Genomic DNA, 114,489 nt, shown 5'->3' with positions numbered 1-114,489 from the left:
CGAACCTGCTCAGGCAAAGACACCTCAGTTGGGTCGTTGGCAACGGCGATGGGGGGCCAACCGGCTTGAACGCGCAGTAATTGAACCAAGGTGTTCAGGTCAAAGGGCTTTCCGACATGGTCATTCATGCCGGCAGCCAGGCAGGCTTCCCGGTCTGAACTCAAGGCGTTGGCGGTCATGGCCACAATGGGAAGGGCGCGTAGCTTCATGTCCTCACGGATGACCCGTGTCGCCTCAAAGCCGTCCATCACGGGCATTTGCAAATCCATCAGCACGACATCGAAGGGTATTTTGGCGGTGGCAATGGCATTGACACCGGCCTGCCCATCATTGGCCACCCTGACGAGCGCGCCCTCGCCCTGCAAGAGCTCTCGCGCCACTTGCTGGTTGTTGATGTTGTCTTCCACCACCAGTAAGCGCATGTTGGTCAGGCGTGGGGCATTCGCCATCGGCTTCACTGCGCGGGGCCCTTTGTCGGAGCGACTGGCCTTCAGCACAGTGCTCAACAGCATGTCGGCGGTGACTGGTTTGACCAGAAAATCGTCCACCAGAGCCTGGTCAGACTCGCTTCGCTGGAGCAACGTCTCTCGCCCGGTTCCGGTGACCATCGCAATCACAGTGGTCTTGGCGATCAGGTTTGATTCCCGGATGGCATGAATCGTTTGCCAGCCATCCATGCCCGGCATGCGCCAGTCCACAAAGATCGCCTGATAGGTCGTTCCATTTTGAGCACTGGTTTGCAACAGTTCCAACGCAGCGGAACCGCCTTCGCAGGTATCCGCAACCCAATCCATCGATTGACAGGTGCGTTGCAGTACATCTCTCGCGATTGGGTGGTCGTCAATGATCAATACGCGCAGGGGGTGTGCATGGGCACTTGGCAATGCGTTTGGCTTGGAAGACCGGGGGGCTCCGACGGGCAGTGTGACCGTGAAGAAAAACTGGCTGCCCTGACCTGGCGTGCTTTGCAACTGCAGTTCTGCACCCATCAGCGCCACGAGTCGCTGGCTAATGGCTACGCCCAGACCTGTGCCCCCGAACCGGCGCGTGGTGGAGGCTTCGGCCTGCGTGAAGCCACTGAAAATGCGTGCCTGATTCTCGGGCGCAATGCCAATGCCCGAGTCGCGAACGCTGATGCGCAGTGTGATGGTGTCTTCTTGCTGATGCGCGACCTCAATGGCCAATACGACTTCGCCCTGCTCGGTGAACTTGATCGCATTGCCACCCAGATTGAGCAGGATCTGTTGGAGCCGCATGGCATCGCCCACCAGTTGAGCGGGAAGTTTTGGGTCGATGTCGAACAGCACTTCCACCGGTTTGTTGCCAACGCTGCTCGAAAGAATGACCGACAAATTTTGCAGGATTTGTTCAAACTCAAATGGCTGCGGGTCCAGCGTCATCTTGCCGGCCTCTATTTTTGAGAAATCAAGAATGTCGTTAAGCAGTCTTAACAGAGCTTGGGCAGCGCCTTCGCTTTTGACGGCGTAGTCGGCCTGGCGGGGAGACAGTTCTGTTTTGCGCAGCAAAGTCAACATGCCAAGGATGGCATTCATTGGGGTGAGAATCTCATGGCTCATGTTGGCCAAGAACTGACTTTTGGCCGTCGAGGCTGCCTGCGCCGCGTCTTTTGCATCCACCAAGTCAGTGATGTCGATCCGAAAACCGACGATATGGCCATCAGCCAGCTTGCGCTCCACAATGCGCACCGTTCTGCCGCTGGCATGGCGTTGAATCAAGGTGGCGTTGCCCTCCAGATGGGCCGCAAGGCGCTCTTTCACCCATTCATCGACTCGCCCCACTGCGGCGATGTATTGACCCATTTTGGCGCCGGCGCGGATGATGTGTTCAAACTTTGCGCCAGGCACCATCAGGTGAGCCACTTCCTTGTAGACCTCTTTGTACTTGTCGTTGCACAACACCAGCCTGTCTTGCGGGTCGAACAAAACAAAAGCCTCGTCCAAGGCATTAATGGAGCCTCGAAGGAGCTCCCAGTGTCGAATCGCCTCGGCCTCGCTTTGACGGCGCTGTGTGATGTCGGTGCCGACTTCCATGAAACCCGTCAAATCGCCTTTGGAATCACGTTGGGGTTGAATCTCGATCTCGGTCCAGTATTCCCGTCCTCCTTTGGCCCGGTTAAGTATCTCGACGCGGCAGCTGGTGCCTTTGGCCACCGTGTCGGCCAGGGCGGTGAGCGTTTCGGGGTCGGCCTTGCCGCTTCCGACCAGCTCCCCGGCCGTTTTGCCAATCGCTTCAGCAGCGCTATAGCCCGTCATGCGGGAAAAACCATCATTAATCCAGGTAATGCGCCCCTGTGGGTCAGCGATCGAGACCGCGCTGGAGGTGTGTTTGACCACCTGCGCCAGCCGATCCAAATCGGCAGTCATGTTTTGCGCCAATTGCTCAGCGTGGCGCCGACCACTGCCCTGTTGAAAAAGTAGCAAGGCCAGCATCATGCTGATCATGGTGCCTGATCCGCCCAGCAACCAGGGGGTTGTGTTGCTGGCGGACGCGTCGAAATGTTGGGTGCTATTGACCCGCAGAGTCAGGGTACGCCCTGGCAATTCCAGGGCTCTCAGGGATGTGAAATGACTGAAGTAAGAATTTTTTCCCGCGCCACGCTCGCTGGTTCCGAAAAGATTGGTGCCTTCGGGCTGCCCCATCGCGGAATCAAACAGTTCAAGATTCAACAACCCTGACCTGACATCGGGCAGCTTGTTAAGCAACTCATCAATCACGATGGTGGCAAATACCAGGCCGGTCAGAGCACCTCGCCGCTCTTCAACGCTGGAGGTCGGAAGTCCCTTGTTGAAGATGGGCATGTACATCAAGAATGCCGGGGCCTTTCGGCCGGCCTGCACCAAATCAATGGCCCCGGTGAGCGCTGCAGCGCCAGTGTCGATGGCAAGTTGCGCGCCCGCTTTGCGTGTCACCTCGGACCCATTGTCCAGCCCGAGCGCCCCTGCATTGCGGCTGGCCGGTTCAATGGAGGTGATCACCAGTAATTCGTCTTGGTCATTGTTCCCAAATTGGCGAATTGCGAAATCGGGGGCACCATCCGCGCGCTCAGCTTTGATAAAAGCGTTCAAATTTTTTCGAAGCACGGGCTTGACGAACCCAAATGCGCGTACGCCGGAGTACTCCTCCAGCAAGTCGCGGGCCTCGATGTAGGCGCGAATCTCTGCACGACTGACTTTTTCACTTGCCGAAAACAGCCCTCGCATGCCGTTGAGCCCTTGAAGGGGCTGTCTAAAGCGCTGGGTTACTTCGATGGCAGTTTCTGCGTTGATGCGCTGAAAAGTTCGTTCAGTCTCCCGTTCAATTCGGTTGCTTAACCACCGGGCGCCAATCAAAGACAGCACGCAGCCCAAGATCAACACAACCAGTGCTGGGGCAGCTGCGCGCAGAAGGGGGCGATGTCCGGGCATATGTGTTCTAAATTAATGTCCTTGAGACTACGCTTGAAGATACCCGATTCAGTCGTCGCAGACTAGGGCGAGGCAAATTGAATCTGCAAGAGCCTGCATTCGGGGAGTGATTGCTCGCTCTGACACAGAGGCAACCCAGCCTTAAACCACGATTGGCGTCTTACTGCATGGATTTGGCGTTGAGCTGCCAGTCGTAGTCGAGAAAGCTCACGCTAATGTCACCCGCGCTCAGGCGACTGGCTTGGTCATTGTTCAAGCCGAGGGGCTCGCGGTACAGGGCAAGGAATTGGCCTAACGAGTTGGCCCCCCGCCAGCCTTGTTCAAAACTCCCTGTGTACCACTTGAAGATGCTCGACACTTTCAGCCCATTTCCATCAACCCTGTTGCGTGTTTTGTCGCTCAGGAACAGTCGGGCGGCATCTTCCAACTGGGCATCGAGTTTGCTGGCGACAAAGGCTTCGCCGCGCAGGGCAGGGCAGCCGACGCTGGCGCAGTTGGCGGCAAAGTGAATGCGGGGGTCGTTGTAGCGGCCGGAGCCGCGAATCAGCTTGTGCTCCAGGTCATCCAGCGAGCGGGTTTCGCCCAACAGGGGGATGAACTCTTTCTTGCAGGGCGACGAAAACAGCGAGCCCAGGTCCTTGATGGACTTCAGGTCGGGATAGCGGGTCAGCACCAGTGCCACGGTCCAGGCGTTGTAAGCGTTCAGTAAAAACGCCAGCTGCTCGGGCTTGGCCCAGGCGTCAAAGGTGGCGCGAGGCACGGCCGAGATGCTGTCCAGATACTGTTTAAAAGAGGCATTTTCTCGCGCTATGCCGGCGTAATCCAGCTGACTGGCTTGGCCGCCGCGCAAGGGTTGCACGTGTTTTTTGAGCAGGGCGTCCCACTTGGAATGCTCAAAGGCGGCGAAGGCGGGGAGGCTGATGGACGCGCCGATCAAAGACGCAAGAACGAGGCGGCGGGAAATAAGCATGAAGACTTTCTATGGGTATCTGGGTGGAGACGTGTATCAGCTCGCGCCATCCTGCGCCTTGCTGAATCCTGCCCCCATTGGTCCGCCAAGACAGCTGTTTCTTACAGCGACGGTGGGGCTCGCAGGCCGGCCAGCATGGCGTGCAACAGTGCTCGCGTGTCTTGCAGCGCAAGGGTGGCGTCACGCGGGTCGTCGGCCAGTGCCTCTGTGGCGCCGTAGAGCAGACCCAAAATGACTCGCGCCCGCAGCCGAGTGTCGCCGGGCAGCAAAATTTCCAGCGCCTGCAGTTGACCCACGGTTTGCATCATGGCGCCCAGGCCTTGGCGCTCTCGTATGTCGAGCCAGCCCTGGGTGCCGAGCACGGCGGGGGCGTCGATCAGGCCAATGCGCCGTGCTTGCACGTCTTGTCCGGCTTGCAAAAAGGCGTCCACGGCGGCTAAAAATGCGCCCCAGGCGTCCGCCCCGCTGGCCAGTGCGCGGTCTCGGGTTTGAGTGGCGAGTTTCACCAAGCCGGCGTCCAATTCCTCTGCCACAGCGGCAAACAAGCCCTTTTTGTCGCCAAAGTGATGGTAAATCGCGCCCGTGGTGACGCCAGCCATGCGGCAAAGTTCACCCAAAGCGGTGGCCTCAAAGCCCAGTTGCCCAAATAGCTGGCGACCTGCTGCGCGCAGCGCCGCCTGGGTGGCTTCGGCATTGAGCTTGCGACCGTCCGTGACGCGGGGTGGAGTGTCGGCTTGTCTCAGGGGTGACTTGTGTTGCATAACGTAATTATGTATTCTCCAGCATCTTGCCCTATTGAGGCAAGTTTGACCTGTTTGTTTCTCAAGGACTTTTCCATGGCCCACGTCGCCCAATTCTTTGCCGCTCTGCTGCTCGCCCTTCATGTTTACATCGTGTTGCTGGAAACCGTGCTGTTCAAAACCCGGGGCCGCAAAGTATTCGGCATCAGCAAGGAACACGCCGAGATCATGGCACCTGCCATGTCGAATCAGGGGTGCTACAACGGTTTTTTGGCCGCTGCCTTGGCGTGCGGGTTTTTGCTGCCCGACCCCGCCACGGCACAGGCATTCACGGTGTACGGCATGGCGTGCATCGCGGTGGCCGGTGTGTGGGGTGCGCTGACGGTGACGGTCCGCATCCTCTTTGTGCAAACTGTGCCCGCAGTGCTGGGTTTGCTGGCTTTGTACCTCGCCTAGGCCGGTCATTTAATGTGGAGAAAAGGATTCTGGCGCCATAACTGCCTGCAGAGTTCGCTATTGATTTGATAGTGAATGAAGGTGACGACCCAATCACTTGGGTGACAGCGCATCACAGCCAGAGCGAGGGCGTTCCCGTAGACTGGCAGCTAGTTGCAACCCAGTTTTTCCGGAGTTTTTGCCCCATGTCTATTATCTCGCCCCTGTTTCAGCCCTTCACGCACAAGTCCCTCAAGTTATCCAATCGCATCGTCATGGCCCCCATGACACGCTCGTTCTCGCCCGGAGGCGTGCCCACACCCGAGGTGGCCGAGTACTACCGCAAGCGGGCCGCTGCAGCCGTGGGCCTCATCGTGTCTGAAGGCACGGTGGTGGAACGCCCGGCCGCGTCAAACGACCCCAAGGTTCCCCGCTTTTGGGGTGAGGACGCGTTGGCAGGTTGGCAAAACGTGATCAATCAAGTGCACAGCGTGGGGGGTGTCATGGCGCCTCAGCTCTGGCACGTGGGCGCTGTGCGCAACCCCCGCACCGACTGGGTGCCGCCACAGCCCTGGGACTCTCCGTCGGGCTACTCGCGGCCGAACAAACAGTTTTGTGAACCCATGACGGACGAGGCGATTGCCGACGCCATTGCCGCGTTTGCACGCGCCGCAGGTGCAGCCAAACGCCTGGGCTTTGAGGCCATTGAACTGCATGGCGCCCATGGCTACCTGATTGACCAGTTTTTCTGGGATGGCACCAACCTGCGCAACGACCGCTTCGGCGGCAGCAGCTTGGTGGCGCGCGGTCAATTTGCCGCCGAGATTTTGAAGGCTGTTCGGGCTGAAGTGGGGCCTGACTACCCCGTCATCATTCGTCTGTCGCAGTGGAAGCAGCAGGACTACGCTGTGCGCATGGCCCAAACGCCGGACGAGATGGCCGCCTGGTTGCAGCCATTGGCCGACGCGGGCGCCGACATCTTTCACTGCTCGCAGCGCCGCTTCTGGGAGCCCGAGTTTGAAGGGTCTGACCTGAACTTTGCCGGCTGGGCCAAGAAACTCACCGGCTGCCCGACCATTACCGTTGGCTCCGTGGGCTTGAGCGGTGAGTTTATTGCCGCGTTTGGTGGCGAGTCCTCACAGCCCGCCTCGCTGGACGAGCTGATGCGACGCTTCAACCGGGGTGATTTTGATTTGGTAGCCGTTGGCCGCGCCTTGATCAGTGATCCAGACTGGGTGCTGAAGGTGCGCGATGACCGCTCGGCCGAATTGTGCAATTTTTCACCCGCCGATCTCGCCACCTTGGTCTGATCTACTTAGCGACAGTAAGGGCTTCTTGATTCTCAAATGTTTAGGTATCCTGTGGAGATAACTACAGGAGACAACATTTTGACAACACAGAAACTGATGCTGGACTATGTTTTTGAACATGAGGACAACCACGCAGACGCCGTCTACCTGACCCAGCCCACGGGCGGTGGTCAGGTGGTGGACTACACCTGGCAACAAGTGATGGACCAGTCCCGCCGCATGGCCACGCATTTGAAGGCACAGGGATTGGAGCCAGGTGCACGTATTGCGATACTGTCAAAAAACTGCGCCCACTTTATCATGTCGGAGCTGGCCATCTGGCTGGCCGGTGGCACCACGGTGGCCATCTTCCCGACGGAGACCGCCGAGACCGTGAAGTTTGTGCTGGAGCACAGCGGTGCCAGCCTTTTGTTTGTCGGCAAGCTCGACACCTGGGAGCAACAGCAACCTGGCGTGCCCGCTGGCATGCCCTGCATCGCCTTGCCCCTCGCACCCAAGACCAATTTCGAGACCTGGGACGCTATCACCGCCCGCACCGCGCCGTTGGCCGGCAAGGTGCAGCGCCCCGGTACTGACATTGCCATCCTCATGTACACGTCTGGCTCCACTGGGCAGCCCAAAGGCGTGATGCACAACTTTGAGCGCATCACCCGTGCCAGCGAGTTCATCGTCAAAGACGTGGCCGAGCGTTTGGCCGGCCGCACGGAAAACCGTTGCCTGTCTTACCTGCCGCTGGCTCACGTTTTTGAGCGGGCCTGGGTAGAAGGCGCCTCGCTAGTGGACGGCAAAACCCATGTTTATTTTGCCGACTCCCTGGACACTTTTTTGCAGGATCTGAACCGCGCCCGGCCCACCACCTTTATCTCGGTGCCTCGCCTGTGGCTCAAGTTCCAGCAAGGCGTGTTCTCCAAAATGCCGCCGAAAAAACTGGACAGGTTGCTCAGTATTCCCATTTTGGGTCGCATTGTGGGCCGCAAGGTGCTTAAAGGTCTGGGGCTGGACCAGACTTTGCTGGCGGGCAGTGGCTCTGCCCCCATTCCGGCGGAGTTGATCTCTTGGTACCGCCGTTTGGGCCTGAACCTCAACGAGGGTTACGCCATGACGGAAGACTTTGCCTATTCGCACAACTCCACCCCCGCCATCAACGCCCCTGGCTGCGTGGGCGTGCCCATGCCCGGGGTGCTGGTGCGAATCAGCGATGAGGGTGAAATTCTGATCAAGTCCCCCGGTCAAATGGTGGGTTACTACAAGCGCCCCGACCTCGATGCTGAAGTGTTCACCGAAGACGGTTATTTCCGCACCGGCGACCAGGGTGAGCGCCGTGCCGACGGCCTGCTCAAAATCACCGGGCGGGTGAAGGAACTGTTCAAGACCTCCAAAGGCAAGTATGTGGCACCCGCGCCCATTGAGAACCGCCTCAATGCCCACGCTTTGATCGAAATCAGCCTGGTTTCCGGCGTGGGACAACCTTCTGCCTACGCCATGGTCGTGTTGGCTGAGCACCTGCGCCCCAAGCAGGGTGACGCCGCCTTCCGGTTGGACGCAGAAGCGCAGCTCGCCCAGTTGCTCAAAGACATCAACGCTGAGTTGGCGGACTATGAGAAGTTGCAGATGATCGTCATTGCAAAAGAGCCATGGACGATTGAGAACGGCTCGCTCACCCCGACCATGAAGATCAAACGCAACCGCATCGAGAGCGATGTGAGCCCCAAACTCGAAGCCTGGTACGCCGGACGCGCCAAGGTGCAGTGGGCTTGATGGATTGAATTGGGAAAGCCGGGGCGGGACGTGAAATTCTGTCCCGGTTTCTCTCAAGTGCGTTTGTTCCGCATCCAGGCCAGCATGGCGCCCAGCGCGATTAACGCCAAATCAAGCAGCAGGCCAACAAAGTCGCTTGCCAACTGGCTCATGCTTTCCCTTGGTCTGCAAACAGGTAGCCGTGCGAGTTTGCCCTGTAGTTTCTCAAACACACTGAATGCTGCATGCGGATGAGTATCAAAAACTGTCATAGTCGAAGGTAACGTCAAAAAGTCGAATACAAAAAAGTGTCGGGAAGCTTTGAAACTAAACAAGTTTGAGGAGGGGGAATGAAGAGGCTCTCTTCTCTCAATGCGATCAAGGCTTATCGCAAAGTCGCCGAAGTTGGTGGAATCTCCGGGGCTGCAGCCCAGCTTCATGTTTGCCAAAGCGCCGTAAGTCGCTTCATTTCTCTTCTTGAAACCGAACTCGGTGCCCAGTTGTTCCATCGAAAAGAAGGCTTCATACTGACCAGTGCGGGAAAAACCTTCTATGAGCACGTTTCAGATTCTTGAAGAGGGGGTTCTTCGCCTTGGAAAAGAACAAGCACTTCATCTAGCACCTCACTGCGCACATTGATGGTTTGCACCACATGCCGGTCGGGCCAGGGTAGCCGGTGCGCGATCGAGCCTTTGCCGCCCATGTTCCCGCCTGCGATGCCTTCAGCCAAGAAGTGCAGGCAATTTTGACTGGGGGCGTGTCGGGACCCGGGGCAATTAGTGTGGCCAAACAGCGGTTTTAAATGGTTTTCCCTCGCTTTTAAGGGGGAAGAAAATGTCAGTGCATCGTTACACAAAAGACCTGTAAAACGTTACACTAACTTTTTTTGATGAGCATGATGCAGTTCATGCGCAGCAAGAAGTGAGCAGGAGACGGTTTCAGTGGCTCTTTTTCGGCCTTGGCCTCAGTGCTGCCTACTCAATTCGCACGATCTGCGGCCTATCGATGAAAGCCATCATTCGGCCGGTGTTCAAGAACCAGGTCAATGGCTTGAATGATGGGTTGGTGGTCGCTTTTTGCGTCCGCCTGAACGGCTGGGTAGCCAATGGCGATGAGCAGCTGCCTGCCAGTAAGACACTTAATTTTTGGAGATTCGAACAATGGGACAACTTGTTGGAAAGCGCGCTTTGGTCACCGGAGGCGGGCAGGGAATTGGCCGGGCCATCGCAGAAGGCCTGCTTCGCTCAGGCTGCGATGTGGCCATCAACTACTACTCAGATGAAACCGGCGCTCAGGAAGTGTTGGCTCTGGCCAAGTCTCTCGGACGCAAGGCTGAATGTTTTCAGGCCGATCTGACTCAAGAGGCCGCAGCGGTGGCCTTGGTTCGTGATGCTGTCGGCTTCCTTGGCGGACTGGATGTGCTGGTCAACAACTCAGGCGGCCTAGTGGCGCGCAAGGCGCTGGGCGAGGTTGACCTGGCCTTCTGGCAAAAAGTCATTGACGTCAACATGACCACCATGATGCTGGTCACACGGGAAGCCGTTCCGCATTTGGCCCAGGCCAATGGCGCTTCAATCGTCAACATCTCCTCGTTGGCGGGAAGAAAGGGCGGCCATGGCGGGTCTTTGGTGTATTCCATGACCAAAGGCGCCGTCCTGACCTTCACCCGCGCCTTGGCCAATGAACTGGGGCCACAGGGTATTCGCGTGAATGCGGTCGCGCCGGGGTTGATTCTTGGCACCACGTTTCACAACACCCACACCACCAAAGCCTCTGCTGACGAGACCGTCAGGGGCATTCCGCTGGGCCGCGCTGGCGACATTGAGGACATCGCCCGACCCGTGGTTTTTCTCGCATCGGAGTACGACGGATTTGTCACGGGCGCCACGCTTGACATCAATGGCGGCGTTTACTGCGCCTGATTTCGCTGCCAACGTCCTTGCTGTGAGCGAGGAGGGCGGCGCTTCCAAGGATTCACATGCTCAAAACGAAACTATTGCACCCCGAGATTTTGCGGGTACTGGCCAGCTCAGGCCATTTCTCCCAGATTCTGATCGCCGACGGCAACTACCCCTTCGTGTCCCGCTCAGGTGCCGGCGCTACCAAGGTGTTTCTCAACCTGATGCCCGGCATCCCCAAGACCACGGATGTCCTTGAGGCACTGCTTGAAATCACCCCTTTTCAAGACGCCGTGGTCATGCAGATTCCCAATGGTGAGAAAGCACTTGTTCATGAGGAATACCGGACGATGCTGCCGCCAGACATTGAGATCAGGAGCCTGGAGCGCCAGGCGTTTTACGACGCGGTCTGCTCGCCACTAACTTCGCTGGTCATTGCCACCGGCGAAACCCGCCGCTTTGCCAATTTGTTGCTGACCATTGGCGTTGTCAAGCTCGAACAAAGCGAGCGCTATTGACGCGCTGGCGTCGGCGTCAAACCCTCACAACCGAAACCAATTACCCAAAGACAGAACCATGGCAACCAGCGACGTTTTTTTCTCAGACCAGCAGACGACTCTGGATGAGTTGGAAGCCGGCAAGACCAGCCGGAAAATGCGCGCCCGAGGTGGGGACCTCATGATGGTCGAGGTGTTCTTCAAAGCTGGCGCGATCGGTTATGAACATGAGCATCCTCACGAGCAAATGTGCTACTGCCTGTCCGGAGAGTTTGTCTTTTCCGTTGGAGCCGAGTCGAAAACAATCATCGCGGGGGACTCGGTCTATGTTCCGGCATCGACCCCGCACGGCGCGATCTGTATCCACGAAGGCCGTCTGCTCGACATCTTTACCCCTCAGCGTGACGATTTTCTGACCCGTTGAGTGCCCTTAAAGCACTCAGCCATCTCACCATTCATTCAATTTCAGTTTTACCAAAGGCACACCATGACTCCCTTCGAATGGAATTTCCCCACAAAATTTGCTATGGCCCTGGTCGTATCAAAGAAGCCGGAACCATCGCCGCCGCTTATGGCAAAAAGGCGATGATCGCCACCTATGCCAAAGGCACACCGCTGGATCCGATTGTTGATGCCGTCGAAGCGTCGCTCAAGGCCGCAGGCCTGGAGGTGGTTGTTTTTACGGGCATCGAGCCCAACCCCCGCGCCCAAACCATTGACAAAGCAATCCAGCAATTCGTCGACGAAAAGTGCGACATCGTCATTGCCCTCTGCGGCGGCAGCGTCATCGACGGCGCCAAGTATATTGCTGCAACGGCCTTCAGCGGTGGCAAGTCGTGGGACTACGTGGTGCTGGGGAGCCGCGTCCCGCGCGATTACACCGGGTCGTTTCCCATCATCTCGATTCCGACCGTTTCAGCCGCAGGTTCAGAAACCAATGCCGGCGGTGTGATTCAAAACGCGGAAACGAACGAAAAAAGCTTCTCGCGCTCGCCCTATCGCATTCCCAAAGTGGCGATCATTGACCCGGAGATTCTGACATCCTTGCCCTTGAAACTCACAAAGGAAAGCTGCATCGACATCTTCTCGCACTTGATCGAACACTACCTGTCGAATTCAGCTGAATCCGAGTTTGCAGATCGCATGACCGAAGGCATGATTCTTTGCCTGATGGAAAACTTCGACAAGATTCTTCTGAACCTGGAAGACACTGAAGCCCGTGGCCAGTTGGCGCTGTGCGCCTCTTTTGGCTGGTCCGGTCTGCAGGCTTTGGGGCGGGTGGGTTCCATCCCCATGCACTCCATTGAAATGCCCTTCCTCATCGCTGGGAAAAACTGGCCCGTCGCTGCTTTGGGGTCACCGAAGCGAACGACGCCATTGCCGAAAAAATGTTGTCTGGCAAGGTCGTCAAATGGTTCAAACGCACAGACAGTTACCTCACCCTGTCCGATGTCGGTATCCCGGCAGACAAATTTGAAGCCATGGCTGACGACGTGATTCGTATGTTCCCGATTGCTGGCACCAACACCACAGCGGGCGCACGCCCCATTTCTAAAGAAGACATCGTCAAGATTTACGATCTTTGCAAATAGGCACGTGGTCGGACCATAGGGCGGGTCAAAAAAAGGCTTCCCGGCAAGCCATCTCTCAGCACGAGGGATGGCTTGCCGAAATGCAAAATCCGGCTGACCCTCGCTCTAGTGTTCCTCGGCACCTGAAACGGGGTGCTCTCCCAAGTCGCTAGCCTTTCAGATCCGAGTGGCATCCGTCGTTGAGCCGCCTGGCGTGGCGGCAGGACCGGATCCGGCACCTCCCACCGCGGCCGGCGTGTGTCCCAGTATCAACCAGGCAAGGGCCAGAGCCATGGCCAGGGCCATGGCGAACAGGATCGCACTGTGCTGATGGGCGGCAAGCAGGCTTTCATTGGCGACCATCGCGCTCACGGTGGCCACACCAGCAATGCCGCCCAGATAGCGCACGGTGCTGGACACCCCAGAGGCCATGCCACTTTCGTTGGGTTGGGCAACCGCCATCAGCGCAGCGTTGGCCGCAGGCGTCGTGAGGCCGAGACCCAGGCCCAATGCCATCAACGCGGGCACGGCGTCGTTGACGCTATTCAAGGTGCCCAGCGCCATCAGTAGCCCCCCGGAAAACGCCACCATCGTGCCCGCGAGAGCGGCCCTGCGCGTGCCAAATTTCCCGGCCGCACTGCCTCCCACAACCGAGCCGATCACCATGGCCATCGTCAATGCAATCAGGGCGCGTCCAGACTGCGCCGAGCTTGCTCCAAACACGGTGGAAAAGACCACGGGAAGTTCAAAAAGCAATGCGTACATGGCAAAGTTTTGCAACCCGATGATCAGGCTGCCCGCCGCGAAAGCGCGGCGTTTGAAGAGCGCCAAATTAACCACTGGATCTGCAGCACGGCGCTCCCACCAGGCAAACCCAAGCAGCAAGCCCACGCCCGCGGCAACCGTGGGCAGCCACCATACAGCACTTCGCGCACCCGTCACGGTCAGCCCCAGCCCGGCCCCCAACAGTGCACTGCCCATCAAATCAAACCGACTGCTTGCGCGCAGAGCCGGCGCTTGCGCCAGCGTGGAGCCACGACCTAAGCTAAGGGCCGCCGCAATCGTCAGGGGAACGATGTTGACCAGGAACAGCGCCGGCCAACCAAAACGCGCCGCAATTTCTCCCCCTGCCAGTGGCCCGATGGCAGCCGACAAACCCATCACCGCTCCAAACATGCCAAACGCCCGGACGCGCTGGTCTTCCGGCAGGCGCACACGAGCCAGCGCCATGGCGGCCGGCACGATCATGGCGCCGCCCACGGCCATGAGCACCCTCGCTGCCACCAGCAACGGCAGGGCGCTGGCCAGAAATCCCAATACGCTGCCAATCGCGAACAGGCCTTGCCCCAAGGCCAGAACGCGTGCGTGACCCCACCGGTCGCCCATCTTCCCCGCCGGGCTCAGCGCAATGATGTTGATCAGAAGGTAACTGCTCACCAGCCACTGAATAAGAGCGCTGGGTTCCGCTGCCAAGTCGCGCCCAATGGCGGGAATCGCCACCGCAATCATGGTGGAGTTTAGCGGCACCAAGCCCACGCTGCACGCCAACACCAGCATGTCGCGCCGGCTCAAGGGCGTACTCACGGCGGCGATCACGGGTGCATTCATTGAGCGCCAGACCGGGTGATCAAGCGATCACTGCAGCAAAAACAGCTGGCCCCCCGCAAAAGCAAACTCGATATCGTGCGGTCCGGGGCCGTGATGTTGTTCACATTGGCGCGCCAGCGCGTTCAGTGCCATGAGGTGGTCGTCATTCAGGCACAGGGCCGATACCAACTCCGGCGCTACCGCGCATTCGGCAGTGCCACCGGCCGGCTGGGACCGAATGGCAATGTCTTTTTCACCGGCGCTGCGCTCCAAAATCTTTCCGCTGCGTGCCACGCGGTATCGGTCGGGCGTCACCAACCCTGCCACCACTATTTCGCCCAAGCCCCAGGCGGCTTCAATCACCCGCTCATCGTGGCCGTCCATCGGGTTGCAGGTAAACATCACGCCGGCCATGTCTGATGCCACCAGTTGCTGAACCACGATGGCCATTCGCGGCGCATCCAGGAGGCCCAGTCTGTTGCGGTAGCTTGCTGCGCTGGCGGTTTGTCCTGAGGCCCGGACCTGGCAAACGGCCTGCTTCAAACTTTCGTCGTTGCGCACATCAAGCACCGTGTCGTGCTGGCCCGCAAAACTGGCGTGCGCGCCGTCTTCTCCTACCGCAGACGAGCGCACCGCCACGGCCTGCAGCGCCATCAAGCCGCTAAGTGCGGCGTCAAATGCCGAAACATCGCCCAGGGCAATGGCGTCCACCTCGTCCACACTGAGCGCAAACCCCGGCGGAACCGGCTGTCCGGCGCGAAGCGAAGCCCCCAATTGCACCGCCTTGCCACCAAAGACGCTCGCATCTTTGGTTTGGGCGAGAGGGGTGGTCATGCCAGCACCGTCACCTCACCCGTCGCGCCGTCCACGCGCACTCGTGCGCCGTCCTTGCAAGCATCGGTGGTGCCGACGACGGCCGGTATGCCGTATTCCCGCGCCACGATGGCCGCGTGGAAAAGCTGGCCGCCGCGGTCCGTCACGATCGCTCCGAGCAGGGGCAGCACCACGTTGAAGTACGGCGATGTGGAGCGCGTCACCAAGACATCGCCTTGCTGAATGCGCCCAAATTCGGATTCATGGTTGACCACCCGGGCGATACCTTCATAGACCCCCGGGCTCACGGACAGTCCTTTGACGGACTGGGTGGTGCTGTGCGATTCATGCGCAATGAACATCGTGCCCAAAAACGTCCCAATGGCCTGATCAGCTCGCCGCCCTTTCTCCGGCAGCCATGCCGATGGCGGCGGTGGCGACGGTGGCGCGCCCAGCCAAACGGGAATGTCGGGATCGGACGAAGTTTTTTCTTTTCGCCAGGCGGCCCGCGCGATCAGTTCGGTGTCACTGGGGCCGGGCTTTCCCGCGAGCAGCGCAATAATCTCGTCAAGCGACGCGTCATAGGCGGAGTCGGCGGAGGCAAAAGTTCCGCGTGCCACCAGTCTGCGTCCGGCTTCGCCCAGCGCGCGCCTGGCAATGCCGACCGCCCATCCGTCAGAGTAGTGCCCGCGTTCGTCCCGCAGCCGGTTGATGAAAACAGCCTCCTCCAAAAGCGCATCGAAACTGGCTTGATGCTCCGCGGGGACCGCATTGCGCAGTGTTGAAATTCTGTCCTGCGTCAACCTGGCATCGTTTGAAGTCGCCCCTTCGCCCTTCACTGCGGATTGAATGGTGCGGACGATGAGCTCGGGCATTTCCCCCAGACTTTTTGCACACAGGTCGTAGCCAAAGCAACGCACCTCCACCAGGTCGAGGTAGGCTTTTAGAGGCGAGGCGATGGTCGGGTGCGCCTGCAGGGTCTTGATGATGGCACTGGCCGATTCGGGCCCGTTCAAAATGGCATGCGCTTCAGCATTGGCGTTCAAAGCGGACGCCAGCGCAGCAAGTTCTGCTTTGGCGACACCCAGAGAGACGTCTGAAGAGCCACGCAAAACCTGCAAAAGCTCTCCGGCGGGTTTTCCGGTCCATTGGATCAGGTGAGCCAAAAAATCCCCAATGGGAAGCGTGGCGGTGACGGTGAATTCGTGATGCTGGCGAACCATGTCGCCCAAATGGGCATGTGTGTCACGAATGTGAGAGACCAAAGCGGCGTCATCGACGCTTACTGAAGTCAACGGATTGAAGCTTCAGGTGTTTGGCGATGGCGGCTGGTTTGACGTCGCGGTCCCAGCGGGCGAGGTCTTCACGCCAGAACTTCCCAGTCATGGCCTGATGCGACGTCTCGATACGACGCCGAAACTTTGGCACCACGCGAGTCAACAGCTGCAGAATGATTTTGGGCGGCGGGCCTTTTGCGTCTGCTGGTGCCCCGAAACCAACTGCTTTCAGGTAGTTGAAGCCGTTGACAAAAGCGGGTTCCAAATGATTCAGCATCAATCCATAGCGCTCTGCACTGGTTGCGAATCCCTTGGCGAAACCGTTGATTACCGCTTCCTGGGTAAATCGTGTGACCGGTCGGCTCCAATGTGTCGTGTCGAGCTCCCAGGAGACTGGACCGGGCGGTTTAAAGGCGATGGATTGAGTCATCTGGACGTCCCCCATTCGTGATATGTAGGTCTCAGTGAAGCTGCTTTGCTTTGCTGGGCTGCCGAGGCCGACTTCGAAAGTACTCCTTATGTGATCCTGATGTCAATGAGTCAGCAAAAAATAAAACGGCTTAGGCGGGGGCTACCAGGAGATATATCAAAAATGATTCAGAAATGGATTCGCCTGACGCAGCACGCCGCCATCTTTCGCCAACCATTTCTTCCTTCAGACCTTCAGACCTTCAGACCTTCAGACCTTCAGACCTTCAGTTGAGCATTGAGTGGAACTCTTGAACCATTGCCATGGTGCGCCGAAGGTCGCCCAGGCGCAGCGTCACAGACTGGTGACGTCACACATTTGCCAGCAAGTTTTTCATCGTTGCCGCGACCAATGGAAACGTCCGCCCACTCGGGGCAGATTCGCTCTCGTTTCTCAGCGCAAGCGCGGTAAGTCACGGACAAGCATAAAAGGAATTTCATGGGCCTTGTTGTCGCCCTATTGATGGGGTTGGGGGTGTTACTGGCGTGGCCATGGCCGTTTGAGGCGCTGGGTCGTTGGCGAGCGTCGCCTTAGCGGGCGGGCACCGTTGCTTCGGGCTTGATGCTGGGCGGCTTGTGGAACAGCGGCGGGGTGGGGCCGCTTTGGTCCCGTTCGCGCCTTCTACAAGCCCATCAAGTCCGTGTCAGGCGTACAGGTCGTTGGCTTGCCAGCCTGCTTCATCTTGTACGCTGTGGCATTGGTGCGGCTCAACTTGGGCTGAGCCTTGCCGCTCGCCCACGTCTCTGGCTTTAAATCCCGCGCCGCGCACTTCCAGCCGCACTTCGTCCTGAATCTCGCCGCGTTCGTTGGTGATCGGCACCACGTGCCGGCCGGGCCAGGGCTGCAAGGGGCGACAGGGCCTTTGGCGAAGACTTTGCCGTCCGTGACCCAGCGCAGATTTTTGCCATCGGCCATGAAGCGCACCCGTTGGTGACTGGGGGAATGTCGGGGTCTAGGGCGATGATCGTGCCAGTGTTGGGGTTAGTGCTGCGGGCCAAGACCTGAGGCGAATTTTTTAAAACTTTTGAGCCTCTGGCGCCCGCACCATAGGTGGGAGTAGCTTCTGTATTGATAGCAATTGAACTGTTCGGCACCGTGAAAAAAAGCATTCCTGGCGCGCGGCCTCGGCCGGCTCGGTAGTGCCGTGGGGCCGTGTAGCCCTCTGCCTACGCCATGGTCGTGCTGGCCGAACACCTGCGCCCCAAACAACGCGACGCCTATAGGCTGGACGCCGGAGCACAGCGCACCCAGTTGCTCAAAGAAATCAACGTCGATCAGGCGGATTTTGAACAGCTTCAGATGATCGTCATTGCCAAAGAGCCGTGGTCGATTGAGAACGGCTCCCTCACCCGACCATGAAGATCAAACTCAACCGCATCGAAAGCGACGTGAGTCCCAAGCTAGAAGCCTGGTACGCCGGGCGCTAGGGCTCAGCGGGATTAAAAGGCCAGGCGGCGCCAGCACAGGCGGGCCCACCTGTTCTGAAACTGCTGGTATCAATACAAGATGCGGCAGCGAATCGTGTGCGACACGCCGCAAAGCTGATCGAGCGCCGACTGACTGGCAGCACTGTCCACATCGATCACCACATAGCCAACGCCCTCGTTGGTGCTCAGGTACTGCGCCGCGATGTTGATGCCCGCCGCCGACAGCAGCTCGTTGACCTGCGCCAACACGCCGGGCACGTTGTGGTGAATGTGCAACAAGCGGCTGCGCCCTGCGTGCCCGGGTAGCGCGACTTCGGGAAAGTTGACGGCCGAGGTGGTGGAGCCATTGCTGCCGTAACGAATCAGCTTGGCGGCGACTTCGGTGCCAATATTGACCTGCGCCTCCAGCGTGGAGCCACCAATGTGCGGCGTCAATATGACGTTGTCAAAGCGGCTCAAAGGTGAGGCAAAAGCCGAGTCATTTCCTTGCGGCTCAACCGGAAACACGTCAATCGCCGCGCCATGCAGGTGTCTGCTCTCCAGCGCGGCGGTCAGCGCGTCGATATCGACCACGCTTCCGCGCGACGCGTTGATCAGGTGGCTGCCCGGCTTCATGGCCGCCAGTTGCGCCGCGCCAATCATGAGGGTCGTTTCCGGTGTCTCGGGCACATGCAGACTGACGACATCCGCCGTGTTCAGCAGGGCTTCCAGGCTGCTCATGGGCTGCGCATTGCCCAAGGGTAATTTGGCCTCGATGTCAGAAAAAACCACGCGCATGCCGAGTTGTTCGGCGAGCACGCCAATTTGAGTTCCGATGTGGCCATAACCAATGATGCCCAAGGTCTTGCCACGCACCTCATAAGAATCGGCCGCGCTCTTGACCCAGCCACCACGGTGGAGGATCGCGTTTTTTTCAGGAATGCCACGCATCAGCATGATGATCTGCGCCAGCACCAGCTCGGCGACGCTGCGGGTGTTGGAAAAAGGCGCGTTGAATACCGGAATGCCCAGTCGCATCGCCTCTCTCAGGTCGACCTGATTGGTACCGATGCAAAAGCAGCCGACGGCCACCAGGTGCGTGGCGTGCTGAAGAACTTCGGAGGTGAGTTGGGTGCGTGAGCGCACGCCGACAAAGTGGGCCTCCGCCATCGCGTCCCGCAGTTCACTGCCCGAAAGGGCTTTGGCATACGTCACGATGCGCGTGTAGCCCGCCTGCTGCAAGGCTTCGACTGCCGAGGGGTGAATGCCCTCAAACAACACGGCTTGTAGTTGGTTTTTGGCGGCGGATGAATTGATGGATTGCTGGATCATGAAAGGCTCGGTGAGGGGGCAATGAAATCGGTGCAGCGCGAGGGCTTGCCCTCAGGCAGTCGCTGCGCTGGGTCGCTTGTGAAAGGTCAGTGGCTGAAGCTTGGTATGACCTTCGGTGTCTGGCGCCAGCAGGTCCGCCAGCGTGTAGCGGTCAAGGTATTGCATGAAGCTTTGCAAGGCGCCGTTGATGATGCCGGTCAGGTGGCAGGTGCTGGTCAACTGGCAGGTGGTGTCGCTGGCGAAGCATTCAACCAAGTTGAAATCTGGCTCGATGCTTCGCACCACGGCACCCAGCCCGATGTCTTTCGGGCTGGCGGCCAGGCGCATGCCGCCGCCCTTGCCGCGCACGGTCTCCAGCCAGCCCGCCAGCGCCAGCTGGTGCGTGATCTTGGTCAGGTGCGCCTCCGATATGTCATAAGCGCGGGCCACCTCCGCGATGGTGCACAGGCGCTCTGGCTGTTGCCCGACGTACATCAGCAAACGCATCGCGTAGTCGCTCATGGTGGTCAGGCGCATCCAGGGTCTCCGTTATGGGGTGTTGGGCCGCACTGCATCAGGCTGCGATCACTTCAAGGTCGGGCTCCAGCGTTCGCAAGCGACTCTGTATGCCCTGCAAGGTGCCGGAAATTGCGCTCGGGCAAGTGCCGCACGCGCCCTGGTAGTGCACGACGAGCTGGTTGCCGGCCAGACTCAGCACATGCAGGTCCCCGCCGTCGCTTTGCAGGTAAGGGCGGATCTCTCGATCGAGCACCAGTTCGATGTCATCGAGCCGCTGTTGGTCTTCAGCACTCAAATCGGCCACGCTGGTGCGTGCCGAAAAAACCGCTGCGGCGGACTGCTCGGCCGCAGCGGGCGCTGCGCGCACGGGCACGGCAATGTCGCGCATCAGCTTGTCCCAGTCGGTCTGGCCGTCTTGTGTAACGGTGAGCCAGCGGTCCACGTAGAAAACGTTGGTCACATGCGCAATGGCAAACAGCGCGCTCGCCAGTGTGTCGCCCTGTGCCTGCTCGGTGGTTTCGTACGAATGCGAAATACCCCAGGTGAGCGGCTCGCGCAAGACGAATTTCTTGGCATTCGGGTTGGGTGTGTCTTCAATGTCGGCGATTTTTGGCATGGTGTTGTCCTGTCAGTTGTGCGGGCGCCATCAAGCGTCGCCCAGCGGCGTGTGCATCGGGTCAGCCTCGGCCTCGGTGGAGGTGTTGGGCTCGGCGTTGATCGCCGCTTGCAGCGTGTGCCACGGCAAAATGGCGCACTTCACCCGCATCGGCAGAGCGCTAATGCCTGAAAAGACCGCCAGGCGGCCAATATGCGGACCGTCTTTCGCGTCGATGCGGCCAGTGGCCATGTCCACAAACTCATGGATCAGCGTTTTGGCATCTCCAGCGCTCTTGCCTTTGACCGCTGCCGTCATCATGGAGGCCGATGCCTTGCAGATGGCGCACGACTCGCCGTGAAAAGCGATGCGTTCGATGGTGTCGCCGTTGAGCGCCAGTGTCACGTGAATGTGGTCGCCACACAGCGGATTCACCCCTTCGGCGTGGTGGGTGGGCTGCTCTAGCTCGCCGTAATTGCGCGGCTTGCGGTTGTGGTCCAGGATCACTTCCTGGTACAGGGCTTTGGGATCTGCGCTCATTGAAAGTCCTCCATGCTGCGCATTGCGGAATTCGCTCTTGGGAACGGCTCGGCGGCGCTCATGCGAATACCTTTTGAACGGTGCGAATGCCCCCCACCAACGCGTCCACGTCGGCCAGCGTGTTGTAAAACGAAAAAGAAGCCCGCGACGTGGCGACGACCCCCAGGCGCGCCATCAGCGGCTGCGCGCAGTGGTGGCCGGTACGCACCGCCACGCCCTCCTGGTTGAGCAAAGTGCCCATGTCATGCGGGTGGATTCCCTGCACTGCAAAGGACAGCACAGACGCCTTGTTCTGCGCGGTGCCGATCAGGCGCACGCCGGGTAGCGCGGTCATTTGTTCAGTGGCATAGCGCAGCAGGGCATGCTCGTGCGCGGCAATGGCGGGCATGCCGATGTTTGAAAGGTAATCTACCGCCGCACCCAGGCCGACGGCTGCCGCGATCGGGGGTGTGCCGGCCTCGAACTTGTTGGGGATCGGGGCGTAAGTGGTCTTCTCAAACGTGACGGTGTGGATCATGTCCCCACCGCCTTTGAAGGGCTGCATCGCCTCTAGCAAGGCGGCACGGCCATACAAAATGCCGATGCCAGTCGGGCCGCACAGCTTGTGGCCCGAAAAGGCATAAAAATCACAGTCCAGGTCTTGTACGTCGACCGCCATGTGTGGCGCGGCCTGCGCGCCATCCACCAGCACCGGCACGCCACGTGCGTGCGCAAAAGCAATCATTTTCTTGACCGGGTTGATGCTGCCCAGCGCATTCGAGACATGGCCCGCGCTCACCAGGCGAGTGCGTTCATTGAACAGCGCCTCGTATTGGTCCAACTGCAGTTCGCCCGCGTCGTTCATGGGCACCACACGAATCGTGGCACCTTTCTCCAGCGCCAGCATTTGCCATGGCACGATGTTCGAGTGGTGCTCCAGCACCGTCAAAATGATCTCGTCGCCGGCCTTGATGTTCTGGCGCCCCCATCCCTGCGCGACCAGATTGATGCTCTCGGTGGTGCCGCTGGTGAAGATCACTTCGCGTGCTTCACTGGCGTTGATAAAACGCTGCAGCTTGACTCGCGCCGCCTCGTAAGCTGCAGTCGCCGTCTCGGACAGGTAATGCACGGCGCGGTGAATGTTGGCGTGTTCGCTGGTCTGGTAACGCACCATACGGTCGATCACGGCTTGCGGCATCTGGCTCGAAGCGGCGTTGTCCAGGTAGACCAGTGGTTTGCCCGCCACCGAGAGTTTGAGGATCGGAAAGTCCTGGCGAATACGGGCTACGTCAAACGCGGCGGGTTTGCTGGTTGGGGGCGAGGTTGGCAGGGCGTTCATGGCTGGTCCGTGGTTTGTTCAAGGACCGTCTGCTCAAGCTGCCGGCGCAGTGACGCAACCGGAATACGGTCGATGACTTCAGCGCCAAAAGCGTAGGTCAGCAGATTGCGCGCCACGTGCTCGGACAAGCCGCGGCTTTGCAGGTAGAACACTTCATCGCTGTCCAGTTGGCCGACGGTGGCGCCGTGCGTGCACTTCACGTCATCGGCAAAAATCTCAAGCTGCGGCTGGGTGTCGACCACCGCTTTTCCAGAGAGCAGCAGGTTACGGCTGGACTGGGCAGAATCGGTTTTTTGCGCCCCGGGGCGCACCATCACCTGGCCGTTGAACACCGCATGCGCGTGGCCACCCACAATGCATTTGTGCAATTGGCGGCTCACCCCATGGGGCTTGGCGTGGTCAATAAAGGTGTGGGTATCGGCCGTTTGCTCGCCGCCAATCAAGGCCAGACCGTCCAGCACGCACTCCGAACCCTCGGCGGTCTGGGTCGCGTTCAGGTCGAGCCTTGAAATCTGCCCGCCCAAGGCTATGCTGACCGAGTGGTAGCGGCTGGAGGCCGCGAGCGACACGGCGCAACTGGCCATGTGAAAGGCCTGTGTGCTCTCGCGCTGCAGGCGCACGTGGTCCAGTTGGGCGTTCGCGCCCACGGCGACTTCGGCCACTGCGTTGGTGAAGTAAGTGCCTTCGTGCAAGGCGACGTAGTCTTCAATCACCGTCGCCTTGCTGCCGGCCCCGGCCGCGACCAATAGCCGCGGATGACTGGCAACGTCGGCTTGCGTTGAAATGAAGAGCAGATGCACCGGCGCTGCCAGCGCGGTATCGCGCGGCACGATCAGCACAGCCGCGTCCTGCAGAAAAGCGGTGTTGAGGGCCGCAAACAACGCATTGTTGCTGGCGGCAAGCTGGCCCAAATGCGCCTGAATGGCAGCGGCCTGGAGGGGCAGCAGGGTGGCAAGCGTGCCGAGAACGAGGTCGCCATCCGGCGAGAGACTGGACAGCTGCGGCGCATGCACGCCGTCAACAAACACCAGCCGCGTCGTTACCTCCTCGATGTGCAGATGCGCGATGTCCTTGGGCTGCACTGGGGTTGGCGTTTTCAGCGGATGAAAGGTCTGGCGAGAAAAGGCGGCCAAGCTGGTGAAGCGCCAGGCCTCGTCGTGTGTGCTGGGCAGCGTGAGTGCACCCACCCGCTCCAGCGCCTGGGCGCGCAGGACGATGAGCCAGTCCGGCTGCTTGGGTGTCGAGGCGCTGCCCGGCGGTAGCGCCAGCGCCGCCAGCAGGCTGTCCAGAACCCCTCGCTCCTTCACTATGGTAGTGCCGGTGCTCATGCTACGGCTCCCGCAGCCTCGGCTTCGGCCTCGATCCAGTCGTAGCCGCGTTCTTCCAATTCCAGCGCCAACTCCTTGCCGCCGGTGCGAATGATGCGACCTCCGCTCATCACATGCACGTAGTCGGGCACGATGTAGTTCAGCAGGCGCTGGTAGTGCGTGACCAGCACAATGGCGTTATCCTTGTTAGCCAGGTGATTGACGCCTTGCGACACCACCCGCAGCGCGTCGATGTCCAGGCCGGAATCCGTTTCATCCAGGATGGCGAGGCTGGGCTCCAGCAGTGCCATTTGCAAAATCTCGTTGCGTTTTTTCTCACCACCGGAAAAGCCTTCGTTGACGCTGCGCTCCAAAAACTCAGGGCTCATCTCCAACAGCTTCATCTTCTCGCGCACCAGGTCGTCAAATTCCAAGGGGTCCAGTTCCTCCTGCCCGCGCTCGGCCTGAATTGTGTTGTAGGCCAGTCGCAAGAACTGGCTGTTGCCCACACCGGGAATCTCGATCGGGTACTGGAATGCCAGAAAAACTCCCGCACGGGCGCGCATTTCAGGTGACAGTTCCAGCAGGTTTTTGCCCTGAAACAGCACCTCGCCGCCCGTCACCTGATAGGCCGTGTGGCCGGCCAACACTTTCGCGAAAGTGCTCTTGCCCGAGCCATTGGGCCCCATGATGGCGTGCACTTCGCCGCGCTTGACGGTGAAGTTGAGGTCTTTGAGAATCGCGGTCCCGTTGACGCTTGCGCACAGGTTGCGCGCCTCCAGCAATGTGGGGCTATTTTCAATAATCATCCGACGCTCCCTTCCAATTTGAATCCGAGTAATTTGGTGGCTTCAACTGCAAACTCCATCGGCAACTGTTGAAACACATCCTTGCAAAAACCATTGATGATCATGGAGACCGCTTCTTCCGCCCCGATGCCGCGTTGCGCGAAATAGAACATCTGGTCTTCGCCAATTTTGGAGGTGGACGCTTCGTGCTCCACCTGGGCGCTTGGGTTGCGCACCTGTATGTACGGGAAGGTGTTGGCGCTGCACCGGGTGCCCACCAGCATCGAGTCGCACTGTGAGTAGTTGCGCGCGCCTGTCGCGCCCGGCATCACCTTCACCAGGCCGCGGTAGCTGTTGCTCGACTGACCCGCTGAAATGCCCTTGCTGACGATGGTGCTGCGGGTGTTTTTGCCGATGTGGATCATCTTGGTTCCGGTATCGGCCTGTTGGTGGTGGTTGGTTACCGCCACCGAATAGAACTCGCCCACCGAGTTGTCGCCCAGCAAAATGCACGAAGGGTACTTCCAGGTGATGGCCGAGCCGGTCTCCACCTGGGTCCAGGAAATGCGTGAGTTCACGCCCCGGCACAGGCCGCGTTTGGTGACGAAGTTGTAGATGCCACCGATACCGTTCTCATCCCCTGCGTACCAGTTTTGAACGGTGGAGTATTTGATGTCGGCGTTGTCCAGTGCCACCAGTTCGACCACGGCAGCGTGCAACTGATTGGTGTCAAACTGCGGCGCGGTACAGCCCTCCAGATAGGACACCGAGGCGCCGTCTTCGGCCACGATCAGGGTCCGCTCAAACTGGCCGCTGTCTTGGGTATTGATGCGAAAGTAGGTTGACAAATCCATTGGGCACTTCACGCCCTTGGGAATGAAACAAAACGACCCATCGGTGAATACGGCAGAGTTGAGCGCCGCGTAATAGTTGTCGGCCGACGGCACGACGCTGCCAAGGTACTTCTTAACCAGTTCGGGGTGGGTTTGCACCGCCTCGGAGATGGAACCAAAAATAATACCGACCTCGGCCAACTTGGCCTTGTAGGTGGTGGTCACCGAGACGCTGTCGAAAATCACATCCACCGCCACGCCTGCCAGCGCCGCGCGCTCGTGCATCGGCACGCCCAGCTTCTCGAAGGTGCGCAGCAACTCCGGGTCCACTTCGTCCATGCTCTTGAGCTTCGGTTTGGACTTGGGCGCCGCGTAGTAGCTGATGGCCTGAAAATCGATTTTTGGATACTTGACATTGGCCCACTCGGGCTCGGTCATGGTCAGCCAGTGGCGAAACGCCTTCAGGCGGAATTCAAGCAACCAATCGGGCTCGTTCTTTTTGGACGAGATTAGCCTAATGGTGTCTTCGCTCAGGCCTTTGGCCGCCACCTCCGATTCGATGTCAGTGACAAAGCCATGTTTGTAGGGCTGGTTGACCAGGTTTTGCAGAACGGCACTCATGCTGTCCCTCCTTGGGCAGCGGCTGTCTTGAAGTTGACGCTCTCGCCGCAACCACAGGCGTGGCCCACATTGGGGTTGTCAAACTGGAAGCTCTGTTTGAGCCCCTCAGTGACGAAGTCAAGGCACGCACCCGCCATGCAGTACAGGTCTTCGGTGGCGACCAGCAATGTGACCCCATGGGCCTCAATGCGCTGATCGGTGTCGCGCACCTCGTCGGCCAATTGGTAGGTGTAGGCATAGCCAGAGCAACCCACCGGTTTGAGTCCAACGCGCAACCCGATTCCGCCACCGTTTTTGGCAATCTGCGAACGGATCTGTTTGGCGGCTGCGGGTGTCAATGTGATTGAGTTCATGGAGTGCTCCTTTAGGTATATGTTAAATACACCTTATAAAAAGGCAACCAAGGCTCGAAAATCCAACAATGTCGAAAGGGTGAATAGCTGCGAAAACCGCCCATGACGGCGCCGATGACAGGTCGCGCCAACCTGTAAACCCAATAAAGTCACTGCGCGGGTTGTGGCCCTGAGTCACGAATGCATGTTTTGGTGACTGGGCGAACATGGAGTCGATGCTCGCCATAGCCCGGCAGGAATTTTTAAGCCTTCTATGCCTCTCGGCCTCATCGCCCCTTCGGAGCTACTTCTGAATTTGTAGCAGAAGGGCCTCGTCTAGATTGCGGCGCCGTTTCTGGATTCATGGCACTCATGGGCGTTCAAGGCTACACCGTTTGTTGGTCCTGCCGTGCCCCGCTGTCACGGTCTTGGCAGACTTCACAGCGACCTCAAGCCGAACCAGTTGGTGCATCGATACAAGAACGACGCCGGTCAGCCACTAAAAACGCCACATGTTCGGCGCCCCGGCCTGCCTGTTGAGGCCGCGCGCCGGTGCCTCGGGCGGCAGGCCTTGCAAGGACAACCGGATGTCGCGCGCAATTCGGCCGTTGGTGTAATAACTGTGCTGCGTCAGACCGGTCACCAATGCACTGCAATCCACCTGCAACATTTTTTTGTGGAGCCCCTGCGGCCTGGCGGCGCCACGCTGGCCCAGCCGGTCGGGGTTGGCCTTGGTGTAGTCGGACACGCGCAGGGCGTTGTCGTTTGGGTTGTGATAAATAGACACCACATTGGCCACTTGGTGTACCTGCTCCATCGCCTTGCCGATGTCAAGCACATCGTCGTCAACGTCGGCGGCACACAGGAAAACACGGTCAAACAGCCTCGGAAGCGCAGTGCCGGGCGTGAATTCCCACAATCGGTCCAGGGCATGTTGCAGGACGAAGTTGCCCATCGAATGCGCCAGAAGGTGGATGTTACGTCCGCAGACCTCGGTGGCCTCCAGCTGCGCCACCGCGCGGTCGATCTCGCTCGGGCGCATGCCTTGCTCCTCCAGTGTCTTGCGCAGCCTCTTCACCTTGATGTTGTCGGTCCGAACTTCGCGTCCCAGCTCATGCAGGAAGTCGCGCACCTTCAGCAGGCCCCGGCCGATTGCGCCTGAGGAGCCCGCGGCATCACCGCGGTCGCTCTTGTAACTGACGAAGGGCAAAGCTTGGCCGTTCGACGGCCAGGTGAACAGCACGACACGAACGGCCTGCGTCGGCGTCACGATGTGAACGGACGAGCCGCTTGCCACGGTATCGGGGCGGTTCATCGTTGCCTCCAGCGCTGCTGCGGTGCCAACCGCTTCCTCCCAGCTTACGTTGTAGCCGTGGATTAGCACCATCATGTCGCGACCCTGCTGCATGTCGCCCTGTAGGTCTGCGAACATGGCCTTCGACCCAAGCAGCACCTTTTTCTGCCCCACCTCGCTCAAGCCGGCGTCGGGGATCGATTCTTCGTAGGCCTCTATGCGCTGCGACTGCTTCACACATGATGAAAAATAGTCCTGCAGAGCTTCGCCGTCGCCGCGGCCCGTGTGCGGCCGGTCCTGATCCAGCAAGGCCGATACGCGCGCCGTGTCGGCGTGAAAGCTGACGCGACCGAAACGAAGGTTCTCCATGCCATCGCTGGAAAAGCCCGTGCCATAGCGGTCGGGCTTGAAGCGTTTAGCGCCTTCGTGAGCGCGGTTGGTGGCGTAATAAATGGTGATGTCCATGAGGCCCTTTCGCTGCTGGCTCATTGCAGCATGCAACTAGCGAGTGCTGGTGTCAACCCAGCGTTACAGGCGCCGGGGCGTGACGACACGACGCACCTGGTAGCGTCCTTGCTGGGGTTCATGCTGCACTTGGCTACCTTGGTGTCACAGTCAGCTGGGCGGCGGCAACTCTATTCCTTTGAAGGTTGCTGAAGGGTCGAAAGTGAAAGGCGGCCAAATCCAGACTGTGGCCGTAGAGTTTTCAGAACTGCCCGCTCACCCCGACCATGAAGATCAAACGCAACCGCATCGAAAGCGACGTCAGCACCAAGCTCGACGCCTGGTGGGCAGTGCGGGCCAAGGTCAGTGGGCTTAACGGGTCAATTTTTGAAAACCGAGGCGGGGCGTTAATTTTTGCCCTGGTTTCCCCCCCCGGGGGCGTTTCTGGCGAAGCCATGCCAGCATGACGCCAACCAGTGTCAAAGCCAGACCCAGCAATAGCCCCACAAAGTCGCTTACGAGCTGGCTGATGCTTTCCCATTGGTCTGCGAACAGGTAGCCCAGCCCGCCATAAAGCGCCACCCAAGCCAACTCACCTGCCAGAACGGCGGTCATGAATCGAGGCCAGGGGTAACGGGTCGAGCCGGCGAGCAGATTCACCGGCAGGGCCATCGGTGTCAGGAGAAAGCGGGTCACAAAAACGCTCCATCCACCCCAGCGGGCAAACCGCTGGGCGGTCGTAGAGGCGCGCACGGTGCTCTGTAAGCGTGTCGACAATCGTTCAAGCCCATAGCGCCCGACCAAGTAGCTGCATCCATCCCCAGCGACTGCGCCCAGCAGTGCAGAGGTAGCCGCTCCCTCCCACCCCAGCACGCCCTGGCGTGTGAAGGCCCCCGCTGCGATGACCAACATGCTGGCCGGCAGCGGAATTCCCAGCGCCTCCAAAAAAAGTGTGCCTCCCAGAAGCAAATTGCCCTGATTCAGCAAGGCAGTGAGTAGGAGGTCGCTGATGCTGCTCACGGCGGCGCGGTTCCCGCTGGCTTCGGCCTGGACAAAATCAGCGACTCAATGATTTTTCGCCCTGCGCCAGGTTCAATCTGCTCCGCACGGAACCAGTCACTCAGGTTGCGCTCGTCGTGCCCCGTCGGCGGCAAGCCCAAGGCGTCGCGCAACGCCGGCTCCGGCACCTTGTATCGCTGGGCGACATAGGGCAGTGTCATCCAGCCGCGCAGCGACTCGACCTGAATCTCGCCCCGCGCCACGCGTTGGTGGTAGTCGAAGATGCGAATGGCCCGGTAGCCAAAAATTGAAGACAGGGCCAAACCCACGACGACCGCTAGAACAATCAGCCTGCGCCGCCAGGTTGGCGTCAATTTGCGCCAGCGCATGCCGTCAACCCCGCTTCAAATAAACCTTGACGAAGCTGGACTTCAACGCGTCACCTTTTGCGGGCAGGGCCTCGCTGTGAGGCGCCTTGGACAGGCTCAGCAGCTCATCCAGGTTGGTCCGTATGTCCTGAATCTCAGCATCATTGAGCTCTGCTTCGACCACCTTCAGCTTGCCGCTAACTGCCGGGTAGAGCCCGATCAACTTGGTCGGGTCTTTTTGGTTGGCCGCATCCAGCACGGTTTCCATGGCGTCGTGAAAATCCACCAGCGCCACAGCCAGCATCGAAAACCCATTGCGTTTGAACATCTCCTGGAACACAGGACGAACCTTTTCCAGATCCAGGTGGGCTTGATGCAGATCGCCTGTATGAACCAGAGGCGCCACCTCTTTGAAGAGTGTCGCCACCTGCGCCAAGTCGGACGTTAACTGTGGGTCACCCCTGAGGGCATAAGGCTGGTAACGCGTGTATTTGTCTTGAAACTGTTGGTAGGCAGGCAACAATTTGTTGAGGTTGACCACGGCTTTCCCCCGCTCGTTCTTGCCGGTCAGGAACAATGTCTGCTTGTAATAGTTGTTCATGGCGTTGAAGTCTTCCAAGAACAGCTTGCGGCTGAAGAACGCGCTGGCGTAGCTTCCACCGACCACCATCGTGACGAGCAGCACACCGGCGACCACTGAAACCGCCGTACCAGACGTTTTTGGATGCCGCGACACCGTGCTCAAACCCAACAGCCGATACAGCGGACAGAAGCTGATTGCTGCTGTGCCGACCATGATCGCACCGCCGACATAGCTGGCCACTTGCCAACCGCCAGCCAACCAGAAGTAAGCCAACTCCAGCAACGCCACGCCGAGTATCAGGCGAATGATCCGGTCCAGCGTGTTCATATTTTTCATGGCGTCTTCCAAAGTAATTTATACCCTTATAGTATTTAGTCTCGCTGATTTGAATTTAATCTTGATCAAGAAGCTTGACCTAACTTCGTGGAATTGACTCCGCAATATCGGTTTGCCGGCGGCCTGCGCCCAATCTACAAGGTCACCACCCTCCTATCAGACGCCCACTTGGCAGATCAAGCGTCGTTACAGGTGATCGGTTTTTGTCGAAGGTACCCGGACCATTGAGAGCGGCGAATCCACCCTGACCATGAAGATCAAGCACCCACCCGGGGAAGCTGTATCGGCGCTAAAGGCCCGTGGGCGTAAACGGCGGCGTTGCGATCACCGGGGCAGCCCCGTTGGCTCGCCTGTTTTGTGGGGCAAATGCTTCGTGGTGGGCTGAAAGAAGGCGACGCCCGTGATCTCGCCATTTTTCCGAACTCACCTTGTTGCTATGCCGATTCATTCGGGCAAGCAAGCATGGGCGGGGCAGAGATGAAGGGCTTCTATGCAGCGTAATCGGTCGTTCATCGTGAGCCGGAAATTTCCGTCGAGTTCTCCATTCCGGTCATTCCCGATGCCGGTCCAGTTTGGGCATTTTTCAGTCCCTAAAAATCGGGAGCAGTCATTCAACCGAGTACGCTGGTTTTCTTGGCTGAAGGGCTCTTGAGCAGCGATTCCGGTCTTAGAGATTTGCGATCTGCCTGCTCCATAGCAGCCGCTGGCAGCTAGGGATCGCACGCGGCTTTATGGCGACCATTTTGTCAACGTCGGCACCCGCCAACGACCAGAAGCTGACGTTCAGCTTCGGGACTCGAAAAGCAGGAAGAGGCCCGAAGCGGTCTGTCACACTTCGGCCGCCTCTGGCAGTTCCCGACCCAAAGCGGCCTTAGGTTACGGTTGGCTGAGCGCCCAATGGCAGGCACTCGCGAGTACTCGTTACTGGCGATCCTGAAGTCCACCCAGTGCGATCGCAAAAACCGCCGTACGCTGTGCTAGATCGCCGATATCGGCGTTATTGGTGGCCGTTGATCATGCCTGCGAATCGCCGAATGCCAGGCTCGGTTTTTTTCGTAAAAACATGGACCTATGCCATCTATGTCAGTGTGTTTTAAGAGGTAGTTCGCTACACGAACGCCCAACGATGAAGTCTGACAATAAAAAATAACCTGCAGCCGACTCGAGTGCGTTCGCTTTCATCAAATTGACCTCCGTCTCATCTTTGTTTGGATATCGAAACCCATACTTCGTCCGAATCAGGCACATATTCGTCCATTTTCATGCCGATTCACCAGCCGGTGGGAAATACGATTCAAACAGGACGCAGCAAAAAAGAACGCGTACAAAGTGCTTATTGCAATTGCATAGGCACAGTAAAAAATAGGAGACGACATCTTGGAAACTTGGCTGTTTGTTGTTGAAAACTACGACCTGATCTTTAAACGGACGGGTGAGCATGTTCTGTTGGTCGGGGTTGCGATCGGACTTGCCATACTGACCGGGGTTCCAATCGGCATCGCAATTACTCAGAACAAGAGAGTTGCCAGCATCGTTTTATATGTCGCGGCAATCGTCATGACCATTCCGTCCATTGCCATGTTTGGAGTCATGATTCCGGTCCTGTCGAAATTTGGGCATGGTATTGGATATGTCCCTGCGGTCATCGCCGTACTTCTTTACTCCCAACTTCCAATCATTCGGAACACCTACACAGCGATTAACAACGTTGAGCCCGCCCTTCGTGAAGCTGCGCGCGGCATGGGCATGACAGCCATTCAACGCTTGATCAGTGTCGAGTTGCCGATCGCCCTCCCTGTCATCATGGCTGGGGTGAGAAGTGCGGTTGTTCTGTCGATCGGCATCATGGCGATTGCCGCATACATCGGTGCTGGCGGATTGGGCACCTTCATCAGTCGTGGCATTTCACAAACCGACGCGCGTCAACTCATCACCGGCGCGGTGGCCGTGAGCTTGTTGGCAATACTCGCAGACTCCCTCCTTTTATGGCTGCAAAACTGGATGACTCCAGTCGGTCTCAAGTCCAATCCACGCTCAACTCCAGGAGCTTCGAAAACATGATTCGCCTCGAAAACCTCACCAAAATCTTTGAAGCCAGGCAAGGTCCTGCGGTCGCCGCTGATCACGTGAACATGGAAGTAAAAGAGGGTGAAATCTGTGTACTTCTTGGACCCTCCGGGTGTGGGAAGACAACAACCCTGAAAATGGTCAATCGCATCATCGCGCCAAGTTCTGGCAAGGTTTTCCTGAACGGAAAAGACACGACGGACTACGACACGATCACCTTGCGGCGCCAAATTGGCTATGTCATCCAGCAGATCGGCCTTTTCCCAAATATGACGGTGGAGCAAAACGTCGGTATCGTGCCTCGCATGCTGGGATGGGATCAGTCCAAGATTCGCAAGCGAGCCGAAGAGTTGCTAGAGATGGTTGCTCTTGACCCGGCCATCTTCCTCAATCGTTACCCCAAAGAGCTTTCCGGAGGGCAGCAGCAGCGCATCGGGGTCGCCCGGGCATTGGCGGCTGACCCACCTGTGTTGTTGATGGATGAGCCCTTTGGTGCCATCGATCCCATCAACCGATCCATCATCCAGGATGAATTTCTCAAGATGCAAGAAAGGCTCGGTAAAACAATACTGTTTGTCAGTCACGATATCGATGAAGCGGTCAAGATGGGCAACAAGATCGCCATCTTCAGAGCGGGCAAGCTTGAGCAATTTGACACACCTGACAACGTGCTCGCCCATCCCGCAAGCACTTTTATTGCAGACTTCGTCGGCAATGACAGGACGTTGAAGCGGCTTCGCCTGATTAGCGTTGGCGAGGTCATGGACCCGCAGCCACCGCGCGTGACTGAAGGGGAAAGTCTTGAAGACGCCAGTCGTCAAATGAAGAGCTCAGGCTACGAGAATGTCATTCTGGTCGGGCAAAGCGGACATGCAATAGGGGTTGTCTACAAGAGCGTCAGTGACGCCACCCAGGGGGTCTGCAAGAACCACCACTCTGGCCTGAAGGCAGTGGTTCGGTCAACCGACGATTTGAGAACGGCGGTTTCCTATATGTTCACCCATGATCTGACTTGGCTGCCAGTGGTGAATGACGAGGGGCTTTACCAGGGCTATATCACTCAACGCGGCATCACTCACTTCCTTGGCCGAACTTACCGCGATGCGGCAGTGAGCAACTAGCCATGGCCGACATTAGCAAAACAAATGCGTGGCGTCGTGTTGGTAGCGTCTACCTCGTGGGCGTTGCGGCATTAGTCTCCGTCGGAATCTGGCTAGAGCGACTCGGGTTGGTTGAAGAGGTGCGCCGGTATTGGTCCGATATTGTTTACCTGACCGGACAGCACATCGAACTCACCTTGATCTCCGGTGGCCTTGCCATCTTGACAGGGATCCCAATTGGGATTCTCCTGAGTCGGCCATCCATGCGACGCTGGGCCGAGAGCCTGATGCAGATACTGAACATCAGTACCACCATCCCAACGCTTGCCGTGCTTGCGCTTTCTATGACGCTGCTGGGAATTGGCTCTACCCCCGCCATTTTTGCCCTTTGGCTAGCCTCCTTGTTGTACATCGTAAGAAATGCGTATTCGGGCCTCATCTCCGTACCAGCTCATATGTTGGAGGCAGCGCATGGCCTAGGCATGACGCCACGACAGATCTTGCTTCAAGTGGAGTTGCCCAACTCCTTGTATGTCATGTTTGCCGGGATACGAACAGCACTCGCCATCAACGTCGGAACAGTGCCGTTGGCCTTTCTGATTGGCGGGGGCGGACTGGGTGAATTGATCTTTACGGGAATCGATTTGAACGATACCGGAATGATGCTTGCAGGTGCCATTCCCACGGCCTTGCTGGCAGTGCTTGTCGACTCGCTTGCTGGAGTTGCTGCATATATGTGGATTCCACGCGGGATTAATCCCCTGCGATGAGTCTGCAATTTATAACCATAGGAGACATCATGAAATTCTCGAAACTTATTCGTACCGCAACCGCATTGGCGCTCGGCTTCGCAGCAATATCCGCAACTGCGGCAGACCCGATTGTGGTCGGTGGTAAAAATTTCACCGAGCAACAAATCATGGCCGAAATGACAGGTCAGCTCTTGACTGCGAAGGGTTATAAAGTTGACGTTCGAGCCGGCATGGGAAGCGCCGTTCTTCGTCAAGCGCAAGAAAATGGGCAGGTTGACGTCTATTGGGAATACACCGGCACATCTCTCATTACTTACAACAAAGTTGAAGAGAAAATGTCGGCTGAAAAGACCTACGCCATGGTCAAAGAACTGGATGCCAAAAAGAACCTCGTTTGGCTGAACCCATCCAAAGCCAACAATACCTATGCCTTGGCCATGCGTAAAGCGGACGTTCAGGCAAAGGGCATCAATTCACTGAGTAAGCTGGCGTCCGCCATCAAAGCGGGACAAAAACTGTCTTTTGCATCAAATGCCGAGTTCGCTGCACGCAGTGATGGCTTGAAGCCCCTCCAAGAAGCCTATGGTTTTGAGTTTCCGAGAGCCGATGTCAAACGAATGGACTCTGGTTTAACTTACCAGGCGCTGCGCGACAAGCAAGTTGATATCGCTTTGGTCTTCGCTACAGACGGTCGAATTCCGGCCTTCGATTTTGTCGTCCTGGAAGACGATAAAAATTACTTTCCTGCCTATGCTTTGACGCCTGTCATCCGCAAGGCGACGTTGGATGCAAACCCCAAAATTGCAGACTTGCTGAATGCACTCTCTTCCAAGTTGGATGACGCGGTGATGTCTCGCCTCAATGCTTCAGTCGATGTTGATCGAAAAACCATTCGCGATGTCGCCGAAGGATTCCTCAAGTCCTCGGGAATTCTCTAAAACTCATTTATCCAGCTGACAACTTCACCGGGCACCGGTGAAGTTGTCAACCCAGGGAGTCAAAGAATGTCGATTCAATCTCGCATCAAGGTAGCTGTCGCTCAAACAGACTGCGTCTTGGGAGACCTCGCCCACAACCTCGAGTTTCACTTGAAATTCATCGACGAAGCGAGAGTCCAAGGCGTCAAATTGCTGCTTTTCCCCGAGTTGTCACTGACGGGGTATCGGCTTGAAGACAGCGTCGTGGAGATGGCGATGAGCCGCGATGATCCCCTTGTTTTGCAGATTGCCGAGGCTTCTCAGGGTATTGATGTGATTTTCGGGTTCGTAGAGGAAGGGCTTGCAGCCCAACTCTATAACTCCATGGCCGCAGTCCGTGACGGAAAGGTTGTGTTTGTTCATCGAAAACTCAACCTTCCTAGCTATGGAAACCTCGATGAAGGAAAGCTTTTTGCGGGGGGGCGCTACGTCGAAACACTACCCATTGAAGGCCCGTGGAACGCCGGCGTTTTGACCTGTGCTGACCTCTGGAATCCTGCCCTCGTTCACCTAGCAATGTTGCATGGTGCGACCATTCTCATTGCGCCCGTCAATTCGGCGCTTGGGGCGGTTGGCGGAGACTTTTCAAATCCCGAGGGATGGGATCTTGCCATTCGTTTCTACTCAATGATGTACGGACTCCCCGTCATGTTTGCCAACCGGCTCGGTCATGAAGGGGACGCGTTTTTCTGGGGGGGGTCTCGCATTCTTGACCCTTATGGAAAGGCGTTGGCGCAAGCCAGTGACGATTGGGTTGGCCTTGTGACGGCTGAACTCGATTTCGCTGACGTACGACGGGCACGTTTTCTATTGCCAACGGTGCGTGACAGCAATTTGAGCCTCGTGCAGCGCGAGATAGATCGGCTGGCACAACGAATCGGCATGCCGCCGACAACACAACGGTAAAGGACAAAGTCATGAAGGATTTCTTGTTGTCGACGCAGGACGGCCAGTTTCGGTCCGATGCGCGCGACTTTCTGCAGCGCGAACTCGGCCCACGCGCCGCCGCGATTGAAGATCGCGAGGAGTGGGGTGAGGTCAAGGCCGTTATCAAGGCCCTAGGTGAAGGCGGCTACCTTAAATTGATGTTCCAAGACCTCTACCAGGGTAGTCTTAGCGCACCCGGTTTGACCCATGCCGTCATTTTGTCGGAAGAAGCGGCGGCTCTTAGCTATGCGTTTGAAACAACCATTGCCACGGCCACATCGTGCGCCTACCCCCTTCATCGGTATGCGCAACCTGAAGTGAGGGATCAGTATCTTGCGGGCATCGTCAATGGCAGCGAGATCGGCGCCATTTGCGTCACTGAGCAAAATGTGGGCTCGGACAGCGCGGGTATGCAAACCACGATCGTGTTTGATTCGGCCACGAATGAATGGGTCATTAACGGGTTTAAACGCTACATCTCAAACGCCTCCGTCGCCGACACCTACATCGTTTACGGGATCAGCAATCCCGATGTGGCACCGCAAAAAGGCATGAGTGCCATCGTGGTCCCCAAGGGGACGAAAGGGATTCGATTTCCTCGAACCTACAACTTCATGGGTCGACGGGGCTGCATCGTCGGCGAGGTGGAATTCACCAATTGCCGGGTTCCGGCCAATCACTTGCTGGGTCAAGTCAACGAAGGTTTCAAGATCATGTTGAGCATGTTCAACTTTGAACGTGTGATTCTGGGGGGCTCCGGCCTGGGGGTTGCGCGATCGGCTTTTGAAATCGCTCGGCGCCACGCTCAACAACGAGTTAGCTTTGGCCAGAAGTTGGGGTGTAAGCAGCTCATCTGGAACAGTATTTCTGAAATGAGCTGGCGAATTGACGCCGCTGAACTGATCACCTACCGAGCAGCAAAGCTCTACGACTCCGGCCATCTCTCCCCCAAGGAGCTGATGAAGCCGGCGTCAATGGCGAAACTTTGCTCCACTGAAGCAGCCACCTTTTGCGCTGATGCAACGGTGCAGATATTGGGTGGCGACGGGCTGACCAAACAGTTTGGTAGAGCTGAGCAAATCTACAGAGACGCCCGGGCTCTGACCATCGTTGGCGGGACCACTGAAATGGTCAAGTACCTGATCGCCAGCGTTGATCTGCCAGAAATAAAAATCAATCTATAGAGACCTCAAGTGACTATGAACATAGCATCCATCTTGACACGCGCGGTTGACCGTTATCCCAACCGGGAGGCCTTGGTTTTCGGCTCGAAACGCTGGACCTATGCTGAGTGGAATCGGCGAATCAATCGCTTTGCACAGGCTTTGACGGAGCTTGGAGTTCGCCCGTTTGATCGGGTCGCCATCTACCTCAGCACCGATGAAGCCTCGGTGACCTCTTACTTTGCCTGCCAGAAAATTGGTGCCGTTGTTGTGCCCATGAATTTTCGGCTAGCCGCAGGTGAGGTCTCCCATATCCTAAGAGACTCAGGCGCTCGTCTGCTTATCTATAGCCATGCGCTGGAGGCCAACGTATTGCTCGCGAAGCTAGCGGTCCGCAGCGTACATGACTTTATTGCCGTGGCGGGTAATGGGGCATCACTGCCTGAGCAACATTTCCTTTTTGAAACACTCGCTGAGCAGGGCGATGGCAACGTGGAGCCGGGCTACAGCGCGGAACCCGATCACCTCTCTGCGCTGGTGTACACATCCGGCACAACAGGGCGGGCAAAAGGAGTCATGCACACCCATGCCAACGACGTGGCGATCGCGATGAATTGCGTCATGGAATACGGCATTGCACCAACCGACCGCGCGCTTCACATCGCGCCGCTCTATCACGTTGGGGGTATGCAAGCCTTCTTTATGCCGCATATGTTTGTTGGGGCTACCAATGTGGTGGAAGGTCGTTATCAGGCATTGACCACACTCGAAATTATTGAGAAAGAACGAATTACGACCTTGTTTGCTGTACCGACTCAGATTCAAGAAGTGCTCTTTGAACCCAGGTTTAAGGACTTCAAGGTGTCGTCCCTTCGCTTGATTACCACGGGTGGCGCGGCCATTGCCGCGGCGACGATGGAGCGTGTGCTGAAAGAGTTTTGTCCCAACCTGTACAACGGTTACGGGATGACAGAAGCTAGCCTGACTTTGCTCCTGCACCCCAGAGATGCCCTTTCCAAGCTGGGGTCATGTGGCAAGCCAACGCTGATATCGAACGTCAGGATCGTTCCGGTTGCCCTAGGGCGAGACGTACATCCCGAAGAAAGCGTTGCTTGTAATGAGATTGGCCAACTCATCGTTCAGGGCCCGCAAATGATGTCAGGGTATTGGAACAACCGACCGGAGACTGACAAAAAGATCAAGAATGGGTGGCTGTATACCAGTGACCTTTTCAGTCGTGATGAAGACGGGTATTTCACGTTTCATGGGCGTGCTGACGACATGATCGTCTCTGGCGGCGAAAACATCTACCCCCGTGAAGTCGAGGAAGTGTTGTATCGCTGTGCCGGTGTCAAAGAGGCTGCGGTGGTTGGCCTCCCCGATGAGAAATGGGGCAGCGCCGTCACAGCATTTATCGTCAGGTCTGATTCTTCGTTGACTCGCGAGGCAGTCGACGACTTCTGTAAAACGAGTGGCTTGATCGCGGCTTTCAAGCGCCCACGCCGAATTGAGTTTGTCGATGAACTACCAATTAATCCAAGTGGCAAAGTTCTCAAGAGAGAGCTGCTAAGCCGCTTCAGCACAATGGAGAAATCATGAACGATCCGGTAATTTATGAACAACAAGGCCATGTCGTTACATTGACACTCAATCGGCCAGAGACCCGCAACCCGATCTCTGACCCTGACATGATCGATGCGCTGGAGCAAGCTATCGACAGAATCAATGGCGACATCTCGGTTCGGGCGATAATTTTGACCGGAACTGGCACATCGTTCTCATCTGGCGGAAATGTCAAACACATGCGGGACAAAACCGGCATGTTTGGCGGCTCGCCAGTTGAGGTTAGAGACGGTTACCGTCGTGGAATACAGAGGATTCCCAAAGCGCTCTACAACATTGAGGTGCCCACCATTGCGGCTGTCAATGGTCCAGCGATTGGCGCAGGATGTGATCTCGCCTGTATGTGTGATATGCGGATCGCGTCGAAACAGGCCATGTTCGCCGAGAGTTTCGTCAAGGTAGGCATCATTCCAGGCGACGGGGGGGCATGGTTTCTGCCTCGCGCCGTTGGATTGTCGAGAGCGTATCAAATGGCTTTCACGGGAGAGGCCATTGACGCGCAGACTGCCTTGAGTTGGGGCTTGGTGTCAGAAGTCGTCACCCCTGAAGACCTGATGAAGTCAGCATTTGACTTGGCCTCCCGGATAGCCGTCAACCCACCGCATGTTTTGCGAATGACCAAACGTTTGATGCGTGAGGCGCAGCACATGAACCTTGACAGCCTGCTGGAGTTGTCGGCGTCGATGCAGGCACTGGCTCACCATACGGAAGACCACAAAGAGGCCGTGTCGGCGATGTTGGAGAAGCGTGATGCCACCTTTACCGGTCAATGATGCTTCGACCCTGACCAAGTTCATACACGGATTGGTCTTCGCGGACCTTCCTCCAGAGGTTGTCAAACAATCCGTTCGCTGCATGGTCGACCTGTGTGGTGTTGCAGCAGGAGGGAGTTCAACGGCGCTGTCGAATATCGCGCGCAACCATGCCGCTGAACATTTTGGAACCAACTCTGTCGGCGCGCGGATGCTTTTTGACGGGCGCCGAGTCAGCATGCCTGGGGCTGCCCTCGCTGGCGGCATGACCATTGATAGTCTTGACGCCCATGATGGACATGTCCTGACGAAAGGGCATGTTGGTGTCACCGTGCTGCCTGCGTTATTGGCTTTGGCAGACCTAGGGCACGTTCGCTATGGTCAGGAGTTTTTGTGCGCACTGGTTCTTGGCTATGAAGTCGCGACCCGCGCAGGCATTGCCTTGCACGAAACGGCCTGCGACTACCATACGTCGGGTGCGTGGAACGCCCTTGGGGCGGCCGCATTGGGGGCACGTTTTTTGGCACTCAACCCGGCCGAAACATTGGAGGCGCTTGGAATCGCCGAGTACCACGGTCCCAGAAGTCAGATGATGCGCTGCATTGATCATCCGACCATGGTCAAGGATGGCTCGGGGTGGGGCGCAATGGCCGGAATGTCGGCGGCACTATTGGCCAAATCCGGTTTCACCGGCGCACCTGCGTTGACGGCACAGGAAGAGCGAGTGGCTCACCTATGGGCAGATCTTGGGACTCGCTGGTACATCCTGGAACAGTATTTCAAGCCTTATCCAGTCTGCCGTTGGGCTCAACCCGCGGTCGAGGCGGCATTGGCACTTCAACGCGAGCATGGGATCCCGGTAGATCGTATAGCCCGAGTGGAGGTCACCACCTTCCATCAGGCGGCCCGACTCGCTACCCGATCCCCCCGGAGCACGGAGGCGGCGCAGTACAGTCTTCCGTTCAGCGTCGCCATTTCGCTGGCAAGGGGGAGCCTGGGCGCTGATGAAGTGAATGTATCGTCGCTGACTGACGCCGAAGCGCTTCGGCTGTCGTCCGGCATGCTATTAAAGGAAGACGCTGAGTTCAATGCTCACTTTCCTGCGCAGCGATGGGCTAGGGTGTCGTTCGAATTGCTTGACGGAACACTGCTTCACTCAGAGGCTCATACGGCACGGGGCGACCCAGAGAGTATGCTAAGCGCGACGGAAATTGAAGAAAAATTCTTAACTCTTGCCACCCCAATTGTCGGGTTGGCGAAGGCGAGATTAATATTGAAAGAAGTGGAATCTCTTGGCCACCAAAAAAGCGACATGTCTGCGCTTCTGGATCTTGTTTTGAACGAAAGATGAGCAGAAACCGCGAGATCAAGGCGATTTCACGTGACGTTGATCCCTGCTCAGCCCATTTTTTTGGTGGGCGTTGACCGACTTTGCCCTGCGTCATCCTGTGGTATTTTGGAAAGGTGCTTGTGGGCTGAACGTGCAAGAGGCCATTCACGCTACAGCAGGACTCCAATAATTTGAAATCTTCATGGCACCAATTGATTTTGGATATTTGTTAATACCGCAGTTTTCGATGCTCTCGCTGTCAGGTGTGCTTGAGCCATTGCGTATGGCCAATCGAATGGCCGGCAAAGAACTTTACAGGTGGTGGTTACTATCGCCTGACGATCAGCCCGTCGAAGCCAGCAATGGAATCGCGATTACTCCTACTTCTCGATTGAGTGACACCATTCAATTTGATACGCTGATCGTTGTTGCTGGGATTGACGCTGAACGCCAATGCAATTCGGATACCAAAAGATGGCTTCGCAGACACGCAGAGAATGGCGTCACCATGGGAGCGACGTCTGTTGGAACCGTATTTTTGGCTCAGTCTGGGCTGCTCAATGGTTATCGATGCACTATTCACTGGGAGCATATCGATGGATTTCGAGAGGAATTTCCTTCGCTTAATGTGACCGATGAGCTCTATGAAATCGACGGACGTCGAATTACCTGCTCGGGAGGTTCAGCTGGCCTTGACATGATGATGAACCTGATCGAACAACGACATGGGCATAACCTGGCCACGTCTGTTGCGGAACAATGCATACACCCGGAAATTAGAAAGTCTCAAGCAAGTCAGCGCCTGTCATTGCGCAATCGCCTAAACGTCACCAATCCGCGCCTGCTCAATGCGATTGAAAGCATGCAACGGCATATCGAAGACACCCTGAATTGCGACCAGATTGCCAGTCAAGCAGGCCTTTCAATTAGGCAACTGGACCGCCTATTCAAAGAGAATATCGGGGTCACACCTGCTCGCTTCTACATGGACTTGAGATTGAAGCGGGCGAATGCTTTGCTGACGCAGTCAGCCATCACGCTGACCGAGGTGCAAATGGCGTGTGGATTTTTGACAAGATCACATTTCATTAGATGCTATCGCGAAAAATTTGGGTATCCACCTTCCGTAGAAAGGAGTCGTGAAGTAATTCGTAACACATCACCAGCTAGTGAAGGCTAGGCTTTCTCAAATGCAAATTATTGGAGATTTAAGTGCAGACTCTGCCCGAAAATCAATGGCGAGCATGACCCATGTTGGCGCTTTGACAAGGGATGCCATGGCCGACTCGAGTGTTCTTTCTGCTTTTTTTGGCTCAGTGCCGAAGTAGAGGTGCCCATCGTTAATGACCGCTTTCGCCCGCGTACTTGACTTACGAAAGCTAATTGTGAAAGGCAGCTTTCGGCACGTTGCCGAATGCCACAAACGGCTTGTGACGGGCAATGAATTGGACAACCCTTAAGCCGACTGTCGTAACCGGCGGCAATGTGTCTGAAACGGACTTCTGTTTCGGGCCTTTTTCGATCACCCCACTCATGAAATCGACCGACTCCCCACCCCCGTAAGGTTTTCCGCTCAGCCCCGACTCACAGTGGCAGCCGCCTGCTTTGGGTGTGGCCAAATTACATTGGGGAAATTCATGGGTATCGTTGTCGCCGTGTTGATGGGCTTGGGTGTTTTATTGGCGTGGCCCTGGCCGACTGAGGCGATGCGTCGCTGGCAAGAGAAGCTCCAGCGCGCGGCACCGTGGCGACGGGCTTGATGTTGGGCGGTTTGTGGAACAGCGCGTGGCACGGCTTGCGCTACTGGGGTGACTTCTGGGGGAAGGCAGCGCTGGTCTCTGGCATTTTGATGATGGCCGTGGCCGTGGCGGTGCTGCTGGTCGTTGAGAGAAGCTCGGCGGGGTGGGGGCACTTTGCCTCGGTGCGGGCCGTCTACAAACTCATCAAGCCTGTGTCAGGCGTGCTGGTCGTTGGCTTGCTGGCCTGTTTCATCTTGTACGCGGTTGCCTTGGTGCGACTTAACCTGGGTTGAACCCGCCGCCCGCAGTCTGGCACTGCGGCTCGTCCTGGTCTCTAGCTCTTGACCCCCGCCCCGCGCACTTCCAACCGCACTTCGTCCAGCACCTCACCACGTTCGTTGATGATTTGCACCACATGGCGGCCGGGCCAGGGTAGCCACGGGGCGACCGAGCCTTTGGCGAAGACTTTGCCGTCCATGACCCAGCGCAGGTTTTTTCCCTCAGCCATGAAGCGCACCCGTTGGTGACTGGGGGGAATGCCGGGGTCTAGGGCGATGATGGTGCCGGTGGTGGGGTTGGTGATACGGGCGATGGCTCGAGATGAGTTTTTTAAGCCTTTTAGGCCTCTGGCGCCCGTATTACCTGCGGGAGTAGCTTCTGTATTGATAGCAAAGTTGGCTTGCTCGGTTCCGCGCAAAAACCATTCCTGGCGCGCGGCCTCGGCCGGTTCGGCGGTGCTCTGGGGCAGGGAGAAACGAACGGCGGCCTGCACGACCCCGGCTGGCGGTTGGGGCGCGAGGCTGGGCAGACTTCGGTGCAGGTGCTTCATCACGACGGCCCAAATAGGCGCGGCGCCGCTGGTGCCGCTCACATCCCACATGGGGGCGCCACTGGCGTTGCCGACCCAGACGCCAACCGTGTAGCGCTGGGAGAACCCCATGGCCCAGTTGTCGCGCATGTCTTTGCTGGTGCCGGTTTTGACGGCGCTCCAAAAGCGGGTGGCCAAGACGCTGTCGGTGCCGAAGGTTCGGGCGCGGGCCAGGGGGTCAGATAAGATATTACCCACGATGAAAGCGGTGCCGGGGTTGAGCACCGGGGGCGCGGCGTTGGGCATCACCTTCTTTTGACCGGCTTTGGGCGGCGCGGCGGGGGTGAGGGTGGTGGGGCCCAGTCGGCCGCCGTTGCTCAGGGCCCGGTAGGCGTTGGTGAGTGACAGCAGGGACACCTCGGCGCTGCCCAGTGCCAGGCTGTAGCCGTAATAGTCGCCAGTTTCTTTGAGCGGCAGACCCAGCGCGATCAGTTGTTTGTTAAATGCGTCGGGCGAGACCATGACCAGTGTGCGCACGGCTGGCACGTTCAGCGAAGCCGCCAGTGCTGTGCGGGTGGATACCCAGCCTTTGAACTGGCGGTCGTAGTTTTGCGGAATGTAGAGCCTGCTGGCGGTTTGCAGTTGGGTGCCCGAGTCGTCCAACAAAGACGCGGCAGTGATGCGCCGCTCGGCAATGGCCTGGGCGTACAAAAAGGGTTTTAGCGTGGAGCCGGGCTGGCGCAGGGCGGTGACGCCGTCAACCTCGGCCGCGTCGCTCAGGGCGCCAGATGAGCCGACCCAGGCCAACACCTCGCCGGTGGCGTTGTCCAGCACCACCAGGGCGCCGTCTTCCACATGGCGGCCGGCGAGTTCGCGCAAGTGCTGTTGCAGGGTTTGCACCGCAAAGCGTTGCAGGGGGGCGCTTAGGCTGGTGCGCAAAGTGGTGGGGACGGCGCCCGTGTCGCTTTGCGCGGCCCGCACCACTTGGCGCGCTACATGGGGGGCGATGCCTTCGCTGGGCTCAAAGCCTCGGCGTTGAAACATGGCCAGGGTGAACAGGTCCAACTCGGTGCAGTCGGCCGCCGTGACGCCGGTTTGAATGGCTTTGAGCACCTGGCAAGCGCGCTGCGCCACCACGGTAGAGCAGGCATTGGGGGCGCGCACCAGCGCGGCGGTGATGGCGGCCTCGCGTGCGTCCAGCCCGTGGGCGGCTTTGCCAAACAGGGTTTGGCTGAGCGCATCCACGCCCACCAACTCGCCCTTCAAAGGCACCAGGTTCAGGTAGGCCTCTAGAATTTGGTCTTTGCGCCACTGGTGCTCCAGCATTTGGGCCGACACGGTTTGGCCCATTTTTTGCAACACGGTGCGTCCACTCGACCCGCGTTTCAAGTCCTTGTCCATCAGCCCGGCCAGCTGCATGGTGAGGGTGCTGGCGCCCCGGGTTTTGGTGTTCCACAGATTGGCCCAGGCGGCAGCGGACACCGCCTGCCAGTCCACCCCGCTGTGCTCAAAAAAGCGTTTGTCCTCAGACAAGACCAGCGCCGTGCGCAGGGCGGGGGAGATGTCAGCCAGCGCCACCCACTGGCCCCGTCGAACGGTGGCGTCGGTGCGCAAGCGGTGGATCACCTCCCCGTGGCGGTCCAGAATCAGCGTGTCAGACGGGGTGTATGCCGACTTTATTTCATTAAAAGTGGCTGTAGCCCCTGCGCTTCCTGCGCAAGCAGCTATTAATACAGTAGCAATTGCACGTGCCGGGCTCGCCCAGCCTTTGGGGCGTGGGCGGGCAGGGCGGCTGATCGGGCGGGACAAAAGCATGTGCCGTCAGTCCAATGTGGGCCGGTGAGTCAGCACCAGCGCCATCACTTCGCCGCCTCCACCTTGATTTTGGCGTTGGGTGATTCGCCAAACATCTCGGGGGCGTACATGGCTTCCACGCGCGAAGGCGGCAGCGAGAACTCACCCACGTTGTTCAGGCGAATGGTGTATTCCATTTTGACCACGCCTTTGGGCAGGTACTCGTAGTAGCTGCGGAAGGACTCGAAGCTGCGTTCTTCAAACGCGGGCCAACCCGAGCCTTCTTTCTTTTCCCCTTGTGTGGCGATTTCACTGTCGCGGCCCAGGCCGCTGCCCAAAATGGTCGCGCCGCCCGGTACGGGGTCGGTGATCACGGCCCAGGTCATGTCGGCGCTGGCGTTCACCTCCAGCGTGATGCGCAGCACATCGCCCCGGGTGTAGCTGCCCGCAGGCAGGCGCTTGTTGGCTTGCTCCACCGAGGTGATGGTTTTCTTGATCTGGTAACCGGCGTTAAACGGTGCTTTGAGTTGCACCGCCGCCACCGACTGCAGCGTGAGCCAGGGCTTGCCAGCGCCCAGGTGGGTCACGTTCAGCGTGTCTTTGCCTGGGGTTTTTCCCCAGGGCAGGAACAGGCTGTTGTTGCGCAGGTTGCCGGGTGACGCGGGGGCTCCAAACACGCTGGTCTGGTGCGCTGCACCGGAGGCGTCGGTGGGCTTGATGCGCTCCACCTTGCTCCAGTCCACGCTGGCCGTTGCCGTGCTCAAAGTGTCTTTGGTGGTGCCGGCCACGGGCACGGCTTCAAACTTGGCGCTGAACTTCTCCAGTGCCAGGCCGCCCCACAGGTTGGCCGTGGTGGTGTGCCAGGCGCCGTTTTGCTGGCGCCCGATGAAGCCGTTGGCCAGGCGGCCCATGTCGTCTTTCCAGGCCGGGTCGTCCATCACCGCCAGCATGAGGCGGGCGGTGTTCACGTCGCCGTTTTGCATCAGCCACCACCAGTAGTCATCCTTCTCGGTGCTGAAGACCATTTGGGTACCCTGGTAGCTGATGCGGCTGCGCAGGATTTGGGTCGCTTCGGCCAAGCGCTTGTCGCGATCCGGCACGTCTTGAACGCGGTTCAAAATATTGAGCCAGTCAATCACAGCATGGGTCGGCCACTGGTTGGGGGCCAGGGTGAGGCTGGTTAGCATGCGGGCTTTGGCCTGGCCGTAGCGGGACAGCGCCTCAATGGCGGCCAGCTTGCGAATGTCCAAATCTTTGCGCGGGCTCCAGAAGTCGCGCTGAATGCGTCCTTCCACAAACGCAATCAAGCCGCGTTCCATGGGCGCACGCACTTCGTCGCTCAGCGCAAACGTCGGGTCCAGCGTGGCAGCTTCATGGGTGCTGGCCAGCAGGTAGGCGGTGAGTGTGTCGCTGCCCCAGTTGGACTCGCCATCGCGCGGGGGAAAGTAACTGGCCAAGCCGTCACTGTCCAGATAACCCGGAATTTGGCCGACCACGGTTTGCCATAGCTTGCCGTCACGCAGGCCCACGACCTTGCTGGTTTTTTGTTCCAGGCAGGCAAACGGGTAGTTGGCAAACCAGTCTTTCACGCCCGGCAGGCCCTCAGTCAGCTTGGGCTGCAAGGACATCTTGAGTCCACCGCGCCCCGGCAGGGCGTCGGCCGGGGGCGCAACGTCGAGGGCATAAGCGCCATCAATCTGCACCAGGGTGGCTTGCTGCACGGTGAGCGGCACGGCGGGGATGATGCGCTGACGAATCTTGAGTGCGTCGCGGGCGCCTTTGAGGGTGTCTTTGGCTTCAATTTCCCACAGAATGGATTCGAAGCGGGACAGCGCCAGTTGCGCCGAGGCGGTCACCGTCCAGGCCACCTCACAGGTGTCGCCGGCGGGAATTTCCACCGTTTGGGCGGGCAAGTCGAGCAAGGTAGCGCGCGGAGTCACCTCCACCTTCATCGCCTGCTTGGTGGTGTTGCGCAGCGTGACTTGGGCGCGGAACTGGTCGTCTTCGCGCACCAGGGGCGGCAAGCCGCTGATGATCTGCAAGTCTTGCGTGGCACGGATGCTGGTTTGCCCGGTGCCAAACAGCCCGGTGGAGGCGTCGGCCACGGCCACAATTTTGAAGGTGGTCAGCGCACCGTTCAGCGGCACGGTGACCACCGCTTGGCCGTTAGCGTCCATCACCACTTTTGGGTTCCACAGCAGCAAGGTGTCCAGTAACTCACGGGTGCCACTGCGCCCGCCACCGCCGCCTGCGGCCACGGCTTTGCGCCCGTAGTGGCGACGGCCAATGATTTCCATTTGCGCAGTCGACGTGCTCACACCCCAGGCGCGGCGCTGCAGCATGGCGTCCAGCAGATTCCAGCTGGTGTTGGGCATCAGCTCCAGCAGGGCCTGGTCCACGGCGGCCAAAGCCACCTCGGCACCGGCGGCAGGCTGTCCGTTGGGCAGCTTGACGGAAATGGTGACCTGGGCTTTGCCGCGCACGGGGTAGCTTTCTTTGTCGGCTTTCACGCTCACCGCCAGTTGGTGGGCCAGCGTGCCCACGCGGATTTCGGCCAAGCCCAGCCGGAAGGCGGGTTTGCTCAAGTCCACCAATGAGGTGGGGGCCACGTACTCTTTGCCTTCATACCAAAACGAAGTCCACCACTCGCGCGGGGCCTTTTAGCCCCAGGTGAAGAAGCTGTACCAAGGCACCTCACGCAGGCGGCCGCGCAGGGCCAGCACGCTCACATACACATTGGGTCCCCAGCCTTCTTCAATCTTGAGGTGAATGGTGGGGTCTTGGCCGTTGAGTTGCACCACCTCAGTGTGGACAATGCCTTCGCGTTCCACTGCCACCAAAGCGGTGGCAAAGCGGAAGGGCATGCGCACCTGAAACTTGGCGATTTCGCCGGTTTGGTAGGTCTTCTTCTCGGGCAACACATCCATGCGGTCGTGGTTCTCGCCGCCAAACCACAGCTCGCCTTGTTTTGTGACATAGACACTGGAGGCGGCCTGAATGCGGTGGCCCGCGCTGTCTTTGGCGGTGACGACCAATTCGACTTCGCCTGCCTCCGTCAAGCGGGTTTCGCACAGCAACAAGCCGCGTGAATCGCTCTTGCCGCTGCACACCGTGCCCAGGTCTTTGATTTCGGTCTTGTTGTCATAAGTGTAAAAACCGCCCACCATGCGCTTTCGGCTGGTGGTGACGATGCGTGCCACCGCCTTCACTTCAAGCGACACGCCGGCTTGGGCCTTGCCGTTCAAGTCCAGCGCCAGCGCCTGAAACTTGATCTTTTGCCCGCTGGACACCCAGCCTTCGGTCTTGATGCCAGTCACCATGCTGGCGGGCCAGAGTGTGTTCACGCTGCGCAGGGTTTGCACTTCACCATTGGGGTCGGCGTAAGTGGCCTCCAGCAGCAACTCTTGCGGTTGGCTGCGAGTGGGCACCTCAGACACAGTGAGTTTTCCGCCGCCATTTTTATCCAGAGTCAAGGGCAACTTGTCGGCAATCACGCGAGTGTCCACGCCGGTGTTGGCGTCTTCCTCGTCCTCGCTGCTGCGGTTCATGTCACCGCGCGGGGCAGAGAAACTGAAGGCTTCAAAGTCGAGGAAATTCAGCGTTTTGCCACGCACCAGGGCCGATACGCGCACCGGCAGGTTGGCCGCGCCACCGCCGGCCACGTAGTTGATTTGCACGTCCACCGGCACAGCGTCCGCCCGCACCAGGGGTTTCTTGTCGGCGGGGGTCACCCGGCCTTCGAGCACGGGCAGGCGGAACTCTTCCACCCGGAATTGGCCGGTGACAAAGCTGCGCTCCTGCTCGCCGCTGCGCAACTCCACCTGGTAGACGCCCAGCTTGGCGGCGGGGGGAATGGCAAAGGTGCTCTCGGCGCTTTGGCCGCCGGTGCCTGTTTTTCGCCAGGTCAGGGCCTGCGTGTACTGCTGGCCGCTGCCCACATGCGTGATGACCAGTGTGGGGGGCTGGGAGTCGGCCAAGCCAAACCCTTTGCCGGTCTGGCTGCGCAACAAGTGTTTCATGGAGACGGTTTCACCGGCGCGAAGCAGGGTGCGGTCAAACACGGTGTGGGCCAGTTCGTCGCGCTCGGCACTGCCGCTGGTGGGCACGTTGAAGCGCCAGGGCTCAATGCCCCGGTTCCAGTCGCTCCAGGTGAAGGCCATGTCTTCGGCGCCGGCGTTGTTGGCGCGGGCGCTCACGAAACAGGCTTGGCTGTAGAAGTTTTCAGAGCGGCACTGGGGCGCTTCAAGGCTGATGTCGCTGAACTGGGCCGAACCTTTTTCGTTGGTGGTGGCGCTGGCCACCGTCTTGCCGTGGCAGTCGGACACCTGCACTTTGGCGTTGGCCACGGGTTGGCCTTTGTCCAGTGTGGTGACCCAAGCCAGCGAGTTTTCCCGGCCCAGTTTGAAGTGAACGCCCAAGTTGGTTACCAAGGCTGAGGTGCGCGCATACATGGTGCGGGCCTTGCCCAGACGTTCATCCAGCAGCGAGTTCCCCAGACGTTGGGAGGACACTTCGATAACGTGAAAGCCTGGCGAAAGCGGAATGCCCACCACCTCAAACGGGCGCGGGTCGTTGGAAATAGGCTTGGGCAAGTCCAGCGTTTTCACCCCGGCCTGGCCTTGCAGCAAAGACAGCATGCGTGTTTGCACGTCGTTTTTGCTTTGCGCATCCAGCACGGGTGGCAGGGAGCCTTTCACCTGGGAAGCCGCCAAACGGCGGGACACGGTGAAGTCGTCAAAGCGGCGTATTTTGGCAAACCAGGCAATGATGTCTGCATCCGTCTTGGGCTGCAGGTCACTCACTTGACCGGGGCTGACGTCCAGCCCTTTGACCGACAGGGACGCTTCTACATTGCGCAGAGTGACGGGCAGCAGGGCAATGCCACTGGGTTCGGCAAAGCGTTCGACGATGCCAAACGGGGAGGCCGCGAACTTGACCAGTGGCGGCATGGCGCCGGTGCCCACGGACAGGGGAAAGCTGTCTGCGTTGCGCAACTGGCGGCCGGAGGTGTCTTTAAATCCGCTGGGCAGGCTCAGCGTCATGCGGGCTTGCTCGGGAAACAGCGGCTCAAAACTCAGGCCGGTGACTTCGGCGTCGTCACCGGAGTCGGCATCGCCCAAATTGGGCTTGAAGGTGGCTTGGTCAGACTTCAAGCGAATGGCCTCGGCCAGTTTGCGGGTCACCGGCGCATTGAACTGCAAGCGCATGGGACGCAAAGGCAGGCACGCGGACTGGGCGTTTTCGCGCTCGCAGCTGAAGCTGGCAGAAAACGGCTCGCGCACCTGAAAGTCAAAACGTTTCTCAACCGCATTGGCCACGCCGCTGGGCGTGGCCACACCTTTGTCAAACACCAGTTGCACTTTGGCGGATGGCGTGAGGCGTCGGTTACACGCCAGGGTAACGATGCTCAAAGGCGCGCGCTGGGCGGCGTCGCTCAATCCTTGAGCCTCCAACAGCGCATCGCGGTCGCTACCTTCAATCAGGCGCACGGGCACACGTTCACCCAGGCCTTCTGCGGCGCACCACACATGGGTTTTCACACTGGCCAAGGTGGCGTCGCCGTTGAGTCGCAGGGTGAAAAACTGTTCTTCATCAATGCGGTTGCCGCTGTAGGGCCAGGTGCTTTGCACAAACGGCCCGCCGGTGTTGAATTTGAAGCGGGTGGTGCCAGCCAGCGCCGCGCCTTTGGCGGACTTGAAGTCGGGCCGCGCCTGCACGGTGCAGCTCACTCCGGGCGGTAAATCACGCTTGAATTCGAACGCCCATTGCCGCTCGTTGATCCAGCGCCCCGAGCCCGCGCTGGCCTGCGCGTCTGAGCAACTCAGCGAGACAGGTGCTGGCGCCTTGGGGTCGCCAAATGGCACGACGCCTTCGTCGAATTTACCACCAACTGGCGAACACGCGCCACCTCGCCTTGGGGCGACAAGCTGCTAATTTGGAAGGCCCGGGCGGACAAAGCCGTGGCCAGCACGCTGAGGATCCGCCCTATTTTTTTAATGTTCACTGCAATCCCTGAAATGACTTTTGAGCGCGGTTATTGTGGCTGAGTCATATGACGGTCAATGTCAGCCAACCCAGGTCGGGCTCGCCGGTTAAGGCTACGGGTCATTCAGAGTCCATTGCCAGAATGGCATCGTGACTTGGATCTGGTGCGTTGATGCACGCAATTGGTGCTAATCAAGTGATAGACGCCGAGCGGGCATGGCGCGTGGCATCGGGGTGGTGGTACGAAAGTTGCTCAGTAATTGGCGAATCAGCTTGAGACGGGCGGCATTTGTCGACCTGCGCGGTATGCCTGGTGTTTCTCCGGTCTCCCTGGCTTCACGGTTGTTCTCAACTCGATCCTATGATGCAAACTGAAAATTTCCTGCCCCACATGCGCGATGTGATTCGCTGCGAAAAAGCCTTGCATGAGCTCAATCTGATGTGGCGAATGATCGAGTCATCGGCCAAGATGAATTGTCCGGAGGAGGCGATGGCCATTCTGCCCACCATGGCGGCCACCCGCGAGGGGTTCACTCGATTGGAGCAGGAGCTGGTGAACAGCTTGGTCAGCGAAAAAGTGGTCACCGTGCTGAACGAAATTGGCACCAAGGCGCAATATGTCATCAATATCGTGGTCCGCAATCTCTATGAGAGAACGGCCGACGTGGGCTATTTGGCCACTGACAACGAGCTGTGCGCCTTTGTGGCCGGTCAAACAGACGATGAGCGCGCTGCACGCTTTCGGCTTCGTTCTTACCGCAACAAGTACACGGTATACGACGAGATCATTTTGCTGGATATGGCTGGCAATGTTCTCGTTCAAATTGACGAGACGACCCCGCTGGAGGGAAGTACAGATCCGTTGATTGCCCAAACCCTGGCCAGTGACAGCTTTGTTGAGACCTTTCGGTTCAGCGACCTTCGGCCGGCCAAAAAACAAGCCATGATTCACTCGAAACGCATGCTGCATCCCACGACGGGCGCAGTCGTCGGCATCCTTTGTCTGTGTTTTAACTTTGAGCAGGAAATGGCGGGTATTTTCCAGTCTCACGGCGATGCGGCGGGTCGCTCCAATATGCTGCTTTTGGATGGAAAAAATCGTGTACTGGCGAGTGCCGATCCACTGTGGGTGCCCGTGGGCAGCTCCGTGCCGGTCAACCCGGCTGGAACGCCGCAATTGCAGATGTTCGCCGGTCGCGAGTACCTTGTTCGTACGTTTTTCGCCGAAGGTTACCAGGGGTACAAGGGGCCCCCCGGCTGGCAGGGTCAGGTGATGATTCCGCTTAATACGGCATTTACGGGGGGCGGCAGCAACACCCTGGACCGGCTGGATGCGGGTGCCAAAGAGGGGTTGCTGTCGCACGCACAGTCTTTTTCTGCGCCACTGTACGAAATCATGTCTGCCGCCGAGACGATTCGGTGTGTTGTTTGGAATGGGCAGGTGATGACAGCGGGGCGTCGTGGCGAGTTGCTGAAGTTGAAGACGATCCTGGACCAAATTAGCGAGACCGGGGCGCGTAGCAATGCCTTGTTTGCCAAATCCATAAACCATCTCTATGAGACGGTGTTGACGTCCAGCCTGAAGAACTCCGAGTTTGTGTCGCACCTGCTGGTCGACTTGCTTGATCGAAATCTATACGAGCGATCCGATGATTGTCGCTGGTGGGCGATGACGCCAGAATTTCGGGTCGCGCTCGCCAACCCGAACCGCGACGCAGCAACGGTTGCGCAACTCAACGATTTGCTGGCCTATATCAACAGTCTGTATACGGTGTACACGCGACTGTTTGTTTACGACAGCTCGGGGCGCATTGTGGCCTGCTCACATCCCGAAGCGGGTGACAGCACCATGCTGGGCACTCAAGTGGACTCGGCCACGCTTTACCGTGTGAAAGCGCTGCGCACAGAGCAGGACTACTGTGTCACGCCGTTTTCCCCTTCGGTTTTGTACGAGGGACGCCCCACTTATGTCTATCACGCAGCGGTTCGCGACCCCGCGAATCCGGCTCAGGTGGTTGGCGGTATTGGCATTATTTTTGACGCCGAGCCTGAATTTCGGGCCATGCTCCAGGGTGGGTTGGCCACTCAACCGAGCATGGGTGCCCTTTTTGTGGATCGCCAGGGCCGGGTGATCTCCAGCACGGATCCGACCCGTCCTGTTGGATCTGTGTTCCCCATCGACCGCACCTTGTCTGAATTGCCGGCAGGGAAAAGCGTGTCAAGAATCGTCATTCATGATGGACATTACGCGGTCATGGGGTGTACCGCCTCTTGTGGCTATCGGGAATTCAAGGTGTCGGACGGCTACCAAGAAGACGTGCTGGCCGTTGTTTTTGACACCTTGGGTGCGGTTAGGGACACGAACGGTGGCGGGGAAAAGGTAGAGGCAGTGCTTTGGCCGCAGCCGGTGGGACCCGCTGGACTGGAATACGCGACGTTTTTCATCGATGGCGCCTTGTTTGCGTTACCAGCCCAGCATGTGCAGGAAGCCGTGACGGCCAGCAAAATCAGGGCGGTGTCCGCTGGCGAGCGCGGGGGGCGAATCGGTTTACTGGGCCTGCAGCGCGAGGGGGCCGAAGCCGGCATTGTTTGGGTGTTCGACTTGCGATACCACTTGCGCGGCGTGCCCGCTCGCATAGGACGGGGAAGCCAGGTCATCATCGTTCGACATGAAGACAGGGAAATTGGTCTATTGGTGGATGAGCTTCACGGTGTTCCCGAGTTCGACCCACGGCAAGTTATGCCGATGCCCTATGGCCAGGACGGGGAGCGTGCCTTGGTCACACATTTCATCAAAGCGAACGACGGCCTGGTGTTGATTCAGGCGATTGATGTTCGCGCCCTTTTCTCGTCTCTTGTGACCCGTGACTTCGCGTTGGCCGTAGAGGCCTGATCCCATGATGATGACCCGTTCCCCCTTCAAAGAGCCTGCGCAGTCCGTCGCCAATCATCAGGTTCGCGCCCGTCGCGCCAGCTTGCTAAGTTCTGAGACGTTGGACCGCTCGCGCGTGTTGGATACTTTGGTAAATAACCTGGCTGGCATGGCCTACCGAATTAAAAATGACACGCAGCGCACCATGATTTTTGTGAGCCAAGGGTGTCTTGACCTCGTGGGTCACCCGCCAGCTGCGTTGATCAACAGCGCCGCCATTTCCTGGGACGACCTGACGCACCTGGAGGATCGAGTCCGGGTCAAAGTGACGATCAACGCCGCTGCGCACCGGGGTCAACGGTTTTCGGTGCAGTACCGCATCACCTTGCCCACTGGCGACAGCAAATGGGTGCTCGAGCGGGGGGTTTCCGTTCCGGATGAGAACGGTTTGATGGTGGTGGAAGGTTTTATTGAAGACGTCACAGCCCAGCACGAAATGTTGGAGGCGCAGCAACAGGCCGAACTTCGCTATCGGCATATCTTTGAGCATGCGTCTGAGGGGATTTTCCAGACCACCCGAGACGGACGGTATTTGGCCGCCAACCCGGCGCTGGCAAAGATATACGGCTACATGTCTCCCGAGGAGTTGATGGCGAACCTGTCAGATATCGACAATTGTTTGTATGTGTTGCCTGGGCAGCGTGACGCCTTTCACCGGCGCATGGAAGCTCAAGGTGAGGTACTCAATTTCGAGTCGGAAATCTACTGCCGTGATGGCACTTGCATCTGGATCTCCGAGAACGCGCACACGGTGCGGGATGCTCAGGGAGATTTCCTCTTCTACGAGGGTACGGTGCAGGATATTTCCGAGCGAAAGTTGCATCAAAAGCAACTTGAACACCAGGCCAATCATGATCGACTGACCGGCCTGCCGAACCGGATTTTGCTGGCAGACCGCATCGAGCAGGGCATTGCACATGCGGCGCGCCAAGGTAACCTGCTCGCACTGGTATTTATTGATCTGGATAACTTCAAATTCATCAACGACAGCTTGGGTCATGCGGTCGGTGACGAATTGTTGAAAGAAGTGGCGCTTCGCCTTGGCAGTTGCCTGAGAGCTTCTGACACCGTGGCCCGCCTGGGAGGTGACGAGTTTGTGTTGGTGATCAATGACCACACTCAGGTGAGTACCGTCATTTCTCAGTTGGAGCGGGTATTGCAGGTCGTGAGTGGTCCCATTGTGTTGTCTGGTCGAGAGTTTCATGTGGGCGCTAGCTTGGGCGTTGCTCTTTACCCGCAGGATGGCGAAGAGGCTCAAAACTTGTTGAAGCACGCGGATGTCGCCATGTATTGCGCCAAGGATCGGGGGCGCAACAACTTCCAGTTCTTCACGCCGGAGCTCAATCGCATGGCGGACGAGCGTCTGAATCTCGAAGCGGCGATGCGGGCTGCGCTGGAGCGTGATGAGTTTGAGGTGTTTTACCAGCCTAAGGTAGATCACCGGCGCCGTGTGGTTGGTGTTGAGGCACTTGCGCGCTGGTTTCACCCCACGTTGGGAACGATTGGGCCGGATCGCTTCATCCCTATTGCTGAAGAGACGGGGTTAATTGTTCCCCTGACGACGGCCATTTTGCGCAAGGCCTTTGCGGCGGCCTTCCGGTGGAACCATCAGCGGGAGGTTCCACTGCGCATGGCGGTCAATTTGTCACCCCGATTATTCTTGAATCACGACATCGTCACCCATGTGGCTGACCTGTTGCGGGAGGCCGGGCTGGCGCCTTCCACGGTAGAGCTGGAAATCACGGAAACCGTGTTCCTAGGGGACGGGGATCGAGCGGTGCATATTCTCAAGGCTTTCAAAGCCTTGGGGGTGTATTTGGCCATGGACGATTTTGGAACGGGCTACTCGTCGCTCAGCTACTTGCACCGTTTTCCACTGGACATCATCAAGATCGACCGTTCGCTGGTAACGGGGTTGGAGCATGACGATGACATGGCCATGATTGCGCGCGCGGTCATCTCGCTGGCGCAAAGTCTGCGGAAAACCGTGGTGGCAGAGGGGGTTGAAAATCAAGCCCAGTTTGACTTCTTGCGCTACCAGGGGTGTCACGAATTCCAGGGTTACTTGCTGTCGCGCCCCGTGCCAGAGAACGCCTTCACCGGCTTGATGGCCGGTGGTGGCGTCATTCATCCGGCAGTCAAAGAGTTGGCACACCCAGTTGCTTTCGTCGCAGCCTCCCATTCAGCTTGACGCCACGCGGGGGAGGTGCCGCAAGAGCCTTCAACGCTGGCGCAGGGGCAACCAACGCGGCAGCATGGTGAGCAGCACCCTGTCTTTCAAGATGACATGGTGAAAAATGGCAGCGGCGGCGTGCAAACCAGCCAGCCACAAAATGGCGTCGCCTAACCAGGTGTGAATTTCGGCAATGGTGGCGCCGAGGTCATGGGAGATGCCAATGGGCGGCGCAATCTCAATGCCTGCGAGCAGCGTCAGCGGGTGGCCCTCCAGCCAGGCCCCGGCGATGGCGGACATGGGAACGGCAAACAAAAGCACATAGAGGGACAACTGCACCAGCTTCGCAGTCAAGGCCATCCAGGCAGAGGATGCTCCCGCGGCTGGACGGGTGTCAAACCAGCGCCACATCAGCCGCAATGCCACCATGGCGAACACGCACAGTCCGAGGGTCTCATGAAGTTGGCGCTCAAAGTCCCGGCTGGGCAGGTACACCCGTAACTCCGAACCGCCGGGGCCGTAAATGAAGGCCGCCAGAACCAGGATTGCGGTGGTCCAGTGAAAGAGTTGGGCAAGGTGCCCGTAACGAGATGTAGTTGAGTTGGCCATGTCTGAACTCAAGAAAAGAAAAAGGTTGAGCGTAAGTATCGCGAGTCATGGTACGCCCATCTGACTGATCGACGTGTGTGTTGCGGGTCGCTTTAAGCAAACCTTTGGTAAAGATGGTGAGGAACGTACCACCTGAAAATTATCGAGCTTTTGATCGCTACCATTCGGCCATGTCACCCACACCGCCCATTGGAAATACTCGCGCTAGCCGCGCCAAATTGGCATCTCTTGCCGCTCGCTCTTCCCCCTCTTTGGTCACCGCAATGGGGACTTTTGTTGTGGTCGTTTTGTTACTTTTTGGATTCGCCAAGCTAGGCGCAGAGGTGCTGCGCCACCAGAATTTCGGCATCGATATGAGTGCGATCCAAATGGCGGGAATGCTTCGGTCATCGCATGTCTGGTTGACCGGCGTCATGCGCGACCTGAGTGGCATGGGCAGCACCGCCATGCTGACGCTGGTGACCACTGTGGCGGTGGTTTACCTCGCGCTTATCAAGGCCAGAGGGACGGCGGTCCTGGTCGCCAGCGCCGTGATCTCAGGCTCGCTTTTGGTCAATTTGTTCAAAACCACATTTGGTCGTTTGCGGCCCGAACTAGCCTTTGCCGCGTTTCAAGAGACCAGTCCGATTTTTCCCAGCGGACACGCCAGCATGTCAGCCGTCGTTTTTCTGATTCTGGGCACTTTGATGGCCAGTACGCGCCCCCAATGGTCGCAGCGGGTGTTCATCTTTGCCGTCTCAGCTCTGTTGACCGCGATGGTGGGTGTGAGCCGCATTGCATTGGGCGTGCACTGGGCCACTGACGTGTTCGGGGGGTGGGCGTTTGGTGTGGCCTGGTCCATGATCTGGCTTTCGTTGGCACAGAGTATTGGGCGCCGCTCGCGCCGTCAACTGCGGGGAAGTAGCTCCTGCCAAGACGCTTGTGGTGAGCGCAAGCGTCTTGCAGCCCGTTACCGTGTCACATTTTTCAAGCGACTGAAGTCAATTCAGACTGCTTCCGGTTTTTCGTTGCGTTGCTTTCGCAGTCTTCAGTTAGGCAGCGGCCTTCGCCGCAACGATGGTCACTTCAACCAACAAATGGGGACTGGCCAAGGTGGATTGAACCGTGCTGCGTGCAGGCGCACAGCCTTCGGGAACCCAGGCATCCCAGACGGCGTTCATACCCTGGAAATCGTCCATGCTTTTGACATGAATCAGAGCCGAGAGAATGCGGGATTTGTCGGAGCCCACCTCGGCGAGCAAGGTGTCTACCCGGCGCAACGCCTCTGCGGTTTGCGAGGCAATGGTGTCAAGGTCGGTTCCGCCGGACGTTTGTCCGCAGAAAAATAAGGTCACCAAAGCTGACAATTTTGCTCATGCGAGCGGAGGTGTGGTGTCGGTCAATGGTTGTCATGGAGTCCTTGGTGTTAGTCGTTGACGAAAAAACTTGATGCATTCGTTCGGGGTCGACTGTCCTGGCACCAAACCAAATGGTTTCAAGCCGTCTTCGTGGACAGCCACTGCCGCGCCACATCAATTAGGCGGTTGGAAAACCCCCATTCGTTGTCAAACCAGATCATCAGGTTGACCAAGTGGCCGCCGTCTGAGTAGGTTTGGCTGGCGTCGACGATGGCGGAGTGAACGTCGTGGTTGAAGTCAATCGAGGCGTGGACTTCTTCGGTGTAAGCCATCAGCCCGGCCAACGGCCCGGCGGCCGCGGCTTCGAGCAGGGCGTTGACATTGGCCGTGCTGGCGTTGCGCTGCAGGTTCACAACGAGGTCGATGGCCGACACGTTGAGTGTGGGCACACGAATCGCTTTGGCATGCACCCGCCCGCTCAATTGAGGCAGCAGGCGCTCAACCCCGTTGGCCAGGCCCGTGGACACGGGAATGATGGACTGGATGGCCGAGCGGGTGCGGCGCAGGTCGGTGTGGTGGTAGCCGTCGGCCAGGGGTTGGTCGTTCATGACCGAGTGCAGGGTGTTCAGAAAAACTTGCTCTATGCCGAACTGTTGGTCCAGCAGATGCAGCACCGGCACCACCGCGTTGCTGGTGCAAGACGCCCCGGAGACGAGTTGTTCAGCGCCCGTCAAGGCGTGTTGGTTGACCCCGTAAACAATGGTGGCGTCCACATCAGAGGCGGTACCACCGGGGTGAGACAGCAACAGCCGGGGCACGCCGGAGTTGATAAAGCGGTTGAGCTGGCTGCGCTCGCTGTACTGGCCGGAGCATTCCACCAGCAGGTCAATGCCCAGGGCGGCCCAGTCCACTTCTTCTGGCTTGCTGGCATGGCTGATGGAAATAGATTGGCCGCCAATGACCAAATTGTTGTCGCGTCGCTCCACATGGCCCGGAAAACGGCCGTGGGTGGAGTCAAAGCGGGTGAGGTAGACCATGGAATCCAGGTCGGCGGGCTCGTTGATGTGAACCACGGAGAGTTCGTCGCTGAGGCCGGACTCCCAAAGCGCACGCTGGAACGCGCGGCCGATGCGGCCGTAGCCGTTGATGGCGATTCGTCGAGTCATAGTGCACTCGCAGACAAAAAAGACGGGCAGGGCATGGGGTCGAATGTGAAGTACGTTGCCGCAACGAAGTCGGTGCTGGCAGCGCGTGAGGTGTGAAAAGCCGAAGGCAGTGGGGGACAGGCACTGGTGCGGGAGAAGAGTTCACATTCTAAGAACGAAATGAAACCCCTTGCATCGGCGCCTAAAAGGGGCGTCCCGCTGACCCGCCTCAGTCTGTCAATAGACATCAATTTTTTACGACAAATTCGCCTCTAGAGCTTGTCCATGCTGCGTAATATGCTATCAAATAAGGAGTTACCAAGGTGTGCCTGCCAGGCGTTGTGACAGCGGTTGGGCCGCGAGTTCTCTGTCAGGTCATCACGCTCGTCATTTATTTTCAGATAGTTGAATCCACCTCGCACCTCACTGCGTATCTGTCAAGAGGCGCAATTGCAACTGGCAATGCAGAGGCTTTCCGGATCAACTTCTACCCATGGAAATTTTGTATGAAAAAACTCACGACAGTCTTATTGATTAGCGCCGCCGGGCTGGCTGGCACGGTGGCTCAGGCCGATACCGGCAAACTATTGCTCACGGGCGGCGTCAGTTCGATTGACGGTGCCGCAGGCGGGGGTTTGACGCCTTGGGCCGTGATTGGTTCCAACGCCACGGCAGGAGAGGTGGGCGCCACAGCCTTTGTTACGCGCACCGTCACACAGGACTATGCGCTCACCGGATTCGGGGCAGCCGTGGGTTACAAGGATCGAGTTGAGGTGTCACTTGCCCGTCAAGACTTTGATGCCTCACCTGCCATCGCGCTCAACGGCATTGCCGCCTTTGGTGTGACGCCAAGCCAGCACGTGAAGATGGATATTCTGGGCGTAAAGGTCAAAGTGGCCGGGGATGCCGTACTGGACAGCGACTCGCTCATGCCGCAAATTGCCATTGGCCTGGAGTACAAAACCGTGTCGCCCGGCTCATTGGGCTCGGTGCTGAACTTTTTGGGCGCCAAGACCGAGGGCGCAGACTTTTATGTGAGCGCCACCAAGCTGTTCCTGGGCCAGAGCATTCTGGTTAACGCCACCTTGCGCAACACCAACGCCAACCAGAACGGCTTGCTGGGCTTTGGTTCCAAGTCGCCGGGCGAGAATGGGCGCTCCTGGCAGCCCGAGGTATCGGTGGCCTATTTGTTGAACAAGCATTGGGCCATCGGTGCGGAATACCGTGCCAAACCCAATAACCTGGAAGCGCTGGGCCGCGCATCCGGTCTGGGTGACGCGTTGGCAGAAGACGCGTGGAAAGACATTTTTGTGGCCTGGGCGCCCAACAAAAACACCTCGGTGACGCTGGCTTATGTGGACTTGGGCCGTGTGGTGCCCGGTATCACCGGCAACCGCAGTCAGACCGGTTTCTACCTGTCTGGTCAATTTGCGTTCTAAGCCACGGTTCGATCACCACCCCTCGCACCAAACCAGCTCCCCATTTAACTCAACGAGTATTCTCATGAAAAAAAATATTACGGCCCTTTTGTCCGCCCTGATCGTCACTGCATCAACCTTGTTCGTGGCCCCGGCCTTTGCCCAAAGTGCAGCCGCAACCGCCATGGCCAGCGACCAGCTCTACCAAACGTTTGGCGCCAAGCCGGGGCTGGTCAAGTTGATGGACGACTTCATGGTGCGCTTGCTGGCGGACCCGCGCACCGGTCCGCATTTCAAACCCGCCAATCAACAGCGGGTGAAAGATCAGTTGGTTGAGCAGTTTTGCATGGTCACGGGCGGCCCCTGCGTCTACAAAGGGGCTGACATGAAGAGCGCTCATGGCAACCTGGATATCACGAAGTCAGACTTCAACGCCTTGGTTGAGGTGCTGCAACTGTCGATGGACGCGCAAGGCATTGCCTTCAGCGAGCAAAACAAGCTGCTGGCCAAGTTGGCGCCCATGCACCGTGACGTGATCACAGTGGAGTAGATGAATGATCCAATCCACCTTCAAATCACGCCGCTGGCGCCAGGCGATGGGCTTGGGGCTGGCGCTGGCCGGCAGCGCGCTTCACGCCGCGACGCTCCAAGTCACGGTGCTGGACAGGGACGGCAAGCCCGCCTATGACACGGTCGTGATCGTGGTACCTGCTGCAGGCGGTGTGGCCAAAAACCCGCCACCGATGATGGCCACGGTGAATCAGGAAAAGATGCAGTTTGTACCCGCCGTCACCGTGGTCTCGCCGGGCGCCAAAGTGCGGTTCTCCAATAGCGACAGCTGGGACCACCATGTGCGACTCTCTGAGCCGGTGATGACCGCCGGTGTAGCGGCTGGCGGCGCGGCGGAGGCGTTTTCGCTGCGGCTGGCCGGCAAGACCGAAGGCAAGCCCGCCACTTGGGCTGAAGTCACGCTGGATAAGCCGGGTGAATACGGCGCCGCCTTGCTCAGCTGCCTGATTCACGGCTCCATGAGCGGGCACATTTACGTGGCCGACTCACCTTGGACCGTCAAAACTGATGCGGATGGCATCGCCACCTTCAATGACTTGCCGGACGGTGCCGCCACGGTCAAGGTTTGGCATGGGTCGCAGTTGCTGAGCAAGCCTTTGCTGCCGGTCACGCTCAGTGCCACCCCGGCTCGCGCTTCGGTGCAACTGGATGTGCTCATGCGACGCCGGCGAATATAAGCGCCTGGTCGGGCGGGGGCTGCGCCAAAGGGTGACAAGGCGCACAATGGTCTCAACCTGGGCGGCACTGCCTGCCCCTCGTCCAATGAATCAGAATATTCGTTTTTGCACCTCCCGCGACGGCACGCAGATTGCGTTCGCGACCGTGGGCACAGGCCCTCCGTTGGTCCGCGTCAACAACTGGTTCACGCATTTGGAACTCGACTGGGACAGCTCGGTTTGGCAACATTGGTCTCAGGCATTGGCCGAGAAGCGAATGCTGGTTCGCTATGACCCAAGAGGCTCGGGTCTCTCTGACCGCAATGCAAGTGATTTCTCACTTGACGCCATGGTGTCTGACCTTGAAGCCGTGGTTGACGCGCTCAACCTTCCACGATTCTCCCTGCTGGGGCTCTGCCAGGGTGGTCTGGTTGCTGTCGCGTATGCGGCGCGCCACCCTCACCGGGTCAGTCGGCTGGCGATTTATGACAGCTATCTGCATGGGGCGTTTGTGGGGGATGCGAATGATCATTTGGTACAGCAAGCCCGGACCTTTTCGACGCTGATCGAGATGGGGTGGGGCCGCAAAGTTGGAGCGTTTCGGGAGATGTTTGCCAGTCTGCTGATGCCGGATACCAGCGACCCTCGCCAGCTCAAGTCAATCGACGATATGCAGCGTTTGAGTGCTTCCCCCGAGGCGGCGTGCCAATTGTGGAACGCATTTCACGCCTTTGATGTTCGTTCTGAAGCACCCAGGGTTCAAACATCCGCGCTCGTCTTTCATGTCAGAGGGGATGCGATGGTTCCATTTGAAGCAGGTCGACAACTGGCGGCGGCAATACCCAACGCCAGCTTTCTGCCGTTGGAGGGCAAGAACCACATTCTTCGTGTCAATGAGCCGGCATGGCCCGTGTTCATTGCCGCACTCAATGAGTTTCTGGAGGGCGCTGAGCCCCACGATGCCGTGGCTTCGGTACCGCTCAGCGAATTGACGGCGCGTGAGAGACAGGTTCTTGACAGCATGGCACGTGGCCTGGCAAACCCCGAGATCGCCGTTTTGCTGGGCATTGTCGAAAAAACCCTGCGCAATCACGTGACCCGAGTGTTTGCCAAACTTGGCGTATCCCATCGCTCGCAGGCCATCGTGATCGCGCGAAAGGCCGGGCTCGGTCGGGATTGACGGAGCGCGCTCGCCACGGTGGGGCGCTGGTCCCGCAAACAGATGATTCATTCCAATAAAAATGACGACCTTTGGGGCTGTGGCCTCATGACTTCGGCTTGGCAATGTGCCAATCTGGGGCCATCGCAACCTACCCTTGATTGGAGTCATCATGACCACGAAAACAGCAAGTCTTGTTCAGCAGCGTCAAGCCCCACTTTGTGAGCAATATGCCAAGTCACCTTCCGACGCCAGGATATTCGACGGTGCACACACCCTCAACGCCTGCTCGGACGATCCGTTTCACGGTTGGGTGGTGCCCAACCATGGCTCGGGAGAGTCAATGCTATTCGGCATTCATTCTGCTGTTGGGGGCGACCATGACTTTCCCAACCCCGGCGATCTGCTTAGCGCCGGGCTGGCCGCTTGCCTGGATGCGACCCTACGCATGGTCGCCAGCCACATGGCCATTCCGCTGAAATCGGTCCAGGTCGCAGTGGCTGCCGAGTGCGACGTGCGGGGTTGCCTCATGGTTGATCCTGGCGTTGCCGTGGGGTTCCAACGCCTTCGTTGCAGTGTGAATCTGGTTCCTGAAGGCGACATCGATGCCAGGAAATTAAACAACCTTCTTGCAGCTGCAGAAAGCTGTTGCGTCGTGATGCAGACCTTGCGTGGCGGCGTCTCGGTGGTGACCGAGTTGGAAACCCTTGAAGCCGAGCAAGCTCACACTGGCGCCGCGGAGATCCAGGTTTAGGCGTGGGCCCACGCTCTCTTCGACCCCTGTGCCATTGAATGTGCAACGGTGGCGCTCCGCAGCCTGGGTCCCAATGTGTATAACAGGCGGCAGGCATCCAGGCGTGGGGCCTTCACGTCTATGACAATCCTTGGTCGCATGGGTGCCAAGGTCAGCGCCATTTGATGGAGCAACCCATGCTCGCTGTTTGGCGTTCCGGCCCTTTACCGGTGAGCGCAATCTGGCGCATGGCGTTGAGCAATTCGGGCTCGCGCTGGGAAGTACTTCCCATTCGAACGTCATCCAGTCGGCCGCGGTACTGCAACTCGCCGTCACTATTGAGCCCAAAGAACTCGGGCGTGCAGACTGCGCCAAAGGCTTTTCCAATCGCCTGATCTTCGTCCACCAGATAGGGAAACTCGAACCCGTGCTGAGCGACAAAGCGTTTCATGTTGGAAGGTGAGTCGGCGGGAACGCGGTGGTAATCGTTGGACATCACCGCTGCCACCCGAATGCCCTCGGCCATCAAGGTTTGGGTGTCCGAGGCCAATCGAGAAGCCACAGCCTGCACATACGGGCAATGGTTGCAGATGAACATGATCAGCAAGCCCTTTTCCCCCAAGTTCTCAGACAGGGTGAACGAACGGCCGTCCGGGTCTTTCAAAGTGAAGTCAGGGGCTTTCCAACCAAAGTCACAGATGGGGGTGTCCAGCAGCATGGATTTGTCCTTGGCGAATCAGTGTCTCAAACGGCGCTGTCCGTTGCCAGTTTGTCCTGGGTCTTCAGGTCGAAGTCCGACGCGTCATGGCGTTCGTGTAACTGTGCTTCAAGCGGTCCCCAAGTGCGGTTCACAATACGCCCGCGCTGTACGGCGGGGCGCTCAAGAATTTCTTCGGCCCAGCGGCGCAGATTCTTGTAGCTTTCGACCTGCAGAAACTCGCCCGCACCATAGGCCTCGCCCAACACCAGATTACCGTACCAGGGCCAGGTGGCGATGTCGGCAATGCTGTACTCGTCTCCGCCCAGATAGCGGTGCTCGGACAGTTCCCGGTCCAGCACGTCCATCTGGCGTTTCACCTCCATGGTGAATCGGTCGATCGGGTACTCGAATTTCTCTGGGGCGTAGGCGTAAAAATGCCCAAAGCCGCCGCCCAGATAAGGGGCCGAGCCCTGCAGCCAGAAGAGCCAGTTCACGACTTCGGTGCGGGCGGCAGGATCCTTGGGCAGGAAGCGCCCGAACTTTTCGGCCAAATACAGAAGAATGGCACCGCTCTCAAACACCCGGCTACCCGTATCGGCGTCCATAAGCGCGGGAATTTTGGAATTTGGGTTCACAGCGACGAAACCTGATGTGAATTGATCGCCCGTGTTGATGCGGATCAGGTGGGCGTCGTACTCCGCGCCGCTCACGCCCAGTGCCAGTAACTCTTCGAGCAAGATGGTGACCTTTTGGCCATTGGGGGTGCCCAGCGAATACAACTGCAAAGGGTGTTTGCCGCGCGGCAGGGTGGCTTCGTGCGTGGGACCGGCGATAGGGCGGTTGATCTTGGCCCATTCGCCACCGTTTTCGGCGTCCCAGGTCCAGACGGCAGGGGGAACGTATTTGGATGTGTCAGACATGGTTCTTATGGCTTTCTTTAATAGTTGGGGCAGGCCCGAGGACGGGCGCTACCGAATTTTGGATCTGGGTGGTGGGCGAAGCCGGTGGATCGACGTCACGGCTGCTCATGAATTTTGAGCGTTTTCTCAATCCTTGGCTTTCGCCAGTTGCCCCAGGATACGGGTGAAATTCTCCACACCTTGGGCGCCGCTGACCAAATGGCGGCCATTGAAAACGACTGCGGGCACACCCCGAATGCCTTGGTTGATCCAATGATTTTCAGCCTCGCGCACCTCAGCGGCATAACGCTGGCCGGTCAGAACCGCGAGCGCCTCCGTCCGGTCCAGCCCTATTTCGGCGGCAATGTCTGCCAACACGGTGTCGTCCGACAGGTTGCGGCGATGGGTGAAGTGCGCCACAAACAGCGCTTGTTTCAGGTCGTTCTTGCGCCCTTGTTGCTCAGCCCAGTGCAGCAACTGGTGCACGTTAAAAGTGTTGTGCATGCGCATGTCGTCTGCGAACTGGAAGTCAAAGCCCAGTTCGGCGCCGATTTGCGTCATCCGAACGCGGCTGTCGTTGGACTCCGCCTTGGTGGATCCGTACTTCTCAGCAATATGCTCTTGAAGGTTTTGGCCTTCGGGGGGCATGTCGGGGTTGAGTTCGAACGGGTGCCACCGAATCTCATGCGGCGTGCCTGTGGCCTCCAGGGCCTGGGTCAGTTGTTTATAGCCAATGATGCACCAGGGGCACACCACATCGGACACGATGTCGATTTGAAGTTTTTGGGGGGGAGTCGTCATGGTATTTCTCAGAAGAATTTGTCTAAAACAAGTGGTCTAAATATAGTGACATTCAGACCAGTACGTCATGCGGCGTCAAATGACCGCAACCAAAGGATGGGAATGGCTTAGTGCAACAAGCGCTGGGCTTGTTGGGCGATGGTCTTGAGTGAGGCTTCGTCGAAGATGCCGCGCCCCAGCACCCGAATGGCGACGACCATGGCCATCAGCCCTTTGGCCGTAGCCTCAGGGTCAAGCGTGGCAGGAATTTGTTGGCGGGCTTGGCCTACTTCGATGCTCCGTCGAAAGAAGGCCTGAAACTCGCGCATACCGGTGCGCACCAAATTGTTCACCTCTTCGCCATGGGTGGCCAGGTCGGACGAGGTGTTAATTAAAAAACAGCCTTTTTTCTCGGGGTCGGCCACGGTGTCATTGACGAGGCCGTCAAACAAAACCGCGATGGCTCGCACCGGGTCATCAATGGCTTCGAGTTCAGCCAAGAGCGCGCGCCGGTTGTCTTTGTCGTACTTTTTCAGCGCTTTGACGAACAGTTGCTCCTTGCCGCCAAACGCGTTGTAAAGGCTGCCACGGGTGATGCCGGTGCTGGCAATGAGGTCGGCCATGGAAGCGGGCTCAAAGCCCTTCTCCCAAAACACATTCATGGCTTTGCCAACAATTTCGTCTTCATCAAATGACTTTTCCCAGGGCATGGAGCACCCTCCTTGAACAACTTAAACGGCACTCATCCTAACGCGTTTAAATTGACTGGTTTATACAATGGGTTAAACCAAGCTTCAAGGGTGGGCGCCAGTTACAACATTTTCTGGATCAAAGCGCCCGAGAACAACACGGGGCCGGTGGGGCCGCCCAAACTGGGCACGCCGCCTTTGGGCTCCAGGCTGATGGCCAGTGCAGGCACTTCGCGCACGTCAGCCTCGCCGGCGGTCAGGCGCAAGAGCTTGTCCCGCCCGAGGACGCCCAACGACTTGGGTCCGCCACTGGGCGGCAGGGCCCATAGCTGCAGGGAGCGGTCGTCGGCTTCCTTGAAGTTGCCCACCCGCTGCAGGGTGAGCTTGTTGTTCTTGGGGTCGAACGTGACCAGCATGGAGGCTGCTGACTTGTCGTCAGCCAACACGGCCACGTAATCAATTTGCGGAGTGGCCAGCAGTTGCGCTTGCAGTTGCTGAATTTCGCCGCCCATTTGATCGCGCAGGTTGAGTCCGGTGACGACGACAAAGGCAGTCGCCAAGGCGCCCGCCGCCGCCGCGCCGCGCCACAGCAGCAGGCTGCGAAGCCAGCCCGTGAGGCCGGGTTGGGTGTCTTGGCGAGCCGAATCACGCGCGGCTTGCATGGTCTTGGCTTGTTGCTCGCCCTGCACCAGATTGTCAATGCGGGTCCACACCGCTGCGTCAGGCACGCTATGCGGCTGCAGCTCGTTCATGCTGGCCAAACGGGTTTGCCAGATCAATGCCGCCGCGCGAATGGGGGCTTGTTCGCGAGCCAGGGTTTCAAACCGCCGGCGAGCGCCACCTCGCAACGTGCCCAGGGCGTAGCTGCTGGCCAGGTGGTCCAGCAGTTCAGTGTTTTTGGTTAAATTCATGGCGGGCCTTTACGCAAAACGGGCCATGCAGACACGCAGCTGCTCCAGCCCGCGCCGAATCCAGGTCTTGACCGTGCCCAGAGGCAGCTTGAGCTGCTGGGCGAGTTCGCTGTGGCTGAGGTCGCGCACATAGGCCAGGCTGACGACCTCACGCTGGCGGTTTTCCAGCTTGACGAGGCACTGGTGCAGAGCCCAGGCTTGTTCGCTGGCTTGGGCCGTGTCCATGGGAGTGGGCGCGTCCAGGGCCAGGGTGTCGGCCATGACCTCGTCAATTTCTTGCGTGAGGTGGCTGCGCTGGGAGGCGCGCCGGCGCAAAAAGTCCAGCCCCCGGCTGCGCACGATCAAGCCCATCCAGGCCATGGGCGGGCTGAGGGAGGCGCGGTAATCGCTGGCGCTGCGCCAGATGCTCAGGAAGGACTCCTGCAGTACGTCTTCCGCCCATTCGCGGTTGCTGACCACGCGCACCGCCAAACCAAACAATTTTGAAGAGCACAGGTCATACAAAGCTTTGAGGGCGGCCGCGTCTTGCACGGCAATGCGATCGAGCAGCTGGATCATTTCGGCGTCATTGGATTCGAGGGTCATGGTTGGATTGTCTTTGATTCGCGGCCGTGCCAGGGTACGGGGTTATCCAGCGGAACCCCGAGAGGCGCCAACGATGAATCGCATAGTCGCTGCGTTTTTGATAGCTGCTTCCGCAGCATTGATAAGCGCTGGAGGCAAAAGACATACATAAAAATCTCGAGAGATGTGGTGTGTGAAATAACCTTCTCAATACGTGCCAGTTGGTGGTCTGGATGTGATTGAGTAATACCCAATAAATTTGGAAGGTCAAGTTGAATCCAATCGTGGGGTGGCCTGCGTATTCAGATCGTCGGACGAATTATTCAGCCCGATTCCGGCGTCAAGCCGCTTAACCATCAAAGGAAAATGTCATGACCCCCATCGTTCAAACGCTCCCATCCGCCCCATTGGCTTCGTCACGCCGGGCTTTCATGGGCCGCACCGGCACCTTGTCGGCCGTGGCCGTTGCCCTGCTTGCCGGGCAAGATGCCATGGCCCAAGGCATGGCCGGCGACATGTCGCAAGACGTCAAAATCTTGAATGTGGCGCTGGGGCTGGAGCACGAAGCCATTAATGCCTACCAACTGGGTGCCGGAAGCGGCCTGCTGCAAAAACCGGTGCTGGACATTGCCGTTCAGTTTCAAGGCCACCACAAAAGTCACCGCGACGCGCTGATGGCGACCATCCAGAAAATGGGTGGCAAACCCGTGATGGAAATGAAACTGGAAGAGTACGCCAAGGCCTTGAAGGCTGACACCCTGCGCAACCAGGCTGATGTGTTGGATTTGGCCGCCCGCCTCGAGCTGGGTGCCATCAACGCGTACCTGGGCGTGATTCCTGCATTTGGCAGCAAAGACCTGGCCAAGATTGCGGGGCGCCTGGCCGCTGACGAGACCATGCACTTCACCATCCTGACCAATGCCTTGGGTCGCCCACTGCCAACGGGCGCTTTGAGCTTCGGCGCCTGATCATGACGGCGCGTGGAAACGCCGTCGTGCGCCATGCCACCTCGGCGGTGGCCGTTGCCACATTTGCCTTGGGGCTGGCATTGAGCGGTATGGTGAGAGCCCATGCGCAGACGGGGTCTGTGCCCCAGGGGAAGCAGTTGTTTGAGTCTCGTTGCATTGGTTGCCACAGTCTGGACGCCAACCGCGTGGGCCCCGCGTTGGGCACTGTGGTTGGCCGAATCGCAGGCAAGGCCAACGGGTTTGAGTATTCGGCCGCGTTGGGTTTGGCCACCCATGTCTGGGATGCACCGCGACTCAAAGCCTGGCTGACGAACCCTGAGGCGCTCGTTCCCGGTCAGGCCATGGGCTACCGGGTGGACTCCGCCTTTGATCGTGACGACCTCGTGGCCTATCTGGCCTCACTCCACCCAATAACCGCCCAAAACGCAAGCAAAGCCTTGTCCCGTCATTAAGTTCGTCAAAGTTAACCATTCATCAGGAGAATCCCATGAAAGTTCGTACCCCACTGTCACTGCTGGCCGTTGCTGTTTTGAGCGCTTGCGCGGCGTCTGGTCCTGGCAAGATGGCCCCGTATTCCCAAGCGGCCTTGCCTGCCGCCATGCAGGTGCCCGCCGGTCACCGCGTGGGCCTTGAGACCAGCGCCGCCGGTGACATCACCTACCAATGTCGCGCCAAAAAAGACATGGCCGGCCAGTTTGAGTGGGTATTTGCCGGACCCGACGCGGGCCTGAAAGACCGCAGCGGCAAACGCGTGGGCAAGTACTACGGTCCGCCCGCCACTTGGGAAAGCAATGACGGCTCCAAAATCACCGGCACCCAGCTTGCTGTGGCGTCCAATGGCACAGACAACATCCCCATGCAGTTGGTCAAGGCCAACCCCGCCATGGGCCAGGGCATGATGCAAGGTGTGAGCTACATCCAGCGGGTCAACACGCAGGGCGGCATTGCCCCCAAGGCAGCCTGCTTCAGTGAGAACGTGGGTCAAAGCCTGATCGTGAGCTACACCGCCGACTACATTTTCTGGCGCGCCAATTGAGTCGTTTTTGGGGACGGGCTGGCGTTGCGGCGCCAGCCTCTCCGGTGCACGAGTTCCAGGAAGGGATTTGAGGGCCTTGAGTCGGGCTCAGTATTCGCGGCGCTTTACAGCAAGCCCGAGGCGATGTTGATGGCCAGGGCGAAGAGGGTGATGTTGAAAAAGAAGGCCAGCACGCAGTGGAGCAGGCTGGTGCGCCGCATTCTTCGGTTGCTGATGGTCACGTCTGCTGTCTGACCTGAGGTGCCAATGACGCACGAGAAATACAGAAAATCGCCATAGTCCGGCGGCTCGCCACCCGGAAAGTCCAGTCCACCTTTGCCGCCGGTGGCCTGCATGGCGAAGAAGTCATGCGCGTAGTGCAGGGCGAACATCACTTGGGTGAAGGCCCAGGACGACAGAATGGTCAGCAGGGTGAGGGCAATGTGGGCATAGCGCAGCATGCCGCCCAGTTCTTTCACCACCGCCAATTCGGCCAAGATGGCACCCAGGCACATCACGGCAGACATCACCACAAACAACAGAACCAAGGCGCTGCCTTCGTCTTGCAGAAGCGCGCGGGTTTTCATGCGCTGGTTCGACGACCAGAACATCATGTGCATGGCCAACGCCAGGTACAGCCAGGCCCCAACATTCCAGCCCACGATGGCCTTGGTGATGGGCAACATGCCCAGGGAGTCCGGCAGCAGCAGTGCAGTGGCAACGCCCACGGCCAGCCCGCTGAACAACCGAGGTCGGGCGTACACAAAGCGCACCGTGGCGTAGGGCGATGTGCCGGAAGGTGTTGAGGGGGCTTCATTCGGTTGGATCAGGTCAGGTTGAGGCTCAGGCGACAGTAGCGCACGCCATCGTATCGCTCCCAGTCTTCGGGTTGGTCGCGACCTCGTTGATCTTTACATCGCTGACATACATCTTCAGGCCTGTTTGGTTACGCTCGCCCGCAATACGAAAACTCAGGACTGCGACAGTGAAACAAAAGAAAACAGCAGCGTTTGTTCAGCGGCTCGGGCCAGGCCTGATCACGGGCGCGGCGGACGATGACCCCAGTGGCATTGCCACCTATTCTCAGGCCGGTGCCCAATTCCGGTTTGGGCTGGTTTGGACCTTGCTGCTGACCACGCCGCTGATGATTGGTATTCAGATGTTGTCGGCCCGCATTGGCTGGGTGACGGGTCGCGGTTTGACGGCCAATATCGACGAGTTGTTTCCCCGTTGGCTGACCACGGTGTTAGTGGGTTTGCTGGTGGTGGCCAATACGATCAACATTGCCGCTGACATTGGGGCCATGGCCGAGGCGGTTCGGCTGCTGATAGGGGGCTCGCTGGCGGTCTATGTGTTTGGGTTTGGCGCTTTTTGCATGGCCACGCAGGTCATTTTTTCTTATGAACGAACGGTTCGCTTGCTGAAATGGCTCACGTTGTCACTGTTTGCCTACGTGGCGGTGATTTTGAGTGTGTCGGTGCCGATTCACCGGCTGATTCAGGAGTCTCTGCAGCCCTGGGCGTTTTTCCCGGCTGATCTGTCGCTCAAGGAATACATGGCGATGGTGGTAGCCGTTCTGGGCACCACCATCAGCCCCTATCTTTTCTTTTGGCAGGCCGCTCAGGAGGTGGAGGACAACAACCGTCGGCCCGAGTCGCAGGCCCTGCGAGCGCACCCTGAATATGCGGCGGAGCATTTGTTTCGCATCAAGCAGGACACCTTTTTCGGCATGACGTTTTCCAACGTGATTGCCTTGTGCATTGTGGTGGCGACCGCCGTGACGCTGAACATGCAGGGCATCACCCATATTCAAACGTCGGCGCAAGCGGCCGAGGCGCTTCGCCCTATTGCGGGTGAGTTTGCGTTTGCCCTGTTCGCGCTGGGCATTATTGGCACCGGCCTGTTGGCGGTGCCGGTGTTGGCAGGTTCGGCGGCTTATGCGGTGAGTGAACTCTATGGCTGGAAGGCGAGTCTCTCGCATGGCTTCAAAGAGGCACGGGGTTTTTACCTGATCATCATGGCTGCGACCGGCATTGGGTCGCTGATTGGTTATCTGGAGGTTGACCCGATTCAGGCCTTGGTTTGGAGCGCCATCGTCAATGGCGTGATCTCGGTCCCCATCATGGCCGCGTTGATGTGGATTGGTCAGTCAGAGCGCCTGATGGGCAAGCTCACGATCAGCCAGCGTCACCGATTCTTTGGCTGGGCGGCCACGTTGGTCATGGGGGTGGCCGTGATTTTGCTGGGCCTGACCAGCCTGTAATTTTGGGTTGATCGTTGAAATAAAAAATTGTTTTAAGTAAAAAGTGCTTGCAGCCCTTGTCTGATCTGCGTAAAGTGCTACTAAAATTATAGCAAATCTCCGGCGAGTCAAGTCGAACGCGCGCCAGCCCGGCCATCATCGCTTAGACTTCGCCTTGCCCGGGGTGCGCTAAGTAGCGCTGAGATGGATTACCAGACCCGCGAACTTGATCCGGTTAATACCGGCGTAAGAAGAGCAAAACACCTGATATTTGTGCGCCCACCCGAATTTTCTTCGGGCTATTTCTGGGCCGTGGTGTGTCCTCCCTGGTTCGCGTGATTGGTTGACGGCTCTTCTCCGGAGCGTTTGGCCCACCTTTCAGGAGAACACGCGATGAATGCCCCCGACAAGTTCACTCAGTTACTGAGCCTTTCCCGCAAGCCCTTGCCGGCTTCGCGCAAAATTTACGTGCCCGGCGCGCAGTCCGATGTGCATGTTCCCATGCGCGAAATCATGCAAACCAACGGGGAAGCTGTCTCTGTGTACGACACCTCGGGCCCCTACACCGACCCCACCGCCCACATTGACGTGCGCCAGGGTCTGCCCACCGTGCGCTCCAGCTGGATTGAGAAGCGCGGCGACACCGAGCTGTACACGGGCCGTACCCCTTACGCATTGGACGATGGCTTGAAAAACGGCGAGACCGAAACGCTGGCCTTGCTGCGCGCCCAAGCGGCCGGCCTGCAGCGCCAGCCGCGCCGTGCGAAAGCGGGTGGCAGTGTGTCTCAAATGCACTATGCCCGTCAAGGCATCATCACCCCTGAGATGGAGTACGTGGCCATTCGCGAGAACCAGAAGCTCGAATGGATGGCCCAGTACACCGGCAATGCCGAGCGCGAGGCGCGCCTGGCGGGCAACAGTTTTGGCGCCAGCATTCCCCGCGTGATGACGCCTGAGTTTGTGCGTGATGAAATCGCCCGTGGTCGCGCCATTATTCCGGCCAACATCAACCACCCCGAGATCGAGCCGATGGCGATTGGGCGCAATTTTCTGGTCAAGATCAACGCCAACATTGGCAACTCGGCGGTCACCTCCAGCATTGAGGAAGAGGTTGAGAAGTTGGTGTGGTCGATCCGCTGGGGCGCAGACACTGTCATGGACTTGTCCACTGGCAAAAACATCCACACTACCCGCGACTGGATTCTGCGCAACTCACCCGTGCCCATTGGCACGGTGCCGATTTACCAGGCGCTGGAAAAGGTAGGCGGCGTGGCCGAAGACCTGACCTGGGAAATCTTCCGTGACACGCTCATCGAGCAGGCGGAGCAGGGCGTGGATTACTTCACCGTGCACGCGGGTGTCCGCCTGGCCTTCATCCACCTCACCGCCCAACGCATGACTGGCATCGTGTCACGCGGGGGCTCCATCATGGCCAAGTGGTGTATTGCCCACCACAAAGAAAATTTCATCTACACCCACTTTGATGAGATGACTGAAATTTTGAAGGCCTACGACGTGAGTTACTCGCTGGGCGATGGCTTGCGCCCCGGTTCTGGCGCGGACGCCAATGACGAAGCCCAGTTTGCCGAACTTCGCACCCTGGGTGAGTTGACACAGCAAGCCTGGAAGCAAGATGTGCAGGTCATGATCGAAGGCCCTGGCCATGTGCCCCTGCACATGGTGCAGGCCAATATGACCGAGCAGCTCAAGCACTGCCACGAAGCCCCGTTCTACACACTGGGACCACTGACCACCGACATCGCACCCGGCTACGACCACATCACCAGCGGCATTGGCGCGGCGATGATTGGTTGGTTTGGCACCGCCATGCTGTGCTACGTGACGCCCAAAGAGCACCTGGGTTTGCCTGACCGTGACGACGTGAAGGTCGGCATCATCACCTACAAAATCGCCGCCCACGTGGCCGACGTGGCCAAGGGCCACCCCGGCGTGCGCGCCCGTGATGACGCCTTGTCCAAAGCCCGCTTTGAGTTCCGCTGGATGGACCAGTTCAACCTGTCGCTGGACCCTGACACCGCACGTGACTTCCATGACGAAACCCTGCCAAAAGACTCGTCCAAAGTGGCGCATTTCTGCTCCATGTGCGGACCCAAGTTCTGCTCCATGAAGATTTCGCAAGAGGTACGGGAGTACGCCAAGATCAAAGGTGTGACGGACGAGCAGGCACTGGCTGAAGGCATGGACGCCAAGTCAGAAGAGTTCAAGCGTGGCGGCGGCGAGATCTACATCCCGATTGCAAAAGCTTGATCGCTCAGGGCAATGGCCGGAAGGCGCAAGGGCGAGAACGGCGGCGCTCCGTCTGCAGCGCAGACGCGTTCCTTCAGCCGCTGAGAGTCCGGGAGGGGTTCTCAGCGGCTGCTCCCTCAAAATCAGATGGCCGGATTTAGCCCAGACGAACCGGTACAAAAATCTTGTCTTCACCGCGTTGAATCAACAGGGCGACGGATTTCTGCGACTTGGCAACAACCGAGCGCACCTGCTCCACACTGCTCACGACCTGCCCATTGACGGCCAGCAGCAGGTCACCACTTTGCACGCCGGCGTAAGCCGCAGCGCCCTGGACATCTTGAATCAAAAGTCCCGAAGGCAAGCCGGAGGCTCGCAGTTCGTCAGGCTGAAGTGGACGCAATGCCAGGCCCAACCGTCCCTGCGGTGTGCCAGGGTCTGCGCTGGCCACATCGGCCGCCTTTTCATTGGCATTGCCCAACTGGGCCTCAATGGTTTTGGACTCGCCTTTGCGCCAAATCTCAAACTGAACTTTGTCCCCCGGCGTGGCAAGGCTGATGACCGCCGGCAGATCGCCCGAGGACACCACGGCCTGCCCGTTCATTTTGCGAATGACGTCGCCAGGTTCCAGTCCGGCCTTGTCAGCAGGCCCACCTTTTTCCACACTGGATATCAGGGCGCCTTCGGGGCTGCTCAATTTGAACGAGTCCGCCAGTGCCTGGTTGACCTCTTGGACCGACACGCCAAGGCGTGCGTGCTCCACCTTGCCGTGCGCCACGATTTGGTCTTTGATTTTGCTGGCCAGGTCCATGGGAATGGCAAACGACAGGCCCTGGTAACCACCGCTTCGGCTGTAGATTTGGGAATTGATACCCACGACCTCGCCCCGGCTGTTGAACAGCGGCCCGCCGGAATTGCCGGGGTTCACCGCGACATCGGTCTGGATGAAGGGCACAGCGCTGTCATCCGGCAAGGAGCGACCTTTGGCGCTGACCACTCCGGCGGTGACCGTGTTCTCGAAACCAAAAGGCGAGCCAATCGCGAGCACCCATTCACCCGCACGCAGGTCACTGGTTTTTCCAATCGTGACGGTGGGCAAGTTTTTGGCCTCGATTTTGAGGACGGCAATATCGGTTTTGGTGTCGAAGCCCAGTACCTTGGCAACGAACTCCCGTCGGTCGGTGAGCTTGACCGTGACCTCTTTGGCATCCCGCACCACATGGGCGTTGGTCAGGATGATGCCGTCTGCGCTGACGATAAAGCCGGACCCCTGGCCGCGTGACGGTGTGTCGGGTTGCTGAGACTGCCCCTGCCCATTGGGTTGAAATTTCCGGAAAAATTCAAAAAACGGATCGTTGCCAAAGGGGTCTTCCCGGCCGCCACGCCGGACTACCGGGCCTTCATCGGACGTTTTGACCATGCCGGTGACGCTGATGTTCACCACTGCCGGCCCGTATTGCGCGGTGATTTTGGCAAAGTCGGGCACAGTCACGCCCGGGTTGACCAGGGTGGTGACGGCGGGGGCAGAAACTGCTTGGGCAGAGCCCATGTGCTGCAGAGCGGTGACACTGGCGCCACCGATGGCGCCAGCGGCCACCAGGGCCAAAACCAGCTGACTGCTTTTGAAAGAGTTGAGTTTCATGAGGTGCTCCTGAGTTGAGTGATTCCGATGACTCAACTATGGGCACCCAGCCTTAGGTGAGTCTTAAACCCAGATAGCTCATTAGGACGAAAATCACCCACCAGCCACCGCGTAGGCTCGCAGGGCCGCCTAATGGGCTATCTGGGTTGCACCACGGGGAACCTCACCTCGACCCGCAGGCCTCCCAAGGTGGGCGACTCGCCCAACCGTACCGTGGCATGGTGCCGCTCGGCGATCGCCTTGACGATCGCGAGCCCCAAGCCGGTGCCGGTGGCAACGGAATCGGGACTTCGGTAGAACGGCTCAAAGACCCGCGCGCGCTCAGGGGTTGGAATACCGGGGCCGCTGTCTTGCACCAGCAGCTTGACGTAGCCCGGATCTACCCGATTCAGCTCAATGGTGACCTGCCCGCCTGCCGGTGTGTACTTGAGGGCGTTCTCCAGCAAATTGCGCAGCAGGATGAGCACGGCGTCACCGTCGCACCGTATGTAGACGGGGGCCAAATCGCCTGAATTAAGGTCTATCTGCGCCAGTTGTGCCTGTGGTAGAGCATCCGTCAGTGCGCGCTGCGTGAGGGTCGCCAGGTCCTGAGGGAGACCATCGGCGCCAATGGGGTCGTCTGCGCCCTGGCGGGCCAGCAGCAGCAATTGATTCATGAGTTGGATGGACCGCTCGATACCCTGATTCAGCCGGGTGATCGCCAGCGTACGGGTCCCCTCGTCCGGGGCTCGGCTGAGCGCCTGGGCTTGCACCTTCAGCGCGGTCAGCGGCGAGCGCAGCTCGTGGGCCGCATGGGCTACAAACGATTTTTGGGCATCAAAAGCGGTTTGCACCCGCGCAAACAGCAGGTTCAATTCATCGACCAGCGGCAAGACTTCATCGGGCAGCCCCACTTGAGACAGGGAAGAGAGGTCGTCTGCCGCACGGCTGGCGACTTGCTGGCGGGTTCGCTCCAGCGGCAGCAAGGAGCGGCGAATCACCCACCAAAGGATGAGCAACAACAGTGGCGCCATCAAGGCCATGGGCAGCATGGCGCGAAATGCCAGGGCACGGGCGCGGGCCGTTCGGGCGCTCATGTCCTGGGCGATCTGGATGGTTTGGTAGGCCGTTTGCAGCGAGTACACCCGGTACTGAGTTCCCTGCAATTGCACGTCTGAAAATCCGAGCACCGCACGGGGGGGCAGCGCCGAGTGGCCAGAGCGAAACAGCTGCACGCCGTTGGGGCCCCAGATTTGAATCACATAGCCTGAAGCCGTGTCGCGCGGATCTTCCAGAAAAGGGGTGCCCAGCGCGGGGCCACCGCGCAGCGAATAGGCCATTTGCTGCAGGTGGTAGTCGAACATCTCGTCCGCTTGCTGCAAAGCACCCCGGTAGGCTGAAAGGGCTTGCAGCAAAGCAGCCAGCACCACGGCGGTCATGGTAGAGACCAGCAGGCGGCGCCGCAGGGAGTGGCCCGTTTTGATCTTAGTGGAGGCGCTTGTCATGTGGATGCCAGGGCGTAGCCCAGACCGCGCACGGTTTGAATCAGCTCACTGCCCAGTTTTTTGCGCAAACCATGCACATAGACTTCAACGGCATTGCTGCTGATGTCGTCTTTCCAGCTGTACAGCTTCTCCTCTAGTTGGGCGCGCGACAAAACGATGCCGGGGCGCGCCATGAGCGCTTCCAGCACCGCCCACTCACGGGCAGACAGCGTCACGGGTAGGCCGTCACGCTGGGCTTCGTGCGTGATGGGGTTCAATCGAATGTTGTTGATCTCCAGCACGGGGTCCGGGCGACCCGCGCCACGGCGAATGAGGGCACGAATACGGGCCAGCAGTTCATCCAGGTCATACGGTTTCAACACATAGTCATCGGCACCGGCATCCAGACCAGCAATGCGGTCGGCAACCGCATCGCGCGCGGTGACGACGATCACCGGGGTGCGGTCCTGCCGCTGTCTCAGGCCCTTTAAAACGTCCAGGCCGTCGCGTTTGGGCAAGCCCAAGTCGAGCAGCATCAAGTCGTAGTGCTGGGTGCGCGACGCGGTGTCGGCCATGGCTCCGTCCTTCACCCAATCGACGGCAAAATGTTCAGCGCGCAGCACATCCAGCACGGTCTCGCCAATCATGATGTCGTCTTCAACCAGAAGCAGTCGCATGTTTCCCTTCCTTTGATCAAGAAACATGATGCCTCAAGCTGCTTAAGCCCGCCTTAAGGGGGGGCAGGTCAGCGCGCCCGGCGGGCCAGGTGAATGCCAGCCAGCATGCAGCGCACCGAGCCGCCTGCCAATTCAATGGTGGGAACGTCCAGCGGCAGCAATTGAACAGACTGCTCGATGGTCGCAATCTGCGCGGGCTGCAAACTGTTTAGAGCCCGCGTCGAGAGGGCCAGCAGGCGGCGTTCTCGGCCGGTCAGCTCCAGCGCATTGCCGGCAAACTCGGCGATCTGTTCAGTGCTGAGGTCGATGATGGCGCGACCGGATTCCGCTAGGCGGGCCCGGATTTCTTCGCGTCGGGCGGGGTTCTGAATCATGGAGAACCCGACCAAGGCGAATTCAGTGGCCACGCACATGAGCACATTGGTGTGGTACAGCGCTTGGCCATGGGAGTCAGCCGCGTCAAACACCATCGGCTCGAAATTGAAATGGGTGGCAAACCGCTCCAGCGCCACGGCATTGGCCCGGTTGGAACGAGCGGTGTACGCCACGCGGTCCACATGGTCGAGCACCATGGCGCCGGTGCCTTCCAGAAACAGGTCGTCGTATTCCAGACCGGAGTAATCGATGACGTCTTGCACCCGGTAGTTGGCCTTCAGCATCTCGACCACATCCACGCGCCGCTCGCGGCGGCGGTTGGGCGAGTACATGGGGTACAGCGCAATGCGCCCGCCCGCGTGGGTGGAGAACCAGTTGTTGGGGAACACCGAGTCCGGCGTGTTGTGTGTGCCGGTGTCGTCAAACAAATGCACCGTCACGCCATTGGCCTCCAGCTTCGCCGCGGCCGCCGTCACCTCCGCATAGGCCGCAACTGCAGTGCTACTAGCCGCCTCCAGAGCGGCCGTGCGCTGGAAGGCGTTGTCGGCGGCGGTTTCGGGGTTGGGTGAAAAGGTGTGTGGGCGAACCATGACCACCGCGCTGGGGGCCTGAATGGAGCGAATAGGGCGCATGAACGTGTCCTGGTGAAGGGGGGTGTGCCCGTTCACTTGAGCGGGCATGGCGGTGATTGTTCTTTGAAGCTCAGCTATACGGAAGCGGCCAAAATGTCACAATTAGTTTTGTAATTTGTCTATTTGATAATATTAAATGGGCGTTTTGTATCTTTTGACGCGTTGAGGTGCATGATGGACGATCTGGATCGGGAGTTATTGGGGCTGTTGCGCGACGACGCGCGCTTGCCGGTTGCCACCTTGGCCAAAAAGCTGCGGGTGGCACGCGCTACCGTGCAAAACCGGCTGGCCAAGATGGAGAGCGACGGCACCGTGCAGGGCTATACCGTGCGCTTGAAAGCCGCCACCGACGGGCACCGGGTGCGCGCCATGATGACGATTGCGGTGGAGGGGAGCCGCGCCACCGACATCATGGTCAAGCTGCGCGGTCACCCCAGCGTGTATTCCCTGCACAGCACCAATGGGCGCTGGGACATCGTGGCCGAGCTACGCGCTGACACGCTGGAGGCGTTTGACCGGGTGCTCAACACCATTCGTCAGATCGAAGGTATTGCCACCACTGAGACCAGCATCCTGCTGTCAACTTTCAAGGCTTGAGGCAAGTTAACTGTTGGCGCGCTTTTTGAGCCAGCGCATCAAGCCGCCCACCAACGGGAATTTTTCGTACAGCTCTTCGGCTGCATCCCAGTAGTCGCGGTGCAGGGTGATCAAACCTTGCTCATCAAGAATCAAATGCGTGGCGCCTCGCACGGTTTGCAGGGTGGCTTGTTGAAAACCCTTGAAGCGAAACAGGAAATCCCAGGTCAGGAAACACTGCTGACCTTGCACCACACGAGCCGTGACGACAAAGCGTGGCTCGTGCAAGGCCTCAAACATGTGCGCAAAAATGCGCTGAATTTCAACCAACCCCTGCACTTCGTTGAACGGGTCTTTGAATCGGGCCTGTGCTGCGTAATACGTGCCAAACCGGGTCAGGTCGGCTGGTGAAATTTGCTCAAACCAGGCCACCATGCCGGTGACGGCCTGTTCAGTAGGGTGTTCAAAAGCGGGGGTCATGGCTTATAGCCCGGTGAAACGGCGCACCGCCGGAAAGTAGCCGCTGTAGGGCAGCAAGTTCAGAAACTTCATCATGCGAGTGAAGCGTTTGGGGAAGTGAATTTCAAAGTCACCCCGCGTCCAGCCGCGCAGAATGGCCTGGGCGGCGTCTTCGGGAGCCATCAGCGCGGGCATGGTGAAGTCGTTGCCGGCGGTCAGCGGCGTGGCCACAAAACCGGGGTTGACCAGGCTGATGCCCACGCCCAAATCATGCAAGTCCAGGTACAAGGTCTCGGCCAGGTTGATCAGCGCCGCCTTGGTGGGGCCATAAGCCAGGCTTTTGGGCAGGCCACCAAAGCCGGCCACGCTGCTGATGACGCTGAAGTGGGCGGGCGCACCTTTTTTCGCTGCTGCCAGTAGGGTCGGCAGCACCGCGTCGAGCACCCGCAAGGCGCCGGTGTAGTTCACGTCTTGGTGGTTCAGCATCACGCCCATATCAAACTCGGTGGCGCGCATATCTTGGTAAGTGCCGGCGCAATAAAACACCAAATCCAACGCTCCGCTGGCCAGCAGTTGTGCCGCGGCGGCCTTGACCTCGTCGTCCTGAGTCACGTCCAGCGCTACAGCGAGGCTGCCAGGGTGCTCGGCCACAAAGTCGGCGAGCGACTGTGCGTTGCGGGCAGACACCACTACTTGGGCGCCCTGCGCATGCAGTGCTGATGCAGTGGCCCGGCCAATGCCGCTGGAGGCGCCCAGCAGCCAGACGCGCCGGCCGGTCCAGCTGGGTATTTTGGGGTTCAGACTCATGGGTGGCGACTTTAACGTTTGGTGAATGACAGCGTGAGATCGCCCAGGCGCACGCCAAACTTGCTCATGGTGGCACGGTTTAGCATGGTGCGCTCATCGATCAAATACATCCAGTCGTCCAATTGAACTTCCCAGGTCTTGCCGTCCACTGGCAGGTTCAGGGTGTAGTTCCAATGGAATGCGTTGCCGGATGTTTGGCCACGCGCCACGCCCACTACATCGCCTGCTGTGCCGGTGTAGGTGCCGCCCTCGCCACGGATCAGGGTCCAGACGCGGCGCTCGGTGGTGCCGTCTGAATAGGTGAATGCTTCGTCCAGAACGCCTTTGTTGCCCTGCCAGCTGCAGTCCATGACCACGGTGAATCGTTTGACGACGTGCCCGCTGCGGTCTTGAAACATGCCGTAGCCATCAATGCGGCCATTGAAATACTCGGCCAGGTCGAGCGTGGGTTTTTCACCCAGGAAGTCAGACATTTTGGGGCCGGCGCAACCGGCCAGTACCAGGGGTGCTGCGACAGCGCTGGAGAGAAGAAGACGTCTTTGCATCAGGAATTCCCTTTCGGTAACAGGTGCCGGCCCGGCTGGGGCTGGCGAATCAACAAAAAATACAGGGCCAAAGCGGCTGCCAGTTTGAGCGCGCAGGGCAGCACGGCATAGGCCAGACCCAGGGTGCGAAGTGCCTCCGGGTCGCGACCACCAGGCGTGTAGCCCAGGGCGTCGAGCAGCGGCAGGGCCAACCCCGCTGCCAGTGCCAGATTGAGCTTGGTGGCCAGGTTCCACCAACCGAAGTACGCGCCTTCCAGGCGACCTTGGTCACCTTGCTTCGCAATCACGCCCGCAAGCAAGGCGCTGGGCAGAGCCAGGTCGGTGCCCAGAGCCACCCCCGAGAGGGCGCAAACGATCAAGAAGGCGGTGATATCACCCTGTCCCAGTCCCGCCGCCCACGCAAACACCGCAATGGCCAACAGCATGCCTGCCAGCCAGGTGCGCGCCAGGCCCCAACGAGCCACGGCCTTGATCCACAGCGGGATCGACAGTGCGGCGGATAAAAAGTAGGCGCCCAAAAACAGGGGTTCCTGAGCGGCGGGTGCCTGCAGGCGGTCTTGAATGAAGAACAGCACCAGCGTGGCAGGAATCGCGCTGGCAATGCCATTGAGCATGAAGACGGTCAGTAAACGCCGAAAGCCCGACTGCCGCCACGGGTGCCACAGGCTGGCGCGCGGTGCACTTGTCAAAGAAGGGGTCTCACTGCGCTGCGGTTCAGGCGCTTGGGACCACGCGAGCCAGCCCACCGCCAGCGCCACAGCCAGCACGCCGATCATCACCGGCAAGCCAAAGACCGAGGGCAGCACAGCGGCCAGCAGCACGCCCACTAACCCCAACCCTTCCCGCCAAGCCACGATGCGGCCTTGGTGCAGCTCGCCGCCCCCTAAGCGAGCGCCCCAGGATTGGTGGGAAATACTGAGTTGGCTATAGGCGGTGTAGACGACCAACAAACAAGCCAGCGCCCAGTACTGAAGCGCTTCAGGCGTGCTTACTCGGGGGAAGAAAAGGGCCTGCATGCCCAGCGCCAGAATCAGCGCTGAAATACCGCCCATCATGAGCACGGCGCGCCGTGAACGGGCAAACAGGCGGTCGCTCAGGCGACCCAGCAACGGGTCGGTGAAGGCATCGAACAAGCGGGCCAGAAGCAGCACGGCACCCAGCGTAGCCAGCGGCATGCCGAATTCGCGTGCGTAATGGTTGGGCAGCAACACATACAGTGGCAGCGCTACAAACGCCAGAGGCAGGCCCAGCAAGCCATAGCTCAGGCCATGGCGCAAGGTGACGGTGGCGGCTTGGGTCACTGGGGTGCTCCGGGCAGGGCCAGCAGGGCCTCGCGCAAACGGGGCTCGGAGGTGCGCGGCGACAACCAGATACCGAAGAACAGGGGGCCAAAGGCGGGGTCGCTCACCTCGCCCACGGTTTTCCCCTTCAGTTGAAACACGGCCGGCCCGCCCGGCTGGAACAAGCCGGTGAGGTGGTCGCCCGCCTTGATTTCGGGCAGGGCAGCTTGCAGGGCTTGACGCCAGCGCGTGCCTTGCGCTGGGCTGAAGTCGCCAACGCGCTGCATCTCGGTCAAGGAGCGCTCGGCAATGGATTGCGCGCTGAAATCACGCTGATAAGCGAGCGTCAAGGCGAGCGGGAGGGCTGCGTAGCGGTCGGCCTGAAAACCGGGACTGACCCACAGTCGAGCGCTGTAGATGTCAAAGCCCCAAAACCGCAACGTGCCTTGTCCGGCGGCTCGAAGGCCGGGCAATGGGGGTGCTGCGTCCGGCGCCATGCTGGCCCAAGTTCTTAAGCAAAAAGTGGTTGTAGTCCCCGCAATTAAAGCGAGAGCAGCTCTCTTTTTCATAGCGATGGCCGAACCAAGGTGTACTGCACCAGATCGGTGTTTTTCATGGTGAAGGCGGCTTCGCAGTAGCAGAGGTAGAACTCCCAGATGCGCATGAAGCGTTCATCAAAGCCCTGTTGAAGAATTTCGGCGCGGTGCGCCAAAAACCGCTCGCGCCAGTGCCGCAGAGTCAGTGCGTAGTCTTGACCAAAAGAAAACTCTTCGACCACCTCCAAGCCAGCTGCTTGCGCCTGGCGGCGGATCTCACTGGGGCAGGGCAGGCAGCCACCGGGAAAGATGTACTGCTGGATGAAGTCTGTGGAGCCGATGTAGCGGTCAAACAGGCTGTCATCAATCACGATGCTTTGAATGCAGGCTTTTCCTCCGGGTTTTAACAGCTTTTTAACCGCCTGAAAGTAGGTCGGCCAGTACTCGCGACCCACGGCCTCGACCATTTCAATGGAGCAAATGGCATCAAACGGCCCGTCCTGAATGTCGCGGTAGTCCTGTAAGCGCAGGTCGTGACTGACGGCAGCACCACTGCCAGCAGGCGCCACGCCCAGTTTCGCCATGCGGTCTTGGGCAAAACTGAGTTGTTCGGTGGACAGAGTCACCCCTGCCACGGATGCGCCGAACTCGGTGGTTGCCATTTCAGCCAATGCGCCCCAGCCACAACCGATTTCCAGCACCCTGTCGCCCGCCTTCACGCCGGCTTGTTTCAGGGCGCGGCGTACCTTGGCGTTTTGGGCGGTGATCAGGTCCCCGTCAGCGTGCCCTTCAAACCAGGCGGACGAGTAGTTCATGGTCTCGTCCAGCCAGAGTTTGTAAAAGGCATTGCCCAGGTCGTAATGCGCGTGGATGTTTTTCTGGCTGTTGGCGCGGGTGTTGCGGTTCATCAGGTGCTTGAGCCGGTACAACAGTCGCCCGGCCCAGCTGCCGTAAATGGCTTCTTCAATGTGCACCCGGTTGGCCACAAACAGTGCCAGCAAGTCGGTGAGGTGGCTGGTGCTCCAGTCGCCGGCAATGTAGCTCTCTGCAAAGCCAATGTCGCCTGACTTGAGTGAGGCGCTGAAAACCTGCCAGTTGTGCAGACAAATGCTAGCCGCCGGCCCTTCATGCTGGCCGAAGTGTTGCAGCGAGCCGTCAGGCAGTTGCACGGTCAGTGAGCCGACCTGAATGCGCTGAAGTAATTTCAGTCCGGTTCGGGCGGCGGCTGGAATATTCGCCGGCCAGGTGCGAGGAGCGTGGGTGGCAGTGGTGGTGTTCATGGAAGTCTCCTTGAGCGGGGAATGAATCTATCGGGGCCTATCGGCTCACGGGGGTAACGGGTGGGGTGGGCTTGCTGTGAAAGCGCACCCGTTTGAACCACAGGCGAAGTGCCTGCCAGTGAATGCGGGCCATCACGGCCAACGTCAGGGCCGGGTAGCCCCACAAGGCGCGGCGCAAGGTCGCGGGTGTCACCGGCAGCAAGGTGCCGCTGACACTGGTTTGCAGCAGAGGGCCGTCGGCGTTGTCATGGTCAATGCGCACCACGGTTCGGTCTTCGTCGCCGTGTTGGGTGCGAAGAAAGCGAAACCGGTAGTCGCCGGTGACGGCGCAGAACGGCGACACGTGAAACACCTTGCGGGCTTGTAGTTCCTGGCCGTAACGCGGCTCGTCCAACAGGTAGCAGTGGCGCTCGCCAAAGGTGTTGTTGACCTCGACCACAATCGCGCGCAACTCGCCGTCAGCGCGGTGGCAGTACCAAAAGCTCACCGGGTTGAAGGTGTAGCCCAGCACGCGGGGGTAGCAGTGCAGCCAGATTTCGCCTTTCGCGTCGCCAACGCCTTCGGATTGCAGCAAGCCCTCGACCCAGGCCAGGGCTCCGCCTTCGGCCGCGCTGCGACCGTCGCCATGGTCACGGTCATGAAAGCTGATTAAGCCTGTCCGGTTCACCGCCAACGCCGATGGGTTGGCCTGCAGATGGCGCAGGGGCAACATCAAAAAGCAGGTGGGGTAGGCGAACGCATGGTGGCGTGGGCGCAGCCGGGTGTGGCGCACCTGCCCAAACCCAATCAAGGGGCCGGCCATGGTGGCGGTTGGGGTGGTCATGCCGCGTTCGCCCAAGGCGCCCGAACCTCGGACAATAATTGCTGCGCCACGGAGAGGCCGGACTTGAGGCCGTCTTCGTGAAAACCATAGCCTGTCCATGCGCCACAGAACCAGGTGTGCTGCTGGCCTTGCAACTCACCTAGCGCCTGTTGCGCGCGCAGGGCGGGCAGGTCAAAGACCGGGTGGTCGTAAAAGTATTCACCCAGCACAAAACGTTTCTCGATGGGACGCACAGGGTTGAGCGACACCACAACGGGCTGGCTGAAGGGCAGTGGTTGCAGCTGGTTGATGAGGTAGTGCAGGCACACTTGGGCCGACTCTTGGTCCGACTGGGCCGCCCGCTCGTAGTTCCAGGCTGCCCAAGCGCTGCGCCGTGTCGGCAGCACCGAGGAGTCGGTGTGCAGTACCGCATGGTTGGGCTGGTAGCGTATGGCGCCCAGAATTTCACGCTCTTGCAACGAGGGGCTGCCCAACAAGGCCAGAGCCTGATCAGAGTGCGTCGCCAGCACCAGACGGTCAAAGTGCTCGGTGCCCGCGTCAGTCATGACCCGTACGCCAGCGGCGTCGCGTTCGATACATCGAACGGGGGTGTTCAATCGTTTGTCGGCAATAGGCGCCACGATCTTGTTCACATAGTGCTTGGCGCCGCCGCGCACGGTGTGCCATTGCGGGCGATTGCTGACCTGCAGCAGCCCGTGGTTGTGACAAAAGCGGATGAGTGTCGCCACCGGGAACTTCAGCATCTGGTCCGTCGGGCAGCTCCAGATGCAGCCCAACATGGGCAAAAAGTACCAGTCTCTAAAGGCTTGTCCAAACTTGTGGGTGCTCAAAAACTCCCCCAGGGGCTGCATCAGTGCGGCCTCTTCCTGAGCCAGGGCGATACGGGTGGTGAGTGCGTTGAAGCGAACCAAGTCGGCCAGCATGCGCAAAAAACGCGGGTTCAGCAGATTGCGCCGCTGAGAGAACACCGTTGACAAGTTGGCGCCGCTCCACTCCAGCGTGCGACCCTTCAAAGCACCCGGTACTTTGACCGAGAACGACATCTCGGACGGAGCGGTGGCCACGCCCAACTCGGCAAACAAAGCGATCAACTGCGGATAGGTGCGTTCGTTAAACACCAGGAAGCCGGTGTCCACGCCATGCGTCACCTCGCTTTGTGGCGTGGGCAACGTGACGTCCACCGTGTGGGTGTGGCCGCCAAAGTAATCGCCGGCCTCGAACAAGGTGATGTTGGCCTCTGCGTTCAACCGGTGCGCAGCGGCCAAACCGGAGATGCCGGACCCGACGATGGCGATTTTCATGGCTGCTTCCTGCGCTGACGGTTGTTGCAATGGCTGTCTGGTAGTTGATTCTTCATTAGACATTCTCTTTATTTGTCTAGGACAATGTTATCATTTAAACATATTTTGTCTAACTGAATTTTAGTGAGGTCTATGTTGAATACGTCTTTCAATAGGTTTTGGATTCACTTTTTTCGGGAAAAGAAATGACTGAGCGCGTGCTGGATACCGTTCCCCACAGCTCCATCGCGGCAGTGGAGCGGGCCACAGGGCTGTCCAAAGACACACTGCGCGTCTGGGAGCGTCGTTATGGGTTCCCGCAGCCCGAGCGAGACACGGCGGGGGACCGGGCTTACCCGTCGGATCAAGTGGAGCGCTTGCGTGTTATTCGGCGTCTGATGGATGCCGGACACCGCCCGGGCGGCATCGTGGCGCTGGACATGAGTGCGTTGCAGGCTTTGGCTGTGCCGCCTGAGGCGCAGACATTGCCTGCGCGGGGAAATTCCCATACCTCAGATCTATTGGCGTGCCTTGATCTCATTCAGACGCACGACGCGCCCGCTTTGAGGCAACTGCTAAGCCAGGCGGCGGCGCGTTCAGGGCTGGTCAGTTTTGTCACCCAGTTGGTCGCACCGCTGACCACCGCCGTGGGCGAGGCCTGGATGAACGGCCGCTTTCAGGTGTTTGAAGAGCATATTTACACCGAGTGCGTCTCCCGCGTGCTGCGCCAGGCGATGTCGGGTATTCCAGTCGCCGTTGCGTCTGGGATGCCCAGGGTTTTGCTGACCAGTTTCCCGGGTGAACCCCATGCGCTGGGCTTGTTGATGGCAGAAACCCTGCTGACCTTGGAAGGCTGCCAGTGCCTGTCTTTGGGGCCACAAACACCGATTGCCGACATTGCCAAAGCCGCAGCCGCGCACCGTGCAGACATCGTGGCCCTGAGCTTCACGCCCGTGTTTGCGGCGCGCGCGTTAACGTCAGGTTTGAGTGAACTGCGCGCGTTGTTGTCGCCCGCGACCGTCATTTGGGCAGGTGGGAGTCACCCGTCTCTCACCCAGCGGGCGCTGTCCGGGGTAAAGGTGATTCAGTCGCTGGAGTCACTGCCCCAGCATTTGTCACTCTGGCAGCAGGGCAATTACTCGCGCGGGTAAAGCCGGTCCAAGATCGCCAACGCCATGGCGTTCAGGACCTCCGTCAGTGGCACGAGAGATTCAGTGGTGCTGGGGTTAGGCGCACTGTCCAACACGTCGGCCAGCGCTTCCTCATGCGTCAGTACGGCGGCCTCCACTTCAGCTTGCCAGAAGGCTGGCGCGTCAGATTCAATGAACTTGCCACGGCCGCGTCCGTGGTGGGTAACGGCGAGGTAGCGCAGCAGGCCGGCGACCACTTGGGTGCGCAAAAACTCGGATGAGAATCGCACGTTGGGGTCGTTCCGGTCGGTGCTGGCGTTGAAGGCCCACGCGGCCCCCGCTGCCGTCATGGCGCCCACAATGCCGCCAATCAAGGCGCCTGCGCCAACGGTGAGGCCCCCACTCATGATGTCGGCCGACAGCCCGGTGGCTGCGCCTGAAATCAGGCCACCCAGCAAGCCGGCTTGTGTGGTGTCCAACGCCTCTCGCACCACAAAGACTTCTTGCACGCGCTCATTGATCTCGCGAGTATCGCCCGCGTCAAGGCGGTAGAGCTTGAGCAGGCTGGCGGTGGTGGCGGTAATGTTCTGGTTCAGTCGCAGCATCAGGGCATCCATGGCCTTGAGTTGGCGCTTGTGTTCACGCCGCTTGCCCAGGCCTATGGCGCTCAGCACGGTTCCCAACATCGCACTGTCTTTCTCAGCAAAGCGCTCTTTGTCGTGAGCCGCGGCCATGATTTGGCCCGCAATCAACGCCATGGCGGCTTGCAGGCGAGTCTCGTTGGTTTCTGTCCAAGTGGCGTAGAGGCGGGCGTAGGCGTTTTGCTTGTCCGGGGCAACCCATTGGGAAATGGCCTCGTAGAAAACACGTTCGTGCACCCAACAGCGGGCAAAGGCGTCAAGGGGCAGCACGGTTTTCACCACTGGGTAGACCGAAAGATGTGTGGCCCAACGTGCGATTTCCGCCGCTTCTTCGTCGTGCGGGCGGGGTGCGCCCATCTGGTTGAGCAAAATGACCACCGGTTTGCCGAGCCACTGCAGAATTTTCATTTCGGACGCCAGGTAACCGGCATCCTGCGGGTCTTCAGACGAGTTCACCAGGTACAGCACGATGTCCGCTGCTTCCTTGGCGGTGCGAATGGCTTGCTGGCTGAGCCAGAAAGGCCGGTCAGCGTAGCGGTCCACAACTTCGCGCATGAACCAGCCAATCGGATTGCCAGAGGCGTTGAGCCGTTTGAATAGCCGAACCGAATCACCAAAGCCAGGCGTGTCCCACAGCTGCAGCGAATCACCCGTGGGGGTCGACAGCAGGGTGTGGGACTCGGACAGCGTGGTGACATGGGGGGCATCACGGACCTCGCCTACGTCCAAGCCCATCAGCGTACGGGCCAATGTGGTCTTGCCCGCATTGGTGTGGGAGATCAGGGCCAGCTGGATTTGAACGGCTTCAGTGGTTATGGTGATAGCCGTGATACGGCACCCGGTTCAATGGGGTGGTGAGTCGGTTGCAGGAGGTTGACGATGGTAACCGGTAACTGGTGAAGCTCACCAAATTGACGCCATAGTGCGACCCGCTCACCCACCCGAGCAGCGCCGCCAGCTTGCCGGCCCACTCGTTCACGGTAGGCCGATTCGTCCACCCAAAGGGCCATTTTTCGCCCGTGAGCGATGGCCAGTTGATCCAAGAATTCCCCATGGTTTTCCCGCTCGGGGGTGGCGCTGAGGTTGAATAGTGCGACCGTAAGTGCTGGTGCCGCAGCAGCGTTATTAATTGGGGGCGCCACGTCGTCCCCATAGGCCGTGCTGGCCTGGCACTGGACCTGAGCGTTGTCACCCCAATGCACCTTTGCCAGCTGTGAAAGCCCTTGTTGGTGGGCGGCATCAACGGCAAAGCTATAGGGAAACACCTGTACCCAAGCCGTCGCTGCGCCATCCAGATGGGCGGTGAGCTTACGGAAATACGGCTGTGTCAAATCAACCGGCAGGTGCTGGCGCAGGCGGCGCTCCGACATCCAGGACATGGCGGCCAGCGCCATCCGGGGCAGTACCACCATCAAAAACAGTGTGGCGGCATAGAGCACCACCCATTGCGCGCCCGTGTCGGGCGAGGCAGACGCCGTATTGCGCAGGGCTTGCACGTCTGCCAGTGAAAAACCGGGTAGTGAAAACAGGGCCATCGCCGGAGTGAATAAAGCGTCAAGCAGGGCGTGCACCTGCTCGGCACCCAAAAATGTGCTTTCCCAGCCCGCCCGGTATTGCGTGAACAGCCCGCGAAGCGCCAGCGAGCCAATGGCGCCCACGGCGAACAGGGCAGCGCTCAAATGAATGGCGCGCGAGATGCGTGCTTGCATCAGTGGCGCGCTCAAGCGCAGCCATTCAGCGGCGAATTGGCGGACAGCCTTGGCAAGCGGCGGTGGCAATTTCGACAGGCCTGTGGTCTTGGGGCGCCAGTTTCCCGTCCATCTCCAAGGAGAGCGCGGCGAGTCTCTCACCAGCCCGGCCAACCACCAAGCCAACAGCCAGAGGTACACCACGAGATTCCAGAGAAGAATCAGGATCAGGGGCGCTGACAGCAGGTCCACCCGGTGCGGGTTGGTCACGCGATCCACCAACACCCCGGTCAATAGCGCCAGAGTCGGCAGCATTGCCATCACCAGACTGGTCCAGCCGCGAGGTGTTGTGAGACGGGCAAAAGCAGGGTGCCGTTCCACAAGCTTGATCACAACCTGCTCGGCCCGCTTTTGCAGGAACAGCGCTGGTGTGAAGTCTGACTTGGTGTCAGCGACCTCCCAACGCGCCAGCTCCTGGGCGCTGCGTGTGGCGTACAAACGGTCGTCGTCGCTCAGGATCTGGCGTTCCGAATCGGCCTCTTCCACGGCGCGAACCAGCGTGATTTGGCTGGCCGCCAGTTCGTTCATGGCCGGTTCGAGCTCAACAGGGGGCCCGCGCGGTGGCTGCGCTCAAGCGCTTCAGGCCAGCCGCGCACGGTGGCGTGCAATTTGCGCATGCACTTGCACCGGCGCGGTGCCGCCCAAAATGTTGCGGGCATTCAAGGAGCCGCGCAGGCTGAGCACGTCGTACACGTCTTTCTCAATGTTGGCATTAAACCCCTGCAGTACTTGTAGTGGCAACTCGGACAAATCTACCTGGTGAGCGATGGCTGCCTTCACGGCATGCGCCACTGTTTCGTGGGCGTCGCGGAAGGGAAGGCCTTTCTTGACCAGGTAGTCCGCCAAATCGGTGGCGGTAGCGTAGCCTTTGAGAGCGGCGCTTTCCATGGCTTCGGGCTTGACGGTGATGCCGCCTTCTTTGATACCGGTGCTGGCGTTCAACTGGCCGCCCACCATTTCGGCAAAGATGCGCAAGGTGTCTTTGAGTGTGTCCACGGTGTCAAACAGGGGTTCTTTGTCTTCCTGGTTGTCCTTGTTGTAGGCCAGAGGCTGGCCCTTCATCAAGGTGATCAGGCCCATCAAGTGGCCCACCACGCGACCGGTCTTGCCGCGGGCCAGCTCGGGCACGTCGGGGTTCTTCTTCTGCGGCATGATGGAACTGCCAGTGGTGAAGCGGTCGGCAATCTGCACAAAGCCGAAGTTCTGGCTCATCCACAAAATCAATTCTTCGCTGAAGCGGCTGATGTGCACCATGCACAGCGAGGCGGCTGCGGTGAATTCAATGGCAAAGTCACGGTCGCTCACGGCGTCCAACGAGTTTTGGCAAACCTGTGCGACACCTTGTGCGTCGACCATGCCCAGTGTTTTGGCCACGCGTTCCCGGTCCAATGGGTAGCTCGTGCCAGCCAAAGCGGCGGCGCCCAGGGGCAGGCGGTTGGTGCGGCGACGCACATCGGCCATGCGCTCGGCATCCCGGCTGAACATTTCTACATAGGCCAGCATGTGGTGCCCAAAGCTGATGGGTTGGGCCACTTGCAGGTGAGTGAAGCCGGGCAGGATCACCTCAACGTTCTTTTCTGCCACTTCGATCAAGGCGATTTGCAGGTCAGACAGCAAGCCGCTGATCAGGTCAATTTCGCTGCGCAACCACAGGCGCACATCGGTGGCGACCTGGTCATTGCGGCTGCGCCCGGTGTGCAGGCGCTTGCCGGCGATGCCTACCAACTCAGTCAAACGGGCCTCGATGTTGAGGTGCACGTCTTCCAGGTCCAGCTTCCATTCGAACTGATCGGCTTCAATCTCTTTGGCGATGGTGCTCAAGCCGTCCTGGATAGCGCTGTGATCTTCTGCGCTGATGATGTTTTGGGCTGCCAGCATTTCGGCATGGGCCAGCGAGCCGGTGACGTCGGCCTGCCACAGGCGTTTGTCAAAGAAAACGCTGGAGGTATAGCGCTTGACCAGGTCGCTCATGGGCTCTGAGAATAGAGCCGACCAGGCTTCGGATTTCTTTTCAAATTGGTTGTTTGACATAGGTATTGGGTCGGGCGCGCTGAACGGGCCGATGTTTGGGGTTGAGCTTGCAGCAACAGTTCATCAATAATCGGATTCGCGCAGCCTGCGCGCATGTCCGGTGAACACCTACTGATTATTGATGAAAGACACCCAAATTTTATCGGCCTTCCATGAACTGGCCCCGGCGCCTGCCGAGCCGGGGTTGGGGCAGGTGCTTGTTTTTGACGCCTGCCATGTGGGGGTGGTCCTGCGAGCGGTGCTGTTTGTCGAAGCCGTCGTTGCCGTCGGAGCCATGTTTGGCACCACGACGGCCTTTGGCTGGCTGACGCAAGTTTCGCTGCTCACGGGGGGGGCCTTGCCGGCCACTTTGCTGTGGTTGATCATCGCTTGCAGTTTGAAAAAAGGCCTCGCGCGACTGAATACGCCGCTGCAGCATTTGGCCGGTGTGCTGCTGGGCGCCTTGGCCGGGCTCTATGGTTGCGGGGTGTTGTCGATGGTGGGGGTGCTGGACCCCGTGCCCTGGCTGGCCAGTGCGTTCATGGGTGCGTTGCTGTCTGCTGTGCTCGTGGCCGCATTGGTGCTACGCGCCAAGGGGAAAACACCGGCCGCAACGGCTGCCAGGTTGACTGAACTACAGGCCCGAATTCGCCCTCATTTTCTATTTAATACTTTAAATAGCGCCATTTCGCTGGTTCGGGCTGAGCCTGCCAAGGCCGAGGCGATGTTGGAGGATTTGAGTGACCTGTTTCGTCATGCCTTGGTGGAGCAGGGCGAGTCCGTGACGCTGGCCAACGAAATTGCCTTGGCGCAGCGCTACCTGGCTATCGAACAGGTGCGATTCGGCGACAGAATTCAGCTGGAATGGGCGTTGGACCCCAGGGCGTCGAGCGCCCGATTGCCTCCCTTGTTGCTGCAACCGCTGGTTGAAAACGCGGTCAAGCATGGCGTAGAACCCAGCGCAAACGGCGCTCATATTCGTATTTCTACGGAATGCCGTGGCTCGATGGTGGTCATCAAAGTCACGAACACAGTGCCGGCCGGTCAGGGGGAGCGCGGCCATGGCGTCGCCTTGGCCAATGTGCGTGACCGCCTGAGCTTGCTGCACGATGTGCAGGGGCAGTTCCAAAGCGGCTGTAAAGACGGTGTCTTTCAGGTTCGAATTCAGGTGCCGCGGTGAGGACGATAAGGGGAAAGTCATGGTGATGACGGTATTGATTGTGGACGACGAGTTGCTGGCCCGTTCCCGACTTCGGACGTTGTTGGGTGACTGCATCCAGCCTGCAACCCGTGTCGAGGCCGAGGCGGCCAACGCAGGGCAGGCCTTGGCCTGGTTGTCCCATCATTCGGTAGACGTCGCGCTGATTGATATCAACATGCCGGGAGCCAATGGAATGGCCTTGGTGACCAGTCTGCGCACCTTGCCTAATCCACCGGCGATTCTGTTCGTAACCGCGCACTCGGAGCATGCCCTGCAGGCGTTTGAGCTGGATGCCGTGGACTATTTGACCAAACCGGTGCGCTTGGAGCGCCTGCAGGTGGCGCTGCAAAAAGTGGAGCGTCTTACGCAATCTGTTCGGGCGGTAGAGTCTGATTTAGTGGATGATTTCCTGCTGATTCAAGAGCGGGGTCGCACTGAGCGGGTGAAGGTCTCGGACGTGTTGTACTTCAAAGCAGAGTTGAAATACTTGACCGTTCGCACGTTGACTCAGACCTATTTACTGGAAGCCGCTTTGAACGAGTTGGAGGAGAAGTACCAGGACCGCTTCATGCGCATCCACCGCAATGCCCTGATTGCACGCCGTGCCGTTCGAGCGCTTGAAATGCACCATGACGCTGACGAAGGAGAAGGCTGGGCCGTCCGACTACATGGAGTGGAGGAGTTGCTGTTCGTGTCCCGCCGGCAGCTGGCTGCCGTTAGGGAGATGGTTGCAGGCGCGGCGTAAGTTGCTATTGAAATTATAGCTACTCACGCCGGTTGACAAAGGAGTCACCCCCTCTTTGATGTCTAGCCGGTGTTGCGCAGACCGGCTGCAATACCGTTGATCGAGATGTGAATACCGCGCTGGATGCGGTCATCTTCCTGTCCGCCGGCACGGTAGCGTCGAACCAACTCCACCTGCAGGTGATGCAAGGGGTCAATGTACGGGAAGCGGTGACGGATGGAGCGCTGCAATGCCGAATTGTTCGTGAGACGGTGCTTGTCCCCCGTAATTTGGGTGAGCGCAGCCGCTGTACGGTGCCACTCCGCCTCAATTGCCGAGAAGATTTTCTTGCGTTGACGGGTGTTGGTCACCAACTCCGAATACAAAGAAGCCAAAGCCAGGTCGCTCTTGGCCAACACCATGTCAATGTTGGACAACAGTGTCTTGAAGAACGGCCATTGTTTGTTCATTTGCTGCAGCAGGGCCAGCTTTTCCTTGCGGGCCGCTGGACCGCCTTCACTCAAGAACTGCTCAATGGCCGATCCGAAACCAAACCAGCCTGGCAACAGCAGGCGGCACTGGCCCCAGCTAAATCCCCAGGGAATGGCGCGCAGGTCCTCAATTTGTAATGAGGCTTTGCGGGATGCCGGGCGTGAACCAATGTTTAGCTGTGCAATCTCGCGCAATGGGGTCGCGGCAAAGAAGTAATCGGTGAAGCCTGGAGTTTCGTAAACCAAGGCACGGTAGGCCGCCATGCTGCGCGTAGACAGGTCTGCGGCGGTGTCCAGGAAGGGCTGGGTCGCCGACTTGGTCGGTTGCAAAAGGGTTGCTTCCAGCGTGGCTGCGACCAGGGTTTCCAGGTTACGCCGGCCAATCTCTGGGTTAGCGTACTTGGAACCAATAACTTCTCCCTGCTCGGTTAGGCGAATCTGCCCGCGCACGGTGCCGGGAGGTTGCGCCAAAATGGCCTGGTAGCTGGGGCCGCCGCCCCGGCCAACCGTGCCGCCCCGGCCATGGAACATGCGCAGTTGAATGCGTTTGGTGCCTGTTCCACTGAGGTTTTCAGCCAGCTGATCGAACAACTCCACCAGCGCGATCTCGGCGCGGTAGAGTTCCCAGTTGCTGGTGAAAATGCCGCCGTCTTTGTTGCTGTCAGAGTAGCCCAGCATGATGTCCTGCTCGGCGCCGCTGCGCTGGACCAGTTCGGTGATGCCTGGCAGGGCGTAAAAGTCACCCATGATGGGAGACGCATTGCGCAAGTCTTCGATGGTCTCGAACAAGGGCACAACAATCAGGTCGCAGATGGCGTTGGCATCGAGTGTGCCGCGCATCAAGCCCACTTCTTTTTGCAGCAAGAGCACTTCTAGCAAGTCGCTGACGGTCTCGGTGTGGCTGATGATGTAGTGGCGAATCGCCTCAACGCCATACTTCTCACGCATGACCTTGGCGGTTTCGAAAATCAGCAACTCGCTCTGGGCGTGTTCCGAATACTCGGCGCCCATGACGCGCAAGGGGCGAGCCTCATTGAGCAGCTTCAGCAGCAAAGTCCGCTTGGCCATTTCGTCCAAATCGGAGTAGGCCGGTTCAATGCGGGCGAAGGCGAACAACTCGGCCACCACGGCTTCGTGCTTGTCAGAGCTTTGGCGCAGGTCGACGGTGGCCAGGTGAAAGCCAAAAACTTCAACCGCACGAATCAGCGGACGCAGACGTTGGCCGACCAGCGCAGCGCCGTGGTGCGCCAGCAGGGACGCCTCAATGGTGCGCAAGTCCGCCAAAAACTCCGCCGCTGACAGGTAGGGGTTCTGAGGGGCCACCGCATGGCGGGCTGCCTCGCCGCCGGTCAAGGCTTTGAGCGTTGCCGCAAGTCGTGCATAAACCCCGATCAAGGCCCGGCGGTAGGGCTCGTCTTGCCGGTGGGCGTTTGTGTCTGGCGACGCTTCCGCGAGGGCCTGCATTGCCGGGGAGTAGTCGACCAGGATGGCGGACAGCGACAGCTCGCCGCCTAGGTAGTGCACCTCGGTCAGGAAGTGGCGCAATGCGACGTCTGATTGGCGCTTCAACGCATGCATCAGGGTGCTGGCATTGACGTTGGGGTTGCCATCGCGGTCACCGCCAATCCACTGGCCCATGCGCAAAAAGTTGTGGACGGGCTGTTCGCCAAGCTCTCGCTCCAAATTGGCATAGAGCTTGGGAATCTCGCGCAGGAAGGTCGACTCGTAATAGCTCAGGGCGTTCTCCACCTCATCGGCCACGGTGAGTTTGCTGTAGCGCAGCAAACGGGTTTGCCACAGTTGCAGCACGCGAGCCCGCATTTGCAACTCATTGGCGGCCAGCTCTCTGGGAGTGAGGGCGTCTTTGTTGATGTTGACGGACGCCGCACGGACCTTGATGTCGTCGCGAGCGACCAGCAACTGGGCGATGAAACGCTCCGCGTCCAGGATGCTCTTGCGCTGGACCTCGGTGGGGTGAGCGGTCAGTACGGGTGACACAAAGCTATTGGCCAGCGTGTCAGAAATCGTCTTTTGTGAAATACCCGCCCAGCGCAGGCGCGACAAGGCGACATCGACGCTACCTTCCTGGGTGTCGCCCGCACGCTCGTGCAGAGCGCGGCGGCGAATGTGGTGGCGGTCCTCTGCCAGATTGGCCAGATGACTGAAATAGGTGAAGGCGCGGATCACACTCACGGTCTGATCACCAGTGAGCCCTTTAAGCAGCTTTTTCAGCGCCTTGTCGGCCTCGTGGTCAGCGTCCCGGCGGAAGGCCACGGAGAGTTGACGAATCTGTTCAATCAATTCAAAGGCGGCAACGCCCTCTTGCTCCCGAATCACATCTCCCAAGATTCGCCCCAGCAGGCGAATGTCCTCAACCAGTGGGCGTTCGTTGTCTTTGGTGCGGGGCGCAGCTTCAGTTTTCGGCGATTTGGTCATGGTGGGTTGGATTAGGAGCTGAACAGAGGACAAATCTGGCATGCTAGCATTCCATGCACTCCCTTGTTACATACTGGTTACGACCTTCAACGTAGAGAATTATGAGCAGTTTGACGATAGCAACCCGAGAAAGTCGCCTTGCCATGTGGCAGGCCGAGCATGTGATGGCCCTATTGGCGCAACGAGGCCATTCAGTCAACTTGTTGGGCATGACCACCAAGGGCGATCAAATCCTGGATCGCTCTTTGAGCAAGGTCGGCGGCAAAGGGCTTTTTGTCAAAGAGCTGGAGGTGGCGATTGAGGAAGGGCGCGCCGACTTGGCGGTGCACTCTCTCAAGGATGTTCCCATGGAACTGCCTGACGGGTTCGTTTTGGCCTGTGTGATGGAGCGCGAGGACCCGCGTGATGCGTTTGTGTCCAATAAATACGCCTCTTTGGCGAGTCTGCCCCAAGGCGCGGTGGTGGGAACATCCAGTCTGCGTCGCATGGCTTTGTTACACGCATTGCGCCCTGATTTGGTCATCGAACCCCTGCGGGGCAACCTGGACACGCGACTGCGCAAGCTTGACGAAGGCCTGTATGAAGGCATCGTATTGGCCGCCGCCGGGCTGAAGCGTCTGGGCTTGAGCGAGCGCATCAGGGTGTGTTTTGAGCCCCATGAAATGTTGCCAGCCGCAGGGCAGGGCGCCCTGGGCATCGAGGTGCGGGCCAACCGGCAAGACGTCGTGGACGCATTGGCCCCACTGGCACACCAGACCACCTGGCTGGCGGTGTCCGCCGAGCGTGCGGTGAGCCGTGCGATGGGAGGCAGTTGCTCCATGCCTTTGGCCGCCTACGCCACCTTGAGTGGCGATGTGTTGACCATTGACGCAGCTTGGGGGGATTCAGAAGGAAAGTTGCCCCTGGAAAGCGTGCGTCTGAGCGGGACGGTGACTGATTTGGCCAGTGCCACGGCCTTGGGCGCTACAGCGGCAGTCGAGCTGCGTGCTCGCGTTGTCGCCAAAGGCGGTGTCGTCCCCAAGTCTGGCGAGTCTCTGGACGCCAGTTAGCCATGCGGGTGATCGTGACCCGGCCCGATCGTGATGCCCGAGTATGGGTCAGAGATCTATTGGCGTCGGGGTATGAAGCCGCGGCCCTGCCATTGATTCAAATTGGGGCCATTGCGGATGTGTCGCCCGTGGTTAACGCATGGGGCAGGCTCCACGACTATGTGGGTGTGATGTTTGTCAGCGGCAACGCAGTAGACTATTTTTTTTCGGCGAAGCCCAGTTCTGCAAAGGGCTTTAAGCATGGTTCTACCTCCAAAACAAGAGCATGGGCGACGGGGCCAGGCACCAGCCGAGCATTGTTGCGTGCCGGGCTTGAGTCCGACTGCGTGGATGCGCCTGATCTGGCCTCGGCGCAGTTTGATTCAGAAAATTTGTGGCTTCGGGTGAGCCATCAAGTCCATGCCGGTGACCGCGTGCTGATAGTGCGAGGCAGCGACGGGACCGGTGGAAACCATTCCATTGCAGGATCAGGCCGGGATTGGTTTGCCAATCGGCTGTCCAGCGTGGGTGCAGCGGCTGATTTTGTGGCCACTTACCAACGAAGTTCACCCCAGTTCTCGCCCGCAGATGTCGCAATGGCCCGTCATGCTGCAGAGGACGGGGCGGTTTGGTTATTGAGCAGTACCGAGGCCGTGGCGAACCTGAAAGCCTGGTTGCCCCAGCAAAGCTGGGGCCACGCCCGGGCATTGGCGACACATCCCCGCATTGCAGCCGCCGCAAAAGCGGCTGGGTTCGGTGTTGTGCAGGAATCACGCCCAACACTCGCGGCTGTGGTTGCCTCGATAGAATCCATGACATGAACGCAGACGCCCGCGACGAACCCCCAATTCCCTCAGTCGATGGGCCGCTTGTCGCGCCTGTTCAGTCGGGTGCCTACTTGGGGCCCGCTGGTCGAACCGCGATCGTATTGGCGGGTCTTTCTCTGGTGGCTTTGTTGGCAAGTGGCCTGCTGTGGCAAAAGCTGACCACGATTCAAGAGTTGCTGGCGCGTCAGAGCGCTGACACCGGCGCGCTGTCGGTTGAGGCCAGGGCCATGGCCAAGCAATCCATGGAGCTAAGCCAAGACGCGGCTGCGCGAACTGCTTTGTTCGAAGCCCGGCTTGCTGAGGTCACCCTTCAGCGCACTCAGCTGGAAGAGTTGATCCAAAGTTTGTCGCGCTCCCGCGATGAAAACTTGGTGGTTGATATTGAGTCATCCATTCGGCTCGCCCAACAACAAACCCAGTTGACAGGCAGTGCGGAGCCATTGCTGGCAGCGCTGCGAAGCGCGGATCAACGCGTCACAAGAGCGGCCCAGCCCCGACTGTCGGCCCTTCAGCGTGCCATTGTCAAGGATATCGACCGAATCAAGGCAGCTGCCATTAGCGACACGCCGGGTTTGCTGGTTAAGCTTGATGAACTGATTCGGATGACCGACGACCTGGTGATAGCCAATGCCGTTGGCCCGAAACGACCAACGGAGTCGATAAAGCCGACATCCCCTGCGGTCGCGCCGGTTTGGTGGAAAACGGGCTTGGATGTGGTGGTACATGAGCTGCGTGGCTTGGTTCGGGTCAACCGGTTGGAGAATGCAGAGGCCGCACTGCTATCGCCGGAGCAGTCCTTTTTTCTGCGAGAGAACCTCAAACTCAAATTATTGAACGCGCGCCTCGGGCTGTTGGCCCGACAACTGGAATCCTCTCGTGCAGATTTGGCTGCGGCGTCCGTTACTTTGAGTAAATACTTTGATGCATCTTCTCGCCGAACTCAGGGCGCTGCGGCATTGTTGAAAGATGTTCAATCCCAAATGCGCAACCTCGATGTGCCGCACGTCAACGACACCTATGCTGCGCTCAATACAGCGGCAGCGGGCCGGTAATCATGCGGGCTGCACTTTGGTTATTGGGCCTGTTTGGTGTGGCCGTCGCTACGGCCCTTATTGCCGGAAACAATCCTGGCACGGTGACCGTTTTCTGGCCTCCTTACCGAGTCGACCTCTCTCTCAATTTGGTGATCGTCGTTTTGACGGTTCTTTTCATCGTCCTGCACCTCGCATTGCGCGCGCTGGCAGCCCTGTTTGCCATGCCAGGTCATGCAAGGTCCTGGCGGCTGCAGCATCAGGAGCGGGCGCTGCATGTGTCGCTGCTGGATGCGTTGTCTCATTTACTTGCGGGGCGCTTTATTCGCGCTAGAAAGTCGGCAGAGGCCGTGCTGGTTCGAGAGGCTGCGGTGAGCCGTGGCCATGACGAGCTCTCCTATTCAGGACGTTTGCGAGCACTCTCCCATTTGCTGGCAGCGGAAAGCGCCCATACCCTTCAGGATACAAACGCAAGAGACGACCATTTTTCCAAAGCCCTCGAACAGGCGTCTCGCACTGACGCACAAGGCGTGTCGGAAGCATTGCAATTGCGCGCCGCCAAGTGGTCGCTGGAGGATCACGATGCATTGCGAGCACTGCAGTGGTTGGACGAAATGCCCGTTGGCACATCGCGCCGCACGATTGCGCTGCGTTTGCGCCTCGATGCTGCCCGTATGGCTCGGCATACTGCACCGGCGTTAGAGACGGCTCGTTTGTTGAGTAAGCACCGTGCGTTCTCTCCGTTGGCGTCTGAAAGAATTTTGCGGAGTTTGGCGCAGGAACTAGTGTCATCGGCACATGATTCAGATCAGCTGATGCGTGTCTGGAGCAGGCTGGATGGGGCTGAGCGTACTATTCCAGAGGTGGCGATAGCCGCGGCACAGCGGATGTTGGAGTTGGACGGTGACGTTAGCGTAGCGCGTACCTGGTTGTTGCCACTCTGGGAGCGCATGGTCGCTCACGCCGAAGACTTGACCCTGGTACAGCGAACCAGCTTGGTCCAGGTGTTGGAACAAGGGTTCTCTCTGGCGACTGGCGCCCCTGATCCGAGTTGGTTGACCCGAATTGAGACTGCTCAAAACGGCCGTCCTGGCGACTCATTGCTCCAATACCTGGCTGGGATTGCTTGCATGCGCCTTCAGCTTTGGGGCAAGGCGCAACAGCTTTTGATGCAGTCACTTCCCCGCCTGAAAGGGTCCAGGCTCGAAGCCAACGCCTGGCAGGCCCTGGCCTTGTTGGCAGAGCAAAAAGACGACTCGGATGCGGCCGCCCGTGCCTGGAAAAAAGCGGCAACTTTAACGAGGACGTGACGGTTTGGATGTTCGGGGCTATAGTTTGCTCACTATGAGCACCTTGATCGAACATATTCTCAAACTGACCGATCACCGTGATCGGGATCTGCTAGAACTCACACTGTCCAAGGCGCTGATTGACCTATTGCCCGTTCAGCGCATCACGATTGCACGCTTGATGAGCGAGGAGTGAGAGAAGCGGTGGTTGGAAGTTGCCCGCATGGATGCCAAGGGCGGTGGAAAGGTCGTTGACCCCCTGAGGGTTGACTTTCATACTTTGCCTCGCATGAGTGATGCTCCGGATCGAGTGAAGTGCTTGATGACACGGGAGATTGTTGAAATCGCCTGGGCAGGCGAACAGGGGCCGCGGATCTACATGCTCCCTCTTTTTTCAGATTCACGAAAAGACGACGCGGGCGTGATCGAGGTTCACTGTGAAAACACGCTGACTTCAGAGTCTCTTTTGACGATTGATCAATTGCGGAGAATTTACCGGAATATGTATGCGTTGCTCGAATACAGCGACCGTGATGCATTGACGGGGCTGTTGAATCGCAAGTCTTTGGACGACGCTTTTTACAGTGCGGTCTTGGAGGAGTTGGACGGCGTGACCGGAAATATTGTTGTGTCCGCCAAGCTGCAGGGCCTGGACCAAGATCGTCGCCACCGTGTTCCGGCCAACTATTGGCTGGGTTCGGCCTGCATTGATGATTTTGGTGCAATTAATGATGCCCACGGGCATTTGATTGCAGAGGAAGTACTGCTTTTGGTTGGACGAGTGATGAGCAATACCTTTCGCACCTATGACCGGATATACCGCTTTGGTGGCGACCACTTTGGTGTCTTGATGCACTGCCCTGATGAGGCGCTGGTATTGGCTGCCTTTGAACGTTTTCGCACCAACGTGGAGAAGTTCAATTTCCCTCAGGTCGGCAAGGTGACTGTCAGTTGCGGCTTTACCAGTGTCTTGGCCGATGACTCACCCAGCAGCGCATTGGAAAAAACTGAGCGCGCCGTTGACTTTGCCCAGCGAAGTGGGCGCAACAGAGCTTGTAGTCATTTGGGCTTGGTGCGGCGGGGTTTTTTTGGAGGGGCTCCACAAGTTGCTGCAGTTGAGTTGTTCTGATTGAAGGAGCAATCGAAAAAAAGGGCACTCTAGGTGCCCTTTTTTTATTAGCCCCCAAAAGGGGGCATCAGTTTCGTTACTGCGGGCTCTTCTCTTCGAAGGGCAGTGTCATGTCCCGCAAGTCGCGTTTGGTCTCCACCATAACCAGTGACCCGGTGTCAATTTGAACTGGAGCCGGGCGTTGGCGGGGCACGTGAACCGGCTTGGACTCGGCTGCGATAGCCGCTTGAACGGCTGCAATCTTCTCGCTGTCAGAATTTACCCAGTTCAGGCCACTGCTTTGAGCGATATCTGCCAATTCGGCCATTGGCAATTCAAAGGACTCCAGTTTTGGCATGCCAACGGGTTCAGCTGGCGTTGGCGTGGCAGTCGAGGCAACCACTTTAGCAGGCGCTGCCGGCACGGGTGTCGGCTCGGCAATGACAGCCATTGGCGTTGGAGTTTCCAGTGCGGGTGCTTGTGTGTCCACCGGCAATGCCGCTTCGACTGACGGGGTCTCTGTGCTTGCGCCGATTGGCGAGGCGCTGGCTACAGGGGCCGAGAAGTACGATTTGCGCGGCTCCTCTTGGGCGGGCTCAGTGACAACGGCTGCATCGACAACCGATTCTTCGGCGCGATTCACGGCTTCTCCGCGGTCACCACGTGGGCCACGCTCTCGTCCGTATCGGTCACGAGACCGCTTTTCACGCGGCGAACCGCCTTCAGTGCGAGCCGGGGCATCCGCGACGACCATCGGGGCCGCATCAGCACCCAGGTCCCGCTCAGTGTTCAGCGGCTTGGACTCAAGTTCGTTGGAGGCAAAGGATTGATCTTGGTCCAAGCTACCTGTCGGGGCACCTTCTTCATTTCGGCGGCTGCGGTCTGGTCGGCGTTCACGGCCTTCTGGTCGGGCGCCGGTGCGCTCCGACGCAGGCTGACGTTCGCCGTTGGCATTGCGATCAGAACGGTTGCGTTCACCACGGCCACCTCGCTCTGAATTGCGAGCAGGGCGATCCTGCTTCGCGTCAGATTTTGCGCCATCTGGAGAGGCCTGGGTAGGGACTCCTGCCTCGGCATTAGGCGCCATCGTTTTTCCATCGGCATCAAGTCGATCACGCTGTCCGCCGGCAGGGCGGTCACCACGACCTCCACGCCCGCCACGACCGCCGCGGCCATCGCCTCGGCCTTCACCGCGACCACCGCGACCATCTTCACGGCCTTCACGACGTGGTTCGCCACGGCGTGCGCCGTCTCTGCCAGACCGAGATTCCCGCTTCTCGTCTTTAGCGACTTCGGCTTGAGGTTGCACCGATCGTGCAGCCACTGGTGCAGGGAAGAACAGGTTTTTGAGCCATCCCAGAATGCCGGCAGCAGTGGGCTGAGCCAGTGAAGTCGTGGGTTGCGCTGGCGTCGCTGCCGGGGTGGCCTGAGCTGCCACCGGCTTGGGTGGGGCCAACGGTGCGGGTGCGTCTGGCAGAACTCCCTTGATAACAGGCGTCTGCTTGTTAGTAGGTTCCTGCGAACGGCGGGTCACCGAGGTGGGATCTTCAACTTCGTCAGCCATTTTGTAGCTGGCCTCAATGTTGTCCAAGCGAGGATCGTCGTGCTTCAGGCGCTCCAAACGGTAGTTCGGGGTCTCCAGCGTCTTGTTGGGCACCATCAGGACATTGATGCGTTGCTTCAGCTCGATCTTGGCAATCTCTGTCCGCTTCTCATTCAGCAAGAAGGAGGCAACGTCCACTGGAACCTGGCACAAGACGGATGCCGTGTTGTCTTTCAGTGATTCTTCCTGAATGATTCGCAGAATTTGGAGGGCCGAACTCTCCGTGTCACGGATATGCCCTGAGCCACCGCAGCGGGGGCATGGGATGGAGGCGCCTTCGCTCAGCGCCGGACGCAGACGCTGGCGGCTCATTTCCATCAAGCCGAATTTGCTGATGGTGCCAAATTGAACCCGAGCGCGGTCTTGCCGCAAAGCATCACGCAGACGGTTTTCCACGTCACGGCGATTGCGGCTCTCCTCCATGTCAATGAAGTCGATCACGATCAGGCCACCCAAATCGCGCAGACGCATCTGGCGAGCGACTTCGTCAGCGGCTTCCAGGTTGGTGCGCGTTGCTGTTTCCTCAATGTCGCCGCCTTTGATAGCGCGCGCCGAGTTGACGTCCACCGAAACCAAGGCCTCGGTATGGTCAATGACAATGGCGCCACCACTTGGGAGCTGCACCGTGCGTGCATACGCCGATTCAATTTGATGCTCAATCTGAAAGCGGCTGAACAGCGGCGCGTCATCGCGGTAACGCTTGACGCGAGCAGCGTGCTCAGGCATCACATGGGCCATGAACTGCTGGGCCTGCTCGTAAACATCATCGGTGTCGATCAGGATGTCGCCAATGTCGTTGTTGAAGTAGTCACGAATGGCGCGAATGACCAAGCTGGATTCCTGATAAATCAGGAAAGCACCTTTGCCACCTTTGGATGCGCCGTCAATGGCAGTCCAAAGTTTGAGCAGGTAATTCAAGTCCCATTGGAGTTCAGGTGCGCTGCGGCCAATGCCGGCGGTGCGCGCAATGATGCTCATGCCATTGGGGTACTCGAGCTGGTCGAGCGCCTCTTTGAGTTCGGCGCGGTCTTCGCCTTCGATGCGTCGCGACACCCCACCACCGCGTGGGTTATTTGGCATCAGGACGACATAGCGGCCAGCCAGTGAGATGAAAGTCGTCAGTGCGGCACCTTTGTTGCCCCGCTCTTCCTTTTCAACCTGAACCAGCAGTTCCTGGCCTTCACGAATCACATCCTGAATGCGGGCTTGGCCAACGGAAACACCTTCCTTGAAGTACTGGCGAGATATTTCTTTGAATGGGAGAAAACCATGGCGGTCCTCGCCGTAATCTACAAAACAAGCTTCCAGCGAGGGCTCAACTCGCGTGACGACCGCCTTGTAAATGTTGCCCTTGCGTTGTTCGCGTCCGTCAACTTCAATTTCGTAGTCGAGGAGTTTTTGTCCATCAACAATCGCCAAGCGGCGTTCTTCAGCCTGGGTGGCGTTAATCAGCATCCGTTTCATGGGAGACAGTCCTTCAATTCAATAACAAACATGCTCTTGACGAGCAATTGATACCGGAACGAACGCTTTGAATTGAGGAGGAATTGCCTGGGACAAGAACTTAGATAACAAGTCCTGGCGTTGGCGCGTGGAGGAGAGCGGGTAGGTTGTGTTGTGGAAGTGCTATCAACTTCATTGCAGGTTGCGCCCGGTAGACGGGCACGGATGACCGATTGATGCCAAAAAACGGCGCGACAGCGCACCGCAGGCAGTTACAAATCTGGTTCATCAACACAAACATATCGCTTCGTTCCGATCACAGACCTCAGGTCTGTGAACTTGGGGTATTCCATTTCAGAGTTTCAATGCGTCGTCTTGACCCTTCGCTGACACAGACCACCCAAGCAACTGGCTTGTGGTTTGAGTGTGCGGCGACTGGCGGTACCGACTTACTAGCGGCGCCGGGGTGGGTGAACTAAACTTCACCCCAATTACGAATTAACCTTCAGTCAAATCAACAACTTACAGCAGATCGCTAGTGGAACAAATTATAGTGGGCAATCCCGTGTCTCCGGCACCCCAAGTTAAAACCGTTTTGGTGGATGAAGATTCCGCCGGACAGCGTCTGGATAACTTCTTGATGCGTCACCTCAAAGGCGTACCCAAATCTCATGTGTATCGCATCATTCGCAGTGGTGAGGTTCGAGTTAACAAGGGCAGAGCTTCGGCGGACGATCGTGTCGAGACGGGCGATTTGGTTCGTTTGCCCCCGGTTAGGATTTCTGAAAGAGTGGCAGAGAAGGCGAGTGCTATGGCTGCGACGGTGGCCAGTGGCGCACCAGCACGCCAATTTTCAATTTTGTTTGAAGACGAACATCTTTTGGCCATCGACAAACCGGCAGGCGTTGCCGTTCACGGCGGATCAGGTGTCAGTTTTGGAGTGATTGAACAGCTGCGCATGGCGCGCCCGCAAGCCTTGTTTCTTGAGTTGATTCACCGACTGGACCGTGAAACCAGCGGCGTTTTGCTGATTGCCAAGAAAAGAAGCGCGCTCAAGCACTTGCAAAATCAATTCCGAGAGCGCGAAACAGGTAAGACTTATCTGGCGCTGGTGCTCGGGCAGTGGCCTGGTAGCAAAAAGGTGCTGGACAAGCCTTTGCACAAATACTTGTTGGTGGATGGTGAGCGTCGGGTCAAAGTGGTCTCCAAAGATGATCCGGACGGCATGCCGTCGGTGACTTTGGTGAAGCCCCGATCCACATCAACCCTTGATTACACCTTGCTGGAGGTGACGATCAAGACAGGCCGCACCCACCAGATCAGGGTCCACTTGGCCAGCGAGGGTTATCCCATTGCGGGTGATGACAAATACGGCGACTTCGATCGGAACAAGCAGTTGATGCGAATGGTGGATTCCCCTGCGCTCAAAAGAATGTATTTGCATGCTTGGCGCCTGCAGTTCAGTCACCCTGCGAGCGGCAAGCGCATTGAACTTTTGGCATCATTACCAAGTGAACTTGAACAATTCTCTGACCATGTCGCACCCACAATTGATTGACTCGCCCAATGCAAGGCGTTTTGATCTGATCGCATTTGATTGGGACGGCACCTTGTTCGACTCGACTGCCATCATCACCCGTTGCATTCAAAATGCGGTCCAGGATGTCGGCGGAGCCGTGCCGTCCGACAAAGACGCGTCCTACGTGATTGGAATGGGCCTGATGGAAGCCTTGGCGCATGCAGCGCCTGACGTGCCTGTTGACCGCTACCTTGAGCTGGGGGCGCGCTATCAACACCACTACAAAATTCACCAAGCTGACATCAGCTTGTTCCATGGAGTGTTGGATATGCTATCGGACTTAAAGGCGCGCCAGCACCATTTGACCGTGGCGACAGGGAAAAGTCGGCGAGGATTGGACGAAGTTTTGCAGACAGTAGAGTTGAAAAACATGTTCAATGGCTCCCGCACGGCCGATGAAACGGCCGGAAAGCCACACCCTCGAATGCTGAATGAGCTGATGGACCAATTTGGCACCACGCCCGAACGGACGCTGATGATTGGAGACACCACACACGACCTGCAAATGGCGCTCAATGCCGGCTGTGCCCGAGTAGGTGTGAGCTACGGCGCCCATGAACCGGACGCTTTCCATGAGCTGTCTCCACTATTCATTGCGCATTCAGTTGGCGAGCTGCATGAGTGGCTTCGAATTAACGCCTGAATCACGGTTGCCTCGGTATGACAGAGTCCATTCCACTGTGTCCATCAGCTGACTTGGTGGACAGTTCAACCGCGGTTTCCTTTGACGTGACCTATATCGGTCAGCCATGCCGTGCGTTTGCCGTTCGCTATCAAGGGCAGGTCCATGCGTATTTGAACCGCTGCAGCCACGTGCCCATGGAAATGGACTACCAGCCCAATCAATTGTTCGATATGACTGGCCACTGGCTGATGTGTGCGACCCATGGTGCAACCTATCACCCTCAAACGGGCCAATGCCGAATGGGGCCGTGTCGAGGTGCCTTGATCAAGGTCGAGATGTCAGAGTTCGGCGACGTCGTGCACTGGCATACTGCCCAGAATCTCCAACCCGTAGAGTTTTGAATGACTGAACCTGACACGCCTGAAAACAGACGGCCGACCCTTGATGCTGATCCAGCAATAAATAGTGACTTTCACCCTATACACAACGCCCGTGATGCTATGAAAAATGACTCAAAAAACGATGTGGCGAATGACAACTGGGAACGAAAAACCCTTGAGAAGTTGGTTTTTGCGACTCTCGGTGAGCAGCGCTCGGTTCGACGTTGGCGCACATTCTTTCGTCTGATGTGGGTGGCGTTTTTTGGATTTTTGGTTTGGATGTGGTTCGCCCAAAGTCACCCCACACCCGACGCGTCCACACCTCACACCGCCGTGGTTGAGATCAAAGGTGAAATTGCCTCCGGTGCTGAGGCCAGCGCAGACTTGATCAATGCAGCCTTGCGAAGCGCGTTTGAGGACAACGGCGCCCAGGCGGTGGTGCTGTTGATCAACTCGCCGGGGGGAAGTCCTGTGCAGGCCGGCATCATCAATGATGAGATTCGCCGTCTAAAAGCACTTCATCTTAAGCCGGTCTACGCGGTGGTGGAGGAAACCTGCGCTTCGGCGGCCTATTACATTGCCGTGGCTGCTGATCAAATCTATGTTGACAAAGCCAGTATCGTTGGCAGCATTGGCGTGCTGATGGATGGCTTTGGCTTCACCGGATTGATGGAAAAGCTGGGCGTAGAGCGACGTTTGATGACGGCGGGCGAAAACAAGGGGTTTTTGGACCCCTTTAGCCCTCAGACTGACAAGCAGCGCGTTTTTGCCCAAGCCATGCTGAATCAAATTCATCAGCAGTTCATTGATGTGGTGAAGGCCGGCCGGGGTAACCGCTTGAAGGAAACGCCAGAAACTTTCAGTGGGCTGTTTTGGAGTGGCCAGCAAGCCATTGAGCTGGGCCTGGCCGATCACTTGGGCAGCTTGGACTTTGTGGCGCGAGAGGTTGTCAAGTCAGAAGACATCATTGACTACACCCGCCGGGACAATGTGGCTGAACGGTTGTTCAAGCGTTTTGGCGTCGCAATGGGTGAGGGCGCGGCCCGCACCCTGTCTTTTCATCCTTCGTTGCGTTGATTGGAGCAGTCAGGCTGCTGATAGCGACTTTATCGACCCAATGCAAAAACTGCTGGGGTCGAATTGTCGGTTGCCGAGGCTTTTTGCCGCCAGTTTTTAACGGTCTCGCTGACACACAACCCGCGGCGCAAGGTCAATCCGCTGCTAACGGCCAGTCGGGTGTTGGGCTGCAGCGTCTGCAACAATGATTGCATCAGGGCCGCGTTGCGATAGGGCGTCTCGATAAATAACTGGGCCTGCCCGGTTTTTAGAGCCAATGATTCCAAATCCCGTATACGTTTTGCACGTTCGACGGGTTCCTGGGGCAAGTAGCCAACAAAGGCAAAATTTTGACCGTTGAGTCCACTGGCCGCCAACGCCAGCAGCAGTGATACGGGCCCGGTCAGCGGAATCACTTCAATTCCCAAGTCGTGGGCGGCGCGAACCACAGAGGAGCCAGGGTCGGCGACCGCAGGCATGCCTGCCTCGCTCCCCAGCCCGATGTCACGCCCCTGCAACGCGGCCCCCAAAAGAGGCCGTGCATCAAAATTGCCAGTATGATCCCCTTTTTTATGGACCTCCCGCGGCAATTCGGTGATGTTTAGTGCCTGCAATGGATGGCTCAACGGAACCACTTCTCCAACGCGTTTTAGATAGGCTCGGGTGGTCTTGGCGTTTTCGCAGATCCAGTGCTCTAGTCTGGCCGCCACCGTGAGTGTTCCCAGCGGCATGGTGTCACTGAGTGTCATGGGTTCATTGCAGCCAAAGTCCAGTGGCGCGGGCACGAGGTAGAGTTTTCCCTTTGGAGGGCTGGGATTTTGTGATGCAAGCGTCATGGATTTACAGAAGTTGGAGACCCGCAGCCTCAAGCATTTGACAAGTTCGAATCAAGGGCAGGCCGATCAGCGCGGTGGGGTCATCATTGTCAATCGATGAAAGCAAAGCAATACCAAGGCCTTCGCTTTTGGCGCTTCCCGCGCAGTCATAGGGCGTCTCGGCTCTCAAATAGGCATCAATCTGTGCGTCGCTCAGGTCCCGGAAGGTCACTTTGACTTGAGCTAAGTCCATTTGCGCAAACCCACTTCGCTGGCAGACGACGGCGACTGCCGTTTGAAAGATCACAACTTTGCCGCGCATTTTTTGAAGTTGTGCAACGGCACGGGGGTAGTCCCCCGGTTTGCCGAGTGCCTCGCCTTCTAGGTCGGCTACCTGGTCAGAGCCAATGACAATGCAGTCAGGAAACTTTGCCGCCACTGCGCGGGCTTTGCTCATCGCCAGGCGACATGCGAGTTGTTGGGGTGTTTCTTTGGGGTGTGGGGTTTCGTCAACCTCTGGCGCCGCCACGGTGAACGGAATGCGCAATCGCTCAAGCAACTCGCGCCGGTAGGGTGAGGTCGAACCCAGGATGAGTTTTTTGGGTGTTATTTCTGACATAGGGCGATTCTCTTACACTCGATGCATGAATACTGAGTCTCTTGCCCCCCGTCTCGACGTCAAATCCTTTGCCCAATCGTCGCGTGAAATATCGGGCCACGATGCGCTGTCGAACTATGAGCGCCTATTGGTTGAAACCCATGGCATGGGTGCCGATCGTTTTTTGAATTGGTCTGCCCAAGGCGAGATCAAGACCGATGAGGCAGGTGCGGATCAGATTTGGCTCCACATGCAAGCCGCAGTGACATTACACCTGACCTGCCAACGTTGCCTGGCGCCGGTGGACAGTGTTGTGAGTGTGAGTCGGTCTTTCAGATTTGTCGCCTCGGAAGAAGATGCGGAGCAGCAGGACGATGATTGTGAGGAGGACGTCCTTGCGTTGACTTCGGAATTCAAGCTCTCAGAATTGATAGAAGATGAGATCCTGATGGAGTTGCCATTGGTGCCGCGGCACGATGAGTGCCCAAGTGAGGTCATCATGGCCGCTGAGGACGCCAATTTTGAAGTCGCTTCCGCTGAAAAGCGAAACCCGTTCGCAGTTCTCGCCAAGCTTCAAGACGCCAAGTTGAAGTGAGACTTCAGGTTAGGCTATAATTTAAGGCTTCGCACCGCACTAGTGGCTGTGTATTTCACTAATCCCAGATGTTGCGGGCGTCGCAACACAGACGTAAGGAGCCATCATGGCCGTCCAGCAGAATAAAAAATCACCTTCCAAGCGCGGTATGCACCGTTCGCACAATGCTTTGGTTGTTCCTGGCATTGCAGTTGAGCCAACAACTGGCGAAATCCATTTGCGTCACCACATCAGCGCTACTGGTTTTTACCGCGGTCGCAAGGTTTTGAAAACCAAATCTGAAGCCTGATTTTTTTAATCACGCCAAGGCCCGGGGCTACTTTACTTGTAGCCCCGGGCCTTTGTTTTTGATGTGTTCGAAACCCGGTTTTTTTTGGCCGCGGTGTACTAGATTTCCATCATGATCACTATTGCTGTCGACTGTATGGGAGGCGATCACGGTACGTCTGTCACGCTTCCTGCTTGTCTCGCCTTTCTAAATCAGCACTCTGATGCGCGTTTGATCCTGGTCGGCTTACCTGATGCGCTTGCTTCTTTCTCCCATTCGCGCGTGAATACAGTTCTTGCCAGCGAGGTGGTTGGCATGGATGACCCACTGGAGGTGGCGTTGCGCCGCAAGAAGGATTCGTCCATGCGCGTAGCGATCCAGCAAGTCAAAGACGGCGCAGCGCAAGCCGTAGTCTCTGCGGGGAATACCGCCGCCCTGATGGCGATTTCCCGCTATGTTCTGAAAACGTTGGATGGCATTGATCGCCCGGCCATTGCAGGTCAAATCCCCAATGCCAAAGGCCATGGAACAACTGTCTTGGACATGGGCGCCAATGTGGACTGCACCGCGGAGCACCTGCTCCAGTTTGCCGTCATGGGGGCTGCCCTAGTGTCTGCGCTGGACAACCGAGAGAATCCCACCGTTGGCCTGCTCAATATCGGTGAAGAGGCCATCAAAGGCAACGAGGTCATCAAGAAGGCTGGCGAGCTTTTGCGAGCAGCTTCAAAAGCGGGTGACTTAAATTTCTACGGCAACGTGGAAGGAAACGATATTTTTAAAGGCACCGCCGACATCGTTGTGTGTGATGGATTCGTTGGGAACGTCGCGTTGAAGGCCAGCGAAGGCTTGGCCACCATGATCGTCAATTTTTTGAAAATTGAGTTTTCTCGAAATATCTTGACCAAGATGGCCGCAATTGCGGCTTATCCCATAATATCGGCGCTCAAAAACAGAATGGATCACCGTCGCTACAACGGCGGGGCATTGCTGGGTCTTCGTGGCCTGGTATTTAAAAGTCACGGGTCTGCGGACGCAGTAGCATTCGAGTTTGCTTTGGCGCGCGCGTATGATGCAGCCCGAAACAACTTGCTTGACCGTGTGCAAGCCCGAATCGCTCATGCGGCACCTTTGTTGGTGGCGACCGAGGCGTCGGCGCTTTCCCGTGCGGTCGCTCCAACCTGAACCATGAGACTTTATTCACGTATCACAGGCACTGGCAGCTACTTGCCTCCCCGGCGGCTTTCCAATGCTGATTTGGTCTCCGAATTGGCGGCTCAAGGTGTCGAAACCTCGGATGAGTGGATTGTTGAGCGCACCGGTATCAAAGCGCGCCACTTTGCCGCGCCTGATGTCTGCAGCAGCGACTTAGGCTTGGAAGCCGCCCAGCGCGCACTGGCAGCGGCGGGTTTGTCGGCGCAGGACATTGATCTCATCATTGTCGCCACGTCAACGCCAGACATGGTTTTCCCGTCGACCGCCTGCATTTTGCAAAATAAACTGGGTGCCAATGGTGGCGCCGCGTTCGACGTTCAAGCGGTTTGCAGTGGTTTTGTGTATGCGCTGACCGTGGCAGATGCGCTGATCAAGACCGGCACGGCGACCAAGGCTTTGGTGGTTGGCGCCGAAGTTTTTTCCCGAATTCTGGATTTTAGAGATCGAACAACCTGCGTTTTGTTTGGTGACGGTGCGGGTGCTGTTGTGCTTGAAGCCTCGGAAACGCCGGGTATTTTGGCCAGTGACTTGCATGCCGACGGCAAACATGTCGGCATCCTGTGTGTGCCGGGCCAAGTGTCGGGTGGACAGGTGATTGGCGATCCGCTGTTGAAAATGGATGGACAAGCCGTATTCAAGCTGGCCGTTGGTGTGCTTGAGCAAGCCGCCCGTGCGACATTGACGAAAGCGGGTAAGACCGAGGCTGATATTGACTGGCTCATTCCGCATCAAGCGAACATTCGCATCATGCAGGCGACTGCCAGAAAATTGAAAATGTCCATGGACAAAGTCATTGTGACGGTGGATCAGCATGGCAACACCTCTGCAGCGTCGATTCCCCTTGCACTGGATTCCGCCGTGCGCAGCGGCAAAATCAAACCCCGTCAGCTACTGATGCTGGAAGGGGTTGGCGGTGGATTTACCTGGGGTGCAGTGCTATTACAAATGTAGCTGTCTGCGCAAGTCCTATTAGGGCTTGATCGGTATTTGAATAGATTTTTGAGGCAAATTAATGAATCCTTTTGCTTTTGTTTTTCCTGGCCAAGGCTCTCAGTCGGTTGGCATGTTGGATGCTTGGGGAGATCACCCGGTTGTTCGGGATACCCTAAGTGAGGCCTCCGAGGCCTTGGGCGAGGATGTCGGTCAGCTTATCAAAGAAGGCCCCAAAGAGGCGTTGGCACTGACTAGC

The 114,489-nt window shown here is 58.5% G+C and carries 103 protein-coding genes, 2 pseudogenes and 1 riboswitch (2 of these 106 cut by a window edge); of the genes and pseudogenes, 53 read left to right on the top strand and 52 right to left on the bottom strand.

Annotation, left to right across the window (positions count from 1 at the left end):
• The 3 genes from J8G15_RS09635 to J8G15_RS09625 form a co-directional block, all read right to left on the bottom strand.
• Positions 1–3,425: the 5' portion of a CHASE domain-containing protein gene (locus J8G15_RS09635; protein ID WP_210547255.1), read on the bottom strand. 622 nt of this gene lie to the left of the window's left edge; 3,425 of the gene's 4,047 nt are visible here — the first part of the coding sequence; the start codon lies at positions 3,423–3,425; the stop codon falls past the left edge of the window.
• Positions 3,426–3,585: 160 nt separating this feature from the next.
• A complete protein-coding gene (locus tag J8G15_RS09630; protein WP_210547254.1) occupies positions 3,586–4,395 on the bottom strand; it encodes a DUF547 domain-containing protein in 810 nt (269 codons plus the stop codon).
• 101 nt (positions 4,396–4,496) lie between these two features.
• Positions 4,497–5,156 carry a TetR/AcrR family transcriptional regulator gene (locus J8G15_RS09625; protein WP_210547253.1) on the bottom strand — a complete coding sequence of 220 codons (660 nt, stop codon included), beginning with the start codon at positions 5,154–5,156 and terminating at the stop codon, positions 4,497–4,499.
• Between the two features lie 75 nt (positions 5,157–5,231).
• On the opposite strand from J8G15_RS09625, the gene J8G15_RS09620 reads away from it, so the two are divergent.
• The 8 genes from J8G15_RS09620 to J8G15_RS09585 all read left to right on the top strand — a co-directional run bounded on the left by J8G15_RS09620 (position 5,232) and on the right by J8G15_RS09585 (position 12,509).
• Positions 5,232–5,591 (top strand): DUF1304 domain-containing protein, encoded by a 360-nt coding sequence (locus tag J8G15_RS09620; protein WP_210547252.1) that lies wholly within the window; start codon positions 5,232–5,234, stop codon positions 5,589–5,591.
• A gap of 185 nt (positions 5,592–5,776) precedes the next feature.
• Entirely contained in the window at positions 5,777–6,880 is a 1,104-nt protein-coding gene (locus tag J8G15_RS09615) for an NADH:flavin oxidoreductase (protein ID WP_210547251.1), read from the top strand.
• Positions 6,881–6,958: 78 nt separating this feature from the next.
• Entirely contained in the window at positions 6,959–8,638 is a 1,680-nt protein-coding gene (locus tag J8G15_RS09610) for an AMP-binding protein (RefSeq protein ID WP_210547250.1), read from the top strand.
• 329 nt (positions 8,639–8,967) lie between these two features.
• Positions 8,968–9,192: a LysR family transcriptional regulator gene (locus J8G15_RS22100; RefSeq protein WP_210547249.1), complete on the top strand. Its 225-nt coding sequence runs from the start codon at positions 8,968–8,970 to the stop codon at positions 9,190–9,192.
• Positions 9,193–9,777: 585 nt separating this feature from the next.
• Positions 9,778–10,539 carry an SDR family NAD(P)-dependent oxidoreductase gene (locus J8G15_RS09600; protein WP_210547248.1) on the top strand — a complete coding sequence of 254 codons (762 nt, stop codon included), beginning with the start codon at positions 9,778–9,780 and terminating at the stop codon, positions 10,537–10,539.
• 56 nt (positions 10,540–10,595) lie between these two features.
• A complete protein-coding gene (locus J8G15_RS09595) occupies positions 10,596–11,033 on the top strand; it encodes an RbsD/FucU family protein (RefSeq protein ID WP_210547247.1) in 438 nt (145 codons plus the stop codon).
• 58 nt (positions 11,034–11,091) lie between these two features.
• Positions 11,092–11,436: a cupin domain-containing protein gene (locus J8G15_RS09590; RefSeq protein WP_210547246.1), complete on the top strand. Its 345-nt coding sequence runs from the start codon at positions 11,092–11,094 to the stop codon at positions 11,434–11,436.
• A gap of 77 nt (positions 11,437–11,513) precedes the next feature.
• A complete protein-coding gene (locus J8G15_RS09585; RefSeq protein ID WP_210547245.1) occupies positions 11,514–12,509 on the top strand; it encodes an iron-containing alcohol dehydrogenase in 996 nt (331 codons plus the stop codon).
• A gap of 251 nt (positions 12,510–12,760) precedes the next feature.
• On the opposite strand, the gene J8G15_RS09580 is transcribed toward J8G15_RS09585, so the two are convergent.
• From J8G15_RS09580 to J8G15_RS09560, 5 genes are all read right to left on the bottom strand, one after another.
• The gene (locus J8G15_RS09580) at positions 12,761–14,191 is read right to left on the bottom strand and encodes an MFS transporter (protein WP_210547244.1); all 1,431 of its coding nucleotides are present in this window, start codon (positions 14,189–14,191) and stop codon (positions 12,761–12,763) included.
• Between the two features lie 27 nt (positions 14,192–14,218).
• Positions 14,219–15,004, bottom strand: coding sequence for a PEP/pyruvate-binding domain-containing protein (locus J8G15_RS09575; RefSeq protein ID WP_210547243.1), 786 nt, complete (start codon positions 15,002–15,004; stop codon positions 14,219–14,221).
• Positions 15,001–16,278 carry a PEP-utilizing enzyme gene (locus J8G15_RS09570; RefSeq protein ID WP_210547242.1) on the bottom strand — a complete coding sequence of 426 codons (1,278 nt, stop codon included), beginning with the start codon at positions 16,276–16,278 and terminating at the stop codon, positions 15,001–15,003. Before J8G15_RS09570 ends, J8G15_RS09575 begins: the two co-directional genes overlap by 4 nt.
• Complete coding sequence (locus J8G15_RS09565) at positions 16,256–16,690, bottom strand: hypothetical protein (RefSeq protein ID WP_210547241.1); 435 nt, start codon at positions 16,688–16,690, stop codon at positions 16,256–16,258. The genes J8G15_RS09570 and J8G15_RS09565 overlap by 23 nt, the downstream gene beginning before the upstream one ends.
• 682 nt (positions 16,691–17,372) lie before the next feature.
• Positions 17,373–17,576, bottom strand: a complete 204-nt coding sequence (locus J8G15_RS09560) for a hypothetical protein (protein ID WP_210547240.1) — start codon at positions 17,574–17,576, stop codon at positions 17,373–17,375.
• 326 nt (positions 17,577–17,902) lie between these two features.
• Between J8G15_RS09560 and J8G15_RS09555 the strand changes: the two genes are divergently transcribed.
• Positions 17,903–18,088 carry a hypothetical protein gene (locus J8G15_RS09555; RefSeq protein WP_210547239.1) on the top strand — a complete coding sequence of 62 codons (186 nt, stop codon included), beginning with the start codon at positions 17,903–17,905 and terminating at the stop codon, positions 18,086–18,088.
• Positions 18,089–18,225: 137 nt separating this feature from the next.
• Here J8G15_RS09555 and serA read toward each other — a convergent pair whose 3' ends face one another.
• The 13 genes from serA to J8G15_RS09490 form a co-directional block, all read right to left on the bottom strand.
• A complete protein-coding gene (serA, locus tag J8G15_RS09550) occupies positions 18,226–19,467 on the bottom strand; it encodes a phosphoglycerate dehydrogenase (protein ID WP_210547238.1) in 1,242 nt (413 codons plus the stop codon).
• Between the two features lie 51 nt (positions 19,468–19,518).
• On the bottom strand, positions 19,519–19,983 hold the full coding sequence (locus tag J8G15_RS09545; protein ID WP_210547237.1) for an Rrf2 family transcriptional regulator: 465 nt from the start codon (positions 19,981–19,983) through the stop codon (positions 19,519–19,521).
• Positions 19,984–20,020: 37 nt separating this feature from the next.
• Positions 20,021–20,581: a NifU family protein gene (locus J8G15_RS09540; protein WP_210547236.1), complete on the bottom strand. Its 561-nt coding sequence runs from the start codon at positions 20,579–20,581 to the stop codon at positions 20,021–20,023.
• A gap of 30 nt (positions 20,582–20,611) precedes the next feature.
• Positions 20,612–21,100: a Fe-S cluster assembly sulfur transfer protein SufU gene (sufU, locus tag J8G15_RS09535; RefSeq protein WP_210547235.1), complete on the bottom strand. Its 489-nt coding sequence runs from the start codon at positions 21,098–21,100 to the stop codon at positions 20,612–20,614.
• Positions 21,101–21,158: 58 nt separating this feature from the next.
• Positions 21,159–22,418, bottom strand: a complete 1,260-nt coding sequence (locus J8G15_RS09530; RefSeq protein WP_210547234.1) for a cysteine desulfurase — start codon at positions 22,416–22,418, stop codon at positions 21,159–21,161.
• Complete coding sequence (gene sufD, locus J8G15_RS09525) at positions 22,415–23,746, bottom strand: Fe-S cluster assembly protein SufD (RefSeq protein WP_210547233.1); 1,332 nt, start codon at positions 23,744–23,746, stop codon at positions 22,415–22,417. The genes J8G15_RS09530 and sufD overlap by 4 nt, the downstream gene beginning before the upstream one ends.
• On the bottom strand, positions 23,743–24,534 hold the full coding sequence (gene sufC, locus J8G15_RS09520) for a Fe-S cluster assembly ATPase SufC (RefSeq protein ID WP_240538504.1): 792 nt from the start codon (positions 24,532–24,534) through the stop codon (positions 23,743–23,745). The genes sufD and sufC overlap by 4 nt, the downstream gene beginning before the upstream one ends.
• Positions 24,531–25,967: a Fe-S cluster assembly protein SufB gene (sufB, locus tag J8G15_RS09515; protein ID WP_210547232.1), complete on the bottom strand. Its 1,437-nt coding sequence runs from the start codon at positions 25,965–25,967 to the stop codon at positions 24,531–24,533. The genes sufC and sufB overlap by 4 nt, the downstream gene beginning before the upstream one ends.
• Positions 25,964–26,320: an iron-sulfur cluster assembly accessory protein gene (locus J8G15_RS09510; protein ID WP_210547231.1), complete on the bottom strand. Its 357-nt coding sequence runs from the start codon at positions 26,318–26,320 to the stop codon at positions 25,964–25,966. The genes sufB and J8G15_RS09510 overlap by 4 nt, the downstream gene beginning before the upstream one ends.
• Before the next feature lie 478 nt (positions 26,321–26,798).
• A complete protein-coding gene (locus J8G15_RS09505; RefSeq protein ID WP_210547230.1) occupies positions 26,799–28,058 on the bottom strand; it encodes an alpha/beta hydrolase in 1,260 nt (419 codons plus the stop codon).
• A gap of 351 nt (positions 28,059–28,409) precedes the next feature.
• Entirely contained in the window at positions 28,410–29,057 is a 648-nt protein-coding gene (locus J8G15_RS09500; RefSeq protein ID WP_210547229.1) for a DedA family protein, read from the bottom strand.
• Entirely contained in the window at positions 29,054–29,425 is a 372-nt protein-coding gene (locus tag J8G15_RS09495; RefSeq protein ID WP_210547228.1) for a hypothetical protein, read from the bottom strand. The genes J8G15_RS09500 and J8G15_RS09495 overlap by 4 nt, the downstream gene beginning before the upstream one ends.
• Before the next feature lie 4 nt (positions 29,426–29,429).
• A complete protein-coding gene (locus tag J8G15_RS09490) occupies positions 29,430–30,323 on the bottom strand; it encodes a DUF2892 domain-containing protein (protein WP_210547227.1) in 894 nt (297 codons plus the stop codon).
• Between the two features lie 1,377 nt (positions 30,324–31,700).
• Here J8G15_RS09490 and J8G15_RS09485 point away from each other — a divergent pair.
• From J8G15_RS09485 to J8G15_RS09435, 12 genes are all read left to right on the top strand, one after another.
• Complete coding sequence (locus tag J8G15_RS09485; RefSeq protein WP_210547226.1) at positions 31,701–32,384, top strand: ABC transporter permease; 684 nt, start codon at positions 31,701–31,703, stop codon at positions 32,382–32,384.
• Positions 32,381–33,511, top strand: a complete 1,131-nt coding sequence (locus J8G15_RS09480; protein WP_210547225.1) for an ABC transporter ATP-binding protein — start codon at positions 32,381–32,383, stop codon at positions 33,509–33,511. The genes J8G15_RS09485 and J8G15_RS09480 overlap by 4 nt, the downstream gene beginning before the upstream one ends.
• 2 nt (positions 33,512–33,513) lie before the next feature.
• Positions 33,514–34,260: an ABC transporter permease gene (locus J8G15_RS09475; RefSeq protein WP_210547224.1), complete on the top strand. Its 747-nt coding sequence runs from the start codon at positions 33,514–33,516 to the stop codon at positions 34,258–34,260.
• A gap of 29 nt (positions 34,261–34,289) precedes the next feature.
• The gene (locus J8G15_RS09470) at positions 34,290–35,180 is read left to right on the top strand and encodes a glycine betaine ABC transporter substrate-binding protein (protein ID WP_210547223.1); all 891 of its coding nucleotides are present in this window, start codon (positions 34,290–34,292) and stop codon (positions 35,178–35,180) included.
• Positions 35,181–35,246: 66 nt separating this feature from the next.
• Positions 35,247–36,125 carry a nitrilase-related carbon-nitrogen hydrolase gene (locus tag J8G15_RS09465; RefSeq protein ID WP_210547222.1) on the top strand — a complete coding sequence of 293 codons (879 nt, stop codon included), beginning with the start codon at positions 35,247–35,249 and terminating at the stop codon, positions 36,123–36,125.
• An 11-nt stretch (positions 36,126–36,136) separates the two neighbouring features.
• Positions 36,137–37,330: an acyl-CoA dehydrogenase family protein gene (locus tag J8G15_RS09460; RefSeq protein WP_210547221.1), complete on the top strand. Its 1,194-nt coding sequence runs from the start codon at positions 36,137–36,139 to the stop codon at positions 37,328–37,330.
• Between the two features lie 15 nt (positions 37,331–37,345).
• Positions 37,346–38,908, top strand: a complete 1,563-nt coding sequence (locus J8G15_RS09455) for a class I adenylate-forming enzyme family protein (protein WP_210547220.1) — start codon at positions 37,346–37,348, stop codon at positions 38,906–38,908.
• Positions 38,905–39,705, top strand: coding sequence for a crotonase/enoyl-CoA hydratase family protein (locus J8G15_RS09450; RefSeq protein ID WP_210547219.1), 801 nt, complete (start codon positions 38,905–38,907; stop codon positions 39,703–39,705). The genes J8G15_RS09455 and J8G15_RS09450 overlap by 4 nt, the downstream gene beginning before the upstream one ends.
• Positions 39,683–41,035 (top strand): MmgE/PrpD family protein, encoded by a 1,353-nt coding sequence (locus J8G15_RS09445; protein WP_210547218.1) that lies wholly within the window; start codon positions 39,683–39,685, stop codon positions 41,033–41,035. Before J8G15_RS09450 ends, J8G15_RS09445 begins: the two co-directional genes overlap by 23 nt.
• 181 nt (positions 41,036–41,216) lie before the next feature.
• The gene (locus J8G15_RS09440) at positions 41,217–42,194 is read left to right on the top strand and encodes a GlxA family transcriptional regulator (RefSeq protein WP_210547217.1); all 978 of its coding nucleotides are present in this window, start codon (positions 41,217–41,219) and stop codon (positions 42,192–42,194) included.
• 457 nt (positions 42,195–42,651) lie between these two features.
• Positions 42,652–42,774 carry a hypothetical protein gene (locus J8G15_RS21860; protein ID WP_255555760.1) on the top strand — a complete coding sequence of 41 codons (123 nt, stop codon included), beginning with the start codon at positions 42,652–42,654 and terminating at the stop codon, positions 42,772–42,774.
• Entirely contained in the window at positions 42,774–43,046 is a 273-nt protein-coding gene (locus J8G15_RS09435) for a hypothetical protein (RefSeq protein WP_210547216.1), read from the top strand. The genes J8G15_RS21860 and J8G15_RS09435 overlap by 1 nt, the downstream gene beginning before the upstream one ends.
• Before the next feature lie 41 nt (positions 43,047–43,087).
• Here J8G15_RS09435 and pbpC read toward each other — a convergent pair whose 3' ends face one another.
• Together pbpC and J8G15_RS09425 are read right to left on the bottom strand one after the other, a co-directional pair.
• Complete coding sequence (gene pbpC, locus J8G15_RS09430) at positions 43,088–45,376, bottom strand: penicillin-binding protein 1C (protein WP_210547215.1); 2,289 nt, start codon at positions 45,374–45,376, stop codon at positions 43,088–43,090.
• 44 nt (positions 45,377–45,420) lie between these two features.
• Positions 45,421–51,344 (bottom strand): annotated as a pseudogene (locus J8G15_RS09425) (alpha-2-macroglobulin).
• A gap of 360 nt (positions 51,345–51,704) precedes the next feature.
• On the opposite strand from J8G15_RS09425, the gene J8G15_RS09420 reads away from it, so the two are divergent.
• Both J8G15_RS09420 and J8G15_RS09415 read left to right on the top strand, forming a co-directional pair.
• Positions 51,705–54,233, top strand: a complete 2,529-nt coding sequence (locus J8G15_RS09420; RefSeq protein ID WP_240538503.1) for a chemotaxis protein CheW — start codon at positions 51,705–51,707, stop codon at positions 54,231–54,233.
• A gap of 10 nt (positions 54,234–54,243) precedes the next feature.
• Complete coding sequence (locus J8G15_RS09415; protein WP_240538502.1) at positions 54,244–56,463, top strand: bifunctional diguanylate cyclase/phosphodiesterase; 2,220 nt, start codon at positions 54,244–54,246, stop codon at positions 56,461–56,463.
• A 30-nt stretch (positions 56,464–56,493) separates the two neighbouring features.
• On the opposite strand, the gene J8G15_RS09410 is transcribed toward J8G15_RS09415, so the two are convergent.
• On the bottom strand, positions 56,494–57,054 hold the full coding sequence (locus J8G15_RS09410) for a cytochrome b (protein ID WP_210547213.1): 561 nt from the start codon (positions 57,052–57,054) through the stop codon (positions 56,494–56,496).
• A gap of 113 nt (positions 57,055–57,167) precedes the next feature.
• Between J8G15_RS09410 and J8G15_RS22095 the strand changes: the two are divergent.
• Positions 57,168–57,854, top strand: a pseudogene (locus J8G15_RS22095) (phosphatase PAP2 family protein); the annotation flags it as partial.
• A gap of 231 nt (positions 57,855–58,085) precedes the next feature.
• Here J8G15_RS22095 and J8G15_RS09405 read toward each other — a convergent pair.
• Together J8G15_RS09405 and J8G15_RS09400 are read right to left on the bottom strand one after the other, a co-directional pair.
• Positions 58,086–58,388, bottom strand: coding sequence for a RidA family protein (locus J8G15_RS09405; protein ID WP_240538552.1), 303 nt, complete (start codon positions 58,386–58,388; stop codon positions 58,086–58,088).
• Positions 58,389–58,528: 140 nt separating this feature from the next.
• Positions 58,529–59,557, bottom strand: coding sequence for a type I glyceraldehyde-3-phosphate dehydrogenase (locus J8G15_RS09400; RefSeq protein WP_210547212.1), 1,029 nt, complete (start codon positions 59,555–59,557; stop codon positions 58,529–58,531).
• Positions 59,558–60,042: 485 nt separating this feature from the next.
• On the opposite strand from J8G15_RS09400, the gene J8G15_RS09395 reads away from it, so the two are divergent.
• From J8G15_RS09395 to J8G15_RS09375, 5 genes are all read left to right on the top strand, one after another.
• Complete coding sequence (locus tag J8G15_RS09395) at positions 60,043–60,975, top strand: DUF3034 family protein (protein ID WP_210547211.1); 933 nt, start codon at positions 60,043–60,045, stop codon at positions 60,973–60,975.
• 64 nt (positions 60,976–61,039) lie between these two features.
• On the top strand, positions 61,040–61,504 hold the full coding sequence (locus J8G15_RS09390; protein ID WP_210547210.1) for a group 1 truncated hemoglobin: 465 nt from the start codon (positions 61,040–61,042) through the stop codon (positions 61,502–61,504).
• Positions 61,505–61,508: 4 nt separating this feature from the next.
• Positions 61,509–62,201 carry a plastocyanin/azurin family copper-binding protein gene (locus J8G15_RS09385; RefSeq protein WP_240538501.1) on the top strand — a complete coding sequence of 231 codons (693 nt, stop codon included), beginning with the start codon at positions 61,509–61,511 and terminating at the stop codon, positions 62,199–62,201.
• An 85-nt stretch (positions 62,202–62,286) separates the two neighbouring features.
• On the top strand, positions 62,287–63,360 hold the full coding sequence (locus tag J8G15_RS21920; RefSeq protein WP_304621860.1) for an alpha/beta fold hydrolase: 1,074 nt from the start codon (positions 62,287–62,289) through the stop codon (positions 63,358–63,360).
• 151 nt (positions 63,361–63,511) lie between these two features.
• Positions 63,512–64,093, top strand: coding sequence for an OsmC family protein (locus J8G15_RS09375; protein ID WP_210547209.1), 582 nt, complete (start codon positions 63,512–63,514; stop codon positions 64,091–64,093).
• A gap of 151 nt (positions 64,094–64,244) precedes the next feature.
• Here J8G15_RS09375 and J8G15_RS09370 read toward each other — a convergent pair whose 3' ends face one another.
• From J8G15_RS09370 to J8G15_RS09345, 6 genes are all read right to left on the bottom strand, one after another.
• Positions 64,245–64,790 (bottom strand): thioredoxin family protein, encoded by a 546-nt coding sequence (locus tag J8G15_RS09370; protein WP_210547208.1) that lies wholly within the window; start codon positions 64,788–64,790, stop codon positions 64,245–64,247.
• Positions 64,791–64,816: 26 nt separating this feature from the next.
• A complete protein-coding gene (gene yghU / locus J8G15_RS09365) occupies positions 64,817–65,692 on the bottom strand; it encodes a glutathione-dependent disulfide-bond oxidoreductase (RefSeq protein WP_210547207.1) in 876 nt (291 codons plus the stop codon).
• Between the two features lie 126 nt (positions 65,693–65,818).
• On the bottom strand, positions 65,819–66,472 hold the full coding sequence (locus J8G15_RS09360; protein ID WP_210547206.1) for a DsbA family oxidoreductase: 654 nt from the start codon (positions 66,470–66,472) through the stop codon (positions 65,819–65,821).
• Positions 66,473–66,579: 107 nt separating this feature from the next.
• Positions 66,580–67,161, bottom strand: coding sequence for a TetR/AcrR family transcriptional regulator (locus J8G15_RS09355; RefSeq protein WP_210547205.1), 582 nt, complete (start codon positions 67,159–67,161; stop codon positions 66,580–66,582).
• Between the two features lie 101 nt (positions 67,162–67,262).
• Positions 67,263–68,051 carry an anti-sigma factor domain-containing protein gene (locus J8G15_RS09350; protein WP_210547204.1) on the bottom strand — a complete coding sequence of 263 codons (789 nt, stop codon included), beginning with the start codon at positions 68,049–68,051 and terminating at the stop codon, positions 67,263–67,265.
• A 9-nt stretch (positions 68,052–68,060) separates the two neighbouring features.
• On the bottom strand, positions 68,061–68,636 hold the full coding sequence (locus J8G15_RS09345; protein WP_210547203.1) for an RNA polymerase sigma factor: 576 nt from the start codon (positions 68,634–68,636) through the stop codon (positions 68,061–68,063).
• A 350-nt stretch (positions 68,637–68,986) separates the two neighbouring features.
• Here J8G15_RS09345 and J8G15_RS09340 point away from each other — a divergent pair, with 350 nt between their 5' ends.
• From J8G15_RS09340 to J8G15_RS09330, 3 genes are read left to right on the top strand one after another with little or no spacing between them, the layout of a single operon-like run.
• A complete protein-coding gene (locus J8G15_RS09340; RefSeq protein WP_210547202.1) occupies positions 68,987–69,583 on the top strand; it encodes a ferritin-like domain-containing protein in 597 nt (198 codons plus the stop codon).
• Positions 69,584–69,585: 2 nt separating this feature from the next.
• Entirely contained in the window at positions 69,586–70,035 is a 450-nt protein-coding gene (locus J8G15_RS09335; protein ID WP_240538500.1) for a cytochrome c family protein, read from the top strand.
• 35 nt (positions 70,036–70,070) lie between these two features.
• The gene (locus tag J8G15_RS09330) at positions 70,071–70,619 is read left to right on the top strand and encodes a DUF3455 domain-containing protein (protein WP_210547201.1); all 549 of its coding nucleotides are present in this window, start codon (positions 70,071–70,073) and stop codon (positions 70,617–70,619) included.
• 104 nt (positions 70,620–70,723) lie between these two features.
• Here the strand turns inward: J8G15_RS09330 and J8G15_RS09325 are convergent, their stop codons facing one another.
• Positions 70,724–71,362, bottom strand: coding sequence for a DUF1345 domain-containing protein (locus J8G15_RS09325; RefSeq protein WP_210547200.1), 639 nt, complete (start codon positions 71,360–71,362; stop codon positions 70,724–70,726).
• 221 nt (positions 71,363–71,583) lie between these two features.
• Between J8G15_RS09325 and J8G15_RS09320 the strand changes: the two genes are divergently transcribed.
• Both J8G15_RS09320 and thiC read left to right on the top strand, forming a co-directional pair.
• Positions 71,584–72,861 carry an NRAMP family divalent metal transporter gene (locus J8G15_RS09320; RefSeq protein ID WP_240538499.1) on the top strand — a complete coding sequence of 426 codons (1,278 nt, stop codon included), beginning with the start codon at positions 71,584–71,586 and terminating at the stop codon, positions 72,859–72,861.
• A gap of 149 nt (positions 72,862–73,010) precedes the next feature.
• A riboswitch (TPP riboswitch) is annotated at positions 73,011–73,111 on the top strand.
• A gap of 122 nt (positions 73,112–73,233) precedes the next feature.
• The gene (gene thiC, locus J8G15_RS09315; RefSeq protein WP_210547198.1) at positions 73,234–75,108 is read left to right on the top strand and encodes a phosphomethylpyrimidine synthase ThiC; all 1,875 of its coding nucleotides are present in this window, start codon (positions 73,234–73,236) and stop codon (positions 75,106–75,108) included.
• 136 nt (positions 75,109–75,244) lie between these two features.
• On the opposite strand, the gene J8G15_RS09310 is transcribed toward thiC, so the two are convergent.
• The 4 genes from J8G15_RS09310 to ctlX all read right to left on the bottom strand — a co-directional run bounded on the left by J8G15_RS09310 (position 75,245) and on the right by ctlX (position 79,876).
• Entirely contained in the window at positions 75,245–76,729 is a 1,485-nt protein-coding gene (locus J8G15_RS09310; protein ID WP_210547197.1) for a DegQ family serine endoprotease, read from the bottom strand.
• A 137-nt stretch (positions 76,730–76,866) separates the two neighbouring features.
• Positions 76,867–78,213, bottom strand: a complete 1,347-nt coding sequence (locus tag J8G15_RS09305) for an ATP-binding protein (RefSeq protein ID WP_210547196.1) — start codon at positions 78,211–78,213, stop codon at positions 76,867–76,869.
• Complete coding sequence (locus tag J8G15_RS09300) at positions 78,210–78,869, bottom strand: response regulator transcription factor (RefSeq protein WP_210547195.1); 660 nt, start codon at positions 78,867–78,869, stop codon at positions 78,210–78,212. Before J8G15_RS09300 ends, J8G15_RS09305 begins: the two co-directional genes overlap by 4 nt.
• A gap of 68 nt (positions 78,870–78,937) precedes the next feature.
• Positions 78,938–79,876, bottom strand: a complete 939-nt coding sequence (gene ctlX / locus J8G15_RS09295) for a citrulline utilization hydrolase CtlX (protein ID WP_210547194.1) — start codon at positions 79,874–79,876, stop codon at positions 78,938–78,940.
• 174 nt (positions 79,877–80,050) lie between these two features.
• Here ctlX and J8G15_RS09290 point away from each other — a divergent pair, with 174 nt between their 5' ends.
• Complete coding sequence (locus J8G15_RS09290) at positions 80,051–80,473, top strand: Lrp/AsnC family transcriptional regulator (protein ID WP_210547524.1); 423 nt, start codon at positions 80,051–80,053, stop codon at positions 80,471–80,473.
• 6 nt (positions 80,474–80,479) lie between these two features.
• Here the strand turns inward: J8G15_RS09290 and J8G15_RS09285 are convergent, their stop codons facing one another.
• From J8G15_RS09285 to J8G15_RS09250, 8 genes are all read right to left on the bottom strand, one after another.
• A complete protein-coding gene (locus tag J8G15_RS09285) occupies positions 80,480–80,932 on the bottom strand; it encodes a nuclear transport factor 2 family protein (protein WP_210547193.1) in 453 nt (150 codons plus the stop codon).
• Between the two features lie 3 nt (positions 80,933–80,935).
• Positions 80,936–81,718, bottom strand: a complete 783-nt coding sequence (locus J8G15_RS09280; protein ID WP_210547192.1) for an SDR family oxidoreductase — start codon at positions 81,716–81,718, stop codon at positions 80,936–80,938.
• Positions 81,719–81,729: 11 nt separating this feature from the next.
• Positions 81,730–82,263, bottom strand: a complete 534-nt coding sequence (locus J8G15_RS09275; RefSeq protein ID WP_210547191.1) for a DUF3833 domain-containing protein — start codon at positions 82,261–82,263, stop codon at positions 81,730–81,732.
• Entirely contained in the window at positions 82,263–83,564 is a 1,302-nt protein-coding gene (locus tag J8G15_RS09270; protein ID WP_210547190.1) for an MFS transporter, read from the bottom strand. Before J8G15_RS09270 ends, J8G15_RS09275 begins: the two co-directional genes overlap by 1 nt.
• A complete protein-coding gene (locus J8G15_RS09265; protein WP_240538498.1) occupies positions 83,561–84,040 on the bottom strand; it encodes a chalcone isomerase family protein in 480 nt (159 codons plus the stop codon). The genes J8G15_RS09270 and J8G15_RS09265 overlap by 4 nt, the downstream gene beginning before the upstream one ends.
• Before the next feature lie 68 nt (positions 84,041–84,108).
• Complete coding sequence (locus J8G15_RS09260; RefSeq protein ID WP_210547188.1) at positions 84,109–85,359, bottom strand: cyclopropane-fatty-acyl-phospholipid synthase family protein; 1,251 nt, start codon at positions 85,357–85,359, stop codon at positions 84,109–84,111.
• Between the two features lie 37 nt (positions 85,360–85,396).
• Complete coding sequence (locus tag J8G15_RS09255) at positions 85,397–86,182, bottom strand: DUF1365 domain-containing protein (protein WP_210547187.1); 786 nt, start codon at positions 86,180–86,182, stop codon at positions 85,397–85,399.
• A complete protein-coding gene (locus J8G15_RS09250) occupies positions 86,179–87,483 on the bottom strand; it encodes an NAD(P)/FAD-dependent oxidoreductase (RefSeq protein WP_210547186.1) in 1,305 nt (434 codons plus the stop codon). The genes J8G15_RS09255 and J8G15_RS09250 overlap by 4 nt, the downstream gene beginning before the upstream one ends.
• 185 nt (positions 87,484–87,668) lie before the next feature.
• On the opposite strand from J8G15_RS09250, the gene J8G15_RS09245 reads away from it, so the two are divergent.
• Positions 87,669–88,613, top strand: a complete 945-nt coding sequence (locus tag J8G15_RS09245) for a MerR family transcriptional regulator (RefSeq protein ID WP_210547185.1) — start codon at positions 87,669–87,671, stop codon at positions 88,611–88,613.
• Here the strand turns inward: J8G15_RS09245 and J8G15_RS09240 are convergent.
• The 3 genes from J8G15_RS09240 to argH all read right to left on the bottom strand — a co-directional run bounded on the left by J8G15_RS09240 (position 88,598) and on the right by argH (position 93,012).
• Complete coding sequence (locus J8G15_RS09240; protein WP_370627528.1) at positions 88,598–89,983, bottom strand: DUF3482 domain-containing protein; 1,386 nt, start codon at positions 89,981–89,983, stop codon at positions 88,598–88,600. The two genes, J8G15_RS09245 and J8G15_RS09240, sit on opposite strands and share 16 nt — an antisense overlap.
• 62 nt (positions 89,984–90,045) lie before the next feature.
• On the bottom strand, positions 90,046–91,509 hold the full coding sequence (locus J8G15_RS09235; protein WP_210547184.1) for a DUF2868 domain-containing protein: 1,464 nt from the start codon (positions 91,507–91,509) through the stop codon (positions 90,046–90,048).
• A 51-nt stretch (positions 91,510–91,560) separates the two neighbouring features.
• A complete protein-coding gene (gene argH, locus J8G15_RS09230) occupies positions 91,561–93,012 on the bottom strand; it encodes an argininosuccinate lyase (RefSeq protein ID WP_210547183.1) in 1,452 nt (483 codons plus the stop codon).
• A gap of 121 nt (positions 93,013–93,133) precedes the next feature.
• Between argH and J8G15_RS09225 the strand changes: the two genes are divergently transcribed.
• Positions 93,134–94,171 (top strand): histidine kinase, encoded by a 1,038-nt coding sequence (locus J8G15_RS09225; RefSeq protein WP_210547182.1) that lies wholly within the window; start codon positions 93,134–93,136, stop codon positions 94,169–94,171.
• Between the two features lie 25 nt (positions 94,172–94,196).
• On the top strand, positions 94,197–94,937 hold the full coding sequence (locus J8G15_RS09220; RefSeq protein WP_210547522.1) for a LytTR family DNA-binding domain-containing protein: 741 nt from the start codon (positions 94,197–94,199) through the stop codon (positions 94,935–94,937).
• Positions 94,938–94,999: 62 nt separating this feature from the next.
• Here the strand turns inward: J8G15_RS09220 and ppc are convergent, their stop codons facing one another.
• Positions 95,000–97,843 carry a phosphoenolpyruvate carboxylase gene (ppc, locus tag J8G15_RS09215; protein ID WP_210547181.1) on the bottom strand — a complete coding sequence of 948 codons (2,844 nt, stop codon included), beginning with the start codon at positions 97,841–97,843 and terminating at the stop codon, positions 95,000–95,002.
• A 101-nt stretch (positions 97,844–97,944) separates the two neighbouring features.
• On the opposite strand from ppc, the gene hemC reads away from it, so the two are divergent.
• From hemC to J8G15_RS21495, 6 genes are all read left to right on the top strand, one after another.
• Positions 97,945–98,892: a hydroxymethylbilane synthase gene (hemC, locus tag J8G15_RS09210; protein WP_210547180.1), complete on the top strand. Its 948-nt coding sequence runs from the start codon at positions 97,945–97,947 to the stop codon at positions 98,890–98,892.
• A 2-nt stretch (positions 98,893–98,894) separates the two neighbouring features.
• The gene (locus tag J8G15_RS09205) at positions 98,895–99,692 is read left to right on the top strand and encodes a uroporphyrinogen-III synthase (RefSeq protein WP_210547179.1); all 798 of its coding nucleotides are present in this window, start codon (positions 98,895–98,897) and stop codon (positions 99,690–99,692) included.
• Positions 99,689–100,750, top strand: coding sequence for a uroporphyrinogen-III C-methyltransferase (locus tag J8G15_RS09200; protein ID WP_210547178.1), 1,062 nt, complete (start codon positions 99,689–99,691; stop codon positions 100,748–100,750). The genes J8G15_RS09205 and J8G15_RS09200 overlap by 4 nt, the downstream gene beginning before the upstream one ends.
• Before the next feature lie 2 nt (positions 100,751–100,752).
• Complete coding sequence (locus J8G15_RS09195) at positions 100,753–102,039, top strand: heme biosynthesis HemY N-terminal domain-containing protein (protein ID WP_210547177.1); 1,287 nt, start codon at positions 100,753–100,755, stop codon at positions 102,037–102,039.
• A 34-nt stretch (positions 102,040–102,073) separates the two neighbouring features.
• Complete coding sequence (locus J8G15_RS21500; protein ID WP_240538497.1) at positions 102,074–102,214, top strand: hypothetical protein; 141 nt, start codon at positions 102,074–102,076, stop codon at positions 102,212–102,214.
• A 306-nt stretch (positions 102,215–102,520) separates the two neighbouring features.
• The gene (locus J8G15_RS21495) at positions 102,521–103,147 is read left to right on the top strand and encodes a GGDEF domain-containing protein (RefSeq protein WP_240538496.1); all 627 of its coding nucleotides are present in this window, start codon (positions 102,521–102,523) and stop codon (positions 103,145–103,147) included.
• 76 nt (positions 103,148–103,223) lie between these two features.
• Here the strand turns inward: J8G15_RS21495 and J8G15_RS09185 are convergent, their stop codons facing one another.
• The gene (locus tag J8G15_RS09185) at positions 103,224–106,193 is read right to left on the bottom strand and encodes an Rne/Rng family ribonuclease (protein ID WP_210547176.1); all 2,970 of its coding nucleotides are present in this window, start codon (positions 106,191–106,193) and stop codon (positions 103,224–103,226) included.
• 517 nt (positions 106,194–106,710) lie between these two features.
• Here J8G15_RS09185 and J8G15_RS09180 point away from each other — a divergent pair.
• From J8G15_RS09180 to J8G15_RS09165, 4 genes are all read left to right on the top strand, one after another.
• On the top strand, positions 106,711–107,730 hold the full coding sequence (locus J8G15_RS09180) for an RluA family pseudouridine synthase (RefSeq protein ID WP_210547175.1): 1,020 nt from the start codon (positions 106,711–106,713) through the stop codon (positions 107,728–107,730).
• Positions 107,708–108,394 (top strand): HAD family hydrolase, encoded by a 687-nt coding sequence (locus tag J8G15_RS09175; protein ID WP_210547174.1) that lies wholly within the window; start codon positions 107,708–107,710, stop codon positions 108,392–108,394. Before J8G15_RS09180 ends, J8G15_RS09175 begins: the two co-directional genes overlap by 23 nt.
• A gap of 17 nt (positions 108,395–108,411) precedes the next feature.
• Positions 108,412–108,777 carry a Rieske 2Fe-2S domain-containing protein gene (locus tag J8G15_RS09170; protein ID WP_210547173.1) on the top strand — a complete coding sequence of 122 codons (366 nt, stop codon included), beginning with the start codon at positions 108,412–108,414 and terminating at the stop codon, positions 108,775–108,777.
• Positions 108,778–108,876: 99 nt separating this feature from the next.
• Positions 108,877–109,833, top strand: a complete 957-nt coding sequence (locus J8G15_RS09165; RefSeq protein WP_240538495.1) for a S49 family peptidase — start codon at positions 108,877–108,879, stop codon at positions 109,831–109,833.
• A 29-nt stretch (positions 109,834–109,862) separates the two neighbouring features.
• Here J8G15_RS09165 and J8G15_RS09160 read toward each other — a convergent pair whose 3' ends face one another.
• Positions 109,863–110,561 (bottom strand): SAM-dependent methyltransferase, encoded by a 699-nt coding sequence (locus tag J8G15_RS09160; protein ID WP_240538494.1) that lies wholly within the window; start codon positions 110,559–110,561, stop codon positions 109,863–109,865.
• A gap of 91 nt (positions 110,562–110,652) precedes the next feature.
• Positions 110,653–111,246: a Maf family nucleotide pyrophosphatase gene (locus J8G15_RS09155; RefSeq protein ID WP_210547170.1), complete on the bottom strand. Its 594-nt coding sequence runs from the start codon at positions 111,244–111,246 to the stop codon at positions 110,653–110,655.
• 25 nt (positions 111,247–111,271) lie between these two features.
• Between J8G15_RS09155 and J8G15_RS09150 the strand changes: the two genes are divergently transcribed.
• The 5 genes from J8G15_RS09150 to fabD form a co-directional block, all read left to right on the top strand.
• Positions 111,272–111,820, top strand: coding sequence for a DUF177 domain-containing protein (locus J8G15_RS09150; protein ID WP_210547169.1), 549 nt, complete (start codon positions 111,272–111,274; stop codon positions 111,818–111,820).
• Between the two features lie 106 nt (positions 111,821–111,926).
• Positions 111,927–112,109, top strand: a complete 183-nt coding sequence (gene rpmF, locus J8G15_RS09145) for a 50S ribosomal protein L32 (RefSeq protein WP_210547168.1) — start codon at positions 111,927–111,929, stop codon at positions 112,107–112,109.
• A gap of 111 nt (positions 112,110–112,220) precedes the next feature.
• The gene (gene plsX, locus J8G15_RS09140) at positions 112,221–113,270 is read left to right on the top strand and encodes a phosphate acyltransferase PlsX (protein ID WP_210547167.1); all 1,050 of its coding nucleotides are present in this window, start codon (positions 112,221–112,223) and stop codon (positions 113,268–113,270) included.
• Positions 113,271–113,273: 3 nt separating this feature from the next.
• Entirely contained in the window at positions 113,274–114,251 is a 978-nt protein-coding gene (locus J8G15_RS09135) for a beta-ketoacyl-ACP synthase III (RefSeq protein WP_210547166.1), read from the top strand.
• A 61-nt stretch (positions 114,252–114,312) separates the two neighbouring features.
• A protein-coding gene (gene fabD, locus J8G15_RS09130; RefSeq protein ID WP_210547165.1) for an ACP S-malonyltransferase crosses the window boundary here: on the top strand, positions 114,313–114,489 show its 5' end (the start). 789 nt of this gene lie beyond the right edge of the window; 177 of the gene's 966 nt are visible here — the first part of the coding sequence; it begins with the start codon at positions 114,313–114,315; the stop codon falls past the right edge of the window.

This window comes from Rhodoferax sp. PAMC 29310 (assembly GCF_017948265.1).
Classification (GTDB): Bacteria; Pseudomonadota; Gammaproteobacteria; order Burkholderiales; family Burkholderiaceae_C; genus Rhodoferax.
Note: the sequence above shows the minus strand (reverse complement) of the source record. Positions and strands in the feature narration are given on the sequence as shown.

Bases quoted from the DNA above. Each gene is read 5' to 3' on its own strand.
- J8G15_RS09170 (WP_210547173.1), top strand. From the start codon at position 108,412: ATGACAGAGTCCATTCCACTGTGTCCATCAGCTGACTTGGTGGACAGT.
- yghU (WP_210547207.1), bottom strand. From the start codon at position 65,692: ATGTCTGACACATCCAAATACGTTCCCCCTGCCGTCTGGACCTGGGAC.
- J8G15_RS09540 (WP_210547236.1), bottom strand. From the start codon at position 20,581: ATGCCAAAAATCGCCGACATTGAAGACACACCCAACCCGAATGCCAAG.
- J8G15_RS09165 (WP_240538495.1), top strand. From the start codon at position 108,877: ATGAAAAATGACTCAAAAAACGATGTGGCGAATGACAACTGGGAACGA.
- J8G15_RS09280 (WP_210547192.1), bottom strand. From the start codon at position 81,718: ATGAGTCTGAACCCCAAAATACCCAGCTGGACCGGCCGGCGCGTCTGG.
- J8G15_RS09480 (WP_210547225.1), top strand. From the start codon at position 32,381: ATGATTCGCCTCGAAAACCTCACCAAAATCTTTGAAGCCAGGCAAGGT.
- J8G15_RS09340 (WP_210547202.1), top strand. From the start codon at position 68,987: ATGACCCCCATCGTTCAAACGCTCCCATCCGCCCCATTGGCTTCGTCA.
- J8G15_RS09475 (WP_210547224.1), top strand. From the start codon at position 33,514: ATGGCCGACATTAGCAAAACAAATGCGTGGCGTCGTGTTGGTAGCGTC.
- plsX (WP_210547167.1), top strand. From the start codon at position 112,221: ATGATCACTATTGCTGTCGACTGTATGGGAGGCGATCACGGTACGTCT.
- argH (WP_210547183.1), bottom strand. From the start codon at position 93,012: ATGTCAAACAACCAATTTGAAAAGAAATCCGAAGCCTGGTCGGCTCTA.
- J8G15_RS09250 (WP_210547186.1), bottom strand. From the start codon at position 87,483: ATGAAAATCGCCATCGTCGGGTCCGGCATCTCCGGTTTGGCCGCTGCG.
- J8G15_RS09545 (WP_210547237.1), bottom strand. From the start codon at position 19,983: ATGCGCCTGACCACCATGAGCGACTACGCGATGCGTTTGCTGATGTAC.
- sufB (WP_210547232.1), bottom strand. From the start codon at position 25,967: ATGAGTGCCGTTCTGCAAAACCTGGTCAACCAGCCCTACAAACATGGC.
- J8G15_RS09600 (WP_210547248.1), top strand. From the start codon at position 9,778: ATGGGACAACTTGTTGGAAAGCGCGCTTTGGTCACCGGAGGCGGGCAG.
- J8G15_RS09585 (WP_210547245.1), top strand. From the start codon at position 11,514: ATGGAATTTCCCCACAAAATTTGCTATGGCCCTGGTCGTATCAAAGAA.
- J8G15_RS09385 (WP_240538501.1), top strand. From the start codon at position 61,509: ATGATCCAATCCACCTTCAAATCACGCCGCTGGCGCCAGGCGATGGGC.
- J8G15_RS09565 (WP_210547241.1), bottom strand. From the start codon at position 16,690: ATGACTCAATCCATCGCCTTTAAACCGCCCGGTCCAGTCTCCTGGGAG.
- sufC (WP_240538504.1), bottom strand. From the start codon at position 24,534: ATGATTATTGAAAATAGCCCCACATTGCTGGAGGCGCGCAACCTGTGC.
- J8G15_RS09220 (WP_210547522.1), top strand. From the start codon at position 94,197: ATGACGGTATTGATTGTGGACGACGAGTTGCTGGCCCGTTCCCGACTT.
- thiC (WP_210547198.1), top strand. From the start codon at position 73,234: ATGAATGCCCCCGACAAGTTCACTCAGTTACTGAGCCTTTCCCGCAAG.
- hemC (WP_210547180.1), top strand. From the start codon at position 97,945: ATGAGCAGTTTGACGATAGCAACCCGAGAAAGTCGCCTTGCCATGTGG.
- J8G15_RS09305 (WP_210547196.1), bottom strand. From the start codon at position 78,213: ATGACAAGCGCCTCCACTAAGATCAAAACGGGCCACTCCCTGCGGCGC.
- J8G15_RS09530 (WP_210547234.1), bottom strand. From the start codon at position 22,418: ATGAACGCCCTGCCAACCTCGCCCCCAACCAGCAAACCCGCCGCGTTT.
- J8G15_RS09355 (WP_210547205.1), bottom strand. From the start codon at position 67,161: ATGCCCTGGGAAAAGTCATTTGATGAAGACGAAATTGTTGGCAAAGCC.
- J8G15_RS09445 (WP_210547218.1), top strand. From the start codon at position 39,683: ATGCCACCTTTACCGGTCAATGATGCTTCGACCCTGACCAAGTTCATA.
- sufD (WP_210547233.1), bottom strand. From the start codon at position 23,746: ATGAGCACCGGCACTACCATAGTGAAGGAGCGAGGGGTTCTGGACAGC.
- J8G15_RS09245 (WP_210547185.1), top strand. From the start codon at position 87,669: ATGACTGAGCGCGTGCTGGATACCGTTCCCCACAGCTCCATCGCGGCA.
- J8G15_RS09410 (WP_210547213.1), bottom strand. From the start codon at position 57,054: ATGGCCAACTCAACTACATCTCGTTACGGGCACCTTGCCCAACTCTTT.
- J8G15_RS09450 (WP_210547219.1), top strand. From the start codon at position 38,905: ATGAACGATCCGGTAATTTATGAACAACAAGGCCATGTCGTTACATTG.
- J8G15_RS09255 (WP_210547187.1), bottom strand. From the start codon at position 86,182: ATGACCACCCCAACCGCCACCATGGCCGGCCCCTTGATTGGGTTTGGG.
- J8G15_RS09290 (WP_210547524.1), top strand. From the start codon at position 80,051: ATGGACGATCTGGATCGGGAGTTATTGGGGCTGTTGCGCGACGACGCG.
- J8G15_RS09435 (WP_210547216.1), top strand. From the start codon at position 42,774: ATGTTGGGCGGTTTGTGGAACAGCGCGTGGCACGGCTTGCGCTACTGG.
- J8G15_RS21495 (WP_240538496.1), top strand. From the start codon at position 102,521: ATGTATGCGTTGCTCGAATACAGCGACCGTGATGCATTGACGGGGCTG.
- J8G15_RS09490 (WP_210547227.1), bottom strand. From the start codon at position 30,323: ATGAAAAATATGAACACGCTGGACCGGATCATTCGCCTGATACTCGGC.
- J8G15_RS09440 (WP_210547217.1), top strand. From the start codon at position 41,217: ATGGCACCAATTGATTTTGGATATTTGTTAATACCGCAGTTTTCGATG.
- J8G15_RS09335 (WP_240538500.1), top strand. From the start codon at position 69,586: ATGACGGCGCGTGGAAACGCCGTCGTGCGCCATGCCACCTCGGCGGTG.
- J8G15_RS09555 (WP_210547239.1), top strand. From the start codon at position 17,903: ATGGTCGTGCTGGCCGAACACCTGCGCCCCAAACAACGCGACGCCTAT.
- J8G15_RS09390 (WP_210547210.1), top strand. From the start codon at position 61,040: ATGAAAAAAAATATTACGGCCCTTTTGTCCGCCCTGATCGTCACTGCA.
- J8G15_RS21860 (WP_255555760.1), top strand. From the start codon at position 42,652: ATGGGTATCGTTGTCGCCGTGTTGATGGGCTTGGGTGTTTTATTGGCG.
- sufU (WP_210547235.1), bottom strand. From the start codon at position 21,100: ATGAGCGCAGATCCCAAAGCCCTGTACCAGGAAGTGATCCTGGACCAC.
- J8G15_RS09575 (WP_210547243.1), bottom strand. From the start codon at position 15,004: ATGACCACCCCTCTCGCCCAAACCAAAGATGCGAGCGTCTTTGGTGGC.
- J8G15_RS09615 (WP_210547251.1), top strand. From the start codon at position 5,777: ATGTCTATTATCTCGCCCCTGTTTCAGCCCTTCACGCACAAGTCCCTC.
- J8G15_RS09185 (WP_210547176.1), bottom strand. From the start codon at position 106,193: ATGAAACGGATGCTGATTAACGCCACCCAGGCTGAAGAACGCCGCTTG.
- J8G15_RS09370 (WP_210547208.1), bottom strand. From the start codon at position 64,790: ATGCTGCTGGACACCCCCATCTGTGACTTTGGTTGGAAAGCCCCTGAC.
- J8G15_RS09160 (WP_240538494.1), bottom strand. From the start codon at position 110,561: ATGACACTCAGTGACACCATGCCGCTGGGAACACTCACGGTGGCGGCC.
- J8G15_RS09225 (WP_210547182.1), top strand. From the start codon at position 93,134: ATGAAAGACACCCAAATTTTATCGGCCTTCCATGAACTGGCCCCGGCG.
- J8G15_RS09175 (WP_210547174.1), top strand. From the start codon at position 107,708: ATGTCGCACCCACAATTGATTGACTCGCCCAATGCAAGGCGTTTTGAT.
- J8G15_RS09205 (WP_210547179.1), top strand. From the start codon at position 98,895: ATGCGGGTGATCGTGACCCGGCCCGATCGTGATGCCCGAGTATGGGTC.
- J8G15_RS09155 (WP_210547170.1), bottom strand. From the start codon at position 111,246: ATGTCAGAAATAACACCCAAAAAACTCATCCTGGGTTCGACCTCACCC.
- J8G15_RS09420 (WP_240538503.1), top strand. From the start codon at position 51,705: ATGCAAACTGAAAATTTCCTGCCCCACATGCGCGATGTGATTCGCTGC.
- J8G15_RS09150 (WP_210547169.1), top strand. From the start codon at position 111,272: ATGAATACTGAGTCTCTTGCCCCCCGTCTCGACGTCAAATCCTTTGCC.
- J8G15_RS09630 (WP_210547254.1), bottom strand. From the start codon at position 4,395: ATGCTTATTTCCCGCCGCCTCGTTCTTGCGTCTTTGATCGGCGCGTCC.
- J8G15_RS22100 (WP_210547249.1), top strand. From the start codon at position 8,968: ATGAAGAGGCTCTCTTCTCTCAATGCGATCAAGGCTTATCGCAAAGTC.
- rpmF (WP_210547168.1), top strand. From the start codon at position 111,927: ATGGCCGTCCAGCAGAATAAAAAATCACCTTCCAAGCGCGGTATGCAC.
- J8G15_RS09510 (WP_210547231.1), bottom strand. From the start codon at position 26,320: ATGAACTCAATCACATTGACACCCGCAGCCGCCAAACAGATCCGTTCG.
- J8G15_RS09235 (WP_210547184.1), bottom strand. From the start codon at position 91,509: ATGAACGAACTGGCGGCCAGCCAAATCACGCTGGTTCGCGCCGTGGAA.
- ctlX (WP_210547194.1), bottom strand. From the start codon at position 79,876: ATGCGCCCTATTCGCTCCATTCAGGCCCCCAGCGCGGTGGTCATGGTT.
- J8G15_RS09415 (WP_240538502.1), top strand. From the start codon at position 54,244: ATGACCCGTTCCCCCTTCAAAGAGCCTGCGCAGTCCGTCGCCAATCAT.
- J8G15_RS09200 (WP_210547178.1), top strand. From the start codon at position 99,689: ATGAACGCAGACGCCCGCGACGAACCCCCAATTCCCTCAGTCGATGGG.
- J8G15_RS09590 (WP_210547246.1), top strand. From the start codon at position 11,092: ATGGCAACCAGCGACGTTTTTTTCTCAGACCAGCAGACGACTCTGGAT.
- J8G15_RS09395 (WP_210547211.1), top strand. From the start codon at position 60,043: ATGAAAAAACTCACGACAGTCTTATTGATTAGCGCCGCCGGGCTGGCT.
- J8G15_RS09275 (WP_210547191.1), bottom strand. From the start codon at position 82,263: ATGCAAAGACGTCTTCTTCTCTCCAGCGCTGTCGCAGCACCCCTGGTA.
- pbpC (WP_210547215.1), bottom strand. From the start codon at position 45,376: ATGCTTTTGTCCCGCCCGATCAGCCGCCCTGCCCGCCCACGCCCCAAA.
- J8G15_RS09465 (WP_210547222.1), top strand. From the start codon at position 35,247: ATGTCGATTCAATCTCGCATCAAGGTAGCTGTCGCTCAAACAGACTGC.
- J8G15_RS21920 (WP_304621860.1), top strand. From the start codon at position 62,287: ATGAATCAGAATATTCGTTTTTGCACCTCCCGCGACGGCACGCAGATT.
- J8G15_RS09400 (WP_210547212.1), bottom strand. From the start codon at position 59,557: ATGACTCGACGAATCGCCATCAACGGCTACGGCCGCATCGGCCGCGCG.
- J8G15_RS09360 (WP_210547206.1), bottom strand. From the start codon at position 66,472: ATGACGACTCCCCCCCAAAAACTTCAAATCGACATCGTGTCCGATGTG.
- J8G15_RS09285 (WP_210547193.1), bottom strand. From the start codon at position 80,932: ATGACCCCCGCTTTTGAACACCCTACTGAACAGGCCGTCACCGGCATG.
- J8G15_RS09375 (WP_210547209.1), top strand. From the start codon at position 63,512: ATGACCACGAAAACAGCAAGTCTTGTTCAGCAGCGTCAAGCCCCACTT.
- J8G15_RS09135 (WP_210547166.1), top strand. From the start codon at position 113,274: ATGAGACTTTATTCACGTATCACAGGCACTGGCAGCTACTTGCCTCCC.
- J8G15_RS09620 (WP_210547252.1), top strand. From the start codon at position 5,232: ATGGCCCACGTCGCCCAATTCTTTGCCGCTCTGCTGCTCGCCCTTCAT.
- J8G15_RS09625 (WP_210547253.1), bottom strand. From the start codon at position 5,156: ATGCAACACAAGTCACCCCTGAGACAAGCCGACACTCCACCCCGCGTC.
- J8G15_RS09580 (WP_210547244.1), bottom strand. From the start codon at position 14,191: ATGAATGCACCCGTGATCGCCGCCGTGAGTACGCCCTTGAGCCGGCGC.
- J8G15_RS09350 (WP_210547204.1), bottom strand. From the start codon at position 68,051: ATGAATTTAACCAAAAACACTGAACTGCTGGACCACCTGGCCAGCAGC.
- J8G15_RS09265 (WP_240538498.1), bottom strand. From the start codon at position 84,040: ATGGCGCCGGACGCAGCACCCCCATTGCCCGGCCTTCGAGCCGCCGGA.
- J8G15_RS09310 (WP_210547197.1), bottom strand. From the start codon at position 76,729: ATGAAACTCAACTCTTTCAAAAGCAGTCAGCTGGTTTTGGCCCTGGTG.
- J8G15_RS09330 (WP_210547201.1), top strand. From the start codon at position 70,071: ATGAAAGTTCGTACCCCACTGTCACTGCTGGCCGTTGCTGTTTTGAGC.
- J8G15_RS09300 (WP_210547195.1), bottom strand. From the start codon at position 78,869: ATGCGACTGCTTCTGGTTGAAGACGACATCATGATTGGCGAGACCGTG.
- J8G15_RS09495 (WP_210547228.1), bottom strand. From the start codon at position 29,425: ATGCGCTGGCGCAAATTGACGCCAACCTGGCGGCGCAGGCTGATTGTT.
- J8G15_RS09460 (WP_210547221.1), top strand. From the start codon at position 36,137: ATGAAGGATTTCTTGTTGTCGACGCAGGACGGCCAGTTTCGGTCCGAT.
- J8G15_RS21500 (WP_240538497.1), top strand. From the start codon at position 102,074: ATGAGCACCTTGATCGAACATATTCTCAAACTGACCGATCACCGTGAT.
- J8G15_RS09260 (WP_210547188.1), bottom strand. From the start codon at position 85,359: ATGAACACCACCACTGCCACCCACGCTCCTCGCACCTGGCCGGCGAAT.
- J8G15_RS09455 (WP_210547220.1), top strand. From the start codon at position 37,346: ATGAACATAGCATCCATCTTGACACGCGCGGTTGACCGTTATCCCAAC.
- ppc (WP_210547181.1), bottom strand. From the start codon at position 97,843: ATGACCAAATCGCCGAAAACTGAAGCTGCGCCCCGCACCAAAGACAAC.
- J8G15_RS09470 (WP_210547223.1), top strand. From the start codon at position 34,290: ATGAAATTCTCGAAACTTATTCGTACCGCAACCGCATTGGCGCTCGGC.
- serA (WP_210547238.1), bottom strand. From the start codon at position 19,467: ATGATCCAGCAATCCATCAATTCATCCGCCGCCAAAAACCAACTACAA.
- J8G15_RS09595 (WP_210547247.1), top strand. From the start codon at position 10,596: ATGCTCAAAACGAAACTATTGCACCCCGAGATTTTGCGGGTACTGGCC.
- J8G15_RS09505 (WP_210547230.1), bottom strand. From the start codon at position 28,058: ATGGACATCACCATTTATTACGCCACCAACCGCGCTCACGAAGGCGCT.
- J8G15_RS09195 (WP_210547177.1), top strand. From the start codon at position 100,753: ATGCGGGCTGCACTTTGGTTATTGGGCCTGTTTGGTGTGGCCGTCGCT.
- J8G15_RS09345 (WP_210547203.1), bottom strand. From the start codon at position 68,636: ATGACCCTCGAATCCAATGACGCCGAAATGATCCAGCTGCTCGATCGC.